The sequence below is a fragment of the Paraburkholderia sp. A1RI-2L genome, from assembly GCF_048957375.1.
GTDB lineage: Bacteria > Pseudomonadota > Gammaproteobacteria > Burkholderiales > Burkholderiaceae > Paraburkholderia.
Genome location: NZ_JARBTA010000003.1, coordinates 455,491 through 568,698 on the forward strand (window position 1 = coordinate 455,491; position 113,208 = coordinate 568,698).

Annotated in this window: 104 protein-coding genes and 6 pseudogenes (1 of these 110 only partly in view); 33 read left to right on the top strand and 77 right to left on the bottom strand. The window is 63.9% G+C overall.

Annotated elements, in window-relative coordinates; all coding sequences use genetic code 11:
* Positions 1-181: 181 nt before the first annotated feature.
* On the top strand, positions 182-715 hold the full coding sequence (locus PWP93_RS25260; protein WP_421027753.1) for a cytochrome b: 534 nt from the start codon (positions 182-184) through the stop codon (positions 713-715).
* Between the two features lie 16 nt (positions 716-731).
* Here PWP93_RS25260 and PWP93_RS25265 read toward each other — a convergent pair whose 3' ends face one another.
* The 4 genes and pseudogenes from PWP93_RS25265 to PWP93_RS25280 form a co-directional block, all read right to left on the bottom strand.
* Positions 732-1,070 (bottom strand): LysR substrate-binding domain-containing protein, encoded by a 339-nt coding sequence (locus tag PWP93_RS25265; RefSeq protein WP_421046489.1) that lies wholly within the window; start codon positions 1,068-1,070, stop codon positions 732-734.
* Positions 1,071-1,521: 451 nt separating this feature from the next.
* A pseudogene (locus tag PWP93_RS25270) lies at positions 1,522-1,569 on the bottom strand (hypothetical protein); the annotation flags it as partial.
* Between the two features lie 4 nt (positions 1,570-1,573).
* Positions 1,574-2,079, bottom strand: a pseudogene (locus tag PWP93_RS25275) (solute carrier family 23 protein); the annotation flags it as partial.
* 95 nt (positions 2,080-2,174) lie between these two features.
* A complete protein-coding gene (locus tag PWP93_RS25280) occupies positions 2,175-2,378 on the bottom strand; it encodes a hypothetical protein (protein WP_421046490.1) in 204 nt (67 codons plus the stop codon).
* A 142-nt stretch (positions 2,379-2,520) separates the two neighbouring features.
* Between PWP93_RS25280 and PWP93_RS25285 the strand changes: the two genes are divergently transcribed.
* Positions 2,521-2,883, top strand: a complete 363-nt coding sequence (locus tag PWP93_RS25285) for a hypothetical protein (RefSeq protein ID WP_421046491.1) — start codon at positions 2,521-2,523, stop codon at positions 2,881-2,883.
* Positions 2,884-3,066: 183 nt separating this feature from the next.
* Here the strand turns inward: PWP93_RS25285 and PWP93_RS25290 are convergent, their stop codons facing one another.
* The 3 genes from PWP93_RS25290 to PWP93_RS25300 are packed head-to-tail and all read right to left on the bottom strand — an operon-like array spanning position 3,067 to position 6,125.
* Positions 3,067-4,338 (bottom strand): Zn-dependent hydrolase, encoded by a 1,272-nt coding sequence (locus PWP93_RS25290; RefSeq protein WP_421046492.1) that lies wholly within the window; start codon positions 4,336-4,338, stop codon positions 3,067-3,069.
* Positions 4,331-4,900 carry an L-2-amino-thiazoline-4-carboxylic acid hydrolase gene (locus PWP93_RS25295; protein ID WP_421046493.1) on the bottom strand — a complete coding sequence of 190 codons (570 nt, stop codon included), beginning with the start codon at positions 4,898-4,900 and terminating at the stop codon, positions 4,331-4,333. Before PWP93_RS25295 ends, PWP93_RS25290 begins: the two co-directional genes overlap by 8 nt.
* A gap of 43 nt (positions 4,901-4,943) precedes the next feature.
* Positions 4,944-6,125 carry a branched-chain amino acid ABC transporter substrate-binding protein gene (locus PWP93_RS25300; RefSeq protein WP_421046494.1) on the bottom strand — a complete coding sequence of 394 codons (1,182 nt, stop codon included), beginning with the start codon at positions 6,123-6,125 and terminating at the stop codon, positions 4,944-4,946.
* A gap of 240 nt (positions 6,126-6,365) precedes the next feature.
* On the opposite strand from PWP93_RS25300, the gene PWP93_RS25305 reads away from it, so the two are divergent.
* Complete coding sequence (locus tag PWP93_RS25305) at positions 6,366-7,265, top strand: LysR substrate-binding domain-containing protein (RefSeq protein WP_421046495.1); 900 nt, start codon at positions 6,366-6,368, stop codon at positions 7,263-7,265.
* 230 nt (positions 7,266-7,495) lie between these two features.
* On the opposite strand, the gene PWP93_RS25310 is transcribed toward PWP93_RS25305, so the two are convergent.
* The 10 genes from PWP93_RS25310 to PWP93_RS25355 all read right to left on the bottom strand — a co-directional run bounded on the left by PWP93_RS25310 (position 7,496) and on the right by PWP93_RS25355 (position 16,368).
* On the bottom strand, positions 7,496-7,900 hold the full coding sequence (locus PWP93_RS25310) for a hypothetical protein (protein WP_421046496.1): 405 nt from the start codon (positions 7,898-7,900) through the stop codon (positions 7,496-7,498).
* Between the two features lie 80 nt (positions 7,901-7,980).
* The gene (locus PWP93_RS25315; RefSeq protein WP_421046497.1) at positions 7,981-8,526 is read right to left on the bottom strand and encodes a hypothetical protein; all 546 of its coding nucleotides are present in this window, start codon (positions 8,524-8,526) and stop codon (positions 7,981-7,983) included.
* A 231-nt stretch (positions 8,527-8,757) separates the two neighbouring features.
* On the bottom strand, positions 8,758-9,000 hold the full coding sequence (locus tag PWP93_RS25320) for a hypothetical protein (protein ID WP_421046498.1): 243 nt from the start codon (positions 8,998-9,000) through the stop codon (positions 8,758-8,760).
* Positions 8,997-9,539, bottom strand: a complete 543-nt coding sequence (locus PWP93_RS25325; protein ID WP_421046994.1) for a DUF2345 domain-containing protein — start codon at positions 9,537-9,539, stop codon at positions 8,997-8,999. Before PWP93_RS25325 ends, PWP93_RS25320 begins: the two co-directional genes overlap by 4 nt.
* The gene (locus PWP93_RS25330) at positions 9,455-10,234 is read right to left on the bottom strand and encodes a type VI secretion system Vgr family protein (protein WP_421046499.1); all 780 of its coding nucleotides are present in this window, start codon (positions 10,232-10,234) and stop codon (positions 9,455-9,457) included. Before PWP93_RS25330 ends, PWP93_RS25325 begins: the two co-directional genes overlap by 85 nt.
* Entirely contained in the window at positions 10,186-11,736 is a 1,551-nt protein-coding gene (locus PWP93_RS25335; RefSeq protein WP_421046500.1) for a type VI secretion system Vgr family protein, read from the bottom strand. Before PWP93_RS25335 ends, PWP93_RS25330 begins: the two co-directional genes overlap by 49 nt.
* A gap of 2 nt (positions 11,737-11,738) precedes the next feature.
* Entirely contained in the window at positions 11,739-11,867 is a 129-nt protein-coding gene (locus tag PWP93_RS25340) for a hypothetical protein (protein WP_421046501.1), read from the bottom strand.
* Positions 11,868-12,081: 214 nt separating this feature from the next.
* Positions 12,082-14,295: a penicillin-binding protein 1A gene (locus tag PWP93_RS25345; protein ID WP_421046502.1), complete on the bottom strand. Its 2,214-nt coding sequence runs from the start codon at positions 14,293-14,295 to the stop codon at positions 12,082-12,084.
* 530 nt (positions 14,296-14,825) lie between these two features.
* Complete coding sequence (locus PWP93_RS25350; RefSeq protein WP_421046503.1) at positions 14,826-15,908, bottom strand: TIGR03118 family protein; 1,083 nt, start codon at positions 15,906-15,908, stop codon at positions 14,826-14,828.
* Positions 15,909-15,951: 43 nt separating this feature from the next.
* Positions 15,952-16,368, bottom strand: a complete 417-nt coding sequence (locus tag PWP93_RS25355) for a cupredoxin domain-containing protein (protein WP_421046504.1) — start codon at positions 16,366-16,368, stop codon at positions 15,952-15,954.
* A 355-nt stretch (positions 16,369-16,723) separates the two neighbouring features.
* Here PWP93_RS25355 and PWP93_RS25360 point away from each other — a divergent pair, with 355 nt between their 5' ends.
* Positions 16,724-17,413 carry a glycine zipper 2TM domain-containing protein gene (locus PWP93_RS25360; protein ID WP_421046505.1) on the top strand — a complete coding sequence of 230 codons (690 nt, stop codon included), beginning with the start codon at positions 16,724-16,726 and terminating at the stop codon, positions 17,411-17,413.
* A gap of 36 nt (positions 17,414-17,449) precedes the next feature.
* On the opposite strand, the gene dmeF is transcribed toward PWP93_RS25360, so the two are convergent.
* The 22 genes and pseudogenes from dmeF to tssJ form a co-directional block, all read right to left on the bottom strand.
* Positions 17,450-18,739: a CDF family Co(II)/Ni(II) efflux transporter DmeF gene (gene dmeF, locus PWP93_RS25365; protein ID WP_421046506.1), complete on the bottom strand. Its 1,290-nt coding sequence runs from the start codon at positions 18,737-18,739 to the stop codon at positions 17,450-17,452.
* Positions 18,740-18,746: 7 nt separating this feature from the next.
* Positions 18,747-19,019, bottom strand: coding sequence for a metal/formaldehyde-sensitive transcriptional repressor (locus PWP93_RS25370; protein WP_421046507.1), 273 nt, complete (start codon positions 19,017-19,019; stop codon positions 18,747-18,749).
* Positions 19,020-19,238: 219 nt separating this feature from the next.
* A complete protein-coding gene (locus tag PWP93_RS25375) occupies positions 19,239-20,444 on the bottom strand; it encodes an MFS transporter (RefSeq protein ID WP_421046508.1) in 1,206 nt (401 codons plus the stop codon).
* Positions 20,445-20,462: 18 nt separating this feature from the next.
* Complete coding sequence (locus PWP93_RS25380) at positions 20,463-21,080, bottom strand: GAD-like domain-containing protein (RefSeq protein ID WP_421046509.1); 618 nt, start codon at positions 21,078-21,080, stop codon at positions 20,463-20,465.
* 15 nt (positions 21,081-21,095) lie between these two features.
* Positions 21,096-25,160, bottom strand: coding sequence for a polymorphic toxin type 15 domain-containing protein (locus PWP93_RS25385; protein ID WP_421046995.1), 4,065 nt, complete (start codon positions 25,158-25,160; stop codon positions 21,096-21,098).
* A 57-nt stretch (positions 25,161-25,217) separates the two neighbouring features.
* A pseudogene (locus PWP93_RS25390) lies at positions 25,218-25,718 on the bottom strand (PAAR domain-containing protein); the annotation flags it as partial.
* Complete coding sequence (locus PWP93_RS25395) at positions 25,719-26,978, bottom strand: hypothetical protein (RefSeq protein ID WP_421046510.1); 1,260 nt, start codon at positions 26,976-26,978, stop codon at positions 25,719-25,721. It lies immediately after the preceding pseudogene.
* 18 nt (positions 26,979-26,996) lie between these two features.
* A complete protein-coding gene (locus tag PWP93_RS25400) occupies positions 26,997-27,680 on the bottom strand; it encodes a hypothetical protein (protein ID WP_421046511.1) in 684 nt (227 codons plus the stop codon).
* A gap of 127 nt (positions 27,681-27,807) precedes the next feature.
* Positions 27,808-30,054 (bottom strand): type VI secretion system Vgr family protein, encoded by a 2,247-nt coding sequence (locus tag PWP93_RS25405; protein WP_421046512.1) that lies wholly within the window; start codon positions 30,052-30,054, stop codon positions 27,808-27,810.
* Between the two features lie 3 nt (positions 30,055-30,057).
* Positions 30,058-31,227, bottom strand: coding sequence for a type VI secretion system baseplate subunit TssG (gene tssG / locus PWP93_RS25410; protein ID WP_421046513.1), 1,170 nt, complete (start codon positions 31,225-31,227; stop codon positions 30,058-30,060).
* 23 nt (positions 31,228-31,250) lie between these two features.
* Positions 31,251-33,158 carry a type VI secretion system baseplate subunit TssF gene (gene tssF, locus PWP93_RS25415; protein WP_421046514.1) on the bottom strand — a complete coding sequence of 636 codons (1,908 nt, stop codon included), beginning with the start codon at positions 33,156-33,158 and terminating at the stop codon, positions 31,251-31,253.
* A gap of 14 nt (positions 33,159-33,172) precedes the next feature.
* Positions 33,173-33,730: a type VI secretion system baseplate subunit TssE gene (gene tssE / locus PWP93_RS25420; RefSeq protein ID WP_421046515.1), complete on the bottom strand. Its 558-nt coding sequence runs from the start codon at positions 33,728-33,730 to the stop codon at positions 33,173-33,175.
* Positions 33,731-33,737: 7 nt separating this feature from the next.
* A complete protein-coding gene (locus PWP93_RS25425; protein WP_421046516.1) occupies positions 33,738-34,229 on the bottom strand; it encodes an Hcp family type VI secretion system effector in 492 nt (163 codons plus the stop codon).
* A gap of 44 nt (positions 34,230-34,273) precedes the next feature.
* Positions 34,274-35,797, bottom strand: a complete 1,524-nt coding sequence (gene tssC, locus PWP93_RS25430) for a type VI secretion system contractile sheath large subunit (RefSeq protein WP_421046517.1) — start codon at positions 35,795-35,797, stop codon at positions 34,274-34,276.
* Entirely contained in the window at positions 35,784-36,341 is a 558-nt protein-coding gene (tssB, locus tag PWP93_RS25435) for a type VI secretion system contractile sheath small subunit (RefSeq protein ID WP_421046518.1), read from the bottom strand. The genes tssC and tssB overlap by 14 nt, the downstream gene beginning before the upstream one ends.
* 68 nt (positions 36,342-36,409) lie before the next feature.
* Positions 36,410-37,495, bottom strand: coding sequence for a type VI secretion system protein TssA (gene tssA, locus PWP93_RS25440; protein ID WP_421046519.1), 1,086 nt, complete (start codon positions 37,493-37,495; stop codon positions 36,410-36,412).
* 20 nt (positions 37,496-37,515) lie between these two features.
* Positions 37,516-39,549 carry a serine/threonine protein kinase gene (locus PWP93_RS25445; RefSeq protein ID WP_421046520.1) on the bottom strand — a complete coding sequence of 678 codons (2,034 nt, stop codon included), beginning with the start codon at positions 39,547-39,549 and terminating at the stop codon, positions 37,516-37,518.
* On the bottom strand, positions 39,546-40,202 hold the full coding sequence (gene tagF / locus PWP93_RS25450) for a type VI secretion system-associated protein TagF (protein ID WP_421046521.1): 657 nt from the start codon (positions 40,200-40,202) through the stop codon (positions 39,546-39,548). The genes PWP93_RS25445 and tagF overlap by 4 nt, the downstream gene beginning before the upstream one ends.
* The gene (gene tssM, locus PWP93_RS25455) at positions 40,184-43,915 is read right to left on the bottom strand and encodes a type VI secretion system membrane subunit TssM (protein ID WP_421046522.1); all 3,732 of its coding nucleotides are present in this window, start codon (positions 43,913-43,915) and stop codon (positions 40,184-40,186) included. Before tssM ends, tagF begins: the two co-directional genes overlap by 19 nt.
* A complete protein-coding gene (locus PWP93_RS25460; RefSeq protein ID WP_421046523.1) occupies positions 43,912-45,300 on the bottom strand; it encodes a DotU family type VI secretion system protein in 1,389 nt (462 codons plus the stop codon). The genes tssM and PWP93_RS25460 overlap by 4 nt, the downstream gene beginning before the upstream one ends.
* A complete protein-coding gene (gene tssK / locus PWP93_RS25465; RefSeq protein WP_421046524.1) occupies positions 45,297-46,715 on the bottom strand; it encodes a type VI secretion system baseplate subunit TssK in 1,419 nt (472 codons plus the stop codon). Before tssK ends, PWP93_RS25460 begins: the two co-directional genes overlap by 4 nt.
* Before the next feature lie 8 nt (positions 46,716-46,723).
* Positions 46,724-47,260: a type VI secretion system lipoprotein TssJ gene (tssJ, locus tag PWP93_RS25470; protein WP_421046525.1), complete on the bottom strand. Its 537-nt coding sequence runs from the start codon at positions 47,258-47,260 to the stop codon at positions 46,724-46,726.
* A gap of 379 nt (positions 47,261-47,639) precedes the next feature.
* Here tssJ and PWP93_RS25475 point away from each other — a divergent pair, with 379 nt between their 5' ends.
* From PWP93_RS25475 to PWP93_RS25485, 3 genes are all read left to right on the top strand, one after another.
* Complete coding sequence (locus PWP93_RS25475) at positions 47,640-48,074, top strand: TssQ family T6SS-associated lipoprotein (protein WP_421046526.1); 435 nt, start codon at positions 47,640-47,642, stop codon at positions 48,072-48,074.
* 69 nt (positions 48,075-48,143) lie between these two features.
* Positions 48,144-49,523: a type VI secretion system-associated FHA domain protein TagH gene (tagH, locus tag PWP93_RS25480; RefSeq protein WP_421046527.1), complete on the top strand. Its 1,380-nt coding sequence runs from the start codon at positions 48,144-48,146 to the stop codon at positions 49,521-49,523.
* Positions 49,520-50,302 (top strand): PP2C family protein-serine/threonine phosphatase, encoded by a 783-nt coding sequence (locus tag PWP93_RS25485; protein ID WP_421046528.1) that lies wholly within the window; start codon positions 49,520-49,522, stop codon positions 50,300-50,302. The genes tagH and PWP93_RS25485 overlap by 4 nt, the downstream gene beginning before the upstream one ends.
* 49 nt (positions 50,303-50,351) lie before the next feature.
* Here PWP93_RS25485 and PWP93_RS25490 read toward each other — a convergent pair.
* Positions 50,352-50,793 (bottom strand): annotated as a pseudogene (locus PWP93_RS25490) (hypothetical protein).
* Between the two features lie 238 nt (positions 50,794-51,031).
* On the opposite strand from PWP93_RS25490, the gene PWP93_RS25495 reads away from it, so the two are divergent.
* On the top strand, positions 51,032-51,331 hold the full coding sequence (locus PWP93_RS25495) for a hypothetical protein (protein ID WP_421027793.1): 300 nt from the start codon (positions 51,032-51,034) through the stop codon (positions 51,329-51,331).
* A gap of 86 nt (positions 51,332-51,417) precedes the next feature.
* On the opposite strand, the gene PWP93_RS25500 is transcribed toward PWP93_RS25495, so the two are convergent.
* The 6 genes from PWP93_RS25500 to PWP93_RS25525 form a co-directional block, all read right to left on the bottom strand.
* On the bottom strand, positions 51,418-52,518 hold the full coding sequence (locus PWP93_RS25500; protein WP_421028038.1) for a porin: 1,101 nt from the start codon (positions 52,516-52,518) through the stop codon (positions 51,418-51,420).
* A 200-nt stretch (positions 52,519-52,718) separates the two neighbouring features.
* Positions 52,719-53,423 (bottom strand): response regulator, encoded by a 705-nt coding sequence (locus PWP93_RS25505; RefSeq protein WP_421046529.1) that lies wholly within the window; start codon positions 53,421-53,423, stop codon positions 52,719-52,721.
* Between the two features lie 13 nt (positions 53,424-53,436).
* Positions 53,437-54,900, bottom strand: coding sequence for a sensor histidine kinase (locus PWP93_RS25510; protein WP_421046530.1), 1,464 nt, complete (start codon positions 54,898-54,900; stop codon positions 53,437-53,439).
* Between the two features lie 114 nt (positions 54,901-55,014).
* A complete protein-coding gene (locus PWP93_RS25515; protein ID WP_421046531.1) occupies positions 55,015-55,875 on the bottom strand; it encodes an ABC transporter permease in 861 nt (286 codons plus the stop codon).
* Positions 55,876-55,921: 46 nt separating this feature from the next.
* Positions 55,922-56,692 (bottom strand): ABC transporter ATP-binding protein, encoded by a 771-nt coding sequence (locus PWP93_RS25520; protein WP_421046532.1) that lies wholly within the window; start codon positions 56,690-56,692, stop codon positions 55,922-55,924.
* Positions 56,693-56,881: 189 nt separating this feature from the next.
* Positions 56,882-57,868 (bottom strand): ABC transporter substrate-binding protein, encoded by a 987-nt coding sequence (locus PWP93_RS25525; protein ID WP_421028039.1) that lies wholly within the window; start codon positions 57,866-57,868, stop codon positions 56,882-56,884.
* Between the two features lie 614 nt (positions 57,869-58,482).
* Here PWP93_RS25525 and PWP93_RS25530 point away from each other — a divergent pair.
* The 3 genes from PWP93_RS25530 to PWP93_RS25540 all read left to right on the top strand — a co-directional run bounded on the left by PWP93_RS25530 (position 58,483) and on the right by PWP93_RS25540 (position 61,819).
* A complete protein-coding gene (locus PWP93_RS25530) occupies positions 58,483-59,649 on the top strand; it encodes a porin (protein ID WP_421027798.1) in 1,167 nt (388 codons plus the stop codon).
* A gap of 246 nt (positions 59,650-59,895) precedes the next feature.
* The gene (locus PWP93_RS25535; protein WP_421046533.1) at positions 59,896-61,023 is read left to right on the top strand and encodes an aminotransferase class V-fold PLP-dependent enzyme; all 1,128 of its coding nucleotides are present in this window, start codon (positions 59,896-59,898) and stop codon (positions 61,021-61,023) included.
* A gap of 508 nt (positions 61,024-61,531) precedes the next feature.
* Positions 61,532-61,819, top strand: a complete 288-nt coding sequence (locus tag PWP93_RS25540) for an H-NS histone family protein (RefSeq protein ID WP_421046534.1) — start codon at positions 61,532-61,534, stop codon at positions 61,817-61,819.
* A gap of 22 nt (positions 61,820-61,841) precedes the next feature.
* Here the strand turns inward: PWP93_RS25540 and PWP93_RS25545 are convergent, their stop codons facing one another.
* The 3 genes from PWP93_RS25545 to PWP93_RS25555 are packed head-to-tail and all read right to left on the bottom strand — an operon-like array spanning position 61,842 to position 64,539.
* Positions 61,842-62,444 carry a phosphatase PAP2 family protein gene (locus PWP93_RS25545; RefSeq protein ID WP_421046535.1) on the bottom strand — a complete coding sequence of 201 codons (603 nt, stop codon included), beginning with the start codon at positions 62,442-62,444 and terminating at the stop codon, positions 61,842-61,844.
* Between the two features lie 14 nt (positions 62,445-62,458).
* The gene (locus PWP93_RS25550) at positions 62,459-63,880 is read right to left on the bottom strand and encodes an ATP-binding protein (RefSeq protein ID WP_421046536.1); all 1,422 of its coding nucleotides are present in this window, start codon (positions 63,878-63,880) and stop codon (positions 62,459-62,461) included.
* Positions 63,877-64,539: a response regulator gene (locus PWP93_RS25555; protein WP_421046537.1), complete on the bottom strand. Its 663-nt coding sequence runs from the start codon at positions 64,537-64,539 to the stop codon at positions 63,877-63,879. The genes PWP93_RS25550 and PWP93_RS25555 overlap by 4 nt, the downstream gene beginning before the upstream one ends.
* A gap of 188 nt (positions 64,540-64,727) precedes the next feature.
* Here PWP93_RS25555 and PWP93_RS25560 point away from each other — a divergent pair, with 188 nt between their 5' ends.
* Entirely contained in the window at positions 64,728-65,078 is a 351-nt protein-coding gene (locus PWP93_RS25560) for a YgiW/YdeI family stress tolerance OB fold protein (RefSeq protein WP_421046538.1), read from the top strand.
* A gap of 148 nt (positions 65,079-65,226) precedes the next feature.
* On the opposite strand, the gene PWP93_RS25565 is transcribed toward PWP93_RS25560, so the two are convergent.
* The 4 genes from PWP93_RS25565 to PWP93_RS25580 all read right to left on the bottom strand — a co-directional run bounded on the left by PWP93_RS25565 (position 65,227) and on the right by PWP93_RS25580 (position 68,413).
* Positions 65,227-65,592, bottom strand: coding sequence for a hypothetical protein (locus PWP93_RS25565; RefSeq protein ID WP_421046539.1), 366 nt, complete (start codon positions 65,590-65,592; stop codon positions 65,227-65,229).
* Positions 65,593-65,869: 277 nt separating this feature from the next.
* A complete protein-coding gene (locus PWP93_RS25570; RefSeq protein ID WP_421046540.1) occupies positions 65,870-66,706 on the bottom strand; it encodes a MipA/OmpV family protein in 837 nt (278 codons plus the stop codon).
* Positions 66,703-67,623: an alpha/beta hydrolase gene (locus PWP93_RS25575; protein ID WP_421046996.1), complete on the bottom strand. Its 921-nt coding sequence runs from the start codon at positions 67,621-67,623 to the stop codon at positions 66,703-66,705. The genes PWP93_RS25570 and PWP93_RS25575 overlap by 4 nt, the downstream gene beginning before the upstream one ends.
* Before the next feature lie 16 nt (positions 67,624-67,639).
* Positions 67,640-68,413: a DUF4118 domain-containing protein gene (locus tag PWP93_RS25580; protein WP_421046541.1), complete on the bottom strand. Its 774-nt coding sequence runs from the start codon at positions 68,411-68,413 to the stop codon at positions 67,640-67,642.
* Between the two features lie 337 nt (positions 68,414-68,750).
* On the opposite strand from PWP93_RS25580, the gene PWP93_RS25585 reads away from it, so the two are divergent.
* Positions 68,751-71,096 (top strand): patatin-like phospholipase family protein, encoded by a 2,346-nt coding sequence (locus tag PWP93_RS25585; RefSeq protein ID WP_421046542.1) that lies wholly within the window; start codon positions 68,751-68,753, stop codon positions 71,094-71,096.
* Positions 71,097-71,262: 166 nt separating this feature from the next.
* Positions 71,263-71,883: a glycine zipper 2TM domain-containing protein gene (locus tag PWP93_RS25590; RefSeq protein WP_421046543.1), complete on the top strand. Its 621-nt coding sequence runs from the start codon at positions 71,263-71,265 to the stop codon at positions 71,881-71,883.
* A 91-nt stretch (positions 71,884-71,974) separates the two neighbouring features.
* Here PWP93_RS25590 and PWP93_RS25595 read toward each other — a convergent pair whose 3' ends face one another.
* The 4 genes from PWP93_RS25595 to PWP93_RS25610 form a co-directional block, all read right to left on the bottom strand.
* On the bottom strand, positions 71,975-73,495 hold the full coding sequence (locus tag PWP93_RS25595) for a purine-cytosine permease family protein (protein WP_421046544.1): 1,521 nt from the start codon (positions 73,493-73,495) through the stop codon (positions 71,975-71,977).
* A gap of 160 nt (positions 73,496-73,655) precedes the next feature.
* Positions 73,656-74,585: a LysR family transcriptional regulator gene (locus PWP93_RS25600; RefSeq protein WP_421027810.1), complete on the bottom strand. Its 930-nt coding sequence runs from the start codon at positions 74,583-74,585 to the stop codon at positions 73,656-73,658.
* A gap of 24 nt (positions 74,586-74,609) precedes the next feature.
* The gene (locus PWP93_RS25605) at positions 74,610-76,043 is read right to left on the bottom strand and encodes an NAD(P)/FAD-dependent oxidoreductase (RefSeq protein WP_421046997.1); all 1,434 of its coding nucleotides are present in this window, start codon (positions 76,041-76,043) and stop codon (positions 74,610-74,612) included.
* Between the two features lie 161 nt (positions 76,044-76,204).
* Positions 76,205-76,549, bottom strand: a complete 345-nt coding sequence (locus tag PWP93_RS25610; RefSeq protein ID WP_421046545.1) for a cupin domain-containing protein — start codon at positions 76,547-76,549, stop codon at positions 76,205-76,207.
* Between the two features lie 160 nt (positions 76,550-76,709).
* Between PWP93_RS25610 and PWP93_RS25615 the strand changes: the two genes are divergently transcribed.
* The 3 genes from PWP93_RS25615 to PWP93_RS25625 all read left to right on the top strand — a co-directional run bounded on the left by PWP93_RS25615 (position 76,710) and on the right by PWP93_RS25625 (position 80,281).
* A complete protein-coding gene (locus PWP93_RS25615) occupies positions 76,710-77,555 on the top strand; it encodes a helix-turn-helix transcriptional regulator (RefSeq protein ID WP_421046546.1) in 846 nt (281 codons plus the stop codon).
* 238 nt (positions 77,556-77,793) lie between these two features.
* Complete coding sequence (gene speB / locus PWP93_RS25620) at positions 77,794-78,744, top strand: agmatinase (RefSeq protein WP_421027813.1); 951 nt, start codon at positions 77,794-77,796, stop codon at positions 78,742-78,744.
* 16 nt (positions 78,745-78,760) lie between these two features.
* On the top strand, positions 78,761-80,281 hold the full coding sequence (locus PWP93_RS25625) for an aldehyde dehydrogenase family protein (RefSeq protein ID WP_421046547.1): 1,521 nt from the start codon (positions 78,761-78,763) through the stop codon (positions 80,279-80,281).
* Positions 80,282-80,314: 33 nt separating this feature from the next.
* On the opposite strand, the gene PWP93_RS25630 is transcribed toward PWP93_RS25625, so the two are convergent.
* The 4 genes from PWP93_RS25630 to PWP93_RS25645 all read right to left on the bottom strand — a co-directional run bounded on the left by PWP93_RS25630 (position 80,315) and on the right by PWP93_RS25645 (position 85,279).
* Complete coding sequence (locus tag PWP93_RS25630; protein WP_421046548.1) at positions 80,315-81,166, bottom strand: 3-hydroxybutyryl-CoA dehydrogenase; 852 nt, start codon at positions 81,164-81,166, stop codon at positions 80,315-80,317.
* Positions 81,167-81,514: 348 nt separating this feature from the next.
* Entirely contained in the window at positions 81,515-82,723 is a 1,209-nt protein-coding gene (locus PWP93_RS25635) for a CaiB/BaiF CoA transferase family protein (RefSeq protein ID WP_421046549.1), read from the bottom strand.
* A 4-nt stretch (positions 82,724-82,727) separates the two neighbouring features.
* On the bottom strand, positions 82,728-83,882 hold the full coding sequence (locus tag PWP93_RS25640) for an acyl-CoA dehydrogenase family protein (protein WP_421046550.1): 1,155 nt from the start codon (positions 83,880-83,882) through the stop codon (positions 82,728-82,730).
* Positions 83,883-83,932: 50 nt separating this feature from the next.
* The gene (locus PWP93_RS25645) at positions 83,933-85,279 is read right to left on the bottom strand and encodes an MFS transporter (RefSeq protein WP_421046551.1); all 1,347 of its coding nucleotides are present in this window, start codon (positions 85,277-85,279) and stop codon (positions 83,933-83,935) included.
* 182 nt (positions 85,280-85,461) lie between these two features.
* On the opposite strand from PWP93_RS25645, the gene PWP93_RS25650 reads away from it, so the two are divergent.
* The 3 genes and pseudogenes from PWP93_RS25650 to PWP93_RS25660 all read left to right on the top strand — a co-directional run bounded on the left by PWP93_RS25650 (position 85,462) and on the right by PWP93_RS25660 (position 87,072).
* Entirely contained in the window at positions 85,462-86,286 is an 825-nt protein-coding gene (locus PWP93_RS25650; protein WP_421046552.1) for an IclR family transcriptional regulator, read from the top strand.
* A gap of 68 nt (positions 86,287-86,354) precedes the next feature.
* Positions 86,355-86,570, top strand: a pseudogene (locus PWP93_RS25655) (type VI secretion system baseplate subunit TssF); the annotation flags it as partial.
* 16 nt (positions 86,571-86,586) lie between these two features.
* Positions 86,587-87,072, top strand: coding sequence for a type VI secretion system baseplate subunit TssF (locus PWP93_RS25660; protein ID WP_421046553.1), 486 nt, complete (start codon positions 86,587-86,589; stop codon positions 87,070-87,072).
* On the opposite strand, the gene PWP93_RS25665 is transcribed toward PWP93_RS25660, so the two are convergent.
* The 4 genes from PWP93_RS25665 to PWP93_RS25680 form a co-directional block, all read right to left on the bottom strand.
* Positions 87,069-87,602, bottom strand: coding sequence for a contractile injection system protein, VgrG/Pvc8 family (locus PWP93_RS25665; RefSeq protein WP_421046554.1), 534 nt, complete (start codon positions 87,600-87,602; stop codon positions 87,069-87,071). The genes PWP93_RS25660 and PWP93_RS25665 overlap by 4 nt on opposite strands.
* Positions 87,599-88,123 carry a phage late control D family protein gene (locus tag PWP93_RS25670; RefSeq protein ID WP_421046998.1) on the bottom strand — a complete coding sequence of 175 codons (525 nt, stop codon included), beginning with the start codon at positions 88,121-88,123 and terminating at the stop codon, positions 87,599-87,601. Before PWP93_RS25670 ends, PWP93_RS25665 begins: the two co-directional genes overlap by 4 nt.
* Positions 88,060-88,248, bottom strand: coding sequence for a hypothetical protein (locus PWP93_RS25675; RefSeq protein ID WP_421046555.1), 189 nt, complete (start codon positions 88,246-88,248; stop codon positions 88,060-88,062). The genes PWP93_RS25670 and PWP93_RS25675 overlap by 64 nt, the downstream gene beginning before the upstream one ends.
* A 208-nt stretch (positions 88,249-88,456) precedes the next feature.
* Positions 88,457-89,932 carry an amidase gene (locus PWP93_RS25680; protein WP_421046556.1) on the bottom strand — a complete coding sequence of 492 codons (1,476 nt, stop codon included), beginning with the start codon at positions 89,930-89,932 and terminating at the stop codon, positions 88,457-88,459.
* 364 nt (positions 89,933-90,296) lie between these two features.
* Between PWP93_RS25680 and PWP93_RS25685 the strand changes: the two genes are divergently transcribed.
* Entirely contained in the window at positions 90,297-91,217 is a 921-nt protein-coding gene (locus PWP93_RS25685; RefSeq protein WP_421046557.1) for a LysR family transcriptional regulator, read from the top strand.
* Between the two features lie 540 nt (positions 91,218-91,757).
* A complete protein-coding gene (locus tag PWP93_RS25690) occupies positions 91,758-92,429 on the top strand; it encodes a GGDEF domain-containing protein (protein ID WP_421046558.1) in 672 nt (223 codons plus the stop codon).
* On the opposite strand, the gene PWP93_RS25695 is transcribed toward PWP93_RS25690, so the two are convergent.
* Both PWP93_RS25695 and PWP93_RS25700 read right to left on the bottom strand, forming a co-directional pair.
* A complete protein-coding gene (locus tag PWP93_RS25695) occupies positions 92,399-92,638 on the bottom strand; it encodes a hypothetical protein (RefSeq protein ID WP_421046559.1) in 240 nt (79 codons plus the stop codon). The genes PWP93_RS25690 and PWP93_RS25695 overlap by 31 nt on opposite strands.
* Positions 92,639-92,678: 40 nt before the next feature.
* Positions 92,679-93,030, bottom strand: a pseudogene (locus PWP93_RS25700) (YSC84-related protein); the annotation flags it as partial.
* A gap of 456 nt (positions 93,031-93,486) precedes the next feature.
* On the opposite strand from PWP93_RS25700, the gene PWP93_RS25705 reads away from it, so the two are divergent.
* Positions 93,487-94,257, top strand: coding sequence for a hypothetical protein (locus PWP93_RS25705; RefSeq protein WP_421046560.1), 771 nt, complete (start codon positions 93,487-93,489; stop codon positions 94,255-94,257).
* Positions 94,258-94,431: 174 nt separating this feature from the next.
* Here PWP93_RS25705 and PWP93_RS25710 read toward each other — a convergent pair whose 3' ends face one another.
* Positions 94,432-95,445, bottom strand: a complete 1,014-nt coding sequence (locus tag PWP93_RS25710) for an AraC family transcriptional regulator (RefSeq protein ID WP_421046999.1) — start codon at positions 95,443-95,445, stop codon at positions 94,432-94,434.
* A gap of 364 nt (positions 95,446-95,809) precedes the next feature.
* Here PWP93_RS25710 and PWP93_RS25715 point away from each other — a divergent pair, with 364 nt between their 5' ends.
* From PWP93_RS25715 to PWP93_RS25735, 5 genes are read left to right on the top strand one after another with little or no spacing between them, the layout of a single operon-like run.
* Positions 95,810-97,054: a dienelactone hydrolase family protein gene (locus tag PWP93_RS25715; protein WP_421046561.1), complete on the top strand. Its 1,245-nt coding sequence runs from the start codon at positions 95,810-95,812 to the stop codon at positions 97,052-97,054.
* 36 nt (positions 97,055-97,090) lie between these two features.
* Positions 97,091-97,879, top strand: a complete 789-nt coding sequence (locus PWP93_RS25720) for an SDR family oxidoreductase (protein WP_421046562.1) — start codon at positions 97,091-97,093, stop codon at positions 97,877-97,879.
* A 55-nt stretch (positions 97,880-97,934) separates the two neighbouring features.
* Positions 97,935-99,173: a styrene monooxygenase/indole monooxygenase family protein gene (locus PWP93_RS25725; protein WP_421046563.1), complete on the top strand. Its 1,239-nt coding sequence runs from the start codon at positions 97,935-97,937 to the stop codon at positions 99,171-99,173.
* A gap of 23 nt (positions 99,174-99,196) precedes the next feature.
* The gene (locus PWP93_RS25730) at positions 99,197-99,730 is read left to right on the top strand and encodes a flavin reductase family protein (RefSeq protein WP_421046564.1); all 534 of its coding nucleotides are present in this window, start codon (positions 99,197-99,199) and stop codon (positions 99,728-99,730) included.
* 38 nt (positions 99,731-99,768) lie between these two features.
* Positions 99,769-100,722: a SphA family protein gene (locus PWP93_RS25735; RefSeq protein WP_421046565.1), complete on the top strand. Its 954-nt coding sequence runs from the start codon at positions 99,769-99,771 to the stop codon at positions 100,720-100,722.
* A 295-nt stretch (positions 100,723-101,017) separates the two neighbouring features.
* Here the strand turns inward: PWP93_RS25735 and PWP93_RS25740 are convergent, their stop codons facing one another.
* The 5 genes from PWP93_RS25740 to PWP93_RS25760 form a co-directional block, all read right to left on the bottom strand.
* Positions 101,018-102,016 (bottom strand): helix-turn-helix domain-containing protein, encoded by a 999-nt coding sequence (locus PWP93_RS25740; protein WP_421046566.1) that lies wholly within the window; start codon positions 102,014-102,016, stop codon positions 101,018-101,020.
* A gap of 97 nt (positions 102,017-102,113) precedes the next feature.
* A complete protein-coding gene (gene antC, locus PWP93_RS25745; RefSeq protein ID WP_421046567.1) occupies positions 102,114-103,151 on the bottom strand; it encodes an anthranilate 1,2-dioxygenase electron transfer component AntC in 1,038 nt (345 codons plus the stop codon).
* Positions 103,152-103,167: 16 nt separating this feature from the next.
* Positions 103,168-103,659 carry an anthranilate 1,2-dioxygenase small subunit gene (antB, locus tag PWP93_RS25750; protein ID WP_421046568.1) on the bottom strand — a complete coding sequence of 164 codons (492 nt, stop codon included), beginning with the start codon at positions 103,657-103,659 and terminating at the stop codon, positions 103,168-103,170.
* A 3-nt stretch (positions 103,660-103,662) separates the two neighbouring features.
* Complete coding sequence (antA, locus tag PWP93_RS25755; RefSeq protein WP_421046569.1) at positions 103,663-105,051, bottom strand: anthranilate 1,2-dioxygenase large subunit; 1,389 nt, start codon at positions 105,049-105,051, stop codon at positions 103,663-103,665.
* 21 nt (positions 105,052-105,072) lie between these two features.
* Positions 105,073-105,417, bottom strand: a complete 345-nt coding sequence (locus PWP93_RS25760) for a hypothetical protein (protein WP_421046570.1) — start codon at positions 105,415-105,417, stop codon at positions 105,073-105,075.
* On the opposite strand from PWP93_RS25760, the gene PWP93_RS25765 reads away from it, so the two are divergent.
* The 4 genes from PWP93_RS25765 to PWP93_RS25780 all read left to right on the top strand — a co-directional run bounded on the left by PWP93_RS25765 (position 105,416) and on the right by PWP93_RS25780 (position 109,179).
* On the top strand, positions 105,416-106,552 hold the full coding sequence (locus tag PWP93_RS25765; RefSeq protein ID WP_421046572.1) for a muconate/chloromuconate family cycloisomerase: 1,137 nt from the start codon (positions 105,416-105,418) through the stop codon (positions 106,550-106,552). The genes PWP93_RS25760 and PWP93_RS25765 overlap by 2 nt on opposite strands.
* A gap of 28 nt (positions 106,553-106,580) precedes the next feature.
* Complete coding sequence (gene catC / locus PWP93_RS25770) at positions 106,581-106,871, top strand: muconolactone Delta-isomerase (protein WP_421027840.1); 291 nt, start codon at positions 106,581-106,583, stop codon at positions 106,869-106,871.
* Between the two features lie 76 nt (positions 106,872-106,947).
* Positions 106,948-107,883, top strand: coding sequence for a catechol 1,2-dioxygenase (gene catA / locus PWP93_RS25775; RefSeq protein ID WP_421046573.1), 936 nt, complete (start codon positions 106,948-106,950; stop codon positions 107,881-107,883).
* A gap of 261 nt (positions 107,884-108,144) precedes the next feature.
* Positions 108,145-109,179, top strand: a complete 1,035-nt coding sequence (locus tag PWP93_RS25780; protein ID WP_421027842.1) for an SGNH/GDSL hydrolase family protein — start codon at positions 108,145-108,147, stop codon at positions 109,177-109,179.
* Between the two features lie 15 nt (positions 109,180-109,194).
* On the opposite strand, the gene PWP93_RS25785 is transcribed toward PWP93_RS25780, so the two are convergent.
* The 4 genes from PWP93_RS25785 to PWP93_RS25800 all read right to left on the bottom strand — a co-directional run bounded on the left by PWP93_RS25785 (position 109,195) and on the right by PWP93_RS25800 (position 112,034).
* Positions 109,195-110,268, bottom strand: a complete 1,074-nt coding sequence (locus tag PWP93_RS25785) for an MBL fold metallo-hydrolase (protein ID WP_421046574.1) — start codon at positions 110,266-110,268, stop codon at positions 109,195-109,197.
* Positions 110,269-110,431: 163 nt separating this feature from the next.
* Positions 110,432-111,124 carry an RNA polymerase sigma factor gene (locus tag PWP93_RS25790; RefSeq protein WP_421046575.1) on the bottom strand — a complete coding sequence of 231 codons (693 nt, stop codon included), beginning with the start codon at positions 111,122-111,124 and terminating at the stop codon, positions 110,432-110,434.
* Positions 111,125-111,141: 17 nt separating this feature from the next.
* Positions 111,142-111,495: a cupredoxin domain-containing protein gene (locus tag PWP93_RS25795; protein WP_421046577.1), complete on the bottom strand. Its 354-nt coding sequence runs from the start codon at positions 111,493-111,495 to the stop codon at positions 111,142-111,144.
* Positions 111,492-112,034, bottom strand: coding sequence for a DUF4142 domain-containing protein (locus PWP93_RS25800; protein ID WP_421046578.1), 543 nt, complete (start codon positions 112,032-112,034; stop codon positions 111,492-111,494). Before PWP93_RS25800 ends, PWP93_RS25795 begins: the two co-directional genes overlap by 4 nt.
* Positions 112,035-112,551: 517 nt before the next feature.
* Between PWP93_RS25800 and PWP93_RS25805 the strand changes: the two genes are divergently transcribed.
* Positions 112,552-113,208 carry the 5' portion of a hypothetical protein gene (locus PWP93_RS25805; protein WP_421046579.1) on the top strand. Its footprint extends 114 nt past the window's final position, so only the first 657 of its 771 coding nucleotides appear in the window; its start codon is at positions 112,552-112,554; its stop codon lies beyond the right edge, outside the window.

Below are 113,208 nucleotides of genomic sequence, written 5' to 3' on the forward strand. Positions count from 1 at the left end.
CCTTCGAGTGCCCATCTGGTTCGTCCGCGGTTCGTTCGCCATTCGCCGGCTAACCGAGCGTAGCAGTGTTTTCTGACGAAAAGATTAACTTCTTGCTAACGGTTCGTCCCCTCTTAATCTTTAGTTAACGGTCGGCGGCTACAATCCGTGCTCGAATTCACTCTCTTGCGCCGAGGTCTCCATGCATACCCCATTACGATACGATGCGCCCGCGCGTCTTCTTCACTGGCTCGTCGTGGCGCTCGTGGGCGCACAGTTCGTGCTGGGCTGGACGATGCCCGACGTTCACCGCGATACCCAGCCGGTCGGCCTGATTGCGGCGCACCTGATCGTCGGCACCACGCTGGTCGCCGCCATGGCGCTGCGTATCCTCTGGCGCGCCACGCATCGCCCGCCCCCGCCCGCAAGCGAACTCTCGCAGCCGCTGCGCACCATTTCCACGCTCACGCATATTGCACTTTACGCGTTGCTGGTGGCCGTACCGGTGCTCGGCTGGATCAATGCGTCGTCGCGGGCTTGGCCGCTGACGCTGTTCGGCGTGGCGCCGCTGCCCGCGCTCTCGCCTGCGGGGTCGTCCTTCGGGCATGCCATGGGCGACGTTCACAGCGTTCTCGCGTGGGCCTTGTTCGCGCTGATCTGCCTGCATGTCGCGGCCGCGCTGCTGCATCGCTTCGTGATTCGCGATCGCGTGGTGCAACGCATGGCGTTGTGGTGAGCGGCGGGCCCAAGCTTCATGCGGCGGCGGCCAATTGCTGAGTCAATTGTCCGGCTGCCGCCGCGATTTCCCCGCGCCGCCATCGATGCGCGCCCGACGTATGGCGGCGCGCGTGCCAGACCGCCGATACGGTGAACGGCGCCATTTCCACGGGCGGCTCGAGCAGCTGCAGCGGCAGATTGCCGACGATGCGCCGCGCAGTCAGTTCGGCAATCATGCCGATCATGTCCGATTGCGACACCAGCATATGGGCGAGCATGAAATGCGGCACCGTCACGGCTGTGCTCACGCGAATGCCGAGATGTTCGTAGAACGCGTCCACCGCCTCCTTGACCGCGCCGTAGGGGCCGCTCACACGAATGTGCCGCCCGCGCGGAACTGCTCGACGGACAGACTGCCCTGAACATGCGGATGCCCCGCACGCACGATCGACTTGAGCCGGTCGGTAAATAGCGGGCGCACGTAGTAGTTCGAGGAGCCGTGTCCTCATTCCAGAGAATCAGGTCGAGCGTGCCTTCGCGCAGCGCGGCCAGATCGTCGCCGGGTTCGAGCGGCTTGACGTTGATTGCAAGTCCCGGCGCCGCCACGCTCAAACGGTCCATCAGCACGGGCAGCAGCGGAAAGCCGATGTAATCGGTGGTGGCAATCTCGAACGTGCCTTCGAATGCTGCGGGATCGAACCCATCGTCGGGCTCGATCAGCGCGCCCACCGCGGCCAGCGCGCGATGCAACGGCTCTGCCAGCTCCAGCGCGCGCGGCGTGGGCGCGAGGCTGCGCCCGGCCGTGACGAAGAGCGGATCGCGAAACAGATCGCGCAAGCGGTTGAGCGTATGGCTAACCGCCGATTGCGTCATGTTGAAGAAACGACATGCCGATCAGATGCGGGCTGCCGTAGTCGGGATTGCCGATTCCGCCGGCCACCCAGTTAGCGCTTACGCCCATCAGGCATAGCCCCACCACGAGAATCTCGGTGCCGATCACCACCGGCGGGAAAAAGCGCAAAAGCTTCGCCATGAGCGGCGCGGCCAATAGCCCGACCGTGCCGGAACAGATCATGGAGCCGAAGATGCCCGGCAAGCCGAGCGCGGGATTCGAGGCAATCGCGATCATCGGCCCATGATCGGCAGGCGAATGCCGAAATTCCTGAAACCCACCGACTGAATGAGCGTCACGAGCCCCGAAACGAACAGATCGACGCTGATGAGATACGTCACTTGATCTTTCGGCAGCTTGAGCGCCATGCCGATAATGAGCGGCACGGCGATGGCGCCCGTGTACATCACCATCACGTGCTGCATGCCGAGCAGCGCGAGCCGTCCTGTGAGCAAGACTTCGTCGACGGGTTCCCGCGAGTCCGCGGGCAGATAGCGCTTCGATTGAGCCATATGATCCTCTCTGCTGTGTGCGGTACGTGCTTTTTTTTGAAACGGTTCGGCGTGCCTGAAAATTTTTCCAACGATCAGGATCGCTGATTATCTTCAAGCGATGCGGAGCCCGGGAACATACCCGCCATCACAATGAATCCAGGCAGCATCTTGACCCTGTCGGTCCAGCGGCGAATGGCCGGGTAATCGAGCAGCGAGATGCCGCCCAGTGGCGAGCGGGTCATCGTCGAGCGGGTGATCGTCTTTTGCCAGCCGCGAAAAAGATTCGCTCGATGCATGGAATAGTTCGCGCCGGCAACCGTTTATCACTTGCCGCAGTCAGGGAGGAACCTTCTCTTGCAGCAGTGCCCCGCTTGCGGCTTTCATACTGCGTGGTCGCGCGGTGATGCCGCGCGCCGCGCCTATAAAAGGAGTAAAAACATGTACAAAACTCTGTTGTGCATCCTGGCTTGTACTTTGCCGGTTGTGTCGACATACGCCGAGACGCCAAAAATTTCGAACGGGATGGTGGTCGACGACAACGGGATGACGCTCTACGCATTCGACAAGGATACGGTGCCGGGCAAGAGCGCCTGCGTGGGTGCCTGCGCCTCGCTGTGGCCGGCAGCCGTTGCGGATTCATACGACAAACCGGGCGGCGACTGGGGGTTCATCGACTCCGGCTCGGGCAAGCATCAGTGGACCTACAAGGGACGCCCGCTGTATCGCTTTGCAAACGACAAGCAACCTGGTCAAATGAACGGTGACGGAATCAAGGGTATTTGGCATATCGTGAAGCCTTAAACCCCTTGCTAACCTTATCCTGCCGGGTGGCTTCCCCCCCGGCAGGATGGTCCATACAGGTGGCGAGCAGAACGTTGAATATGCAGCGCTCCGCAAAACACCGCAAAGATGGCACGCACTGGTGACATCAATCGCGTAAGCGCGCACGCGACAGCCTGCTACCCCGCCCGCGCGAGCAACCGCTCAACCGCCCGCCAACGCACTCTCCATCACCACCTGCAGCAGCACGTTCGCGCCGGCCTCGGCCCATTCAGGCGTGATCGCCTCGCCTTCGTTGTGACTGAGTCCGTCGATGCACGGCACGAAGATCATGCCCGTGGGCGCGACGCGCGCGAGATAGCACGCATCGTGGCCCGCGCCCGAGACGATATCGGCATGCGGCAAACCCAGCGTCACCGCCGCACGCCGAACGGCGTCGATGCACGCGGGTGCGAACGGTACCGGCGCGTAGTCGAAGATCTGCGTGATCGTGTGGCCAAGCTGTGCTTCCTGCGCCACGCGCGCAAGCTCGGCGCGCAATTGCGCATCGAGCTCGGCTAGCACGCCCGAGTCCGGATGACGAAACTCCACCGTGAAAAAGCAGCGCCCCGGCACCGTGTTGCGCGAGTTGGGCTTCGCCTCGATCATGCCGACCGTGGCGCGCCCATACGGCGCATACTTGCGCCCCAGCGACTCGACGAACGTGATCATGCGCGCCGCCCCGGCCAGCGCGTCGCGGCGCAGATCCATCGGCGTAGTGCCCGCGTGCGCGTCCACGCCCACGAGTTCTATCTCGTACCAGCGCTGCCCCTGGCCGGCCGTCACGACGCCAATGGTCTTGCCGCTGCGCTCGAGAATCGCGCCCTGCTCGATATGCAGTTCATACGCGGCGTGCACCGGCGTGCCGCCCACCGGCTCATCGCCCGCATAACCGATCTGCTCGAGCGCCTCGCCTATCGTCGTACCCGATGCATCGGTACACGAGAGCCCGTATTCGAGCGCATACACGCCTGCATAGACGCCCGACGCGATCATCGCCGGCGCAAAGCGCGAGCCTTCCTCGTTGGTCCAGATCACCGCTTCGATGGGGTGCTCGGTCTGCACGCCGGCGTCGTTGAGCGCACGGATCACTTCGAGCCCGCCCAGCACGCCATAAATGCCGTCGTAGCGGCCGCCGGTCGGCTGGGTGTCGGCATGCGAGCCGGTCAGCACGGGCGCGGCATCGGGATTGCGGCCCGCGCGGCGCGCGAACACGTTGCCCATCTTGTCGACGCGAATCGTGCAGCCCGCCTCGCGCGCCCACTGCACGAACAGGTCGCGCCCTTCGCGGTCGAGCCCGGTGAGCGCAAGGCGGCACACGCCGCCCTTCTGCGTCGCGCCAATTTGCGCCATGCGTTCGAGCGAATCCCACAGCCGCGCGCCATTCACACGCAACGCGCCCAGCTCCGATGCCCGATGTTGCGAGCGTTCAGTCATCGGAACGCTCCTCGGCCGAACTGGCGGATTGAGCGGCTTCGGCCGGCTTCGCATCGTGCATGCGGTAGCGGAAATCGCAGCGCTTGCCGCCCTGCATGATGGTGCTCGTGCGCGTGAGCTCGACGCGCGGATCGTAGCCCGAGATGAATTCGGCATCGCGCGCGCAGCTCAGCAGGTGGCCGATATCGCCGAGGCCCATCGCGTGATACATCTCGGCGTAGGCGCAGCGATGCACGTTGGAATCGTAGGCTTCGTCGTCGGCGCGCAGGGTTTCCACTTCGAGCGCATCGTCCTTTTCCCAGAGCACCTGCAGCGCGACGAACGACGCGATGCTCGTGCCGTTCGGTTCGCGCGCCGCGAACTGGCGGCCCGCATCGATCGCCGCGCCGCGCACGGCTTCGGCAATCACGGCCTGGGCGCGCTCGATACCGAAATCGCGCTTGAGGATCTCGTAGATCGGCTTGATGATTTCCGCTTCGATGCGCCGGCGTGCAAGAATGCCGAGTGTCTCGCCGTTCACGCCAGTCTCGTCCGCGACGCTTTCGCGTTGTTGCTGTGTCATCTTTGTCTCCTCGTTACGTCGTCACATCGTTACATCATCGCGTTCAGCGGGCAGCGGCCTTCGCGAGCGTCTTCGTGGCCGCGCCACCGCCAAGCACATCCACCACGGCCCATTTGCCATTCTTCACCTGATAGATCGTATAGGCGGGATCCACGAGATTGCCTTGCGCATCGAAGCCAATCGTGCCGGTCACGCCATCACGATGAATCGCATGCAGCGCCGCGACAATCTTTTTCGGTGCAACAGAATTGGCCTGCTGGGTAGCGGCGATCAGCGTCGCCGCCGCGTCATAGGCGAACGGTGCGTGCAGTTCGATCGGCGCGTGCCAGCGCGCACGGTATTGCGCATCGAACGCCGCGCCGCCCGGCATGCGATCGAGCGGACGGCCCGGCTCCAGCGCCGTCACGCCGTCGCCCGCGGGCCCGGACAGCGTGAGGAAGGTCTGGCTCACGAAGCCGCCCGCGCCGAGCAGCGGCGCCTGGATATGCAACTGGCGCATGCGGCGCACGAGCGGCGCAGCCTGGGCATCGAGGCCGCCGAAGAAGATCAGGTCGGGACGCTTCGCCTTGATGGCCGTGAGCACGCCGCTGAAATCGAGCGTCTTGTCGGTCACATACTGATGATCGACCACCGTGCCACCGTTGGCCTGCACACCCTTGATGAACTGGTTCGCGAGCCCTGCGCCAAATGCGGTCTGATCGTCGATCACGGCAATGCGCTGCGCCTTCAGCGTTTTCACGGCATACGCGCTGGTGTACGCGCCGCCATCGTCGTCGTGGCCCATGATGCGAAACGCGGTATCGAAGCCTTGCTGCGTGTATTGATGGCCCGTCGAGGCTGGCGCGATCTGCGCGATGCCCGCATCGTGATAGACGCCCGCGGCCGGCACGCTGCAGCCGGTGTTCCAGTGGCCGACCACGGCAACCACGTGGCGGTCGACGAGTTGCTGCGCGACCGTGACAGCCGTGCGCGGGTCCGACTGATCGTCGGCGCTCACGAGCTTGTAGACCACGGACTTGCCCGCAATGGTCGGATGTTTCGCATTGGCGTCATCGACGGCGAGCTGCGCGCCGTTTTCGAGATCCTTGCCGATGCGCGCAGACGCGCCGGTCAGTGGCGCGGCAAGCCCGATCAGCACCACCTGTTCGTCCTGGGCGTGCGCGACGCCCGTGAAAAGCGACGCCGCAAGCGCGGCAGCCGGCAACTGCATAGCTTTCTTTTTCATGTCGATCGATCCTGATGAGCCCGTGTGTTGAGGCGCTATTGAGGCGCATGCCTGCCCACCCCCGGGGTCTATGGCGCGCAACCTTGAATAGTGAAAAATATTAGTCTGTTGTATTCCGTGGTCTAAATTACGTTTGGTTCGATCAATATGCCGGCACCCTATAACGTCGATTAAATCCTTGTTTTACAACGGTAAACTGTATTCCATCCGTTCCGTGCACCTTTCGATATAATTCGATACATGAATAAAATTCAGCGAATTGCCGATGATCCGCCGCTGCGGGCGGTGCGCGCGTTCGAGTCGTTCGCGCGTCATGGCTCGGTCGCGGCCGCCGCGCGCGAGCTCGACATCACGGCCTCGGCGGTGAGCCATCAACTGCAATTGCTCGAATCGTTCGTGCAAACGCCGCTGACGATTCGCCGTGGCCGCGCGCTCGTGCTCACCGACGAAGGCCGCGACTACTATCGCTCGATCAGTGCGGCGTTTTCGGTGCTGCGCAGCGCCACGGGCTTCGTGCGCGAGCGCTCGTCGCGGCGACAGATCACGATCAGTCTGATTCCGCTCTTTGGCATGGGCTGGTTCATTCCCCGGCTGCATGACTTTCTCGCGGCGAATGAAGACGTTGACGTGACAGTGCTCTACGCGAATCACCGCAATTACCGCAGCGACGCCGCCGATTTATCGATCCGCTTCGGCACTGGCGACTGGATCGGTTATGCGAGCATGCCGCTCATGTCGGGCGCGGTTGTGCCGGTCTGCACGCCGCGCTTTTTGCAGCGCTATGGACCGCTGCGCAAGCCCGCCGATCTCGCGGGCGTGCCGCTCGTTCACGATGAGGATCGCAGCACGTGGGCGAACTGGCTGCAAAGCATGGACGTGCGCCACGTCGCGCGCACCGAGGGACCGCTCTTCGAAGACGGCCAGCTGACCTTGAGTGCCACGCTCGCCGATCTGGGCGCGGCGCTCATGCGCGCGCCGCTGGTCTCGCGCGAGCTTGCGTCGGGTGCGTTGCGCAAGCTGTTCGACCACGAGCTCGACGATGGTCGGCACTACTACCTCTGCTGGCGCGCCGATGCCGAAATGCCGGACGGCGCACAGCGGCTCGCGCAATGGCTGCTGGAGTCGGTGAAGGCGCGTTGATCGCGCCAAAAGACCTCAGAAGCTCCAGAACGGAAATGATGTCGCGGCCGTGGACGGATTGATCCGCGCTATTGATGCGGATTGTGTTATGGTGCATCCCCTACGCGGAAAGCGTAACGACGCGCCCGCCCTGCCAGGTATGGATACGCGAGCATGCAACGCAAGACGCATGAATGACGTACGGGGCGGATACGTTCGATTTTATGTTCCAACCGGCTCCAACCGTTTTGTCATTGCGTGGTCCACGGACTTGCGCTTTTGCGATTATCCAGCTCCTCAGGCGTTAGATAGTGACGAAAGATTTCGACCTCGCGCAAATCCACTGCCCTGCGAACATTGCGTATATCCCACGGTCCTTTTTCACTTGCTAGTTCGGCAAGATATCGAATGTTTGCCTCAATATCGTAGGGGGAGTCATCCGCCAATGGCAGGCGATAGCCAAAAACAACCGTATTAATCGGCGTGCCGCCAAAGATGTCGAAAAGATATGGATATCCAACGAAATCGCTTTGTTCGACGCGCAAATTATCGATGCGCTCTCCACGCTCAATACGTTTCATTCCTATCTCATCGAAGTGCTGGTAGAGAATATTTGTTGAGACGTCATCCTCAATTTGGATGTTGAATTCGCTCACGCATGGCGTTCCATCCGTAGAATTTCGCGTATCAAATATAAAGCTCACCGACATTACTTTTTCTTGGAACCACGCGTATTCTATTTTTCCATCTTGGTCGGAGTGAAATTGGGGAATCCCCATATTTTGATGACATCATCAAGCGAGATTTCGCCACGAACCCAACGAAGCCCAATTTTTGTATACTGGAGAAGCGCTTCCTGTTGCTCCGGTGTCATCGGGTTTTGTTGTGAATACGTCATGTTATTGACCTCCGCTCGTGCGACTGGAGAAAACTCGCAGCGGTCACTGTGGCCATAATCAAACTCGTAAGCGCGGCTACACTGGTCTTCCGGGAAAGTCTTGAAAAGCAAACCCATCTTCGCTTTCCAGTAGGCTGTAGCCATGTCGCCACAGAAGAATGCATCATTCTCCCAGGGTCTCCCGCTGTAGTCGCGTCGGCAGCCAGACGGCGTTTCCACCATTGCATCGATATCAATTGGAGTTCCCCCCGCTCGTAAGATCCGGCCACTTTGAAATATTCGGAATATCCTCGAAGTTATCAGGGTGCCGACGCGCCCCGCAACATCGGCCGCCACCTGCTTTATCTTGAATGTATCTTCCAGTGATGAAAGATTCAGTTGCATGGTCCACGCGGAAGGCGAGAACGAACCCTGCTCAAGAGAATTCGCAGGTCGATACGAAATAATTTGTGGTACTGTTTCAGATGGAATTCAAAATCCACCAGCCGGATTAGTCAGCGGGCCAGTCATAACAGGTTTGATCAGGGTGTGGAAATTCTTGAATTGCTCTTTATCTATTGGCCACGTCAGTTTAAGCGCAGGCGCTGTATCGGTCGGCCCGAAATAGGCGCCACCCTACTGAATTTGATTGAGCAGCAGGGAATGCATCGCTTTCGCGTAGTCGCGCGCGAGCGGATACACAAGCTGCCCCTTTCGCTCAGGGTCACGGTCGGAGTAGCGCATGCCCCATCTGTCCGGTGTGCACGTGGCATAGGTCGGTTCAATTCCGGCAGAGGTTACTCCCGGTTTCACCTTTTCCAGTGTGTACGGACCTACTTTCTGAACTGCCGCACTATCTGCGTTGCGGTTGTTGCTCATGACTGTGTGCTCCCTGAAGAATTAAAGGCGGTCTTCACTGTCTTTGCCAGCATGGGACGGTAAGCCGACAATAACGAGCCGTCCTTTCGCAAGAGTTCAATTTCTGCGATCTGCATTTCGTCGCCTAATACCAACGAAGTTTCGCCTTTCTCTCTGGACGTTCCCTCGATGAGTTGTCCATCCTGAAGCGTGATCCGGTAGCGTTGGTGCGCTATCGGCAGGCCGGAACCATCGTCAGGCAAGACGTAGTGGTCGACGATTTTTGCGTCGGCGATATTCGTAATCGGCGTTTTGACTGGTACGTCCTGCGGATCATCCGTAGCGTGAGAAGCCGCATGAACAAGAAATGCCCCATTCGTCTTCCCGATTACGCCTTCCGGGCCGATCACTAGTTGTGAGCCCCCACCGTTGAACACAATGCGTCTTGCCGTAAGCCGGATTTCATCCTGCTCGCTCAGAATCGTGATGACCTTCCGAGCGATCTGTCCAGGGTGTCGGTCTGTGACGTGATACGCACAGACCCCGGCGTGCCAAGCGATACGGCTTTCTGCGCGTAGAACGCGATGGTCTCGCGCACCGATGCGAAGAACGATTTGCCCGTAGCGATGGAGACATGCCTGCCGGTGGTCAGCGCGGTGTCTTCGTCGCTCGCAATGTGCGTGCTGCCCGCCGCCGCCGTCTGGACACCCGCCGCGCTGGCAAGGGTGAGATGCGGCGCTTCGAACTCGGGGAAGTCATCCACGCCCGGGCGCGTGCTGACCGAAGGCTTGCCGCGCAATTCGGCGTTGTCGCGCTGCATGTTCGCAGTCACGCCGGACTGATCGCTGCCAGCGTCCTGCGCGCCATGTCGCTGCGCCTGCTGCGCCAGGCTCTCGTGAATGTCGCGCGCACGCGTGAGGCGGGCGATGGTCTCACGCATGTCCAGCATCTTGCCCGCTGCGCCAAGCTTCGCGATGGTTGTGATAATCAGGCCCAACCCTGCGCTCACCGCGCCCCGCATGTCCGTGCGCAGTTCGAAGCCTTCGCCGCGCGCGTCCTGCCGCCCCTCATTGCCTTCGATGCGCGTGACATAGCCCAGACTCAGGCTGCTCTTGCCATGATCCGATGCCAGTTGCGCCTGCTGACGATTGTCCGTGTCGTCCAGTGCAAGATGGTTTGATGCGCCGCCGTTGCCGAGCGTGCGGCTTACGATGCCGGTGAGCGCACGATTATCCGGCAGTTTCCACGGTGGCATGTTGTCCCGATTCGGCACGAACGCCGCAACGACAGGGCGGTCAGGATCGCCGTATTCCCGTGATGGTTGCCCTCGCGGTCCCACGCGTACTGGATGCGCACACGGTTATAGGCATCGACCGTCATCGGATACTGTTCCCATCCGACAATCACCGCATGTTCGTACCCGTCGATGCGTGGACGCGGTGTGACCTGCGGCATGCGATACGGCTCGCGCGTCGGGTGCAGTTCGAACTGCGCTTCAAACTCATACTTCGCTGCTGCGCCGTCCAGCTTCGACGACAGTCCCTGGGTGTTGCGGATATCGATCCGGCAATCCAGCACGAGATACGTGTCGTTCGCTCCGGCGTGTGGGTGATCCGTCAATGTGAACGTCCTGCCGGCTTCGATGCCGCGCAGCGCGCCGCGGCCCTTCGCACGCATGCGCCCGCAGCGTGCGGCTTCGAGTTTCACGCGCGCGAGATGCTGCGCTTCCCCGCGCCAAACCTTCGCTTCCTGGGGTCCCTGACTTTTCACCGGCTCCGCGTGGTAGTGGATTGTCTCCGGCTGTGCGTACCCGGCTGGCTCGTAGGATTCGATTCGTTCACTGTCGAAGACGTACTCTTGTCCGTCTCCATGCTTGATGCTGTGCTGCTCGCGATACGGCGCGCTGTTCGCGCTCAGTCGCGGCGAAATATAACTGTGGTCGTGGACCACGACCTTGTTAAGCGCAACCGACGTGCGCCAGGAAAGATGCGTGACATATTCCCTGTCGAGATGCCCGCCTTTGGGACGGTAAGACAATGTCGCGTAGGGCGGGGTCTGCGCCTTGCAGGCACGAATACTGTCGGCAATGACAAGGAAATGGCGGCCTTCACGGTGTTCGAACCAGATCAGATAGCCGAATTCCTCGCACAGGCGCATACAGAAGTCCCAGTCCGTCTCCCATGCCTGCCGGATGAAATCGCGCCGGGGAGTTGGGTGCTCGCCGCAGCGAAAATCGATATCGTGGCTGTACGACTTAAGGATGGTGTAGAGGATATTGGTGATATCCGTGTGGATGAAGATGCGCGAGTTCTTGCGCAGCGTCGCGCACCACCATTGCGGGCGCAATACGAATTCATAGACGACATCGTTTCCTTCGGTGTCCAGAATTCCGGCCTCTGCGACCATACCGGTGATTTCGCGCAGGCCCGTGCGTTCACGGTCACGGGGCTCACGCCAGCCACGTGCCCGTGTGAAAACATCCTTGAACGTCAGCGTGATGGCCGAGCCCTTGATGGCATCGAGATCGACTTCGAATTCGTCGGTTGAAAACCACTCCGGGTGGGGAACGGATCTGACCGCCTCGATGCGATATTCGAAAAGCTGGCCGATAGCTTCATGGCCTGTAATGCGTCGCGGCAGCAGGACATCCTCGCGGTAATCCTGTTCCCGCCTGCGGTGTTGCAGGGTGATTTCCCGTACGGGCAATGCGTGGCCGTGCATGCGTACGGGGGTGTTGTACTTCCTGGGGAACCACATGCTCAGGTTCCCTTCTGCAATGTCGCGCCGCAGGTTGTGGTGTCACCGATGAACGCCACGCGCACGCCGGCATGGTCCATCGTCATATCGCCCAGGCGCGCGACCTCGCGCCCCGTTATTGCGTCTCTCATCGGCTCCGGCCTCCAAAGGCCGAACTAAAACTCAGGGCGCGTAAATGCCCGTGAAATGTCTCCCTCCTCTGACATTCCACAAAATGATCGTCATCGCACAGCCGAGGCGCATCCGGTGTCAGCTCAACCGCCTCAAATCGGTGCCGGAGGGCGTACAGCGGCTCGCGCAATGGCTGCTGGAGTCGGTGAAGGCGCGTTGGTCGCGCGAAGAACCTCAGAAACTCCAGAACAGGAAATGATGTCGCGGCCGAGGCCTGCTCGGGCGCGCTACCTTGCGCGGCGGCGCAAGCTGCGCGTGCGAATCGATCACCTGCGCACGTAGCGCCATGTCGTAGAACGCCCCCACCATCGGCAACGCGCTATGCGCGCCTTCACCCCAATAGTCGTTGCGCAGCGTCACGCGCGCGTCGTCGAATCCCACCCATGCGCCCGCAACCAGTTCGGGATGGATCAGGATGAACCAGCTATCCGTATTGTCCTGGGTGGTGCCGGTCTTGCCGGCCACGTCCGCGCGAATGCCGAAGCGGCTCCGGATATCGGTACCGGTGCCTCGGTCCACGACATCGCGCATCACGTCCACGAGCTTCAGCGCCGCGCTGGCGGGCAGCGCCCGCTCCGGCCGCGCTGCCGGAAAATCGGCGAGCACGTTGCCCTCGCGGTCCTCGATGCGCGTCACCATGCGCGGCTCGATATACGCGCCACGATTTTCGATCGTGCAGTACGCCGACACCATTTCCTTGAGCGTGACCGGGCTCGTGCCCAGCGCGAGCGACGGCACCGCATCGAGCGGGCTTTCGCGCACGCCCATCGCGCGCGCCAACGCCACGACCTTCGCGGGGCCTTCGCGCTGCATGAGCTGTGCCGTTACGCGGTTGCGCGACAAAGCCAGCGCGTCGCGCAGCGACATCGGCCGGCCGGTGGGCGGCTCGGCGTCGGTCGGCCGCCACACCGCATTGCCCTTCGACGCAATAGTCACATTGCGATCGACGATCGTGTCGCCCGGCTGCGCGCCATCGGCAAACGCCGCGCCGTAGACAAACGGCTTGAACGTCGAGCCCGGTTGACGCCGCGCCTGCTGCACGTGATCGAACGGCTCGTCGCGGAAGTCGCGGCTCCCGACCCACGCCTTGATGTCGCCGTTGCGCGGGTCAATCGCGAGAAACCCGGCCTGAATCTGCGTCTTGCTGTGGCACAACGCATCGACGAACGGGCCGGCCATCGCGAGCTTTCTGATCGCCGCCGGATCGGAGAGCCCCGCGTCGCGCGCACTGCGATATTCCGGGGTCTGCCTGATGAACGACTGGAACAGGCCATTGCCCGGCCAGCATCCCGTGCGCGTATTCCAGGCGGCGTTGGCGATCGATTGCAACTGGCTCGTCTGCCAGGCAAGCGCCTCGTTGGCCATGTCCTGAAGCCGTGAATCGATGGTTGTCCGCACAACGAGCCCATCGGAGTAAATATCGTAGCCGTTGCGGTCGGCCCAGCCGGTCAGCCAGCGGCGCAATTGCGCCGCGAAATGCGGCGCGGCGCCCGTGGGTTCGGACTGGATTTCGAAGTTCACACCAAGCGGCTGACGCTTGAGCCAAGCGCAGTCGGACGGCTTGAGCTTGCCGAACTTCACCATCTGGCCGAGCACCGTATTGCGCCGCTCCAGCGCGCGCTCGGGATTGAGCACCGGGTTATAGGCGCTATTGGCCTTCAGCATGCCAACCAGTGTTGCGCTTTCCAGAATATTGAGCTGCGCGGCAGACTTGCCGAAGTACGTGCGTGCGGCCATTTCCACGCCATAGGCGTTGTAGAGAAATGGCACGGTGTTCAGGTACGTCTCGAGAATCTGGTCCTTGCTGTAGACGGATTCGATCTTGAGCGCGGTAATGGCTTCCTTGAGCTTGCGCGTCAAGGTGGGCGCGCGGCCCACTTCATCGGGGTACAGATTGCGCGCGAGCTGCTGCGTGATGGTCGAGCCGCCCTGCCGCGTGCCGGAGAACGTATGCAGCGCCGCAGGCGCCACACGCAGGATGTCGATGCCGTGATGCTGATAGAAGCGGCGGTCCTCGGTCGCGACCAGCGCCTGCACCACGTATGGCGAGATTTGCGCGAGCGTCACCCATTCGCGATTGACGGGCTTGAACTCGGCGAGGCGATCACCATCGGCGGACACGATCAGTGCGGGACGATCGACGCGGGCCTTGCGAATATCGCCGATGTTCGGCGTGAGCGGGATGAGCGCGAGCACATACGCGAGCAGCAGCAAAGGCACGGCGGCGAGCGCCAGCACAACGCCACGGCGCGTCGGGTGGCGCAGGCCGTGCAACGCGGCGGCAAACACGCCGCGAGCTTTTGCGCCGGCGCGAGCGGCAAGCGACTGTCCACGCTTGAGCCATCGCGCGCAGAGGTCACGAAAAAACGATCCAGGCGGGGGATTCACGGTGACTGAATGAAGAACTGCGCGAAGATCGGCGCGATAAACGAAAGGCGGGATCGTACCAAAGCGAAAACGGGGCGCTGACGCTAAAGCAGCAGTTTGCGAGTGCCGCTAACAGATGATTACATTTGTTTCCATTCCGGTTTCAATGGCGCAACGCCGGTTGCGCGCGGAATATTCAACACCTCGTTTCGTTTACGCAGAACGCGAGTCCCGCGAGGTCATGCAGGCTCGATGCCGGCGCGATTCGCTCTGGCGGCCGACACCACGCGTGCATGAGGGAGGTGTCAAATAGAAACCTCGCGTTTGTTGTCTGCATTCGATTCATACATGGGGTTCGGCGGGCGCATGAAAGGTGCGCGCATCGCGTTTCGTGCGGCGCGCGGTATGTGCTGGGCTAACGTGAATGGACGAGGCTCGCTGCTCGTTACCAATGCGCAAGGACGGGTGGTCATGGAATGAGCGAACGCACTGCAAGCTTGCCTGCTCCAGCGCCCGATGCTGGAGCAGGCAAGCTTGCCCGGCGGCGGCGTTCACTTGCCGACATCGAGGCGGCCGTAGAGTCCGTCGGCTTCGTCGTTGATCCCGGCCGCGAAAAACAGCGTGTTGGCGGGTTGACTGTCGAGGCCATTGCCGAATGCCATGCCCCACAGCCCCGGCTCGACGATCGGCGTACCTTCATGCTGCTCCAGGGTCCCGAGCATGACTCCAGTGGTCGGGTCGAACGCATGAATCATGCCGTCACCAAAGTTGCCGATCAAAACGGCATGACTGAAGCGGCCGAAATCCCCGGGCGACAATGCCATGCCCCACGGCGCATTCAGCACACCGCCGGTAGCGAAGCGCTGAATAAATTGCCCCGACGGGCTGAACACGTCGATCAAGCCCATGCCCGCGCCCGCAACGTCGTCGTGCGCGGCTGCATCCTGCTTCGCGTACGAAACGAACAGCTTCGAATCGATCACCTGGATGCCAAATGGCGCGAATCCAGCCGGTAATGTGGGATCCTGAAATGTGCCAGCCAGCGAGACCTTCGTGAAGGTCCGGTCGAACACATCGATCCTGTTGTTGTGAAAGTCCGTGGCGTACAAGAAGTTCGCGCCGTTATTGCTGGCCATGGCGAGCCCCTTGTAGACTGCGCTGCCGCCGCTGTCGAACACCGTGATAGCCGATGTCGGGTTCACCGTGGGCGACCACGCCGTCATGGTCCCGCCCTCGCCCACGAAGATAAACGCCGCAGGGCCCGATTTTGCCCCTTGGGTCACCACGAAATCCGTCGTTCCATTGAACACGATGCCCGTTGGATCGGCGTCGCCGCTCTTGCCAGCGGGAATCGTGACCACGAGCGACTGCGGCACGCCATTGCCGTCGTAGAGTGTCGCGCGCTGGGTACCGTTATCGGCGACCCAGGCAAAGCCCTTGGGATTGAAGGCGACGCCCCACGGATTTTTCAGGTTGGCGTCTACGTGCGCCGCCGCGACGGCGCCATCGGAAACCAGTGCGCTAACCTGATACTGCATCGATTGCATGCTGTGGGATGAACCTCCACACGCTGCAACGCTCGCCAGCACCACAGCCGCCAACAGCGCGCCGAGCGGCACATCAGCCTGTTTCATGATTGCACTCCTGACACGAAATCATTGAGATTCGCCGGGAGATTCACGGCGTCACGACAAGCGCCGTATGCATCCCCATTGCATAGTGTCCTGGCTTGTTGCAAATCAGCGCGTAATGGCCAGGCGCAAGCGTGAACGACGCGCGCTTGCTCTTGCCCGGCGCGATATCCTCGACTTCCCCGATCTTTTTCAGCTTGTGCTCCAGCACCTGCCCCATGCCGACGGGCAGCGCATCGTCCGGGAGATTCGTCTTGAGCACGACGAGTTCGTGCGCCATGGTGTTGCTGGCGTCATTCCTGATATCGAGCGTGAGGCGCCCTGCCTTCACGCTGTGCGTTTCGAGCTGGATCGAATCCGATAGCAGGGTTGCGTTGACGGTTTGCTGGGCCCAACTCGCATGCGGTGTCATGCCGGACGCGACCACGATGGCGATGATGGCAATTCTGTGAGTGGCATGCACGGCCGCCTCCCTTGCGTCGAGACCTCGCGCTTGCCGGACATCGCGCCATTGCCATGCGCGCTTCACATTTCGCAGGCGCGCGAATCCCCCTGCCTGCGCGATGGCATGACTGCGTTGAGCGGCACACGATACGTGGTGTAAACGTGTGCCGTTGGCGGCATATTCCGGCGCCGTTCAGGATCTATCCGGACCTCTGGAATCATTGCCCATCGCGCTTGTCGCTCGAATCCGCAACATTTGCTTGCATAACTCACAAGTGTTGGGTAATCCGCGCCGTTCATTGCGCCGTTGAGGATGCAGGCGGCACACGAGCGTGCCGCCACCCCTTGCACCCCATGCTCAACGGAGCTTGCACATGAACACGATCCCGGGTCCTGATACGTCGCCGCGCGCCCGCATTCATCCTCTCGTCGCGGGGGCAGCCGTCGCTGTGATTCTCGCGAGCGCCACCGGAATCGCCGCCATGACGGGATGGCTACCCACCACGCATGCGAGCACGGCACCCGTTGCCGCGCAAGCCGGCACCGCGGCGTCGGGCGGCGTGCAGACGATCACCCATCAGCCCGTTAATCAGCCTGCCATCGCGCAAGAGCCCGTGCGGCGCGAGCCCGTTCATCATTACCACGCCGCCCCGGCCGCGCCTCACTATGCAAATGCCAACGCCTACCCGGTGAGAAGCGAACCCAGAAGCGAACCCAGAAGCGAGGCCGTGGATCCGAACTCAGGCTCGGTCGTTGCCATCAATGCGATTCAGGCGCCCGAGCCCACTACGGGAATCGGCGCGGTGGGCGGGGCCGTCGCGGGCGGGCTGCTAGGCAACCAGATCGGCGGGGGACGCGGCCGCACGATTGCCACCATCGCGGGCGCGATTGGCGGCGGGCTCGCAGGCAACGGCATCGAACACGAGGTGCGCAAGGCCACCACGTACCAGGTTCAGGTGCGCATGGCCGATGGCAGCTACCGGAACTTCACCTACTCGACGCCGCCTCAGTTCGCGATCGGCGAGCGCGTTCATGTCGATGGTGGTGCATTGAATGCGGCATGAGCATTTCTGGCGGTCGAGCGCGCCGACCGCCCTCGCTCATGACACCGACCGAACCTGATTGATCTCGACCGTAATGTGTGAAAGACCTTTGAAACGCTTTAGCGCCGCACGATAAAAACCCGGACTGCGCTGCGCATTACCGGTAGCCACCGATATCACCGCGCTCATGTGCCCCGGACCCACGCGCCAGACGTGAAGATCGAGCACGGCGTCGCCATGCTTCTCCACGACGCCGCGAACGTTTTCAGCCAGGCGCCGGTCCGCGTTCATGTCGAGCAGAATGGCTCCCGTATCGCGCATCAAGCCCCATGACCAGTTCGCAATCACGAGTGCGCCAATCACGCCCGCAAGCGGATCCATCCAGACCCAGCCGAAAGTGCGGGCCAGCAGCAGGCCGACGATCGCCAGCACCGAAACCGCAGCATCCGCAATGACGTGAATGTAGGCCGAGCGAATGTTGTGATCGCGATGCAACGCGGCGTGGGCCTCGTCGTGCCCGTGCTCGTGTTCTTCGAACTCGATCCGGTGCTCGCCATCGGGCAGGCGGACAACGGCCACGAATGCATGCGGCTCGGGAATGTCGTCCACCGATTCCAGATAAGCGCCACGGTCCGCGAATGCAAAGGTCTGGCGCACGCCGTCGGGGCGAATCGTCGTGACCGAAACCGCATCGGCCGTCAGCTTCGCAGCCGAGGCTTCCAGCGTAATCCGGAAGACAGGCGGCACGCCGTCTTCGAAGATCGACACGGCGAATGCCCCTGCGCCACCGACGATGCGATGCCCGTCTTCTTCATGATCGTGTTCATCGTCGTGACCGTGGCCATGGCTATGACCATGGCCGTGACCGTGGCTATGGCCATGATGATCGCCGCTCAGCAGCCAGACGCTCGCCAGATTGACCAGCAACCCCAGCACCGCAATAGGAATCGCCTGGCCGAACTGAATCGGCACGGGCGCGAGAAAACGCGAAATGGCTTCGTATCCAATTAGCAGCGCGATCATGGCGAGCACGATGGCGCTGGTAAAGCCCGCGAGGTCGCCCAGCTTGCCGGTGCCGAACACGAAACGGTCATCGCTCGCGTGCCTGCGTGCATAGGTGTACGCCAGCGCTGCAATCAGCATCGCACCCGCATGCGTCGACATATGCAGGCCATCGGCAACGAGCGCCAGCGAGCCGAACATGCTGCCGCCGACGATCTCCGCCACCATCATTGCGCTGCATAGCGCGATCACCATCCAGGTTCTGCGCTCGTTGTCCTTGTGAGCGGCGCCCAGAAAGATATGGTCGTGCCCCGCCCCGAATGCGGCGTCTTCAAAGTTGCTCATGGTTGTCTCACTTGAAGTAGCTGTGCACCACTTCGATTAGCTGCTCCTTACCGCCGCCGTGCTCGTCGTCGGGCTCCGCGTCGACCAGGTGAGTGCGGATATGGTCCTCCAGCACCACGGCGAGCAGCCCGTTCATCGCGCCCCGGCTGCTCGTGATCAGTTGCAGCACGTCCATGCACCCGCGCTCCTCCTCCAGCGCGCGCTCGATGGCCTCCATCTGCCCCTTGATGCGGCGCACCCGATTAAGGAGTTTCTGCTTCTCGCGGATCGTATGGCTCATGCCTTTGCTCCAGTTATGCGGCCTGTGCATATTAGCAAAATAGTATGGGGGGGTATACTAATCGTCGTTCACAAGCGGCGGGCTGCCGCGTTCAATGGCGCGCCTTTCGCGATCCAGGCGGGGGACGACATCACCGCGAAACGCGGCGCAATGGAACGGGCGGAGTCAGCGTGCGCGGCGGCGGCCATGGCACAGGGTCTCTTCACATTGGAAGCAGACCTAGCGATCATGCCTCCCCAGACGTGGCGCGAAGCGGCACATCGCCACGGGGACGACCGCAAGAGCCGCGCCGCCCCAAAATGTGGCCGTAGCGCCGTGCCGGTCCCACAGCCATCCGGCAATGACACTCGCGAGCAGCAAGCAGACACCACTCACGAGATTGAACACGCCGAAAGCGCTGCCGCGCAGCGCCGGCGGCGCCGTTTCCGCGACCATCGCGGCGAGAATGCCTTGCGTGAATCCCATGTGCAGCCCCCATAGGGCAACCCCGATGAGCACCGTGACAATCGACACGCTCATACCGAGGATCAGATCCGCCGCAATCAAGAGCACGAGCCCGCAGGCCAGCAGAACCCGCCGGTCGATGCGATCCGATAGCGCTCCCACGGGGTACGCTGAAAGCGAATAGGTCAGGCTCATGATGACCATCACACCGGGAATCCATGCGATATTCAACCCTGTCTGCTGCGCGCGCAGCACCAGGAACGCTTCGCTGAAGCGCGGCAGCGTGAAAGCGGCGCCGAGTGCTACCACGAACCAGTAGCGTCCGGAAAACGCTTGCAGTGCGCGCCAGTGCAATGGAGACCGGAACGCATGGGCGGCGCCCTCGCCCGCCGGCTCCTCGATGCCGAATGCGATCAATCCCACTGAGACAAACGCCGGCAATACGGCAAACCAGAGAACCGTGCGAATGTGATCGGAGAACCAGAACATCAGGACAATGGCGGCAAGCGGCCCGGCAAACGCGCCCACCGTGTCCATCGACTGCCTTAACCCAAAGCAGGCGCCGCGAATCTCCGGCGGTGCGATATCGGCAATGAGCGCGTCACGCGGCGCGCCGCGTATGCCTTTACCCACGCGGTCGATGATCCGCGCGGTCGCGACCATCAATGGCGTGCTGGCGAGCGGGAAAAGCGGCTTGGACAACGCGGCCATCCCGTAGCCAAGCAACAGCAGCGCCTTGCGTTTGCCCAGCCAGTCGCTTATCGGCCCCGAAAAGATCTTGACGATCATCGCGCTCGCCTCGGCGGCCCCTTCGAGCACGCCTAGCGCGCTGACGCTCATGCCCATCGTGGTGACGAGAAATATCGGCAGCAGCGCATGAATCAGTTCGGAGGAAAGATCCATGAAAAGGCTGACAAACCCGAGCATCCGGATTGCACGCGGAATGGCAATGCGTGGGGCACGTGTGGCATCAGGCAGCATCGTTCGTTTTCCGGAAAATCAAAAACCCCCGACCCGCGGTGCGCCGAGTTGCCGAAGTATCGACAGATGAACGTTCAAATCGACCTTCACGAGATGATCGATGGATATCTCTCCACCCACGATCAGAGCGGGCTCGAAGCCATACATCTCCTCCGGTCCCAGCGGCCCCAAACGCTTGAGCGCGCGCTTGAACAAATTGTCCTTGTCGCAGCCGTCTCGCGAAAGCGTTGCAAAGAAGATACTCAATGCACGATCGGGGTTTTCAACCCTTTTTTCGACCCTGCCCGGCAGGAAAACCAGCATGTGCAGCGGACATGAAAGCGTGATCCTGGGTCCCGTGGCCTCGCCCCACAGAAAAAGATCGCCAAATGCAGTTCTCGCAATGACGTGGTATTTGTCGAGGCCAGCAACCGGCGTATCGCGCAGCCACATATCGACGATGCCCTCGTATGCTTGCGGGTCGACGATCCAGACCAGACCGTCTCCATACGAGGACCACCCTTCTTCGCGCCAGATCTCCAGCAAACGGTCGGGCAGTACGCCCCGGTACCGGCTCAATGCGGACTCGGGAACCTGCTGGCGAGTCTTCCCGCAGCCGAACGTCTGGATAAATGCGTCAAATAGCTCGTCTGTCATGTCGTTACAACCCTATCATTTTTTTCCCAGGCCACGGCATAGTCTCAGTTTAATGTTCATTAGATAGCCGCCCCTCCCAATATCAATTGCGGTCTGCGCCCACTGTTCAAGGGCATCCGCGCGACCGTCGCTGTTCCAGCCCGATCCAATTGACGAGTTCACGGGGGAGTCACCCATGCCTACCGGCTCGTAGTGGTGCCACCCTCCGGCGACCATGTCGGGATTATGTAGCGCCGCAAGCGTGTCCATGATTTCTCTGGTGCGTGCCTTTGCTTGCTTCAAGGCTTGTGCTTCGGTGAGACTCGGGTTTTTCTCCATTATGTCTTCAAGAAGGCTGGCCTGAATCGGGGCTTCGTATAACTTCCGGTAGGCCCGTTGCGCTGCTTTGCCTTTAGGATTTCTTCCGCTTGGCTTCTTTTTGCCGGCTGCCTTCTGCGCCTGGAATGTTGCTTCGAATGCATCGCGCGCGGCCTTGAATTCATCCGCCGTCATGCCGTTGATTCCGCGCTCCTGGCCGCTTAATTGCTTCGCATAGTTTTCCAGGTACTTGCGCTGGGCGCTTTCGGACAAGCCTTTGTAAGCATCTTTGTCGTATGGATGGAAACACGGGATTTTTGGCCATTCCACGTCCACGGGCTCGTTCGATCTCGGGTCCACGACCGGCTTGATGTCCGCCGGATACTCTCCCGGGTGCCCCACATACTCATGATCAGGTCCCTTTCCATCGCAATCGTTCGGATGATTGGCGTTGGGACAACGCAGCCCCAGCACGTCGACCTGAACCAGAGGATTCGCCACATACGCGTAGAGATTGATTCCGCCCGACTGCCCGGCCGGGTCGGACTGCAAGTACCGTCCCAGCCCCGGATGATAGGAGCGAAACCGGTTGTAGTGCAGCGACGTGTCCCGGTCGTAATAGTGTCCGGGCCATCGCAGCGCGTAGTCGATGGAATTTCCCGCCGCAACCCGGCTCATCCCGTAGGGATCGATATCCTCCGCAAGCCATGCCGTTTGCCCATCGCAATCGACGATCCGCTCCGGCAATCCCGCCTGATTGCACAGCACGAAATAGGCACTGCCGGATTTCGGATCGGCGTCCAGGCCGGCATAGTCGATGAACATGAACGGCAGCAGCGCGGTTTCGTTCACGTATAGATAAAGGCGAACCCGCCCGTCTGGTCCCACTTCCGCGCCTGGCCGGTCGCCGTCCCAATAGTATTGCGTACACGCGTCGCCCATTCTCGTGGCGGAGCGCCGGCTCAAGCCGTCATACTCGGCGGTCCACAGCTCCGGTCGATCGCTCCATTCGACCTGTACCAGCAAGTCCAGACTGTTATAGCGCCAGGTGGTGCGGCGGCCATCCGCTGCAATCTCGTGCGCGAGGTGATTGCGCTCGTTATAGTGAAACACCGCGGACGACGTTTCCGAAAGCCGGTTGCCTTCGGCATGGCGCATCGACGAGCCGTCTGGAGCCAGTAGCAAATTGCCGGCGGCGTCATATTGATAGCGGCGTACTGGCCATCCTTCGCGCGTCTCTCCAATCAGGCGATGAGCCGCGTCGTATTGATACTCGGTTGTCCCCGCTTCGGTATCGATCACGCATTGCAGTTCGCCCGCCGCGCTGTACTGATAGCGCACGCCCCACGCCCCGCGCGCCGCCGCGCCCGGGCCATCGCGCCATACGAGCCGCCCCGTGCAGCGGCCCGCGGCATCGAAGCTGCACAACAGGTTCAAGCCGTTTCCAAGACTCAGATAGATCCGGCCGTCGTTCGAGCGCAGAAGCCGGTGCCTGCCGCCCTCCGGCGTGCGGATCAGCGTTTCGCCGAGAGCAACCAGGTCGTAGCGAACCACGAAGCGATCAAACCACGTCGTACTAGCCAACCTGTCTTCGAAGTACTCGTGATCCACGCCTGATCCATCGCGCTTGTCCGCGGTGCGCCGTCCGTCTTCGTCGTAATCGATCAGGATATCGAACTTGTCGGTCGATGCCTTCGTGAAATTTCCACGGGCGTCGTATTCGTAAAAGTGCGTCTCGCCACTCGCGAGCATTCGCTTGCTATGCAGGCCCTGCTCACCGACTTCGAATTGAAGCAGCGGATTGCCTTGTCCGTCGCGCTTCTCGATTAGCCGGTCGCCGGCGTCGTACTGGTACGTCTCACGCAGCCGACCGTGTCTCGCTACACTGGCGATCCTGCCTTTCAGGTCGTAGGTGTACGCGCTCTCATTGCCATTCGCGTCGATGATGGCGGCAATCCCCGCTTTGGCCGTATACCGGTATCGGACGGTATGGCCCATCGGGTCCGTCTCGCTCTCGCGCAAGTTCCACGACGCAATGGTGTAGTGGTAGTCGCGCCCATCCTTGTCGCGCAGCCGCACCAGATTGCCCGCAGCGTCACGGTGGAGGTGTTCGGCGTTCCCAAGCTCGTCCGTGCGCTCGACCACGCGACCTACTGCATCATGCTGTTCTTTCTGTATGCCAAGGGAGCGGGCCGGCGCGGCAACGGAAACCGCGAGCGCCTCGATTTCCGGCGGCAACAGCATCCGGTCCGGCATGTCCTCGGGATTGTCCTGCCCCCACTGCTGCCCCAACGGCGTCACCGGTACTTCAAGCGCTCTCGCATTGGGCAGCGCGGGCGCATCTTGTCGCGTCGGCCATCGGTTCGCCCACTGATCCAGACGCCCCGTGTTGGCCCCTCGCCTGTCATAGAGCCAGCTCATGACGCGCCCGCCCGAATCGACCTCGCAAGCGACTCGTCCATCGTCGCCCAGCACACGCTCGGTTACGCCACCGTACGGATCCAGAATGCGCGTCACCGTTTGTGCCGCGTTGTACAGGAACGTCCATTTCCCGCCGTCGGCCCGCGTGACGGCGGTGCGGCCCGGCTGATAATCGAGCAGGACGCGCCACAACCCATCCTGCCCCGCACTCTCGACGCAACGGCCACGATCGTCGTAGCGGTAGGAAAACGCATAACCATTCGCGTCCGTTTCCCGGATCATCCGGCGCCCGCTGTCGTAGCCGTGCGTCATCGTTGCGCCAGGCGCATTGGTGGATGCCACGAGGCATCCGGAGCGATCGTAGCGATACCGGGCAATGCATGACACGGCGCCCTGGGCGTCGATCATGTTCACCTCGGTGACATGGTTGTGCGCGTCATAAACGAAGTCGATCAATCTGCGTTGCCCGCCGCGCTGCGCTGCCAGCTCGATTTGACGCAATGCCCCATCGCTCGCATAGCGAAGCGTGCTCTCGACTCCCTCGTTCACATGACGCACGAGCCGCGCCGAACGTTGCGATTCGTCCGCGCGTTCGAACGTGAATTCGCCCGATGCGCCATGCCGCATCACGAAGCGGTTCGCGCTCTGCTGCTCCAGTTCGCAGCCAGCGAACACGCCCGCATAGCGCCCCATGTCGTCGCGGCGAATCGGATATTGCCGATAGAGACTATCCACGTACACCGCACGCGTGCGCCGCAGGCGCAGCTCATGCTGGAAGACGTGACGAAAGCCGTAGCCGAGGGCGCCGTCCTGATCGCTCCAGGCGCTGCAGTAATAGCGCTCCCATTTGAACGCGGGTGCGACGCGCGTGCTGTAGTCGACGAACTCGTTTTCCGCCGCGCCCGTGACGACATCGACCGGGTGACCATCCTTGCAGGGCTCTTCGTGCGTTCTCTTCGGCCCTTCGCCTTCGTCCTTCGGCTTGGTTTTCTTGCGCAGCCCCCATCCCAGCATCACCATCGCCAGCGCGTCGGGCATTGGAAAGCCGCCGATCAGCACGCTTCCGTCGCCGAGGAGCAGCGTGCCCATTCCCGGCTCCACGCCAGGGTCCTTGCCCATCAGATTGCTCAACGCCATCGCCATGGCATCCGCCGCCGTCTGGGCCGCGGTCACCGCAGCGTCCACCGTGCGGCCGCCGATTGCCTGGTCCGCCGCCGTCGCCCCGCCTGCCACTACGGGCGCCGCCGTTCCGGCAATGTTCATTGCGCGCCTGAACCCGCTCGCCTTCCCCGCCTCCTCGGCACCATGCCCCTTGCCGCTCATCCCGAGCGGATTGCAATGGCGCGTGAGATCGATCGCCATGCGTGCCGCGCGCGCGCCGCCAATGAAGGTGTTGCTCGAACCGGTGCTGATCTCGAACACCGGTGCGAAGCCGCCGCAGGTGGGCGCCATCCCCACGTCCAGCACGCGTGCGGCGGGCATGCCGCCATACAGCACGCTCAGGCAACCGCTGCCGATGGTCTCGCCGACGCTAGGCAGCGGCACGCCATTGCTCGGTGGATGCGCGTGCGCATGCGGCACGCCCAAATGAGGCACGCCGATGAACGCGGCAGGCATGCCCGGCATCAGATTCGCGCCCGGAATCAGCGCCATTCCGGTATTGAGCAGCTGATCGAACGCGCCAAGGCTGCCCACCGCGCCGTTTACGACATCCGATATGCGGTCCAGCGTGCTGGCCTGGGGATTACCGAGATCCTGAAACGGCTGTGCACCGCTATTGACCGCACTCGCGAGTGCATCGACCGAAGTATTGCCGGTCGGGGCGATCAGCGGGCCGGGTGGCGCGGGCGGTGCGCTGGCCTCGGTTGCCGCACTGGCCGCTCTGGCCAGGTTGCTCGGATTGCCTGGCGAGGTGCTCATCTAGCGCCGTCCCTCCCGTTCCATCTCCCGATGCACAGGAATCCGATCTTTCTCCATTTCGTATGCCATGGCTTGTGTCTTCAACCCAGCCTGCGCGTATAACGCAGCCAGCCGCTCGAGCACCGAATGGCGCTGATGCTCGCAGCCGAAACGCTCGCACAACGCCTTCGCATCGGTCCACGCGCGCGCGGCCTCGACCGTCTTGCGCGCGCCCAGCAACGCCACGCCGAGTTTCTCCAACGCATCGACGGCTGCATGCGGGAACATCAGCTTGTCCGCCGTGCGGCTCGCGAGCTCGAAATACTCGACCGCGTGCGCGGGCTGTTTCAGGCTCAGCCGCGATTGCCCGGACGCCATGAGCAAATTCAGCGCGACACCCAGGTTGCCGCTATCGGCTGCGGCGTCGAGCGCGTGCGCATACCAGCGGCTCGCATCGGCATGCTGGCCGCTGCGTGTCGCGACATCGCCGATTCCCCCCAGCGCCAGCGCCTGCCCGAGCGGATTGCGCTGCTCGCGATGCCAGCCATACAGCAAGCGATATTTCTCGAGCGCCGGGTCGAGGCGGCCATGCGCGAGATCGAGCGCGGCCAGTTGCATGGCCGCCTGCATCCGCTCCGCGAGCGGACGGGCCGCATCGTTGAGCGCGCCCACCAGCGTATCGGCGGTTTTTTCCGGCGAGAAGTCGAGGTCGAGCGCAAGCACATGACGAGCCTTCTCGCGCTGCTCGGGCGTCGGAAGAAAGCGCCGCGCAGGATCCTCGCGCAAGCAGAATCGATGCCCTTCCATCCACGCTTCGAAGCCATCGAGTGCAAGCAGCGGCCAAACTGCTTCCCGATAACTGGTTGAGTCCGCAACTGTCGACGGCATGAGTGCCCAAACGATATCGACGCCCACCTCCACCAGCCCGCGCACATGCTCCACCGCCGCCTTGAGGCGGCTCGCGTGGGGCTGGCCCGGGTCGGTGCAAAGCAGCGGGAGTGCGCCCCAAGGCGGCTCGCCCGCTTTCACGCGCGCGTCGTTCTCTGCGGCGATCTGCGCGGCAAGCGAATCCATGCACTGCTGCAAATAGCGGCCTGGCGCATCGCATGCGAACGGAAACAGCAGATAGATGCGCTGCGCGTCGCGCCGGTCGCGCTCCTGAAGCATCTTGAACGCGAGCACGATGTCGAGATCGGTTGCGCCGAGCACGAGCGTCGGATAGTCGGGCTGCTCGATGAAGTCCCCGAGCGCGGCGTCCGTGGCGGCAAATTCGCGCTGCATTGCTGGCGTGCTCGCGCGTCAGTTCAGCCGGATATAGCGGCTTCGCACGACCGTATCGGACTCGGTGCGGATATCGACGCCGCCGCGCCCGGCTTCCAGTTCCAGCGTCTGCGCGCGCAGGCTGAGTTTGCCCGCGGCCTCCAGGTTGATGTCCGGACTCATGAGCCGCACCACCGGCCCCGCGCCCGAAGCGAGAATCCGAACGAGCGGCTTGCCCTGGACATCGTCGATCTGCACGCATTGGTCGGGCGCGAGCTGGATGGCATGGCTCGCGTGCGTATCCTGGTCCTCCTCCAAAGCCGGCGTGACGGGCTCCGCCGCGCCCGGTGCGAAAACACCCGTCACGAGCGGCTCGGCCCAGTTCACCGGCTGCTCCACCAGTACACGATCGCCTCTGCGCGGCCGTTGTCCACGCAGGCAGGCAAGCCAGCACTCCACCATCTCGCCGTGCGCATCGAACCAGCGCACGCGCACCCGGCCCGGACAATCCGGGTGATGCGTATCGATCACCTCGCCGACGAGCAAGCCCTGCGCGGCAGGCGCTCGCGCGGGCGCTGCCGGAGCGGGCGCCATGCCCGCTTCGAACAAGGCGCGCAGCTTCGAGCGCGTGGCGGTGTCGATGGTGTCCTCCGGGTCGATTTGCACGGCTTCCGTTGCCGCCGCGTCTTCGGCGTGGTCTGCGTAATTTTCTTGAATATCCATGAAATCCTCTCCGTTTCTCTGCTTGCCTGCCTTCGCGAAGCGATGCAGCTAGTGCAGCACCACCCTTATCGCGTTGCAGTCGGCGTTGGCGCTTGACAGTTAGTTGCATCTACGAGGCGAACCGCAACTAGTTGATGTGCGCGATGGTCCCCTGAATCGTGATGCCGGACGAGTCGAGCGTGATGCTCGCGCCGTCCGTCGAGATCACGATCGTCTTCGCGTTGATATTGACCTGCTTGACGTCCGCGTCGCCCACATTGATCGTCGGCGCCGAGACATCCACGTTGGTGATGCCATAGACTGCCGTGAAAGGCGTGCCGGTGATGATGACGCCCTTGCCGGTCCCGGTGATGTTCACTCCCCGGCCCGCGCCATCGCCCGTGATGCCGACGCCGTTTTCGAGTCCGTGCACGTCCACGCCCGAATCGCTGCCCTTGATGGCGACGCCGCCGGTGTCTCCGGTAATGTGCATGCCCTCGCCTATCGCATGCAGTCGCACCGCCTTTGCGGCGGTCGCGCTGTAGTCGCCGGTATTCACATTCACAATGCGCGAGCCTGCCGCCACCGTATGCGCGCTGGTCTGCTGCACCACTACGGTGTGAGTGCCGGTGGCCACGGTGAAGCTGTGATTGCCATTGGTGACGGCATGCGTGCTGTTGCCCGTCACGGTCACGCTATGGTCGCCGCCCACGCTCGTGGTTTCGTTGCCGCCGATCTGCGCCGTGCGGTGCTGCTTGACGCCCACGGTCTCGTTGTTGCCGATCTGCTTGTTGCGGTTGTTGCTCACCTGCACCGTCTCGTCGCGCCCCACACTGCGGGTGCGGTCGCGGCCCACCGAAACGGAATGATCGACCTCCGCCTCCATGTCGAGATTGCGCTCCGCGTGCATCCACAGTTGCTCCGAGCCCTTGCGATCCTCGAAGCGCAGCGCGTTCGCATGCTCGATTGTGCCGCCCGGCGTAGAACGCGAGAGCAACCCGCTTTGCGTCGCGCTCATCGGCAGGCCCCAGGGCGGCATGCGCGCGGCGTTGTAGACGCGCCCGGTCACGATTGGATAATCGGGGTCGCCGTTCAGAAAATCGACGATCACCTCGTCGCCCACACGCGGAATCTGCACACCGCCAAAGCCGCCGCCGGCCCATGGGCTCGACACGCGCACCCAGCATGAGGAATCCTGATCATTCTTCCCGTAGCGGTCCCAGTGGAATTGCAGCTTCACGCGGCCGTACTGGTCGGTCCAGATTTCCTCGCCGGGCGGCCCGACCACGACCGCCGTTTGCGGCCCGTTCGTGTGAGGCCGCGGCGTGGCGCACGGCGAACGGTATGGCAGGCTGTCGGGCTGCGCGAGCAAATCCGTCTCGTGCAGAACGGGCTCGTTGCCAGTATGGCTCGCGTAGGGGTTCTCCTGAAAGCGCCAGGCGCAGCGGACGATCAGATACTTGCGGTTCTGATCCGCGCGCGGGCAGCGTGCAAGCTCGAACAGATAGCCCGGCGCGCATGCGCGCACGTCGGTATGCGCCTGCGCGCGGTCGTAGACGCCCTGCAGTTCCTCCAGCCGCACGCGGTTGCGATGCTCGCCGTGCGCATCGTCGCGGTAGCCGCCCGGCCACTCGAATACGGCATAGTGGTCGTGATCGTGGCCGCGCGGTTGAGCGCGCTGCACGCCCAGATCGGCAAGCGGCTTCGTGTAGTCGTAGTCGCTCGCCTCGCGGCGCCCCGCGCTCACTTCCTGCACGGGCTGCCAGCGGTCGATATGCTCTTCGTCGGCAATCGCGGCCCGGTCGCTGGCGATGAACGGAATCGTCGCGAAGCCGGGCAGCTTGCCATGCGAGGCCGTTGCATCGCAGAGCACCAGCGTATGCATGCCAGCCTCGTGCCGGAAGAAATAGTAGATGCCCTCCGTCTCCATCAGCCGCGACACGAAGGCGAGGTCGGTCTCGTTGTACTGGACGCAGTACTCGCGCGGCGCGTAGGTCTCGGTGAGCCGGCTTTCGATGGGATAGCCATAGGGTGCGAGCACCTGCTGCACGATCTGCGGCACACTCTTTTCCTGGAAGATGCGGCAGTCGGCGCTGCGGCTCGCGAGCCACAGCCAGGGCCGCACGATCAGTTCGTATGCGTAGTAGCGCTCGGCGTGCCGTCCGATCAGCGTGGCGCGCGCGACGATGCCGTTCAGATAGCGTTGCCCGCCCTCCGCCAACTCGACGCGCACCGTCACCGGCTTGCCGAGCAGATCGCGCAGCGACACGCTATGGCTCGCGGCCAGTGCCTCGATGCGCCATTCGAACGGATGCCCGAGTGCCTCCCGGCCACTCAGGCGATAGAACTTGAGCTCGTCGCCGAGCGGGCTGTCGAGCGTAAAGATGCGCGCCACGCGTCAATCTCCTTGCGCGCGCGCGAAGACGGGCGGCTCACGGGTGTCAGTGCGCGCAGCATCCACAGCGCGCGCGGCCAGATCGATCACGAGCTCGCGCGCGGGTTCCTCGCTCAGCCGCTGTCCGAGCCAGGTCGAGAAGCCGAGCCGCCCCGCTCCGCCGGGCGCTGCGCGCGGCACCTCGGGCGCGGCCAGTTCGAGTTGCAGGTCCCAGTCGAACTCGGCGCCCACGTACTCGCGCACCCAATGCACGAGCCTCGCGGCATCCGCGCCGCCGGGCAGGAACGACTGGTAGCGCGCGAGCGGCAGCGGCCCGAGCACGATGCGAAAGCTGCCTTGCGCGTCGCGCACTGCACGCCCGAGCACCGCACCTTCGCCGAGCGCCGCGCGCGCGCCGCGCCCCCGCCGCCCGCCCTGCCCCACGCCGCGCATGCCGGTTGCGCCTGGCGTACCGGATGCGCCCGGCGTGCCTCGCGCACCGATCGCGCTACGCTGCCGTGCGTCGAGCGCGACCCAGCGAACGACATGCTCGACAATGCGCACCGGCACGCCGAAGTCGTGGCGCAGCATCTGCGCGAGCCCCTCGGGATTGCGCGTCTGGCGCACCCAGTGGCCCGCATGGAAGTACTTCGCATGACGGCCAGGCGCTTCGCGCGCTGGCAACGCGGGCTCCGTGGCACGCGCGCCGATCAGGCTCGCGACATAGCCGTCGAAGCGCGAGGCACCGGGCCAGTCCAGACCGACGACCGGCTGCGCATCGGCCCAGGCGCGATAGAACAGCACGAGCAGACGATGATGAAAGACGTCGGCGAATGCGCTCATCGACGCATCGCCCACGCTGTGCGCACGCTCGAATGCGTACTCGGTCACGTGCTGCGGCAGCGCGCCATTGGGACCGAACAGCCCGAAGCCCTGGACGAGCACGCGCGGCGGCGCCGTCTCGCCTGGCGCATCGGCAATGCCGGACACCATCGAAGGCGCGAAGGCAAGCGAAGGAATCTGCCCGAGCCGCACCGGCTCCGCGCCGGGGTGTTGCGCCGCGCCGAGCCGCGCGGGCGCGCTCGCGAGCGCATCGATCCAGCGCAGCAGGTGAAACAGGTCGTGCTCCGCCGGCGCGGCGCGCAGCCGGCGCCAGAACGCCAGGTAGCGGGCGCGGTCATTGTCGCGGCCCATATTTCGATATCCTGATCGATCGTTCATATCGCAGGCCTGCGTCCCACGCGCGCGGGCCATTCGGCGATTTCCCCGCGCTGCGCCGAATACAGCGCGAACTCGACGAACGCGTTAATCGACGCATGCCGGGCGAAGAATTGCTCCAGGGCCGCGCCAAGCGCGTAAGGACTGTCGCCTGCGAAGGCGTGGTCGTCCACCGTCATCTCCACGCGCACGCCGCGCCCATAGACGAGCGGCCCGGCCACCGGCAAGCGCCTGAATACCGGTTCGCACGCGAGCCGCCGAATGCCGCGGATGCGGCGCGCGAGCGGCGCATCCGCCGGGTCCGCGTAGATCTCCAGTTGCTCGCGCAGCCGCTGTGCGCCGGCCTCGTCGTCGATATCGGCGAGCGGCTGGTAGTTGAGCCCCAGATGCGCGATCAGCCGCCAGTTGGCCTCATCTTGCGCGAGCGGCGGGCGCGGCGTCGAAGGGCCGCGCACGATGTGCACGCGGCTCACCGGTGCGGATATTTTCAGCGTGAGATCGGTCACGCCCGCGGCCGCGAGGTGCAGCGGCAAGTCGCGGTTCGTGCACAGCGTGTCGGCGGAAAGCAGTTCGATGCGCTCGTCGAACGGCGCGTGCCTGCGGTCGACGAGCGACACGCAAACGTCCGTGCCCGCATAGTTCGAACGCATGCCGCCGCGCCGCGCCTGAGTACCCACAAGCCGCGTTTCGCGCCGCACGGAAAAGTACGCCCCAGATTCCTCGGCATCGCTGGCATTCGCCATGTAGAGCGGATGAAACGCAGTCTCTCCCTGGGCGTTTCCATTGCTGCCCTCGCCGGCACGATGACCGATCACGCGCTTCACCGAGAAAATTTCGTAGTCGAGCGCGCGCGTGCGGTCGACCATCAGCCGGTATTCGCTCGTGCCGGGCGTCACAGGTATGCGCTCCGTGCGCCTCGGAAACAGATTGATCGCCGGCGTGCAGTTGAGGGCGAGATGGGTGGCGTCGATGCTGCGTTCGAGATCGGCGTCGTCGCCGTCGATGAGCAAGAGCATCTCGATGCACTCGCCACGCGAGGCCTCGAACGCCTGGCGCAGGCCGCGCACGCTGAAAAATAGATTGCGCGCGCCAAACGCGAAATGCTCGCGCAGGATCCGGTAGCCCTCGAAGCCGCGCGAGCCGGGTGGAAAGAGCGCCTGGTCCGCGTCGAAGCCTTCGTGAACAACGGCCTCTGGCCCGAGCGAGGCGAGCCGATGGCTTTCCGCGCCACGATCGGATTCAGCGGATTCAGCAGGATTGGCGCCATCGCGCAGCACGACGCCGAGCGTGCGCGCGCACACGAGTTCGAGCAGCCGCATGGCCTGCCGCTCGGGTCCGCCAAGGAAAAACGTCAGCTGGTCGACGGGCAAGCGATTCAGACTCGCGCCGCCTTGCGCGCCCAGCACGACGCGCAAGGCGCGTCTCGCGCCGCTGCCCTCGCCAGCGCCCGCCGGCACCGGCATCAGATCGACGGCGCGCAGCACGAGCGGCCACAGCGTGACTGGCTGCGCGGTGCGAAACTCGCAGGCCGTACCCATGCCGCGCGGCGCGGCCGCCATGAGGCTGGTCCCCGCCGGCACGGTGAAGCCCTGGCCCAGCGTGCCCTGGGCCGGATCGGCCTCGAACTGGACGATCGCCATCGCGGGTGTGGGCGCGAGATGATCGGGATACACGACATCGAGCAGCCGCTCGGAAAAGCGCGGAAACTCGGCGTCCATCTTCAACTGCACGCGCGCGGTGAGAAAGCAGAAGCCCTCGAGCAGGCGCTCGACGAACGGGTCCGCGACGTCGATGCCGTGCATGCCGAGTCCGCCCGCAACCTTCGGATACTGGCGCGCGAACTCCGCTCCCAGTTCGCGCATATAAGCCAGCTCGCGGTTGTAGTAGTCAAGAAAGCGTGCGTCCATAGCGTGACGTTGGTTCAGCGCCGCGCGCGGCCGCTGGTGGAGTCTGCATCGCCGGACCGGTTCAGCGGGCGCAGCAGCGCGAAGCCCGAATCCAGATCCAGCTCGGTTTGCAGCAGCATCGCAATCGGCGGCTCCACGCACGCGAGCCGCCCCGCGATCTCGAAGGTCAGCACGTTGTGCCGGCTCGCGCGCCGTGGGTCGCTCACACACCGCACCTCGACGCTCTCGCTTTGCAGGCGCGGCTCGAAGCACACGATGGCCTCACGCAGCGCATTTTCCAGGTACTGCGTATCGATGCCCGAAAGCGGCGTGCCCGCGAATGCCGGCACGCCGAAGTTGAGCACCGAGCGGCCCGCTTCGGCGTAACGGCGCGCATCGTGCTCGTCGAGGGCGCAGGCCGTGTTCAAAAGCCACGACAGGTCGCGCAGCACCGCTTCGAGCAGCGCGCCTGTGCCGTGGCCGTCGTCGCGCAAGCGGTCGAACAGCATGGGACGCGCCGTGCGCCGGGGTTCGACCGCATGGACCGCGCGGGCTTCGCGCACGAAGTCCCGATAAGCGGAATCACTCGCCATGCGGGCCTCACATTTCCGTGTTCTTCTTGATGTCCCAGCCCATCGTCACTTCGGGCCCCTTGCCGCCGTTCGCGTTCTGCTCCCAGTACTGCTTTTTCACGCGCGCGGCCTGAAAGCCGTATTGCATCATCAGCCGGTCGGTGGCGTCGTTCGCTTCCGCGCCCACCACGCGCGCCGTGGTCACGATCACCTCCTCCAGCGTGACGCGCGAGAACTCGATCTGCTCGCCGCCGGTCTTGCACGACGATATCTCCACCTTCGATAAATGCTTGCCGCTCGCGCAGTGCTTGATGATGGCGGGCGTGGCCTTGTCCATGAAGGCCATCACCACGAGGTCGTCGAAGTTCGCCTTGCCCGCATTGCCGCCCCCGCCCGTGGCCATGGCCGCCGGTTGCGTCGCGCCCCAGGAAAACGACTGGATGTCACTCCAGCCGCCATGCTGCTTGTCGGCGGATTCGCCCGTTGCGCCATCCACCTTCATGAACATCGCCACGCCCATTGTGTTTCTCCTGTTTGCTCACGCGGATTGATCAATCATCCTCATCAACTGCCCGATACCTCCAAGGCCGGCAATCGGGACACCAGCCGCAGCGACACCGTCAAGCCCTCCAACTGATAATGCGGCCGCAGGAAAAACCGCGCGGAGTAATAGCCGGGGTTGTCAGCCACGGCGTCCACCACCACGCGCGCCTCGGCCAGCGGCTTGCGCGCTTTGGTGTCCTGCGAAGAGTTCGCCGGGTCGCCGTCTACATAGTTCATGATCCAGTCGTTGAGCCAGCGCTCCATGTCCGGGCGCTCGCGGAACGAGCCCACCTTGTCGCGCACGATGCACTTGAGGTAGTGCGCGAAGCGGCTGCACGCGAACAGATACGGCAGCCGGCCCGAAAGCCGCGCGTTCGCGGTGGCGTCGGGGTCGTGATACTCGGCACTTTGATACAGCGACTGCACGCCGATGAAAGCGGCCACGTCGGAGTTCTTGCGATGAATGAGCGGAATCAGCCCGTTCTTCGCGAGCTCCGCCTCGCGGCGGTCGCTGATCGCGATCTCGGTCGGGCACTTCAGGTCGACGCCGCCATCGTCGGTGGGGAACGTGTGACACGGCAGGTTCTCCACGGCCCCGCCCGACTCCACGCCGCGTATTGCCGAGCACCAGCCATAGAGCTTGAACGAGCGGTTGATGTTGGCCGCCATCGCATAGGCCGCGTTGGCCCATGTGTAATGGTCGTGGCGCGCGCCATCGGTTTCTTCTTCGAACTCGAATTCGTCGACGGGATCGGTGCGCGCGCCATAGGGCAGGCGCGCGAGAAAACGCGGCATCGCGAGCCCGACGTAGCGCGAATCGTCCGATTCGCGCAGGCTGCGCCACGCGGCGTACTCGGTGTTCTGGAAAATCTTCGTGAGGTCGCGCGGGTTCGAAAGCTCCTGCCACGAGTCCATCTGCATCAGCGACGACGACACCCCGCCGATGAACGGCGCATGCGCCGCCGCCGCGATCTTCGAGATCGATTGCAGCATTTCGACATCGGGCGGGCTGTGGTCGAAGTAGTAATCGCCCACGAGGCAGCCGAACGGCTCGCCGCCCAATTGTCCGTACTCCTCTTCATAAACCTTCTTGAAGAGCGGGCTCTGGTCCCAGGCAATGCCCTTGTGGCGCTTGAGCATGCGCGCGACTTCCTGCTTGCTCGCGGGCAGCACGCGAATCTTGAGCATCTCGTCGGTTTCGGTGTTGTTCACGAGATAGTGCAGCCCGCGCCACGCGGACTCCAGGCGCTGGAAATCGGGGTGATGGAGCATCGCGTTGATCTGCGTGGACAGCTTCTCGTCGATCGCGGCAATCATCTGCCGCACGCCTTCGTAGGCATCCGACGATAGAGTCACCGTGCGGCTCTGTTCGAGCGCCTCGCGCGCGAGCGTCTGCACCGCGGTTTGCACGGCCACGCGCGCGAGCTCGGTCTTGGGACTGATCTCTCGCTCCAGCAGCACCGAGAACTCGCCGCCGCTCAGCGTAGCCGCCGGCAGCGTGGTGGCGGCGCTGCGCTGTGCGCCTTGCGTTTCACTTCGGCTCATGGTCGTCCTCCTCGCTGGCGTTGCGTGCCGGCGGCGCGCCGAGCGCCTTGGGCTCGGACAGCTCAGCGAGCAGCGCCGGGTCGCCCAGCGCCCGCGCGATCAGCTCCTCCGCGCCGCGCTTGCCGTCCATGTACGAGAGCAGGTTCGCAAGCTGGGTGCGCGCTTCCAGCAAGCGTCGCAGCGGCTCTACGTTGCGCGCGAGCGCGGCGGGCGCGAAGTCGTCGATGCTGCGAAACGCCAGCTCGACGCTCATCGTGCCGTCGCCCGTGAGCGTGTTGGGCACCTGAAACGCGAGCGACGGCGCGATCGACTTCATGCGGTCGTCGAAGTTGTCGACATCGATCTCCATGAAGCGGCGCTCGGCGAGATCCGGCAGCGCCTCGCTGCGGTTGCCCGCGAGGTCGGCCAGCACGCCCATCACGAAGGGCAACTGCACCTTCTGCTCCGCGCCGTAAAGCTCAACGTCGTATTCGATCTGCACGCGCGGCGCGCGATTGCGCGCGATGAACTTCTGGCCGCCGTCCAATGACTTGTTACGAGACATGTGAGTCAACTCCCGCGCAATCCGTGCGCTTTAATCCACAATCCAGCAATACGATTGAACCGGGCGCTTCACTGCGGCGATTCATTGCGGTTCCCGCTCAGGTGGTCGAGCTCACGCACGCTTTCCGGCGCAATGTCGCGAAAGATCTCGTAGAAGTTCAGCGAGAGCAGGCGCTGCGCCCGGCGCAGAAAAATGGGCGCCGGGTGGCTCGGCTCGTGCAGCTCGAGGTAGCGGCACATTTTTTCGAGGCCAAAATCGATGTCGGCGCGGCTCGAAATCTCGGCGTCGCGCCATGCCGTGCCGTTCGCGGCGGGTGGTCCCGCTGCGCGCTGCTGCGGTGGTGCGCTTTGCTCTGCGTTTTGCTCCGCGTTTTGCCCCACGTTTAGGGGCGTGCCTTGCCCCGCGGCTTCCGCCATGGCCTGAGCCAGCTCGGCAGCCAGCGCGGCTAGCTGCCGTTCGAATGCGCTCCTGTCGATCGTCCACGCCTCGCCGAGCCTCTCGCTCGTCCTGCGCCGCAATCCCTCCAGTTGCTCCCGCACCGCGAGCGCGGACAGCAGCGCGGGGCTGTCCGCAGCGTGTGCCTGGCGCAATTCGCGCAGAAGGCGGGCGCGTCCACCGGCGTAGCTACCCACGCCGTTGCCGGCATCGCTGCCGCTTTCGCTGGACATCACACCTTCGCCTTGCTGCAACAGTTCTGCCGCCGCACTCACGCTCAGCGTCCCGATGAGCGACTGCTCGCGCGCCGCGCGCACGCAGCCCTGTGGGCCGGCCAGTTCCGCCAGCGCATTGAAGCGCGGCAGCGGATCGGCCTCGTCGTCGAAACGCAGCGCCGGATGCAGCGGCTCCCAGTACGCGTCGAGCAGCGCCGACGCAAGCCGCAATCCATCCGCATAGCCTTGCAGGCCGCGGCTGTCGATCCACGCCCAGGTGAGCGGCACGACGATGCGCAAGTCCTTCGTGCGCGCCAGCAGCGCGAGCGCGAGGCGCTCCACCTCGCGCCACGCAGGCGACTGCGCAGCGATGACCACGTCGCCGTACTGCTCTTCGGGCTTCGCCGTGGCGCAACGCTGCAGCTCCAGAAAGTCCGCGTCGTATTCGAGGTCCGGTCCGCACGGCGCGTCGGCGCTGATCGGTGCGAGCAGGGTGTCGATCATCGTTCGGTCTCCTTGACGCATTACTCGAACTTGTAGCTGATTTCGAGCGGCGGGCTGCCCGCGTCGAGCGTCACGGTCCGCACGTAGGGCGCGAGCGAGCCGTTGCGGATCTCGATGCGATGCGTGCCTGGCGAAAGGCTTGCTGTATGGAACGGCGGGCTCACGCCGCGCCTCACCCCATCGACATAGACCTCGCCCCACGGCAGGACCTGGAAGTGCACGCGCACGGGGCGCATCGGCACAGGTGTGCGCACGGTGGGCGCAATGGCTGGCCGTGACGGCACCTGGGCGATCTGCGGCTCCGAAGGCGCGGCCTGCGTGGAGTCCGCGGCTTGAGCCGTTTGCGAGGATGCGGCGGCGGATTGACTGGTGGCGTTGTCGACGGTGTTATCCGTGGCATTGGCGGGCTTGTCCTTGCCGGCGTGAACCTCCACCACCGTAGTGTCCGTAGTCAGGGCCGGCGCGGCGGGCGGCATGACGGAAGCTGGCGTGGCCGCTGCGGCCGCTGCGGAAGCTGCCGCGCCGGGTTGTGCCTGCGCGGGCGGGTTGGCGGCGGGGGCCGCCAGCGCGAGGGTAGCCGGGTGGCTCGCCGGTGCAGCGGGAACCGCAGGCGCGCTGGGGGTCGCTGCCGTCTGCGTGGAGTCTTCCGGCGTGTGAATCGCATAGCGCAGCGCCAGAATGCCCACCGCCAAAACGAGCAGCAAGACAAGCGCGGGGATGCGCATCGACCGCCATGCAAAACGCGGCGCTAACGATTCGGAGGCCGAATCGTCTGGTTGCGCGGCAGCCGAAGCAGTAGCGTTATCGGCGGATGGCGTCCGTGGCTTTTCCGGTTCGACTACGCGCGGGCTTGCCTCCGGCACTGGTGCCGCCACCGGTGCCTCCACGCCATCGCGTTGCTCTACCGCCCTCGCCTCTGGCTGCGCATTCGCCACGGTTTGCACGGGCTTTTCGGCGGCGGGCGCCGGCAGATCGGGCGTCGCCGCGCGCTGCATCGCTTCATACCCGGCAGGCACGAACACTCCCGGCGTAGGCTCGTGCAGGCCGAGCGACTGGGCAAACGCCGCCACTGACTCGGGCCGGTCCTCGATCCGCAGCGCGAGCGCATGGTCGATGGCGGCCCGCACGCGTTCGCTGTAGTGCTCCTGTTCGTGTTCGCCTTCGTTGGCCGCCGCGCGCCCCGCCAGCGGCCGATATTGGTCCTGAATGCTGCGCACCACCGCCGCCGGCGGCAGCTCCCCCGTCATCAGCACATGCGCGAGCGCGCCCAGCGCATAGATATCGGTCCAGGGCCCCTGCCGGAACGCGGGGTCGTCGGTGTATTGCTCGATCGGCGCGTAGCCTGGCTTGAGCATCATCGCGGTCTCGTCGACCATGTCGCCGATCAGCTTGCGCGCCGCGCCGAAGTCGAGCAGCACCGGGTTGCCGTTGGGCAGGATGAGAATGTTGTCGAGCGAGATGTCGCGATGAAAGCACTGCGCGCGATGCAGCACGTCTAGCGCACCCAGCACCGCCGCCAGCATGCGCAGCAGCGCGGGCTCGCTCATGCGCTGGCCGCGCTGATGCAGCTGTTCGAGCGTCTGGCCTTCGTAGTACGGCATCACCATGTAAGCGGTGCCGTGGCTTTCCCAGAAGTGCAGCACCTTCACGAGGCCCGGGTGATCGAATTGCGCGAGCAGGCGCGCTTCGTTCAGGAACGCGGCGCGCCCTGCATCGAAGGCCTGCGAGAGGCGCGCGGCGCGCAGCGCGACCGTGAAGTCGCCCGCGCGCGACGCGAGCATCGCGGGCATGTACTCCTTGACCGCGACCGCGCGCTGCAAGGTGCGATCGAACGCGCGATAGACGATGCCGAAGCCGCCCGTGCCCAGCACCGAGTCGAGCTCGAAGCCGGCCAGCCGATGGCCGTTCGGCAAGGGCCGCACGCCGTCGCTGCCGGACGCCGAGCCCGCTTGCGCGCCGCCGTGCGAGCCGCTTTTCGAACCGTTTCTCGAGCTGCCTTGCGAGCCCGCGCGCGCGGCGTTCGGCGCGGCTTCGGCGTAGTGCGGGTCGGTCATGCCGGTCCTCCCTGCGGCTCGCCGAAGAGCCGCTGAAACAGCGCGGCATCGAGCCCGCCCGTGTGGACGTCGGTGCGCGGCGCGCCGCCATTGGCAGCGGTCCACCAGAAGCTCGTCATGCCGTGCGGGTCGAAGTATTCCCACAAATTCGGCCAGCCGCCTTCAACGCCCGGCGCATCGCTGCCTGCGAGCGCTGCGTCGTCGCGCAGGCCCTGGGCCAGCGCCAGATCGAAGTCCTCCGGCCCCAACGCGCCGCGTATCGCGTCGCGCACGATCGCCCCCATCAAGCGGATGCGCAGATCGGCGCGCTCGCGCTCGCCGCTCTCGCGCCCATACCGCTGCGGCGCGAACGGCTGCGCGACCACGAGCGGATAGCGCCGCCCGACGCGGTCGCGACTCGGCGCGACGCAGCCGAGCTGCACCCAGCCTTCGCCGCTGCCGGCGGGAATGGCGAAGCTCCAGAGCGGCGCGTGCGCATCGAGCGTGGCGCCGCCCGCCGCCATCCCCTGCGAAAGCCATTGCTCCCATGTGCGTGCGAGCGCGCCCTGCATGCGGCGGCCCACGAAGTCGCCTGCGCCCGGCAGCTTGCCGTACCAGGCGGGCAACGCGAATTCAGCGCCAAGGAGCGCGCCGTTCATGATTTCCCCGGACACGAAAACGACTCCAGTTGCGCGAGACGCAAGGGATTGCGCACGCTATCCGCGCTCACCTGCATGGCGAGCGCGTGATGATCGACGTTGAAACCGGCCACCATCTGCTCGGGGCCCTGGCCGCGTCCCGGCGCGGCGCGACCTGAGGCGGCCCCATCGAACAATCTCATGAGCGCCCACGGCCCCTCGGTCACGATGCCGTCGGTCGCGCCCGACTGATCGACGACCTGCAACCGCACCTGGTTCATGCCGCGCGGCCCCGGCCACTGCACCGTCACAGGCGCCTGCGGACCGTGCGCATAGCGCACCTGCTGGCCGTCCACATCGAGCGTCCATTCGGAGATGTCGGGGTCCATGTCGAGCGGCTTGATTTCCAGCTTGATGGTGGGCGTGCGCGCGCCGCCCGCGAAAAACGCATCGCGTATCACGGCAGCTTTTTCGAACGAGGCAAGCAGCGCGCTATCTCCCGAAACGCCCGACGCCCCCGCACCGCCGATGAAGCGCCACGGCTGCACGCTCGTATCCACGCGGTTTTGCAGGTTCTTCTGGAAGAACTCGTCCATCATGCCGCCCTGCGCGAACAGGCGCGCGAAGTCGCCGGGCGCGACGTCGCGCGACGAGCCCCGCGCGAACGGATAGCGCCCCGCGATGGCCTGGCGGCAGAAGTCGCCGATGTTGACGGACGCGCTCTGCGCGAGGTTCTGGTCGACGTTGTGCGTGACGGTGCCCTGCGCGGCGTTCGCGAGGTCGCCCAGCATCTGCCGGAACGGCGCAGGCATGCGGCCGGCCTCGGCGCGGATCTGGTCGGCACTGTCCGATTGCGGCGGCGTCCCGCCACCGCGCAGCGCGGCATCGGCGGCGGTGAGCCACGTATAGAGGTTGTCGATCGACTTGAGCACCGCGGCCATCGCGGGATTCGCGCCGCCGCTGCCGCCACCGCTGCCTTCGCTGCCGCTGCCCGCGTCGCCGAACTCGCGCAGGCCCGCGAAGTGTGCATCGACCACCGCTTCGGGCCGCGCGTCCGCGCCCGATGCCTCGCTGCCGCCCTGCGGCTGGCCGAAGATCTGCGCGAGCGATTCGCGCGCCTGGTTCACCTTGTCCTGTGCGCCCGCCGCGAGCCCGCCTGGCCCGCTGGCGCTTTGCGTGAGCGTGGTCTGCCGCGCGGCGGCGTTGGCCAGACGCGTGAGCGGCGAGTCCGGCGCGGACAGCACGCGCGCAATCTGCGTGACCTGCGCGATTGACGCCGTGCCCTGCAGGCGCAGATCGCCGAGCAAGGCGTCCCAGCGGCGCATGTAGTCGTCGAGATAGAGCGCGCGCACGTCCTTCGCCTGGGCGCTTGCGGCAGCGGGCGTCGCGGCCTCCTGGGCGCGCAGCCCGAGCACCCAGGTTTCGTCGCGGCCAAACGCTTCCACCGCCGCCGCGAGCCGCTTGTCGAACACCTTCCAGTAGCCGTCCCAGGTATAAAGACCCGGCACGCCCTCGTTCAGGCTCGCGCCGCTCGCGCGCCTGAACACCAAGGCGCCCGAGGGGCCCGCCATCTGCGTCACGTTCACGTCGTAAGCAGCCGCCGCCGGGCGCAGCGTGCGCGCAAGCTGGGCGTACAGACGCTGCGCGAAGGTGAGCCACAACAGCTTGTCGCGCGCGGCGGCCACCATCGGCTCGTTCTGCGCGAACGGCGAGACCACCACGCGGCCCGAGAACAGCGCCGCCATGTGCGCGCGCAGGTCGTTGCGCTGCGCGGGCGTCAGCTGAACGCCGGGCGCGGAGGCAATCTCCAGGTCCAGCACCGCCTGCACGAAGTCGGGATCGTAATGGGCGCTGTCGTAGAGCATCAGATACGCCTTGAGCGCCGCGTACACATAGGCAGGGTCGTCAGGGGGCGCGTCGCGCACCGCCGTTTCGAGCCGCCGCGCGGCCAGCGGCAGCAGCAGCTCGTCGAGCGCGCGGTGATAGACGTTCTCGGCGGCCGACTGCACCTTGTCGCCCTGAAACAGCCCCCAGCGAGACGCAAGCGGCGCGTCGGCCGGATCGACGCCCTCCACGTGCCCGATGTTGCGCATCGCGTCGAGCATCGGCAGCACACGCGCGATGTTGTCGGCGTCGGTGATCGTCACGCCTTGCAGCGCGCGGTCGATTTGCGGCACGCGCGCCTCGACCGACGCCAGATACGCACGATTGCGCGCGTAGCTGCCCATCCACGCCGCCAGCGCGCCGGCCAGCAGCAGCGCGAGCGCTGCGTAGGCGGCGAGCGCAAACATTCGCTGGCGCTGATACCAGCGCATATCGGTGCCGGCGAGGCGCGCTTCCTTGAAGATCAATTCCTGAAGCAGGTCCTTGAGGAAGAAGCTGCGCCCGCTCGCCGCCGACCCGGCCACATGCGGCGCGGGCGGCGCGCCGTCGATCTTGAGAAAGCGCTTGATGCCGCCCATCACGCGGTCGAACACGGTCCCCTCTTGCGTGCCGCTCGTGAAATAGACGCCGCGCAGGAGCGGCATGGCGTCGAAGCGCGAGGTCGAGAACACCTGCTCGACGAATTGCCCGAGCACTTCGTGCAAGCCGATGAATTGCTGCGGCAGCGAATAGATGAGCTCGCGCCGGCGCGCATCGGGCTCGGCGGTGAAGAGCTCGGGCAGCGCGTCGTTCAGGCGGCGGTGCAGCAGCCGGTATTCGCGATCGAACACGGGGCGCAGGCTGAAGTCTCGCGCTTCGGTCTCGGCCAGCGGGATCGTGAAGCCCCACACCTGCGCGCGCTCGGTGCGGTTCAGGCGCGCGAAGTAGTCAGTGAAGCCCGAGAGCAGGTCCGCCTTGGTCACGAGCACGTACACGGGGAACTGGATGCCCAGTTCGGTGCGCAACTCCTGCAGGCGCTTGCGCAGCGCCATCGCATGTCCGGTGCGCTCGACCTCGGAGGCGCCCAGCAGATCCGATACGCTGATGGTCAGCAGCGCACCGTTCAGCGGCTGGCGCACGCGGTACTTCTTGAGCAGCGCGAGAAAACCCGACCATTCGTCCTGATCGAGCGCGCGATTGCTTTCGTGCGTAGCGTAGCGGCCCGCCGTATCGATCAGGACGGCTTCGTTGGTGAACCACCAGTCGCAATGGCGCGTGCCGCCCACGCCGCGGATGGCAGCCTTGCCGAACTGCTCGGCGAGCGGAAACGTGAGGCCCGAGTTCACCAGCGCCGTGGTCTTGCCCGAGCCGGGCGCGCCGATGAAGACGTACCACGGCAACTGATAAAGATACTGGCGCGTGAGGCCTTCGAACCAGCGGCCGATGCGGCCGCGCAAACCCTGAACGTTCTGCGCGCCCGACTGTGCACCCTGCAGTGCGCCCTTCTGCGCGCTCCCGAGGCGCGCGCTGCGCAAGAGCCTGGCGGCCTCGTCGAAGCGGCTGCGCAACTCCTGCGCATGCGGCGCTTCCTCTTCGCGCGCGTGGCGGCTTTCAACGGGCTCGCGCAACTGGCTCAGCAATTGCGCATTCAGCTGCGCGGCGCGCCAATGCCGATACCCCACGCGCGCGGCCCACACCGCGAAGATCAGCGCGATGAAGAGCACGCGTGCGAGCGCGCTGTCGAGCGGGCGATACGTGCCCACCGAGATCAGCGGCCCCACGAGCCAGATCAGCGCCGCGAACGCCACCAGGCCGATGACGGCCCACACGCGCGCACTCAGGAGCGCGCGCAGCGCGTGCCATGCCGAACGCCCGACGCCGCTCATGGCGCACCTCCCGCAACGCCCATGTCCGGCGTCGCGAGCTTCGGCGGCGCGGTGAGCAAGGTAATTTCCACGCGCCGATTGCGGGCGCGGTTCGCGGCGCTGTCGTTCGGCGCGACGGGATCGGCGGCGCCGCGTCCTTCGGCGCGCACGCGGGCGGCATCGCCAAGTCGCGCGGCAAGAATGGCCGCCACGGCCTGGGCGCGCTCGACCGAGAGGTTCCAGTTCGACGGAAAACGCGCGCTGTGCACCGGGACGTTGTCGGTATATCCGGCCACGACAATCGCGCCCGGAACGCGCGCCAACGCGGCCGCCACGCGCGCGAGCGTCGGCTGGTAGCGGTCGATCACGGTGGCGGAGCCCGATTCGAACAGCCCGTCGCCGCGCAGCACGATCACGCTGCGGTCGGCGGCGTCGCGCACTTCCACGAGCCCCTCGGCAATCTCCGGCGCAAGGAAGCCCGCGAGGCGCGGAGGCGGCATCGGGTGGACCGCCGCGGGCTCGGCGGCTTGCAGGCGCACGCTCGGGATCTGCAGCCGGCCGATCATCGCGAACGCCTTGTCGGAGCGCCCCGCCAGCGCGAGATCGAGCCCGAGGTAGACGCCGAAGCCCACCAGCAAGGCGAGCGCGGCGCAGGCCCAGAGCGGCACGGCGAAGCGATGCGGGTCCTCGCGCGCGATCTCGTCGCGCCAGTGCGCCGAAAGCGCGGCGTCATAGTCGCCGCGCACGCTGCGGATCGTGCGCGCGAGCGAGTGACGCAGATCGTCGAGCTGGGCGCGGCCATTGTCGAGCACGCGATAGCGCCCTTCGAAGCCCAGCACGAGGCAGTAATAAAGCAGTTCGAGCAGATTCAGCTGCTCGCGCGGCTGCTGCATCAAACGGTTCAGGAGTTCGAAGAATTTTTCTCCGCCCCACGTCTCGTTGTGAAACGCCACGAGCAAACTGTTCGACGACCAGTCGCCGGCCCCGCCCCACGGCGTGAGCGCCGCCGCCTCGTCGAGCGCCGTGCACAGGCAGTAACGCGCCGCGCCGATCTGCTCCGGCGACGCCCGCGCGTCGCGCGCACGCTCTTCGAACTGGCGGATCTCGTTGGCGAGATGTTCGCGCAGCCAGGCCGGGTTCGGATGGTGCACGGTGTAGCGAATCTGCGGAATCAGGTTCAGCAATGCGTTGGCGGCGGCCACGAGCGGATTGCCGCCCTCGGCAGAGGCCGCCGATGCGGCGGAGGCCGCCAGTGCGTCGCCCGCGAACCCGCGCGCCTCGCCGGGCGGCGCATCGGCGCGCCACGGCTCGTCGCCGGTTGCCCGGGCGAGATCCGGCGGCGCGGCCATGAAGGCGCCATGGCCGGCCTCGCGTTGCGCGGCGAAGGGATCGTTGAGCGGATTCATCGCGTGTCACCTGCGCGCATCTCGCCCATGCGCACGCCGCCTGTGCGCACGCCGCGGATCGCCCAGAACTCCATCGCGAGGCCCGGAAACTCGCCGGCCAGATGCAGCGCGAGACCACCCGAGCGTTCGAGTTGCCGCCACAGGTCGCCGCCCTTGTCGATCTCGAAGTAGCTATGGCCGGCGTGATACGGAATCTCATGCGGCGCGACCGGCAGCGCGCGCACCGGAATGCCCGGCAACTGCAACTGAACCAGATCGCGGATGCGCTCGACCGGCCCGAGCTTGACCTGGGCGGGAAAGCGCGTGCGCACGCTTTCGGCGGGCACATCGGCGCGCACCGCCAGCACGAAGCCCGCGTCGCGCAGCAGCGAGGTGTCGGCAATCACGGCCACCTGCACGCCGTTGCCCGCGTCGGTGAGCGCGATCTGCACGGCATTCTGGTCGAGCACGGTGGCGAGCGAGCGCCGCAGTTCGGCGAACAACTCGCCGAAGCTCGCGCGCAAGTCGTCGTGACGATAGGCCGGCAGCACCTCGGGCCGGCGCGAGGCCGCCGTAAACGTCGCGAAGTCGCAGGCGAGCTTGAGCCAGTCGCGAAACAGCTGCTCGGGGTGAACGCCTGGCGTTTGCGCGGTGTGCGAAGTCACAGCCAGATAGCGATTCACGAGTTGCAGCAGCAGGAAGTCGGCGACCTCGGAAACGCCGCCGCGCCCAGCCTGCGCGAGCCGCCCGGCAAGCAGCTCGCTGCGCTGCGCGAGCAGCCGGTCGAGCTCCTGCACATAGCCCGCTAGCTGCGGATGCGCGTGCGCGTCGAGCAGCGGCGGAATATAGGTCTCGTCGATCACCAGTTGGCGGTCGGCGCGCCGCTCGATCACGCGCAGCACGCCCATCGCGTGCCAGTCGTCGTCCACGCTGCTCGCGAGCGCGAGCTTGAGCTTCAGGCGTCCTAATTGCACGAGCGCGGGTTCGAGGCGCACCTCGTTGACGTCGGCGATCTCGGCCTCATGGGCTACATAGCGCGCGAGCGCCGCCGCACCGCCGCCGAACGTCACCTGCGCGCTGCTGCTGCGCGGCGCCGGCAGCGCCAGCACGACCGTGGTATCGCGCACGTCGGCGCCCACTTCCAGCGCCTCGGGCGCTTCGTCGAGATGCGAAAAATCGAACGGCGTGCCATCGGGCAGCATGCCGCTCGCGGCGCGCAGCATCACCTTGCCGTGCGCGAGCGCCTCCTCGTCGATGCGCAGCGACGCGAAGCCCCATGAATAGCACTGCAGCGGCGCGCAGCGCAGGTGCACGTAGCGCTCGAAGTAGCGTTCGAGTTGCTGGAAATGCTGGGGCCGCAGGAACATGCCCTCGGACCACACCACGCGGTCGCGCTGGCCGGCGCCGCCCGCGACGGGCACAACAGGAGCATTCATGCGGTCGTTCATGGAGCCTCACCGGAATGGGGTGTGGCGACGAGTCCGTCGCCCTGCACCGCGATCACGTAACGCATTTCGGAGGGCTTGCCCTGCCAGAACTTGAACAGGTTGGTGCTCGCAGGCGGCGGCAACGCCACCACGACCTTCCAGCGGCGCTTCTCCAGCTTGCGGTAGCCCGCCACCACGCCGAGCGCCCGCACTGCTTCGCCGCCCGGGTAGTGAATCGTGCGCGACTCGCCCGGACGCAGAACGATGCGGTCCGTGCCCGCCAGTTCCGCGCCGAGCGCGTCTTCGGGTTTGCTTTGCAGCGAGAAATAATCGGCTCGGCCGAAATTATTACCGGATTTCAGCTGAAAAGTTTGCAGCGCGATAGGCGCGGGCCGATTTTGAGAATCGCGATTGACGTCGGCCGCCACCTGAAATGTTACCGAATAGGGAACCGGTAAATCCTTCTCGGTCGATGCACACCCCCAAAATAATAAAAAGGCAAAATAAATCCCCGCGCGCGGTTGAAGCACGCGCTTAATTTGCGCTCCGTACATACCGTGCCAGTCCTCTGATTCAGCGCGAAAACACGTTCTCATGCACAGGCACGAACACGCCCCGTCCCCCGGTTCATGCCTGCAAACAGGGGCTAAGAGTGCTGCTCCAGGAATACCCACCCTGACCCATGCGTGCCGGATAACAAGCCACGGGGCCACGACGCCATGCCTTTTGCTGTTTCGCGGAATTAAATTAATCTATCGCCGACGCTGTCTCACGAGTAATAATTCATATGAGGAAAAATCAGGTGACTAGACTATAGTTCGTACGATTCCTTACCGCAACGATCTCCGAATACGCGCTCTACAAATAAATTTTTCAGGCCGTAGTATTTACACTGCGCGCTTGAATCCAGAATTAAATACCGGACTGCCGACGATGAACTGGCCGATACGCTGGAATTTATTACGTGCGAATGGCACGCCGGCCGCCCTTGGCGGCGTATTTTTACTGGCGCTTGCTGCAATGCTTGTTGCAACGGGCGGCTGCAGCAGCCTCTCGCCCGCGCAACGGGCCGCCGCGAATACCGTTGCGTCCGCAAACGATGCGTATCTCGCGGGCGACTACTCGCGCACCATCCAGCTGCTGCGCAACAGCAACGCTGTGGAGGACGGCGACCGCGCCACCCAGATTGAAGCGCACAAGCTGATGGCATTCAGCTATTGCGTGACGAACCGCGTTGCGCAGTGCCGCGCCGAGTTCGAGGCCATCTTGCGCATCGACCCGCACTTCGAGCTGTCCGCCGCGGAGAAGGGTCATCCCGTCTGGGGCCCCGCCTTCGATGCGGCTCGCCGCAAGGTCGCGCCATCGTGACAGGCTGCCGTGACACAGCGGCGCGCCGCAAGCATCTTTTGTCCGTTATTGAGTGAGTCAGTCAGCATCATGCAATTGACCGTCATCGAATATGCAGGGGAGCCGGTCCGCACCGAGACCAGCGTGATGTTTCATGCGCCGGGCGGCACGATCGGACGCAATGCCGATAACCAGATGGTGCTGCCCGACGAAACGCGCCAGGTCTCGCGGCTGCAAGCGTTGCTGCAGATCGATGGCGAGCATTGCGTGCTGAAGAACTTGAGCAGCGTCTCGGTGGTGGAGATCAACGACATGCCGCTCGAGTACACCGAGGAACATGCGCTGGCGTCCGGCGATGCGATCCGCATCGGGCCTTATGTGCTGCGCGCCCATGATGGCGAAGCCGGCGTGGAGGACGTGGCGCAGGCCGCGCCGCCGGCGCCGGTCGAGCGACGCATTGCAACGCCCTCGCGCGAGCGGGAAAGCGAAGGCCGCGCGCCACTCAACGGAAACGTCAAGAGAAACGTCAAGGAAAACGCGCCGATCCCGACCGATCCGCTCGCGCTGTTCGCGCGACCGAGCCGTGACGAAACGGGCCGCGCATCGGCACAAACACTGGCATCTATGCCGCCCCCGACATCGACGCAAAAATCCGCGCCAACGCCGGCCCGAGAACAAGCAGCCGCGCACACCCTCAATATAGATGCGCACGCAACTAAATCTTCAGAGAGCGAGCCGGAGCGCGAATTCCCGCTACGGCCACCGCTGACACGCGCATACGACCCGGCATCCGCGCCAACCCAGGCAGCAAGCACCACAACCCGCGCCGATGCGCCCACGCCTTCGGCCGCACCCGATTCCGCCGATGCGCTGCTTTCCGCTTTCCTGCGCGGCGCGGGCCTCGACAAGGCCACTTGCGACTGGCAAACCGAGCAGTTGTATACGGCCGGGCAATTGCTGGCGCTGTTCGCGAACGGCACGGTCGAGCTGCTCTCCTCGCGCAGCATTCTCAAGCGCGAAGTGAAGGCCGACATGACCGTATTGCTCGACCGCGAAAACAACCCGCTCAAGCTGCTGCCCGATGGCAGCGCGGCGCTGCGCCAGATGTTCGGCCTGCCGTTTCCCGGCTTCATGACGCCGCCTGGCGCCGTCGAAGACGCGTTCCACGACTTGCAGGCGCACCAGATCGCCATGGTCGCGGGCATGCGCGCCGCGCTCAATGACGTGCTGCTGCGCTTCTCGCCCGAACGCCTGGCCGCTCGCAATGCGCCGAGCCGCTACGAAGCGTTCCTGCCGGTGCTGCGCAAGCTACGTTTGTGGAACCGTTACGAACGCCTGCATCACGAGACCATGCTCGCCGTCGAGGACGACTTCAGCGCGGTGTTCGGCCGGTCCTTCCTGCGCGCCTACGACGAGGAAGTAAGGAGCTATCACGCGCGACGCCGCCCGGCTCGCGCGAGCGACGCATGAACCTCTCGTGCGCCCAGTTCTCGCGCGCGGGCACGCGCGAAAGCAATCAGGACGCACTCGGCTATTCGATCTCCGACGACTACGCGTGCTTCGTCGTGAGCGACGGCGTCTCGGGCGAGCCCGGCAGCGAGATTGCCGCGCGCTGTGCGGTCGAGCGCATTCTGGAACGTGCACAACACAGCGATCCCACTCGCACGCCCACGCTCGCGCACATCCTGCATGCCTGCATCGAGGACGCGCACGGCGCGATCCGCGCGAGCCAGCAGCGCGAGCACGAACGCGGCCGCATGAGCGCGACGGTGATCGTGCTGCTCATCGACCGGCGGCGCAACCTCGCCCAATGGGCGCACCTTGGCGACAGCCGGCTATACCGCTTCGCGCGCGGCGCGCTGATCGAGCGCACGCGCGACCATAGCGTGCGGCAGCAGTTGCTGGACGCGGGGCTGCCGAGCGACGGCGTCAATCCTGGATGGCTGCATATGGCGCTGGGCATGCGCGGGCCGATGGCGCCCGCGATCAGCGAGCCGCATGCGCTGGAAGACGGCGACGTGTTTCTGCTATGCACCGATGGGCTCTGGCAGACCGTCGCGGAGGATGCGCTCGAAGACCGGCTGCGCATCGTCCATAGCGTCGACGACTGGGCGCTGCTGATCGAGCACGAGGCGATGCGCCATTCGGGCAGCGCATCGAATGCCGATAATTATTCCGCGCTGGCGGTGTGGGCGGGGAGCCCGCAGAACGTGACGCTGCAGCGGATCAGGACGCGGCGGGAAGGGTAAGGCCGGAAGGCCTGGGAGAAGCCCCCGCCGCGCAGGGGCGAAGCACCGATTAGTCGTAATGCTTCTTGTGCTTCTTGTTCTTGTGCTTGTAGCTGTTGTCGTGATGGTAGTCGTTGGAGTACGAGTTGTTGCGCGAGATGTTGCCCCCCAGCGCAGCGCCACCGGCGCCCCCCGCCGCCGCGCCCACGAGCGCGCCCGTCGTACCGCCCATCGCGTTGCCCGCTGCCGCGCCTGCGCCGCCGCCCAGCGCGCCGCCCACCACGGCGCCGTGCGCTCGCGATGGTTCGACGTTACCGCTGCGCCCGCGCCGCCGCCCACGGCGCCGCCGATCACCGCGCCGTGCTGCCGCCCACGGCGTTGCCCACCGCCGCACCGGCCACGCCGCCAAGCGCGCCGCCCACGGCATTGTTCATGTCACCCGCTACGGCGGGCAGCGACGCCACGGCCATCGCAGCAGCAATCGCCGTCGTTCCTGCAAGCTTCTTCAGCATTGACTTGTCCTTTGCCTTGTTGAGATATGGGGCAAGTTTAACATTTAACATGAAAGCATAATGTTAGATAGTGTCAAAAACCATGCATCGCACGCCATTTCACGTCAACGATTGGTCTTTCTACTGATATCTTGCTCCATCCGGCGAAAACGCAGGTCGCGCTGCGGGTCGTGTCATTTGCGCTGGCGCGCGCGGTGGCTTTGGCAGAACATAGGCCATTGCCATTGAGGAGCGCGCCATGAAATTCGTGCCACTCAGGTACGCAGCCGGCATAGCCGCTGCGTTATGGAGCATTTGCGGCGTGGCGACCCTGCCCGGCGCGGCTTACCAGACCACGGTTCAGCTAGCGAGCGGAAAACACTTGCTGTGCAGCGTGAACGAAGCGCGGCCCGCCGGCGAACCGGCGGTGTTGACGCGCCGCGAGCAGGACCAGGCCGAGGTGCTGGCGACGCAGCGCCTGCGGCTGCTCAGCGGGCCGTATTCGGATTACCCATCGGACTACACCGCGCCTGCCGTAGCGTGCGTGAATGCGGACTAATTGCGCAGACTGAAGCCGGTGCAATGACATGAAGAAATAGAAAAAAGCCCGGCGCGCGGCCGGGCCAAGCGTGGAATCAGACTGCCTTAGAAGCGCGTGCGCACACCCGTGGTCAGTTCGAGCTGATTGGACGCGCCAAACGTCGAGCCGACCGTGTAGCCGCCGTGCAGCTTCATGTAGTCGCCGGCCAGATACAGCTCGGTGCGCTTCGAAAGGTGATAGAAAACCGAAGCGTAGAGCGTTTCCTTGAAGCCGTTGTGCAGGCCGCTGGTCAGATCGAAGGTGCCGAGGTTGGCGTTCGGAATGTTGCCATCGGAGTTGTACGCGGCGTTATGCACGCGCATCTGCTGATAGCCGAGTTCGTAGTCGAACGCACCCTTCGGCGCGACCTTGAGCGACACGGTCCACGAATTGTCCTGACGCTGGCCCAGCGCGCCCTGGTTGCCCCAGTAACGGAAGTAACCCGCGTTGGCGCGCACGATGCCCAGCGTGTAGTTGCCGCCGACCGAGAACGACTGGTTCGTGTTGCCGTTCAGGTTCACGTGGCTATAGTACGTCGACGCCGCGTACGAAGGGCCGTTATAGCCGAGCGCAAACTGGTAGGTCGCGTTGTTGCCGAAGCTCGTCTGGTTGCCGAACGCGTAGCCCGCGCTCGCGAAAATGCCGTTGCTGAACAGCTTCTTCCACGCCAGGCCGTTGTTATAACGGGTGCCGGTCGCGCCGGCGGCGTAGAAGATCATCTGCTTGAAGTTGTTCGAGTTGGTCCAGCCGCCCTCTTCCGTGGTCAGCTTCGCGCTGCCGTACGCGTCGCCGTAGATGGCCGAGGCGTCGCGCGCGATCGTGTTCTGGAAGCCGGCGGTGAACTTGCCCAGGCGTTCGTCTTCCACGCCCACCCATGCGTCGCGGTCGAAGATCTGGCCCGGGTCTTCCATCGCGCCGTTATTCACGGTGTATTCGCTTTCCAGACGGAAGATCACCTTGGTGCCGCCGCCGATGTCCTCGGCGCCTTTCAGGCCCCAGCGGCTGCCGCTGAACCACGGCTCGCCGTCGTTGCCCATGCCGATCACGTGGTTGCCGTTGGCGTCCGCGTGCGTGCGGTAGGTGGGAACGCTCAGGTCGATCAGGCCGTAGAGTTGAACGCTCGACTGGGCGTGTGCGCCGCTCGCCGCCAGAGTGCCGGCCGCCATGGCGAATGCGAGATGCTTCTTCTTCAAGATTGTCTCCTCAGGTAACTGCATTGAAGTTCTGTTTATTCCGTTGCCCTTTTCTGGCCGGCTGCTGCTCCCGGTTTGCATGACAATCAACGGATTGGTACGAATCGTAGTGCGCCCAATCCTTCGCGCTCCTTTCGCGAATGCTTCGCATCGCTTAGTGGATTCACCAATGTCTAAACCGGGGAAATGGCGCTCTGGTCGCGCGGCGTAGCGTCCTTCGCGCGCAGGATGTAGCCAAGCCCGCGCAGGGTCATGATCTGCGCGCTCGACTCTGCCAGGTGCTTGCGCAGCCGGTGGATATAGATGTCGATGGCGTCCGCGCTCGGTTCGTCGTCGAGGCTGTAGACGCGCTCCATGAGCGTGTGCTTCGACACGGTCTTGCCCTGCTGCAGCATCAGCGCTTCCAGAATCGCGTGCTCGCGGCGGCGCAGCGCGAGCGGTTCCTCGTTGTGGCGGAATTCGCGCGTGTCGGACAGGTAATGCAGATCGCCGCAGGTGAGCCAGCCCGACTTGTCGCCCACCTGCCGGCGTATCAGCGCCTTGATGCGCGCAACGAGCTCGCGGCTGTCGAAGGGCTTCACCACGTAGTCGTCGGCGCCGGCGCTGAAGCACGCCACCTTGTCGTCGATCGAGCCGTGCGCGGTGAGCATCAGCACCGGCACGTTATCGCGCCGGCGCCGCAAGCGGTTGAGCACATCCTTGCCGCTCATGCGCGGCAAGCGCATGTCGAGCAGCACCACGTCGTAGCGCTGCGTCATCAGCACCGAGTCCGCGGCCTCGCCGTCGCCCACGCAATCGACAGTGAAATTCTCGGCACGCAGCAGATTGACGATCCAGTGCGCGAGCTCGGCGTTGTCTTCCACGAGCATCAGCTTCATTGTTGTTCCTTGTTCACGTCAGCGCTGTCTCCAGCATCGCGGGCCGCTCCTTCGAGCCGCTGCGCGCCGCCGCCTCGCGCCACACCGGCAGGCGCACCGTCACGACGAGTCCGACCCGTCCGGCGCCGGGCCCCACGCTCACCGTGCCGCCATGCGAGCGCGCCACCTGGTGAACGATGGCGAGCCCAAGCCCGGTTCCTTCGGTGTCCGTTGCAACGCGATAGAAGCGCTCGAACACGTGCTTGCGCGCTTCAGCGGGAATGCCGGGGCCGTTGTCGACCACCTGCAGAACGACCTCGGCGCCCTCGCGGCGGCAGATGGCGGTCACGTTGCCGCCCGTCTGGGTGTAGCGGATCGCGTTGTCGACCAGATTCGCGGCGAGCGAGGCCAGCAAGCCCGCGTTGCCCGCCACCACTACGCCGTCGTCCAGTTCCGCGCCCAGATCGATATCGCGCTGCTGCGCGGCTTGAATCAATTCTTCGAGCACCGAGGACACCACCGCGCCAAGATCCACACGCGTACCCATGCGCTCGGGCGCGATCGATTCGGCCTGGGCGAGCAGCAATAACTGGCTCGTCAGTTCCGCCATCTTCTGGCTCGTGCGGCGCACGCCGTGCAGCGCGACGAACAGCGCCGGGTCTTGCGCATCGCATTGGCTCGCGAACTGGATCTGCGTGGCGAGCAGCGTGAGCGGCGTGCGCAGTTGATGCGCCGCGTCGGCGATGAACTGGCGCTGGGTCGATGCGTGCACCTTCAGGCGCGCAATGCACTGATTGATGGCGTCGACGATCGGCCTCAGCTCGGAGCGCAAATGATCGGGCCGGATAGGTTCGAGCTCGGTGGGCTCGCGGTCGGCCACGTCGTTCTTGAGCTTCATGAGCGGGCGCAGCTCCAGCGTGAGCCCGAGCGGCACGAGCAGCGCGGCGAGCGCGAGCATCAGCCACTGGCGCATCAGCTGCGGCCGCCAGAGACCGTCGATCATCGCCTGGCGCGAGGCCACGGTCTTGCCGACGATCACCGTGACGCGCTCGGCGCGGCCCGAGTCGTAGAGCGTGCGTTCGTAGGCCACCGCGCGAATGGGTGCGCCGTCGTACTGGCTGTCGTAGAACGCGGGCAACGGCGCGGACGACTGCGCGGACGACTGCGCGGATGATTGCGCGCTCGCGGGCGGCGGCGCGAGTTCCGGCACGCCACCGAGCAGCCGGCCGTCGCCGGCGAGCACCTTGTAGAACACCCGGTCCTGGTACGGCGACTCGAATATCTCCAGCGCCGCCGGGGGAATGTTCGCAACGAGCGCGCCGTTCTCCCAGTCGACGTCCTCGATGATCGTGCGCGCCGAAGCGAGTAGCGAATTGTCCTGCAACAGATCCGCGGTCTGTCGCGCGGCATCGTAAGACATGCCGCCCGTGACGACGGTGAACGCCGCCAGCGGCAGCAGCAACCACAACAGCAGACGCGCACGCAGGCTATGCACCATGTCACGTTCTCCGGTACAAAAGAAGCCGTCCCGCAGCGCGGGACGGCGTTAGAACGCTTCGGACCTCGCCCGCCGGAACGGTCTCCGGCCGGGTCCTTCAAGTGATCGAAGCGCTCAGAATGCGGAGGGCCGCCATTTGAGCAGGCGCTTTTCCAGCGAGCTCAACAGGTAATCGGTTGAGAGCGCAACCACTGCGAGCACGATCATCGCCGCGAACACGCCGCTCGCGTTGAACGCGCCTTGCGCGGTCGAGATCAGCAGACCGATGCCTTGCCTGGAGCCCAGGAATTCGCCCACCACGGCGCCCACCAGCGCGAAGCCGAAGCTCACGTGCAGGCTCGCGAGAATCCACGAAAGCGCCGAGGGGATCACCACCGACGTGGTCACCTGGCGGCGCGATGCACCGAGGATCTGCGCATTGGCGATCATGTAGCGGTCCGCTTCGCGCACGCCCTGGAACGCATTGGCGAACACCACGAAGAACACCATCACCACGGCGAGCGCCACCTTCGACGCCATGCCGAGTCCCAGCGCGATCACGAACACCGAGCCCAGCACCACGCGCGGAATCGAGTTGGCGATCTTGATGTAGAGGCTGAAGACGTCGGAGAGCAGCTTGTTGCGGCCCAGCACCACGCCGCAGAACACGCCGCCGATCGAGCCGATGATGAAGCCGAGCCCGGTTTCCTCGAGCGTGACCCAGACCTGGGTGAGCAGCGGGCCTTGCGAGGTGCCGTTCACGAACCAGTCGACGATCTGCTCGAAGATCAGCGAGGGCATCGAGAAGAAGAACGGGTCGATCCATTTATGACGCGCGGCCAGTTCCCAGCCGCCGAGCACGACGACGAGCACCAGAATGCGCAGGCCGATCACGAGCGCGTGGCGCTGGCGGATGCGGCGCTGCGCGGCGCGCTCGACGGCGTCGAGCGAGGCCGCGTCGATGCCTTGCGGCAAGGTTTGTTGCGGGGTGGACATGAGCGAGCGCTCCAGCTTGCTTGATGTTTTGGCCAATTCGACCGGGTTAGCCGATCTGCACTTCTTCGCGCAGGTCGTGCCAGATATCGCGCGACAGCTCGACGAAGTGCGGTTCGTAGCGGATTTCCGACGTAATGCGCGGGCGCGGCAAATCGATCTCGTACACCTTCTTGAGCGTCGCGGGCCGCGCCGTGAGCACGAACACGCGGTCGGCCAGCGCAATCGCTTCTTCGAGGTCATGCGTGACGAACACCACCGAGCCCGTGCCGCCCCACAGTTGCAGCAGTTCGTCCTGCATCAGCGTGCGCGTTTGCATGTCGAGCGCCGAGAACGGCTCGTCCATCAGCAGGATTTCGGGCTTGTTGATGAAGGTCTGCGCGAGCGCGACGCGCTTGCGCATGCCGCCGGAAAGCTGATGCGGATAGTGCTTGCCGAACTTGTCGAGGCCGACGCGGCGCAGCCATTCGTTCGCCTCGTCGTAGGCCGCCGATTTCGAGCGGCCGCGAAACAGCGGGCCGGCGGCCACGTTGTCGAGCACCGAGCGCCACGGAAACACGGCGTCGGCCTGAAACACGAAGCCGATGCGCGGATCGATGCCGTTCACGGGCGCGCCCATCACGCGCACTTCGCCCGTGGTGGGCTTGAGCAGGCCCGTGATCATGCTGAGCGTGGTGGACTTGCCGCAGCCCGTGGGACCGACGATGGCGATGAATTCGCCCTGAGCGACAGCCATGCTGAAATCGCGCAGCGCCACGGTGGCCTTGCCGTCGGGTGCGATAAAGCGGCACGAGACGTTGCGGAATTCGATGGCCGGCATAGTGGATTGCGCAGGGTCTTGCGCGGAAGTTCGCGCGCCTGGTTGAACTGGAGCTTGCTTCATCAAGGACATCTCACGATTGTTCGGACCCGGCCAGAGAAGCAGCCGGCGCCGAAACCACAAAACACAGGAAAGCAGCAGCGCGGCGGTCCTCGCGGACCGCCTTGCCGTAACGACGTCGAAACGCAGTTATTTCGCGCTGACGAACTCGTTGGTGTACGTCCTGGCCAGGTCCACGTGCTTGCCCTTGACCGACGGATTGAACGCCGAGAGCACCTTCAGCACGGTAGCGGGACCGTCGGCGGGCATCTTCGCGTCCGCGGTGTACATCGGCAGCGACGCCTTGAGCGCGGTAACGTAGAGCGCCTTGTCCTTCTGGTAGTCGTCGGGCATCTTTGCCGCGATGTCCTCGGCGCTATGCGTGTGGATGAACTGCATCGTGCGTGCGAACGCATGCGCGAGCTTCGCCGCCTCGGCCTTGTGCGAGGCCACCCAAGCGTCCTGCACGTACAGGCTCGCGGCCGGATAGGTGCCGCCGAGCGCGGCGCGCGTGCCGTCCACGGTGCGCATGTCCACCAGCACCTTCGCGTCGCCGGTCTGCAGCAGGCGCGAAACGGTGGGCTCAGTGGTCATGCCCGCATCGATGCGGCTCTGCTTGACGGCGGCGATGAAGCTTGCATCGGCGCCCACGGGCAGCATCGTGTACTCGGTCGACGCAATGCCATGCTGGCCCGCGAGATACTGCGTGAGGAAGCTCGTGGACGAGCCCAGCCCCGTCACGCCAAGGGTCTTGCCCTTGACGTCGGCCATGCTCTTGATCGTGTCGGCGGACTTCGACGACACCACCTCCACTTCGCCCGGCACCTGGCCGAACACGGCAATCGCCTTGACGTCCTTGCCCTTCGTCTGCAGGTCGATGGTGTGGTCGTAGAAGCCCACCACGCCTTGCACAGCGCCGGCCAGCAGTTCGTTCTCGGCGTCCACGCCGGCCGGCTGCGAAAGCAGTTCGACGTCGAGCCCTTCGTCCTTGAAGTAGCCGAGCTGCTCCGTGAGCTTCGCGGGCAGATAGATGAGCTTCGTGATTCCGCCGACCATGATGGTGATCTTGCCGGGCGCGTCGGCGGCCTGCGCATTTTGCAGCGCAGCGCCGAACAACAGGCCACAGGCGATCGCCATGGCGGGCAAACGACGGCGCAATGCGCGGGAAGTGGGTTGCATCGACTGTCTCCATTATTTTGGGCCGGCGGCACGATGCCGCCTGCCTCGATGAATGGCGGCATTCTAGCCAGCGCAACCCTTCTCGATGCTTTCGCGCCAGGCGGCGAAACATGGGGGATTTCCATGAAATGCGGCCTGGTAGCCGGCAATCTTCTCAACGAGAATCACTTGCATTCAGTCCGCATCGCATCGCGCCGAATTTCAAAGCGAACAAATAATCTTCCATTCCAGCCAAAATGTTTATAAACAATTCAACGATTATTCTGGTCATTGTTTTTATCGTATGAAAATATGCAATCCGACTATGACAAAAAGTCGCTTCTTTTTATTGTTGCCGGGTAACAACAGGTTATTGCCGCGGCGCTCGATATTGAAGAAACTGACTACGGGCTTACCGTTAAAGCCGATAAGATACAAACTACGCGCAGCAGTTAAATTTCCGCGCAAACGGCATAAAAGCCGTTATGCACTTCCTGTATTCCGATATGCAAATGTTTTACAACATGAATATCAAACGCATTCGCGGCGCATGAATTTAGCTGTTTACTCCACCTGTACAGGAATTGACGACGATGAAAAAGAAGACCCTGGTTTTTGCTGCGGCGACTGCGGCTTTTGCGGGCGCAGCCCATGCCCAGAGCAGCGTGACGCTGTACGGTATCGTCGACGCCGGACTGACCTATGTGAGCAACGAAGCGAGCCGGACTTCCACCATCACGCCGAACGGGCTGGCCGATGGCAAGGCGACGGTTGGGCTGTTCAGCGGCAATGTGCAAAAAAGCCGCTGGGGTTTGCGCGGCGTTGAAGATCTCGGCGGCGGCCTGAAGACGATCTTCACTCTCGAAAGCGGTTTCAATGTCGCGAACGGCACCCTCGAGAACAGCGCGCTTTTCAATCGTCAGGCTTATGTCGGTCTCACGCATAACGACTACGGCACGCTGACGCTGGGCCGCCAATACGATTCCGTGGTCGATTATCTGGGCCCGCTTTCGGCAACGGGCACGTGGGGCGGCACCTACTTCGCTCACCCGTTTGACAACGACAACCTCAATAGCTCAATCAGCCTCAGCAATACGGTGAAGTACCAGAGCCCGGTCTACGCCGGCTTCTCGGCGAACGCCCTGTATGGCTTCTCCAACAGCTCGGGCTTTGCGGACAATCGCGCGTATAGCTTTGGTGCGGGCTACGAGTTCAGCGGCTTCAAATTCGGCGCCGCCTACCTGCAGCTTCAAGGGCTGAATACCAACAACCCCAATGGCGCAGTGCAGGGAACGCAGACGTTCGTCACCGTCAATCTGCCGGGCACCCAGAACCAGCGCACTTGGGGTGTGGGTGGCAGCTATGCGTTCGGCCCGGCGCTGGTTGGCCTCGTGTTCACGCAGACCCGTCTGCAGAACCAGATCGCCAACAGCTCGCTGCGCTGGAACAACTTTGAAGTCAACGGCCGCTACAACCTGACGCCGCAGTTCTACCTTGGCGCCGTGTACACCTACACGCAAGGCCTGCGCAACACGCCGGCAAGCGGCACGTCGAACAACCTTTCCGCGCACTGGAACCAGTTCGGCCTGCAGGCCGACTACGCGCTGTCGCGCCGCACCGACCTCTATGGCGAGACCATGGCCGTCCTCGGCGCGAACAACCAGAACGGTTTCAACGTGGCGCAAGTCAACGGTACGGGAGCACCGTCGACGAGCCGCAACCAGGTGGTCGTGAGCGCGGGTATCCGTCACCGCTTCTAACGTGTCGCGGTATGGCCTTGGGCAGGCCGCTGGCCTGCCCGCCGCTCTTCGTTGTAACTCCGATTGCCCGCCTCGCGCGGGTTTTTTTCTGTCTGGAATACCCTAAGCGTAAAAAAATAGGCCCCAAACAGGCCGCCGCTTTCGCTAGAATTTGCTTTCATCGAGGCGAAAAGCATATTTGTGTTGTTGCCGTCGTATCGAATCACAAATACTGCTCACCTCATTCATCTCATACCGGAGGCGAGCGTGCCAGGTTTACTCCCCAATGTCGACCGCGAGGGACTCCTCGAATATTCAGTGGTCTACACCGACCGCTCGATCAACCATATGTCGCAGCTCTTTCAGGGCGTCATGCGCGACATTTCCAGTCTGCTGAAAAAGGTCTACAACGCGAAGGCGGCCATTGTGGTCCCGGGCAGCGGGACTTTCGGCATGGAAGCCGTGGCCCGGCAGTTCGCGACGAATAAAAAGTGTCTGGTCATCCGCAACGGCTGGTTCAGCTTCCGCTGGTCGCAGATCTTCGACATGGGCGGCATTCCGTCCGAATCAATCGTATTGAAGGCCCGCCCGGTCGAGCCCGGCAGGCAAGCCGCCTATGCACCAGCCCCGATTGAAGAAGTCGTCGCTGCCATCAAGGCGCACAAGCCCGATCTGGTTTTCGCCCCGCATGTCGAAACGGCATCGGGGATGATCCTGCCCGACGATTATTTGCGCGCAGTGGCCGACGCCGTGCATGCGGTCGGTGGCATGTTCGTGCTCGATTGCATCGCCTCCGGCACGATCTGGGTCGATATGCAGGCAAGCGGCGTCGATGTCCTGATCAGCGCGCCGCAAAAGGGCTGGAGCGCCTCGCCCTGCTGCGGGCTGGTCATGCTCAGCCCGCTCGCGCGCGAAAGAATCGACGCCACCACCAGCACCAGCTTCTCCTGCGACCTGCGCAAGTGGCTGCAGATCATGGAAGCCTACGAGAACGGCGGTTTCGCATACCACGCCACGATGCCCACGGACAGCCTCGCGACGCTGCGCAACGTGATGAAGGAAACCGAGGCTTACGGCTTCGACAAGGTGCGGGCGGAGCAGCTCGAACTCGGCAAGCGCGTTCGCGCGCTGCTGGAGAGCAAGGGGTTCAGGAGCGTGGCGGCCGAGGGTTTTCAGGCGCCGGGCGTGGTGGTCAGCTACACCGACGACGATGGCATCCGCTCCGGCAAGAAGTTCGCCGATGTCGGCTTGCAGGTCGCCGCCGGCGTTCCCCTGCAATGCGACGAGCCGGAGGACTTCAAGACCTTCCGCCTCGGGCTGTTCGGCCTCGACAAACTGCATGATGTCGATAGCGCGCTCGCCAGACTCGCCAACGCGCTGGATCGTATCCTCTAAAGCGCGTCTTCAGTTTCAGGCGGCCGCTCGCGCGGCCGCCGGCTCATACCTTCTCCGCCTCTCTCGCGGTAACGAGCGCTTCGTATTCTTCATCGCTCATCGCCGGGCCCGGCTGGCCCTCCCATTTCGCCACGACCGCCGCGGCCGCGCCGTTGCCGGGCACGTTGGGCGGCCGCGCCCCACGTCGAGGAACGTATCCGTGCGGAGGATCAGCCACAACCCCGCTTCGGGAAGTCAGTGCGCCACGTTGAAAATCAGTGATCCTGATGATTTGCCGGCGCGTTATCAGACGCAGCGCCGAGCGTGTCTTGTGGCCGGTCAGGTAAGCGGCGAGGCTATCGGGGCCTCATACTGCACGCACTTTTTCATCCACGCAGGCGAGTGCACGACAAGGTCATACTATCAACGACCTTCCGTGCGCCTTGATTTAACGGCGCGCAGCGGTTTAATCGAGCACGCGCCCGCTCGCGTTAAAATATGCGCATTACCCTCAACACCCCACCCGCCGATGTCCAGCTACAAAGAATTGATCGCCCAGCGCGAGCAGCTCGAGGCCCAGCTTCAGGAAGCGTTCAAGGAAGAACGCGTGAACGTGCTCGATGAGATCATCCGCAAGATGAAGCTTCACAGAATCACGCTCGATGACATTCGCGGCCCTGTGCAAGCCGAGAAGGCCAGCAAGGTGCCGCCGAAGTATCGCGACCCGGCAACCGGCGCGGAATGGTCGGGGCGCGGCAAGCCGCCGAACTGGATCAAGGACGAGCCGGACCGGACGAAGTTTCTGATTAACCACTAATCGGAAGCCGGCTCTGCGAGACTCAGGGCCGCAGCCAGCCCTGGCGAATGGGAAGCGCAAGCAGCATGCGGTACAGCGTGACGGCAAACTGCGTGAGCGGCGTGCCGTACGCACCCCAGACCGGCGTAATCACCGCGTAGACGAGGCACGAGATCACGAGTGCGCCGATCATGTCGAACGGAAAGTGCACGCCGAGAAAGACCCGCGCCCAGGCAATCGCCACTCCCGCGACCAGCGCGAGCAAACCGCTGCGCACCATGCCGCCCAATAGCAACGTGAGCACGAACACCGAGCACACGGTCCCGTGATCGCTCGGAAACGACGAGTCGGGCGCGTGCTCGAAGAAGGTATGCCCAAGCCCGATCACGAATGGCCGCGGATGCGGCCAGGCGAAAGCGATCGCCTGATTGATGCCCAGCGTAACCAGCGCGACCACGCACACCCGAAGGGCGATGGCGCGCTTGCGCTCGTCGCCGGACAGCCACATCAGCACCAGCGCGAGCGGCACCACCAGGATCAAGTCGTTCGCGACAACGAGCGCCGTTTCGATGAGCCAGTGCGGCGTGGCCGCCGTGGCGTTGATCGCGAGAAAGAGCGAACGGTTCAATGCTTCGAGTGTTTCCATTGCAAAAGTCGAATTCAGATTGATGTACAGGCGCTTGTTTCAGCGCCAGGCTGCGCGAGCCGCTGCCGCGCCGGAAAGCGCACACGGACCGTCAGCCCCCGGCCATCGGACCCGCTGTCGAGCGTAACGTACGCCTGATGCTGCTCGGCAATGCGCCGCACGATCGAAAGCCCCAGCCCGCTACCCGAAATCGCCTGGGCTGCATGGCCGCTGCCACGATAAAAGCGCTCCCACACACGCTCGCGATCCCGCTCGGGAATCCCTGGGCCGTTGTCGCTGACTTCGAGCACCGCGCACGGGCCCTCCTTGCGCACCACAACGTCGACGCGCGCGTGCGCGCCGGCATAGCGAATCGCGTTATCGACCAGGTTATTGAGCAGCACGCGCAGGTTCTCGCCATAACCGCGCACGCTCACCGCCTGCTCGCCCGCGAGCCCTAGGTCGATCTGGCTCGCCTCGGCAAGCCGCACGCGCTCGGCCACCACAGAGCGCGCGAGCGCGGTCAGATCCACTTCCTGCCACCCTTCGCGGCCCATATCGTGAGTGTCGGGATCGAGCCGCGCGAGTGTGAGCAGTTGCGCGACCAGGTGCGCGAGCCGCTCCGTACCCGAGCGAATCTGCATGACGATTTCGTCGCGCTCCTGCACGCTCTCCGCCTTCGGTAATAGTTCGGCCTGCAAACCAAGCCCCATGATCGGCGTGCGCAATTCGTGCGCGGCATCCGCGATGAAATGCTTCTGCAAGGTAAAGGCTTGATCGAGCCGCACGAGCAGGTCGTTGAGCGCGTCCACGAGCGGCTTCACTTCGTTGGGCATCTGCGACGTTTCTATGGTCTGCATGTTGTTGGCGTCGCGGCGCTTGAGCCCCGAAGCCACCTCGCGCAGCGGCCGCAAGCCGTAGCCGATGCCGAACCACAGCAGCAGCGCGACCACCGGCACCAGCGAAAGCACCGGCCAGAACAGATGCATCGAGACCTCGGCCAGCGCCTCCCAGCGTGCGAGGCGCGCCTGCGCCACGCGCACCAGCATGGTCCCGCTCGGGCTCGCCCAGGTGTGCCAGACCTGGCCGTCGACGGTCATGTCGGCATAGCCCGGGCCTTGTGGCGCAGGCAGCCGCGCATCGGGGTCGCTGCTGAACACGAGCTTGCGGTCTTCCCACACTTGCAGCAGCACGCCGTGCGACTGCTTGCCCGAAAGCCGGCCCTTGCGGTCCGCGCCCGTGAGCGAGAGACGGCCGTCGGCGTCCACCACCACGTGCCGCGCGACCGCCTTCATCTGGTCGTTGAGAATTTCGTCGATCTCGCCCAGCGAGCCCCACCAGGTGGCCGCGCTCGCCAGCACGCCGGCGAACAGCATGGACGGCAACAGCCACAGCAACAGACGCCGGCGCAGCGACGACATGAACCAGCGCGCGGAACGCGCACGCAACGTGGTCATTCGATCTTCCCGATACCGTATCCCACGCCGCGCACATTGCGGATGGCATCCGAGCCCAGCTTGCGGCGCAGGTTGTAGACGTGCACCTGAATGGCGTTGCTCTCGATTTCCTCGTTCCAGCCATACAGGCGTTCTTCGAGCTGCTCGCGCGTGACGATGGCGCCCGGATCGCGCATCAGCTCTTCGAGCAGCGCGAATTCGCGCGCCGTGATGGAGATTTCCTGATCGTGGAGCCAACAGCGGCGCCGCGCCGGATCCAGCCGCAACGCGCCCGCCGTCAGCATGGCCTGGGCACGCCCGGCCTGGCGGCGGTTCGCGACGCGGATGCGCGCGAGCAGTTCCTCCAGCGCAAATGGCTTGACGAGATAATCGTCGGCCCCGCCATCGAGCCCGGCGACGCGGTCCGGCACGCTGTCGCGCGCGGTAATGACGATCACGGGAGTCGAGTCGTCGCGCTTGCGCAATGCGGCAAGCAGCGTCATGCCATCCTGGTTCGGCAAGCCCAAATCGAGCAGCACGAGCCCATAGACCGTGGTGCGCAGCGCCAGCGCGCCGACGTCGCCGTCCTGCACCCAGTCCACGGCAAAGCCTTCCCGACGCAAGCCGATGCGCAGCCCATTGCCGATCAGCGGATCGTCCTCAACCAGCAGTATTCGCATGCTGTCGCCATCTCCTGTACTGGCCGGTTCTCCAAAAAAGGCTCACGAGCTTACCTTTGCGCAGATTAAGAGAGCATTAACGCGACGGACCGCGCCGCTGCTCCCGCTTCACGCGGACTTCAGTCTCGCTTTCGTAGACTGCTTCCTGTCGCGGCCTCGGGGGCCGCACCTTTGAACAAGGAAAACCGATGAAAAAGCTCATTATCGCCGGCCTGATCGCAACCTTCGCTGCGGCTGCGCATGCCCAGTATACGGGCCCGGGCGAGCAGCCCGCGGCCACGACGGTCCAGCAGTTGACCAGCGCGGGCAAGGACGACCAGCGCGTGGTGCTGCGCGGTCAAGTGGTGAAATCGCTCGGCGATGAGAAATATACGTTCAAGGACAGCACCGGCGAGATTCCGGTCAAGATCGACGCGAGGCACTGGCCGTCGGGGCAGCCGGTAAACGACACCACCACCGTCGAACTCACGGGCAAGTACGACAAGGAATGGTTCGGCACGCCAAAGGTCAAGATTCACGACGTGAAGGTCGTGCAATAACCGGCACGGCGCATTCCATCAGGAATGCAGATTATCGTGCGGCAGGCCCGAAAGAGGCCGCGCCCTTTCTTTGAGCATGAGAATGCGCACGGGAACGTGCGCGAAGCCGTGCGCCCTCGCTGGCGCGCGGCTTCGTTCCTGCACTACATCAGATCTTCTGGTCAACGGCGAGGTGCTCGCCGTTCTCACCGCGCTTGCCCGCCTTGCCGACATGCTTGCCATCGTGCTTGCCCGGATGCGAGACCGCATGCATGCTCGCGCGATCGGCAGCACGCTCATGGCCGGTATCGCGATCGGCGGACAAATGGCCGTTCGTGTTGGCCTCGCCCTTGCCGCTCATATGACCGCCCGACATGCCGCCCGCAGCGTGGCCGCCGCTCATTCCGCCGCCCATGCCGCCGCCGACGCCGCCATTGCCCCCTCCGTTGCCGCCGCCATTACCTCCGCCATTGCCGCCACCGCCGGCACCTGCGAATGCCGGTGCGCTTGCGCAAGCCACCAGAAAGGCTGACACCGCAACGATTGCTCGTACTTTTGCCATCATCTTCTCCCCAAAATTCGCTTCGATGAGGGATTGTATGAGAGCCGATATCGCCCGCACGCGTCAGATATGTAATCGTCTGTAAAAGCTGTTTCGGGCCGGTTTGCAGCCGGTTTTTAGCCGGCTTTTAGCCGGCTTTTAGCCGGCTTTTAGCCGCTTACCCGCGGGTCTGCCGCCAGTTTCGGGCCGGATAGGACACGCCCGTGCGCCGGCCCTGGCGCGTGCCGGCGAGGCGTAGAAAGCCAGTTCATCAAAACCGGTAGTCGAGCGCCGCGAACGTGGTCAGTTCGCGGCGGCTTTCGGTGATCGGGCTGCCCGCGGCGTAGTGCTGCAAACGCCCGAGCGTCGCGTTCACGGAGCCCACCCAGTGCTTCGAAAAATCGTGCGACGCGTAGAACGTCATGTGCAGATCGCGCACGCCGGAACCCGTGGCGTACTGCGGCAAGCCCGACGCCGCGCTCTGCGCCGCCGACACGCCGAACAGCGTGCGCGTATAAACGGCATTGGCCCATGTGAGCCCCGGGCCGACCGAAAGGAGCCAGCCCTGCAGCGGCAACGACGCGTACAGGTCGGCGCTGGCCGTCGTGCCCTGACCATTGCCGCTGATGTCCTGATACATGGCCACTGCACCGGTGAAGGCCCACACGGTGTAGTCGGCGAACAGGCGCAGCTTCGGGCCCTCATCGACATTGCCGAGGCCGTGCAGATGCGGATCGTCCGCGACGTTGCGCGACTGGAAGTCGAAGCTCAGCGACGCGCCCACGTGATAGTTTTCCGCAGTCAGCACGTTGATGCCGAGCACGTCCGGCCCCTGCGAAAAAATGCGGCCGCGGTACGAGATGTCGAGCGCCGGGAACGGATACACCTTCATGTGCTTCGCGCCCGGATACTGCGGCGCGAAGTACGCGCCGGGACCGATTGCAATCTTCCAGGGCGAGTCGGCCTGCGCCCCTGACTGCGCCCCGGCCCGCGCAGCGGCAGCGCTTTGCTCAGGCGCCGCTGCGTCGTCGGCCCATGCCGTGCGCGCCAGCGCGAGCACCATGACAGCGGCGCACGCGAGGCGTGCCGTCGATATGAACGGCTTCATGCTTTCTTCCTTCCCACGGCGGCCAGCTGGCGCAAGCGCCGCGCGAGCGCCTTCGAAACAACCGGTTGATTGGACGCGTCGCCCGAGCCGCGCGCCACTTCGCTCTCGCGCAGGAACAGCGCGGTTTCGCGCGCCACGATCTCGCGCTCGTTGTCCGAGGTGATCATGTGATACGAGTCGTCGAGCCACAGCGTGCGCAGAAAATTCGCGCCGATATGGTCAATCACATAGCGCGGGTTGCGCGGGCTCGAGGTCTCGTCGTCGATGGCGTGAATCACGAGCGTGTCGGTCTCGATGCTCGGGACGTCCTTGCGCGCGGCGCGCGACAGACGCAACGCCTGGTGCAGCGCGGGCAGCGAGATCGTCGACGGCCCCACCTCGCTGAACGCATTGCGCTGCATGGCGCGCGCGATCTTCTTGCGCAACGCCTCGTTGCGCACGCCGAACGGTTCCGCCTCGCGATACCGGTAGCGGTGGCGCAGCGGCGTGTAATACGCCCAGTCGAGCAGAAAGCGATACCACGGTATCGCCCAGCCGTCGTAGGCGAGCGTGAGCGAAAGCAGCACCAGCGACTGCGCGGCGGGCCGCTCGCGCACGAGCCGCAGCGCGAGCGCGCCGCCAATCGAAAGGCCGCAGACGGACACGCGCTCGTAGCGTGTCGCGAGCGCATCGAACTCGCGCACCGCGCCCTCGACCCAGCGTTCCATGACCTGCTCGCGCGAGCCCGCGCTATACCCTTCGATGAGCGGCGCGCGGACCGTGAATCCTTCGTTCTGCAAATAACGCGCGAGGTAGCGCAGCTCGATCGGCGAGCTCGACAGCCCATGCAGCAGCAAGACCGCGTGGCCATCGCCTTCGCTGAAGATGCCCTCGGGCTGAACCGCTGATGCGGGCGCCTCGGGCGCGGTCCGCTCCATTTCGACCGTCGTCATCTCAGCGCTCCGTGCGCAGCACGAGAAAATCGCCCGCGTGCGTGGTGAAGCGTTCGCAGTTGCAATTCGTCATGCGGAACTCGCGCTCGTTCGACTCGCGCCGCAGACGCACCCGATGCTGCCCCGGCCACAGCGCTTTGCTCACGCGCTGGATGTCGTCGGGATGCACCGCGTCGAATAGCGGGCCCGGCGCGACTTCGGTCGCCGCCGGCAATGCCGCAATACTCTGCCCCACGCTCGCGCGCTGCGCGGCATCGCGCTCGAGCGCCTTGATGAGGATGAAGCCGTCGTGGTGCTGCGCGAGATGGCGCAGCAGGCGATGTGTCTCGTCGACGGCGCGGCGCGCCAGCACGCGCTCGTTGTCGTGCCGCAGCAGCATCTCGTAGCGCGACTGAGCCACTTCAGCGAGCAATTGGCCGCGAAACTGTTCACGCCGCAAACGCTCGATCAAGGTCATCACGATGATCGTCAGGAACGGATAAGACACCAGCAGGACCACATCCCGACGATCGAGGTAGCTGAGGTTCCCGTAAGGAGGGACGAACAGAAAGTCGGCAATGCCGAGCCCGAGCACCATGACGACCGCTGCAGGCGCGAGGCCCAAATAGTATTCGACCAGCGAAGCCGCAATGCAGAACAGCGTTCCCGGCATCATCGGCCCGAGCACGGGGTGCAGCGCGATGCGGATGGCACTCGCGACGGCGAGCGCGGCAGCGGCCAGCCACCAGCGGCGCGGGCCTCGGGGTGCCCAGTTGCGGGCATTGCGGACTTTCATGTCTGGTTCAATGCGCCGGCATTCAGACAGGCCGGCGCAGGTCGATGGCGCAATCAACGGCGGCTGGCGCTGCGTTGTTGTCGCGTTGTAACGAGGGCGGGAAGACAGGGCCAGTGGCGATGGCCGACACCGGAACGTCCAAAAATATGACGAATCCTTCCACGGGTGGCTATGTTACTGACCTTTACATACAATCAGCTTTCGGCAGCAGGAATTGACACAAATTAAAAGACGTGGCGGTTTCAGCCTGCGCCGATAGCTCCGCCCCGGTCCCGATTCGTAGACTTCCGCCCCCGCACCGGCATCCCGGCCGTGCGGCTAGCCAGCCTACGGACCCGTGACCGCCTTCCCGATTTCCCTTCGCATCGCCTGTGCCGCACTGTTCGGCGTGCTGTCCGCGTTCATCGCCTCCATCGCACTCGCGGCGGCGCCGATGCCCGGTGCGGCCGCATCCGCCCTGCCCGCCGCGATCGGCACGCCCGCGCCGCGCCGGCCGCGCATCTGCCTGGCGTTGTCGGGCGGCGGCGCGCGCGGCTATGCGCATATTGGCGTGCTGCGCGAACTCGAAAGGCTGCACGTGCCGGTGGACTGCATCGCCGGCACCAGCATGGGTGCCGTGATCGGCGGGCTCTACGCGAGCGGCTTGTCCGCCGACCAGATCGAACACGCGCTCACCGCGCTGAACCTGAACGACGTGGCGTACGATCGCGATGCCCGCGAGGACTGGCCGCAGTCCATGCGCGAGGATAACCTCGCCTACCCCATCGGCATGCCCGTGGGCTTCGGCAACGGCCAGTTGAAGATGCCCAACGGTCTCGTGCAGGGCAACAAGCTCACGGCGCTGTTGCGCGCCAACACCGCGCAAATTCCCGCGGACGTGGACTTCGACCGGCTGCCGATTCCATATCGCGCCGTGGCGACCGATCTCGAGACCGGCGAGCGAATCGTGTTGCACGACGGCTCGCTCCCGCAAGCCATTCGCGCGAGCATGGCGGTGCCTGGCCTGTTCGCGCCCGTCAAGATCGGAGGCCGCACGCTGATCGACGGCGGCCTCGCGTCGAATCTGCCGATCGATATTGCACGGCAGATGGGCGCCGATATTGTGATTGCCGTCGACATCGGCACACCGTTGAAACGCGCCGACCAGATCACGTCGATGGCCGGCGTCACGTCGCAAATGATTCGCCTGATGATGACGCGCAACGTGCTCGAGCAAAAGGCCACGCTGCGTCCGGCCGACGTGCTGCTCGAGCCGGATCTGGGCGAGCTCTCGTTCAGCGACTTCGGCGCGATGCAGCAGGGCGTGGCCGCCGGCACCGCGTCTGCGCTGGCGCACGCCACGCAGCTGGCCGCGCTCTCGATCGGCGACGCCCACTATGCGGCGTATCGCGCCGGCCTCTCCCATGAGGTGTTCCTGCCGCCCGGCACGCGCATCGACCGCATCGACATCGCCACGCACGGCAACGTGCCGGCAAGCCGCGTGCAGGCGGCGCTGCAGGTCAAGCCGGGGGATGTGTACGACGCCGCCGCCATCGACAGGCATCTGGGCACGCTGGTCAACACCGCCGACCTCGAAAGCGTCTCGCAGTCGTTGAGCGGGCCGCCCGGGGATCGCGTGCTGCACGTGGACGCCACCACGAAAAGCTGGGGGCCGAATCTGCTGCTGTTCGGACTTGGCGTGTCGACCAACTTCAACGGCGACGGCGGCTTCACGTTGCAAATCGGCCATCGCCTGCCCTGGATCACGGAGAGCGGGCTCTCGTGGCGCAACGACGTCGTGCTCGGCAGCCGCGATCTGGGCTGGCGCACGGAGCTGCGTCAGCCGCTCCTTCACAGCGACGTGTACGTCGCCCCTTACGCATCGATCCGGCGCAACGACATCAATCTCTACCCCGACGACAACACCGACGCCAAGGAAAACAGCCGCCCGATCGCCTCGTACATGCAGCAGGATTTGCGCGCCGGGCTCGACCTCGGCGTGCCGCTCGGCACCTGGGGCAAGGCGCGCGCGGGCGTCGCACAAGTCTGGACTGCGTATCATCCGCGCTCGTCCATCATTACGGCGACCGACAATGGCGAAGGCGACTGGTCGTATCAGGCCGCCGCGCTATCCGCCGGGTCGACGAGCCAGACCGTGGGCACGGTCGGCATGACGATCGATCAACTCGACGATTCGCTCTTTCCGCGCCACGGCTTCTACCTCGACAGCGGCGCGCAATTCAGCCTGAACCAGAACGACGGCAGCTACAACATCGCGCAGGCGCGCGGCCTGTGGGCGGCGAGCCACGGCATCTATAGCGTGAATGCGGCGCTCGAAGCAGGCGGGCAATTCGGCGGCAATCGCGAGTCGTCGGCCTATATGTTCAACCTCGGCGGCTTCCAGCGGCTCTCCGCGTACGCCCCCGACCAGTTCAGCGGCAGCTATATTCTCTACGGACGCGTGACCGGCTTCGCGCAGCTCTCGAAGTTCGATTCCGGGCCGTTGCGCGGCGTGTTCGCTGGCGCGAGCCTGGAGGCCGGCAATGTCTGGAACTCGCCCCAACACTTCGCGCGCGGCCCCTGGCTTACCAGCGCGAGCGTGTTTGCCGGCTCGACAACCGTGATCGGGCCCGTGTACCTGGGGCTGGCCATGGCGCCTGGCGGCACTTACAACGTCTATTTCCAGCTTGGCAACCGGTTCTGAGAATGGCGGGAACCCTCGCGCCCGTGGGCGGGCACCTCGTCAACCACGACGTCGCAACAAACTTTACACGTCGTTACACGCGCGCAGCGGACGGCCCGCCGGGCATTCCTTATACTCCCGCGCATCCGCCTTCTCGATCACGCTCGCCGCGCCCAATGCGACGCCGATGCACACCAGACCCATGACCATGTTCTCTACCCAGTCCACCCTGATCGTCGCCCTTGCCACCGCCGCCAGCCTTTCGCTTTCGGCGTGCGTCGCGCCGGGCTATCCGCAAGGCTATACGCCGTACGGTGCACAGCAACAAGGCTACCAGGGCCAGCCGGTCTACGCGCAACCGGGCACCGTGCAGCAGCCGTATCAGCAGCAACCCTATCAACAGCCGCAATATCAGCAACCGTACGACTCGCAGTACGGCAATCAGAACAGCAGCCAGTACGGGAATCAATACGGCACGCAGTACGGCACCATCACGAACATTCGCGCTATCAGCAACGCCACGGGTGCTTCAGGCATCGCAGGCACCGTAGTGGGCGCGCTGGTGGGCGGCGTGGTGGGCAACCAGTTCGGCGGCGGCCATGGCCGCGACGTGGCGACGGTTATCGGCGCGCTCGGCGGCGCCTACGCGGGCAACCAGGTCGGCCAGAGCATGGGCCAGCCCGCGGGCTATCGCATCGACGTCCAACTGAGCGACGGTTCGATGCGCTCGTTCGACGTGCCGACGCCGGGCGACCTGCGCCCCGGCGACCGCGTCCAGGTGAACGGCAGCCAGCTTTCGCGCTATTGATGTAAAAACGCGTTCGATTCGTCATCCTGAAGAATCGAACGCGTCAACGCTGGATCGCTCACTGCGCAGTGCTGCCATGCACTGCCGTCGATTACTCGGCAAACTCCTCCACATACTCGCGATTGGCCGCATACGCCTGGCTCCGCATGCCGCGCACGAAGCGGCGCCCGTTGGGCCCGTACACCGCATCGGGTTCCGGGAACATCCCCAGCAGCGCCAGATACAGCGCGCCACCCACGATCAGCGAAACCGGCACGCTCAGGTCGCAGCCGCCCGCGAGATTGCCCAGCGGCCCGACGAACTGCCCCGGCAGATTCACGAACGCCAGCCCGATAAACGCGGCCGGCAGCCACGCGCCCATCGCACGCAGATTCCAGCCGCACGTGAACCAGTAATGGCCGCCGCGTCCGCCACGATTGAAGATCTGCAGGTCGTCGGCGAGATAGAAGCCGCGGCGCTGCAAGAAGCCAATCACCATGATCGCCATCCAAGGGCAGCTGAAGGTGTCGATGAGCGTCGAGAACGTCGAGACGCTCTCCACCAGATTGAACGCGAAACGGCCCGCGAAGATGAAGCCGATGGCGAGCGTGCCGATCAGCAGCGTCGCACGTACGCGGTCGAGCAGCCTGGGGAACATGCTCGACATGTCGAGGCCCGTGCCGTATAGCGCAGTGGTGCCCGTCGACATCCCGCCGATGATCGCGATCAGGCACATCGGCAGCAGGAACCAGCGCGGCGAGACCGCGAGCAGCCCGCCCACGTAATCGTTCGAAGCGATATAGCTGGGCGCATGCGTGGCGATGATGGTGGCCGTGGCAAGACCGAAGAAGAACGGCACGAAGGTGGCGATCTGCGCGGCGAACACGGCGCCCATGATGCGATGGCGCGGCGTGGTTTCGGGAATGTAGCGCGCCCAGTCGCCGAGCGTCGAGGCGAACGACACCGGGTTGCTCAGCGCGACGAGCACGGAGCCCACGAACGCGGCCCAGAAGCCCGCGCCGCCCGCTTGCAGCGTGCCGGCATAGTTGATATCGAACGTGCTCGCGAACGCAAATGCACCGACAATGAACATGAGGCTGGCGGCCCACACCGCAATCTTGTTCACCCACAGCATGAAGCGAAACCCGTAGATGCAAACGATCAGCACGAGCACGGCGAAGATCATGTACGCAGTGCCGAGCGTCCAGTGGTTGACCGGCACGCCCGCGAGGTTGTGCGCACCGCCCACGAGCGCATCGCCCGAGCTCCACACCGCCAGCGAGAAGAACGCAATCGAAGTCAGCAGCGCAAGAAACGAACCGACGATCCGCCCATGAATGCCGAAGTGCGCGCCCGAGGAAACCGGATCGCTGGTGCCGTTGCGCGGACCGAACAGGCTCATCGGCGCGAGAATGCAGGTGCCCACGAGCACGCCCAGCACAATCGCGTAGACGCTCGCCTTGAACGAAAGGCCGACCAGAACGGGAAAACTGCCGAGCACCGAAGTGGAAAAGGTATTGCAGCCGCCGAACAGCAGCCGGAACAGATCGATGGGACGCGCATAGCGCGAAGCGTCGGGAATGCGCTCGAAGCCGAATGCTTCGATCTGCGTAATACTGGTATTTTCAGCCATGATGTCTCACTCCTTGGCGCACCGGCACGGCGCCGCCCCGAGGATCGCTCGAGGCCGGCCGGCGCAAGTCTCAGGCGGTCACTCTAAATCAGTCGAGTGCGCGCCATATTGCGTATTTAAAACGTTCACTTCGAGCCCGCGCGATGTATGCGCACACGCATCACGCGCACGCCGGCTCCTCCACCAGGACGCGCGCGCCGTACACATTGAGCAAGTCGTCGCAGAAAGCGCGCACGATCGGCTTGTCCGCTGCGCCACGTTTGATCGCAAGGTGTAGCGGCACGTCGAAGCCGAACGCCGAACGCCCGAGCACGCGAATCAGGCCACGCTGCTCGAAAGTCTGCGCGTGATGCTCCGGCAGATAGCCGATATGGCTTCCCGAGAGAATCAGCACGGTGGCGGCGTCGATGCTGTCCGCGATGGCGGTCACCTGACGCTCGCCGATGCTCGCAAGCTCTTCGGGCACCGGGTAGCTGCGCCAGATCCAGTCGTGCGCGCGCAGGTCGTCGAGCGTGACGTGCGGCTCCGCGTGAAAGAGCGGATGCCCGCGCCCGCAGCAGATCACCTGGCGCTCGCTGAATAGCTCGGTATAGGTGAGCCCGGCCACGCGGTGCCAGAAGTAGCCGATCGCGAGATCGAGCTGCTGATTCACGAGGCCTTCTTCGAGCTCCTGCGGCGGCGCGACGCGCATCGCGAAGCGCACGGCCTGGTCACGCTTGCGAAATGCGCCGATGGCTTCGGCAAGACGGGCGTTCTCCACCTGCGAGGCCTGCCCGATCAAGCCGATCGACAGCGTGCCCACGAGCTTGCGGTCGATGTCGCGCACCTGCGCGACGAACTGCGAAGTCGCCGCCAGCAGCGCGCGCGCCGACGCCACGAAGCGCTCGCCCTTCGACGTCAGGCGAAAGCCGCCGCGCCCGCGCTCGCACAGCGTGAAGCCCACGCGCGCCTCGAGCGCGGAAAGCTGCGAGCTGATGGTCGACTGGCGCACACCGAGCGTGGCTTCGGCGGCGGTGATGCCGCGCGCGTCCACCACCGCGAGAAAGACCCGCACGAGGCGCAGGTCGAGGTCAGAGGTATTGGAAAACATGCCGACTCACACTCACACCGCAACTCACATCGGAAAGCCCATGGCCTTGATGCCCTTGATCCACGCGCGCTTCCAGCCGCCTTCGGCGTCGGCGCCATCGAAGGCATGGAAGGTGACCTTGGCCGCCAGCCAGCGCACCGGCTCGGGCGGAATCCAGCTCGGTCCCAGCCTGGCGATATCGAGCTCCTGCTCCGGGCTGTTGCGGCCGAACAGGATATTGATGCCCATGAATGCCCCGAAGCGGCTCGCGGCCACGCCAAAACCCGTGTAGCCCGCAACGAACACGCCCTTGCCGCCGAGGTAGCGCTTGGCGAACACCGAGCCGCGCGAGCAATAGTCGATCGGGCCGCCCCATGCATGCGAGAAGCGCACGTCGGAGAGTTGCGGGAAGGTCTTGTAGAACGCTTCCGCGAGCCGATAGTAGGTTTCGCGCTGCCCGTCCTGCGGCGGATGCGGATCGCCGTCGAAGTGATAGCTCACGAGGCCGCCGAAAATAATGTTGTTGTCTTTGGTGAGGCGGAAATAATTGAGTTGCGTGCGCGTGTCGTAAATGCCCTGGCGGTTCTTCCAGCCAATGCGCGCAAGCTGTTCTTCGGTGAGCGGCTCGGTGGCGAGCACGTGATCGCGCACTTGCAGCACGCGCCGGTTGATATCGGGAATGCCGACCTTGGCCGTGCCGCTGCCGAACAGCACGCGCGGCGCGCGCACGCTGCCGCCGAGCGTCTTGACGAAGACGGTCTCGCCCTCATCCTTCACGCTCGTGAGCGGCGAGTGCTCGTATAGCCGCACGCCGAGCGCGAGCGCCGCGCGCTTGAGGCCCCATGCCAGCTTGGCCGGGTGCACGATGCCGCTACGATTGCGCGACCACAGCGCGCCCGCGAACAACGGCGAATCCAGCTGCTCGCGCGTGGCCTGCTCGCCCAATAGCACCACGTCGTGGCCGTGCTGCTTGTGCAGTTCGTAGTCGGCGCGCAGATGCTCGACGTGGTCGGGGTCCACCGCCACCGTCATTTCGCCGTTCCATTCGATGTCAGCGTCAATGCCGTAACGCTTGAGCGTTTCTTCGAAGCCATCCAGATTGCGATGGCCGAATTCCTCGAGCTGCGCGATATCGTTCGGAAACACCCGCACCGCATTGGGCAGGCCGTGCATCACTGAAGTCGAGATGATGCCGCCCGCACGGCCCGATGCGCCATGCGCGACGCGGCCCGCTTCGATCACCACCACATCGAGCTCGGGCATCTGCTCCTTGGCCTGCACGGCCGCCCACAGCCCCGTGAAGCCGCCGCCCACGATCAGCAGGTCCGCCTGGGTGTCGCGCGTGAGCTTGGGCTCGGCCGGCGGCTGGTCAGGGTTATCGAGCCAGTACGGCGAGAGCCTGGTGCGCGAGAGCGCATCTTCGACGCTCAGCGCGTTGGGCTTGCGGGCCGCCTGGCGCGCGGCGGCGGGCGCCGGCATGCCGGCTTCGTAGAGTTGCGCGCTTTTACTCATGATGGCGTTCACTGCTTGAGGCGTGAGGGGAGCATGCCGCCCTCAAGAGGACGGCACGGCTTGACGCGATTCCGGATTTAATGCCTGGTTTAATTACACGCTATTCCAGGTTATTCCGGGTTTAAGGTTTATTGCTTTTCAAGCAGGACGTAGAACTTCCTGGCGTCTTCGATGGTTTCCCAGCGGCCTGCAAAGCCCGCCGGCAGCAGATAGCCCTCGCCTGCCTTGAATTCCTTGCGGCCGCCGTTCGCATCGGTGAGCGCGATCTTGCCTTCGACGAGCCACACGGCTTCGTCAGCGGTCGTCTCGGGGAAGTCCACCGCGCCCGCCTTGCCTTCCCACCAGCCGATCACGTATTTGCCGCTCTGCCCCTCGGCCGCACGCCAGTCGCTTTCATCCATGCCGAAGTCGAGTTTGGTGAATTCGCCCAGGCCTGCGCCCAGTTGCACGATGTCCTGAATCAGCTTGCTCATGTGTGTCCTGTTTTATTCAATGAAATCAGTGACGCTAAAGTTACCGATTCGCGACGTCCCGGTATGCCCTCCCTCAGGGGGGACAACGTGCGTTTTGACGGCTTCCGGGGGCACTCGAGGCTTCGGCTATAATGAGTTCGCCTTTCAATCGGGGCACGCCATGCAGATTTCCGTCCCCTCCCCAGCCAGCGATCCGTCGAATTTTCCGCTCTCGTTCAAGACTCTCGGCAACGTTATCGAGGCCGTCGGCACGCCCGATTTCGTGCGGCGCCTCACGTTGCTGCTCAACGAGATCATTCCGCTGAACGTCGTGCATCTCGAGCGCTCACGCGCGGACAGCACGATGCCCAACGGCTTTCTGTGCGAATGGATCGGCAGCAGCGGCGTGGGCATGGACACCGGCGCGATCTCCGAGGTCATGACGCTCTACTACGACCGCTTCCATGAAGTCGATCCGCTGTTCGCGGGTATTCGCGGCAAGATCGGCACCCTGCTCGTGGTGCGCGACATCGGCGCGATTCCGCCCGGCGAGTTCCGCCAACGGCTTTTCGATGAAGCCTTCATCGCTCATGAATGCGTGCTCGCGCGCGGCACGCGCCACGCCCAGCACTCCATCGCCATCGAGCGCGCGCTCCATGAACCGCCGTTTTCGCTCGCGGAAATGAACCTGTTTCGCAACGTGAGCGATTTCCTGTTTCCGCTGCTGGAACTGCATGCCTCGACCAGCGCGGCCAGGCGCGTGGCCCATCCCACCTCGTATCTGCACCCGCTCGCGCAATTCGACGCGCGCATCGCGGCCGATAGCGTGCGGCTTTCGAAACGCGAATACGAAATCTGCGCGCATCTCATCGAGGGCAAAACGGTGCCCGAGGCGGCGGAAATCGTCGGCGTGCGGGCCGCCACGGCCGAAACTTATGTGAAGCGCGCATTCGCGAAGCTGGGCGTGCGCACCAAGCGCGAACTGGTTGCGTGGGGGCATGCGCCGGCTCGTCTGCAAGCGCCATAACATCCGCTGCCTCTCTGCTGCAGCTCCGCCGCCGTTGCGCAGCCGGGTTATTTCCTCCGGTTAATCCCTGATACCCTTCCTCATCGCCGGCGTAACACCCCGCCAACATCGATCGGCATCGATGTAAACATCTCAACTTCGTGATTTGCACGGGCGGCGTGTCGCCTACCATCGGCGCACTCGCATCAACCCGCATCAACCCGCATCAACCTGCATCAATCAGACGGAGACACGGTCCATGCAAAGCGAATTCAACCAGCCGCTCGGCGGCAACGAGATGCCGCGCTTCGGCGGCATCGCCACCATGATGCGCCTGCCGCAAGCCGCCACCACCGAAGGCCTCGATGCCTGCTTCGTGGGCGTCCCGCTCGACATCGGCACCTCGAACCGTTCGGGCGCGCGCTTCGGCCCGCGCCAGATCCGCTCGGAATCGGTGCTGCTGCGCCCGTACAACATGGCCACGCGCGCGGCGCCGTTCGATTCGCTGCAAGTGGCCGATATCGGCGACGTCGCGACCAATCCGTATGACCTCAAGGACTCGATCCACCTGATCGAAGCAGCCTACGACGAGATCGTCGCCAACGGCTGCCGGCCGATCACGCTGGGCGGCGACCACACGATCGCGTGGCCGATCCTGCGCTCGCTGCACAAGAAGTACGGCAAGGTGGCCGTGGTTCACGTGGACGCGCACGCGGACGTGAATGACACCATGTTCGGCGAGAAAATCGCGCATGGCACGCCATTCCGCCGCGCGGTGGAAGATGGCTTGCTCCAGTGCGATAAGGTCACGCAGATCGGTCTGCGTGGCACGGGCTATCACGCCGACGATTTCGACTGGTGCCGCAAGCAGGGCTTCACGGTGGTGCAGGCCGAAGCCTGCTGGAACAAGTCGCTCGCACCGCTCATGGAAGAAGTACGCGCGCGCGTGGGCGACACGCCCGTGTACCTGAGCTTCGACATCGACGGTCTCGATCCCTCGTTCGCGCCCGGCACGGGCACGCCCGAAATCGGCGGCCTCACGGTGCAGCAGGGCCTCGAAATCATTCGCGGCATGAAAGGCCTCAATGTCGTGGGCGCCGACCTCGTCGAGGTCTCGCCGCCGTACGACCAGGCCGGCACGACCGCACTGGTCGGCGCCAACCTCGCGTTCGAAATGCTCTGCATCATGCCGGGCGTGGCGTACCGGTGATCCACGAGACCTTACGATGGCCACGATACCTTCGATTACGACGCCCGCAGAACAGCAACGCGAATTCGTCTTGCCGGCCGCAACGATTGCCGGCGCGCCTGTGAGCGACGGCGCGCAAAACGGTATGCATCACGCGACGCCCATCGTCAACGCCTCGACGGGCGCGACCATCGGCTGGCAGGAGCACGCCGATGCAGCGCTCGTCGACAAGGCGGTGCGTACGGCCCACGCCGCGCTTGGCTCATGGCGTGACACCACGCCCATCGCGCGCGGCAAGTTGCTGAAAAAGATCGCAGAGCTGATCGAATCGGACCGCGCGCGCCTGAGCGCGATGCAGATGCAGGTGAGCGGCAAGCCGCCCGCGGAAGCCGACATCGACGTGAGCGACGCTGCGGCCACGTTCAACTATTACGCCGACCTGTGCTTCGACGACAAGACCTTCGCGCCCGAATCGCTCGCATTGCCCGACGACAGCGTGACGGGCGAGCGCTTCTATGAAGCCGTTGGCGTGGCGGCGTTGATAGTGCCGTGGAATTTCCCGATGGTCACCACCGCATGGAAGATCGCGCCCGCGCTGGCCGCCGGCTGCACGGTGGTGCTCAAGCCATCCGAGATCACGTCACCGGTCGAGCACATCATCGCCGCCATCATCGACGAGGCGGGCGTGCCAGACGGCGTCGTCAGCCTCGTGAACGGCGGCGCCGAAGTGGGCGCGCTGCTCACCGCGCATCCGCTCGTCGACAAGATCTCGTTCACGGGCAGCACGGCATCGGGCAAGAAAGTGATGCAGACAGCCGCGCAGGACATGAAGCGCGTCACGCTGGAGCTCGGCGGCAAGTCCACGCTCATCGTGCGCGCCGATGCCGACGTGGAGCACGCCGTCACGCTCGCCGTGGGCGGCGCGTTCACAAACGCGGGCCAGATGTGCTCGGCCACCGCGCGCATCCTCGTGCACGACGACGTGTACCGCAGGTTCATGGCCGCGTTCGAAACTGCGGTGCGCGCCATCGTGGTCGGACCGCCGCAAGCGGCGAACGTCACGATGGGACCGCTCGTGTGCGCGGCGCAGCGCGCGCGCGTGCAGTCGCTCGTGGAGCAAGGCCTGGCAGCCGGTGCGTCCATCGCGTTCTCGGGCCGCCTCGATCAAGCCTGCGCGGAGGGCTTCTTCATGGCCCCCGTGGTGATTGCCGAGCCGCCAGCCGACAACCTGCTGTGGACCGACGAGATATTCGGCCCGGTGGCGTGCGTCAAGTCGTTCCGCAGCGACGAGGAAGCCATCGCGCTCGCCAACGACACGCGCTATGGACTTGTCGCGACCGTCGTGACCGCCGAGCGCGACGCCGCGCGCCGCTACCAAATGCAGTTGCGTGCGGGGCTGGTGTGGATCAACACGCCGCAACTGATCTTTCCGCAAATCTGCTGGGGCGGGCTCGGGCTCAGCGGTATCGGGCGCGAGCTCGGTCTGGCCGGGCTGCGCAGCTATCAGGAACTGCGGCATGCGCTGGCAGACGCTGGCTATCAAACCGCGCCCGTTTGAATCGCCTCGGGTGGGCGTGCCCGGGCCAAGCAATCAAGCGTAGCTATAAACACCGTGGCCGGTCTTGCGCCCCAGCCGGCCCGCGGACACCAGCTCGCGAAGGAGCGGGCACGCCCGATACTTAGGATCGCCAAAATCCTTGAGATAAACATCCATCACCGAAAGGCAAACATCGAGACCCACGAGATCCGCCAGCGCGAGCGGCCCAATAGGATGATTCGCGCCCAGGCACATGCCGGCGTCGATTTCCTCTGCGGTCGCCGCCCCTTCGGCCAGCAGGAAAAAGGCTTCGTTGATCATCGGCACGAGAATGCGGTTGACGACGAAGCCCGGCGAATTCTTGACGCTGATGGGCGACTTGCCGAGCCGCGTGGTCAGTTCGCGAATCGCCTCCGCCGTGGCGGCGCTGGTCTGCAGGCCGCGAATGATTTCGACCAGCGGCATGAGCGGGACCGGATTGAAAAAGTGCATTCCGACGAAGCGCGCCGGATCGCCGAGTGCCGCGCCCAATGTCGTGATCGAAATGGACGAGGTGTTGGACGCAATAATGGCGGTGGGCGCCACTACCGATTCGATCTGCTTCAGAATGCGAATCTTCAGATCGAGGTTTTCCGTGGCCGCTTCGATCACGAGGTCCGCGCCCGCGAGACGCTGGTAGTCGGTGGACGTTTCGATGCGGCCGAGCGCGGCGTCCTGCGCAGCCGCCTCCAGTTTGCCCTTTGCCACGAGACGGCCGAGGCTGTTGCTGAGCGCGGCGATGCCTTTGGTCAGTGCGGCATCGGCCACGTCGATCATGATGACCTTGAGGCCCGCGACAGCGGCGACCTGGGCAATGCCGGCGCCCATCGTTCCAGCGCCGATGACGCCCAATGTTTCGATTTTCATCGCAAGTTTCTCCTGCGCGCACGGTCGCGCGTTGCTATTACGTACTATTACGTATCGTCATGCGGCGATCCTAGCATCGCGGGGAAAGGGCCAGCCTGGCCAAACCTGCCGCTCTAGTGACAAATTTGGCCACGCCATGCAGCGCCGCCGGTTGCCTCGTCTCAGGGGTTTGGGGCCCGACAGCAATGGGTCTGCGCGACTTACGATATTCGTGCGGGACAATCGGCACGCTCCGGTATCCCTGAGTGGCGAATTTGCCCGCTTGCCCGGGCTTTTCCAAATCGAACTCGAGTATGTAAAAGGCCTTGTTTTAAATGGCCTTTCAGCGCGCCATACCCGTCACACGGCCTAAATAATTCCTGCCGCGCGCAACGCTTCGAGTTGCGCCTCATCCATGCCGAGGCGTGCATAGATTTCCCGATTGTGCTGCCCCGTTTGCGGTCCCGTCGTCATCTCGGCCGGGGTTCTTCCCACATAACGCGGCACGGGCGCTGGCGCGGGAACCGTGCCCAATTCCGGGTCCTGCAATTCGACGAGTACGCCACGCGCCTGAAAATGCGGGTCCGCCTCCACATCGGCAATCGTATAGATCTTGCTGAACGGCACCTCGCAATCTTCGAGCCGCTTCGCGATCTCCGGATACGGCAAGGATCTGAACCACGTTTGCACGCAGCGATCCAGTTCAGCCAGGTTCGCAACCCGGTCCGTATTGGTCAGAAAGCGTGGATCCTGTGTCAATTCGGGCTGGTCCATCGCCCGGCACACGCGCGCGAAAATGGCGTCGCCGGTGCCGACCAGCGTGACCCATTGGCCATCCGCCGTCTTATAGACGTTCGACGGCGCGGTATAGGTCGCGCGCGATCCGGTGCGCATCCGCGCCTCTCCGGTGTAACGGTATTCGGCCGCCAGAGGGTCGAGCAGACGCAGCATTGCCTCGGTGGCGGACAGGTCGATCTCCACGCCCTTTTGCTGGCCGGCCGGCAACGCGTTACGCTCGGCCAGCGCGGCAGAAATGGCGAACGCGCCGAACAGGCCTGCAACCGCATCGCCCAGCGGATAGTTCATATGCTGCGGGGGACCATCCGGTTCTCCCGTCAGGTTCGCAAAGCCGCTCATCGATTCGAAAATACGTGCGAAGCCAGGGCGGCGCGCATACGGTCCGGTTTGCCCGAAACCCGTAATGCGCAGCACGATCAATCGCGGGTTGTGCTCATGCAAAGTCGCCAGATCGAGCCCCCACTTGTCCATCGTGCCGGTGCGAAAATTTTCCACCAGTACGTCGAAATCGCGAATCAGGCGCAAAAAGAGCGCGCGCCCCTCGGGCTTGCGAACGTCGAGCGAAATGCCTTTCTTGCCACGATTGGCGGTCTTCCAGAAAAGCGGAATGCCGTCGTGCACCGGTGCCAGCGTGCGCAGGGAATCGCCTCCTCCCGGCAATTCCAGCTTGACGACTTCCGCGCCCAGGTCGCCGCAAAGCGTCGCCGAAAATGGACCGGCGAATACCGTGGCCATGTCCAGGATGCGCACGCCGTGCAGCGGGTAATGTGCGGTCTCCATCTGCCTACTTCCCCTCGCCGCGCAACACGAGCCTGGCAATATTCAACTGATGTATCTGGCTGGTGCCTTCGTAGAGGCGGAACAGGCGCACGTCGCGGTAGTAGCGCTCGATCGGGCTGAAGTCCGCCACGTAGCCGGAGCCGCCGAACATCTGGACCGCGCGGTCGGCCACCCGCCCGCACATTTCCGATGCGAAGTATTTGCACATCGATGCCGGGAGCGCGACGTCCTCGCCCCGGTCACGGGCGCGCGCGGCTTCGACGATCATCGAGCGCGCGGCGAAAATTTCGGTGCGGCAATCCGCGATCATCGCCTGAACCAGCTGGAAGTTCGCCACTGGCTGGCCAAATTGCGTGCGATGCGTGACATAGTCGATGGCGAGGTCGAGCATGCGGATCGCCGGGCCCGTGCACAATGCCGCGAGGTGCAGGCGCTGCTTGTTCAGCACCTTCATCACGGTCTGGAAGCCGACGCCTTCGCGCCCGCCGATCAGCTGGCTCGCATGCACACGGCAATCCTTGAAATACACATCGGACACCGGCGATCCGGCCTGGCCCATCTTGCGATACGGCTCGCCAGTGGTGAGTCCGTCGCTGCGTTCGACCAGAAACGCCGAGAGACCCGTGCTGCCGCGCGTGCCTTCTTCGGTGCGGGCGATTACCGTGAATATGTCCGCCACGGGAGCGTTCGTGATGAAACACTTGGTGCCGTTCAGCACGTAATGATCGCCGTCCTTGCGCGCCGTGGTCTGCACGTTGCTCGCTTCGGAGCCGGCCTGCGGTTCGGTCAAGGCAAGGCAGCCCGTGAGTTCGCCCGTCGCCATGCGCGGCAGCCAGCGACGCTTCTGTTCTTCGGTTCCATCGGCCACCAGCGCCTCGGAGCCGATTCCGGTATTGGTGCCCACGCGGGCGCGAAGGGCCACGGACGCTTGCGACAACTCCATCGCGCACAGCACCAGTTCTTCCGTGGTCAAGCCCAGGCCGCCGTAGGCTTCCGGGATGCTCCAGCCGAAATAGCCCTTGCGCCGCAGCGCTTCGACCATGTCCGGCGGCACGAGATCGTCGCGGGCGACCTGTTCTTCGATGGGGAGCCACTGTTCGCGCACAAAAGCGCGAACATCGGCAATCAGGGCTTCAAGGTTTTCATTATTTCGGATCACGAATCTAACTCCGGGCAAGCGTGAATAGGGATTGAGACGCCAAAGCGAATTCAGGTTCGCACGTCCGGCGATGCGCGACGGGTCGCCAACATCATGAGCACGGCGCCGCCGACTGCGATCACTCCCAGCGCGGTCAGCGCCGGATAGAGACTGCCGGTGCTGGTTTTGATCCAGCCCACCAGGGTCGGACTGGCGAAGGCGCCCGTGCCGCCGATGCTGGTGATCAGGGCAATCCCGGCGGCCTTGGCGTCGCCGTCGAGGAACGAAGGCGGGATCGTCCAGAACACCACGAACGCGCCGTACGACGCCGCGGCGGCGACACCGAGCATGGCGATGGCGAAGCCCTGGCTATGCAGCGCCAGCGGCAGCATGCCAAAGCAGATCGCCATGACGGCGCTGCTGATCAGCAAGTGCCAGCGCCGCTCCTTGAGACGGTCAGAACTCGCGCCCAGGATCCAGGTCCCCATTGCAGCGGCAACGAACACCAGGCTCGACAGCCAGCCCACGTGAATCAGGTTCTTGATGCCCATGTCCTTTAGGATGGTCGGCGTCCAGAAACCGATCGCATTGAACGGCATGATCACGCAGAAATAGGCGACTATCGCAACATAGATCCGCGGTTGTCCAAGCACCTTGAGGATCCCATGTCCCGCTGCGTGCCCCCGTGCGCCGCCGCCCTCGTCGGCGCGCAATTGCTCGAGGACGATGGCCTTTTCCTTGTCGCTGAGCCAGCGTGCGTCGGCCGGGCGATCGCTAAGGATCAGGAAGGCCAGCGCCCCCAGCAGCAGCGACGGCATCCCCTCGGCCAGCAGCAGCCATTGCCATCCCTTCAAGCCGAGCAGGCCCGCCATGTGCACCATGATCCACGCAGATACCGGGCCGCCGATAATGCCGGCAAGCGCCGTGGAGGCCATCAGATAGCCCGTCACGCGTCCGCGCCGTGCGGAAGGGAACCAGATCGTCAGATAGAACAGCACGCCGGGGAAGAAGCCCGCTTCGGCCACGCCGAGCAGCACCCGCAAGACATAGAACTGCATGGGCGTCTTCACGAACATCGTCGCGCTGGAGATCACGCCCCACGTCACCATGATGCGCAGCAGCGTGCGGCGCGCGCCGATACGCTGCATCAGCACATTGCTCGGGACTTCGAACAATACGTAACCGAGGAAAAACAATCCGGCGCCCAGTCCGTATGCCGCCTCGCTGAAGCCCAGATCGCTCATGAACTGCAGTTTCGCGAAGCTGATGTTCACGCGGTCGAGGTACGCGCAGACGTAGCAGACAATCAGGAGCGGCAAGAGCCGGAACAGAATCTTTCGATAGGTGGCGTCGACGTCGGCGGGCGCGGCGGGCATATGGGCATCGTCCGTTGCGGTGACGAATTTGGCGGTGTTCAACGATGTCTCCTTCATGGGGGCGGGCTTCACCGGTCTTGGCCGGTGATAAGGGATGCGTCAGCGGCGACGCGCCCGACCAATGCGGCGACTCTACGCGCAAGCATCACAGGGAATGAACTAGAATTTCAAATATTGAAATCCGGTTGCAGCAAGGCCATTGGCGGCTATTTCGGGGAATTCGTATGCGCAAATCGCTGAACGCTTATTCGATGCAGGACGACACCGATCTGCGCCGCGTGAAGGAAGACGACCCATACTTTTCCGGCACCCTGGCCAAGGGCCTGCTGATCATGAAGTGCTTCGTAGGCGAGCCGCGCGCCCATGCCAACAGCGAGCTTGCGGCCCGGCTGGGACTGTCGCGCCCGACGGTTTCGAGGCTATGCCGAACCCTGCATGCGCTGGGCTTTCTCGACCACGACGAACGACTGGACCGCTACTTCATCGGGCCCGCCGCCGTGACGCTTGCGTATCCGTACCTGATCAAGACGCCGATGCTGGCGCTCGTGCGCCCGGCCATGCAGGCGCTGGCCGATCGCGTGGAGGGCGCGGTTTCGGTCGGCGTAACGATGGATCTCGACGTGGTGTATCTGGAAACCTGCGCTTACGAGGAAGGCACGCTCAAGCGCCCCGGCGTGGGCGCGGTGAACGGCGTGCTGGAGACGGCCATGGGGCGCTCGTGGCTAGCGCAATTGACGGCGCCCGAACGGCAGGAATTCCTCAAACGCGCCCGCCAGCTTCGTCCCGAAAGCTATGCCCGCACCCACAAGCGCGCGATGGACGCCGTGGCGGGCTACGCCCAACGCGGATATGCGATCAACATGGGCGATTCGGGGCTCGGCGTGCTCGCGGTTGGCGTGGCGTCGCGAATCCATTACGGGCCGAGAAGGCTTTTGTTCAATTGCGCGGTTCCCGGCCTGCGCATGGGCGAGAAGGAACTGCACGACACGCTCGGACCTGAACTCGTGCAACTGGTCAGTCTCGCGGACAGGCAAATGGGGTTGCGTTGAGGTCGGGGGCCTCGACAATATCCGCCACCCCCGCACATTCAGCATCCTGGAAATTTTCGCCTTACACGATGGATCTGCTTCCGCATTACGAAAGGGAACCAGGTCTGCTGCGCCGCTCGATCGGCGTATTTGCGGAGCGCTACCCCAAGATTGCTGCCCGCCTCGGAATGGTTGGCGACCATGTCGGAGATCCCCATGTCGAACGGCTCCTGCAATCGTTCGCGCTGCTCGCCGCCCGTCTCGGCAGCCGCCTCGATGACGCTTATCCGGAGTTTGCCGACGCTTCATCCCGATTCGTGGATGGCGCAACGACTCGCGCCGCTGTCGGCAAGCCATCTCAGTCTCTTTTGCACCCCGGTCGTCAACTTGTTCCGGCCCAGGGCACAGCCACTCAAGCGAGATCCGGTTACGGGCCTGTACCCGGTGAATCGCACGAAAACAGCCATCACGGGCAGCGAGATCTGGTCGGTCAACGAGGTCCGGAATGCGGCCGGCACGGCCCCGAAGAATGTCATTCGTCCATTCACCTCGCTGATGCATGGTAGTTCGGCGAAGCTCGCGGGCCCGACGCCAGGTGTCATACCGTTCCGTCGTGGCAGGCGGCGCTTTCGCCGGCGCACCAGCGCGCAGGAATGGAACCGCAGCACGCACACGCGAGAGTTTCTCCTCACGGCTCATCTGCTCGAGATCCGCTTGTTTGCGCACCAGGGCGATCGCATCGGTGTTGGACACTCCGGCCCGTTTCAGCAAAAGCGTCTGGATCTGCTGCCATTGCCCGGGGGTTAGCGCCAGTTCGCGGTTTGACTCCCCGGTCTGGCTGTAGGCGCACGGTCTTCCGCCTGCGTCGAGTGCATGCCAGACGCTAATGGGTCCCAGCAGCGCCTCCTGTTCTCGTCCCGTAAGCACGGGCCAGAGCAGGCTGAGCGCACGCGCGTCGTGGAAACGCAGTACGCACGCGCGTCCTGCGTCGTCGTACTGCAAAGCATGACCGGATGGCCGCGCAATTCGAAGCGTCCAGGCATGGCGCAACGCAGTGCGCCTGCGCCGTGAAAGCGCTTCATGCGCCACATCCGCTCTTCGAGCCTGATCTGCGCACGGCGCTCGCCCTGATCGCGGTCCGACCACATGTACACACCGGGGTAGTCGTAGGCCTCGCCATCGGTCGGCAAGCTGTTTGCGGTATCGGTGACGCCCTGGACCTGCCTCGGCAGGTCGGGGCGCTGGTAGTCGAACGAGCGCGAGGTCAACTGCGCGCTCTCGATCTGCAACTGCTCCTTCCACTGCGTGAATCCGTCGAGCTCGTCGCCAATGCTCATGCGTCCGAATTGCACAACTGGCTTTTCAACTCAGGGACAAACCAGGCATCGTCGGTCAGCACCATCGTGTGCGAGCGGCCATCGTTTGCCTGCTCGAAATACGAAAATACCCCGACCTCCTCCATACTGCGATAGACGAAATTCAGGTCGTATTCCCACTGCACGCGATTCGAAGACGACGGCAGTGGCGTGTGCAGATCGAAACGGAATGCGCCACGTGCCTGCGGATGCGCGTTGAACACATCGGTGAGAATCTGCTCACCGTTCCGCTCTTGCCAGTCGCGCATATCGCGCCGCAGGCGCAGGAAATACAGCCAGGACGAAAACCGAATCTGATAAAAGGTCAGCGGCCCATCCGACCCAAGCCGGCTAAACCGGTGAACATAGCCGTTGACCGGCATGTAGGCGCCGTCCATCTGCTGGCCCCAGAGCGTGCCGGCCTTGCCGGGCAAGGCAGTCAGATCGATCTGATCGCCTCGCCGCGAAACGGCGTCGACGATGAATTCGTAATCGCGGCCCAGTCTCGCCTGCCTTTTACGTAAAGCGGCAATAGCCAGTCGGCGCCGATCGGCGAATCGAACTTGAACAGACGGTTATATTGCGGATTGCGCAGGCGCAATGCCGAGTCGAGTGCGGTGTGATCCATGCACCTTTTCCTTTGCTCATATTCGGACGAGTTATTGCCAGCCTGCGATTATAAATTCATGACGGAACTGTAAAGCAAGGATTTTTGAGAAAAATGCGGGATATTTTTACTGATTAAAGGCAATACCTCCTGCCATTATCTGGTAAAAAATCCCACATCTGGAATATGCAATGCGCATTGATAATGCCAATACCACGCTGTTTGGGATTTACGTCCCAAGCCCCCCCGGCAAACGCCGCGTCACCCACTGCGTGGCTTGATCGTAGGCATGCGCCAGTTGCAGCACGGCAAGATCGGCGTGCGGCTTGCCGATCACCTGCAAGCCCATCGGCAGGCCCTGCGCGTTGAAGCCCGCCGGCACGCACATCACGGGCAGGCCCGCGAGCGTCCCGCCGATCACCACCTCCATCCAGCGGTGATAGGTGTCCATCGTGCGGCCCGCGACGGACTGCGGCCAGTGCTCCTTCGCATCGAACGGGAAGATCTGCGCGCTCGGCAGCACGAGGTAGTCGAAGCGCTCGAACAGCGCGAGCAGCGCGTTGTACCACTGCGTGCGCGCGACTGTGGCGTTCCACACGTCCTCGCCCGAAAGTTTCAACCCGCCCTCTACCTCCCATTGCGCCTCGGGCTTGAGCAGCGCGCGCCTGGCGGGATCGCGATACAGTGCGCCCAGCGTGCCCGCCACGGAGAAGTGGCGCAGCGTGAGCCAGCAGTCCCAGAGCTTGTCCATCGCATAGTCGGGACGCGTCGCCTCGACCTTGCAGCCAATTGATTCGAAGTCCTTGAGAGCGGTTTCGCAAAGAGCGAGCACGCCGTCTTCCATTGGCAGATAGCCGCCGTAATTGCCGAGCCAGCCGATTTTCGCGCCACCGAATTCACGCGCGAGCGGACCGGTAAATTGCGCCGGATCTTCGGCAATCGAGAGCGGCGCGCGTGCATCGTAGCCCGCCTGCGTGGAAAGCAGCATGGCCACGTCGGGCACGCTGCGGCCCATAGGCCCCGCACAGCCAAGCTGGTTGTAAAACATGTCGACGGCAGGCACCGATGGCACGCGCCCCTGCGAAGGCCGGAAGCCGAAGATGTTGTTCCAGCCCGCCGGATTGCGCAGCGAGCCCATCATGTCGCTGCCATCCGCCACCGGCAGCATGCGCAGCGCGAGCGCCACCGCCGTGCCGCCGCTGCTGCCGCCCGCGCTGCGCGTGGGATCGTAAGCGTTGAGCGTGGTGCCGAACACCGGGTTGTAAGTATGCGAACCCAGGCCAAACTCCGGCGAATTGGTCTTGCCGATGAAGATCGCACCTTGCGCGCGCATGCGTGCGGCCACCAGCGCGTCGGCCTTCGGCACTTCGTCGCGGAAGATCGGCGAGCACTGCGTGGAGGGAATCCCGGCCGTCGCGGTGAGGTCCTTGGGCGCTTGCGGAATGCCGTGCAGCCAGCCAAGGTATTCGCCGCGCGCGAGTTGCGCGTCGCGCTCGCCGGCCTCGGCCAGCAGGGTGGCGCGCTCGCGCAACGAGACAATCGCGTTGGCCGGCGTGTTCACGCGCTCGATGTGGTCGAGGAAGGCGCTCATCACTTCGCGGCAGGAGACCTTGCGAAGGCGGATCCATTGCGAAAGTTCGAGCGCGCTGGCGGCGACGATTTCGCCATGCGTGGGCTGGGCGGGAGAAGGCGATGCCTGATTCATGCGTGACTTTCTTGAACGAAGGATTGTGGATGGGGACCGGAGAGCGTCATAGTTCCGCGCGATTCCAGCGCCAGCGCTAAATGCCGGCAAAGAAGGCCGCAGACGATAAAGTCATACCATTCGAGCGCATTACCGACAACGGCGGCGGCCCGTGCGCAGCGACGTTGCTCGTATTGGAAAGCCGGATTTCGAAAGATAATAGATACGCGGACAATCTCCATCAATCACGTTGGCGTTCGGAACGTTACTCTCCGGCTAATGATCGCAGAGGACCGCGGGCGTCCTTCCAGCCGCCCCGCCCGAATTGCGACGGCTCGTGTTCTGGTGCAGAATTTCCTGCCGCCTCCCGAACAGCCGCCCCACCATGCTCCCCCGCGTCGACGAAGAGATCACCTTCCGCAAGCTCGAAGTGCTGCTCGCGTTCATGCAATGCGGCAACCTGGCCAAGGCGGCCGAGGCGCTCGACATCAGCACGGTCAGCGTCCATCGCGCGCTGCATTCGCTCGAGAAAGGCCTGCGCTGCACGCTGTTCCGTCACGAAGGCCGCAGCCTGACCCCGACCGACGCGGCCCGTGTGCTCGCCGAAGTTGCCGGCGAAGTCCTCAATACGATGATCGACGGAATCCGCGCGACGCGCGAAGCCGCAGGCTACGGCTCGGAACATCTGAAGATCGGCTCGCTGTACTCGCTGACGATCCGCGCCGTGCCCGAAATCGTCACCGTCATCAAGAGCCGGCGCCCCGATCTGCAGGCGGAGCTGATTCTCGGCTCGAACGCCGACCTGCTCGACAAGCTCAAGCGCGGCGCGATCGACGCCTCGCTCATGGCGGTTCCCTCGCATGATTCGGAGATCGAATCGATCGGGTTGTTCGAGGACGAGATTTTCTTCGCGGCGCCAATCGGCTCCGCATACGGCCAATACGACGCGATCGACCTGCGCCAGTGCCGCGACGAGCCCTTCGTTTCGTTGAGCGAGGGATTCGCGACGTCCGAAGACTTTCTCGAAGCGTTCCGCATTGCGGACTTCACGCCGAACGTCGTGATGAAAGTCAGCGACATCTTCTCGCTGATCAACCTCGTCAGTGGCGGCGTGGGCTATACGTTGCTGCCGGGCCGCGTGCGCGACCTGTTCGCGCACAAGATCATGCTGATCCCGCTATCCGCCCGGTTCAACATGCGGCAGACCATCGGCCTGAGCTTCCTGCGCCGGCGCGAGCGCGACCCGAATCTGCTCGCGCTCGCAACCGTGTGCCGGCTCACGATCAAGGATCGGCAGGCCACCTGAGCCGATCGCGCGATGCGCGCCAGGTCACGGCCCTCCCCCTGTTCATTCAGATAGGTGTTTCGCACGCGCACCGTGCGCTACAGTGTGTCCCAAGGGCATACCCCGACGCCCTTATCCGGTCTCCTCGTACTTGTGCCCGCCTTGAGCGGGCATTTTTCTGCTCAGTCGGCGGCGAAATCGGGATCGGTGTGCGTGCGATGAATGCGAACATCGTACGTATTGCCCCGCAATCAGGCCGCAACCATCCGGGTTTGGGCAAGCCGAATTTCCCAAAGGAGCATTCACGCCCGCGTTCCTTCAATTAGCCGGAAAATCAAAACGCATTAACGACCCATGCACTCGCCGCCCCCAGGAATCATCGCTGGACATTGCAGCCGGTCACGCGCAAATCGTGGATGCGTGAATTCCTCGTCCTGCTTTCGGTGCTGGCCGCGGCGAATATCTTTACCAATGCATGGCAGTCGTGGCACGACTTCCGCGCCGCGAATCTGCAAGCCGCCCAGCGGCTCACCGCACAAACCTCGCTAGTCGCACGACACCATGGCCCCCGAACCGTTCCAGATACGTTCGGGCGTTCGCCACATGCTGGTTCACTGCACGAGACTGCCTGCACTTGCGGAGCCCGGCGACGACGATCCCCTGCTCGTGGTGCTGACCGATATCACCCATCAGCATCTGCTGCTCAAGCAATTGCAGACCGATGCGGACTTCGACCCGCTCACGGGGCTCGCCAATCGCCGCTACTTCGAAAAGGCCGCCGGGCAGGCGGTGGCGCAGGCGCGGCGGCATCATCGCCCGCTTTCAGTGCTCGCGCTCGACCTCGATTATTTCAAGCGCGTGAACGACACGTGGGGCCATGCGATTGGAGACCGCGTGCTCGCGGTGGCCTCGCGGGTATTCGAGCACGCGCTGCGCGAAGACGATCTTGCCGCGCGCATCGGCGGCGAGGAGTTCGCCGCGATCTTGCTGGACACACCCGAAGAGCGCGCCCGTATGGTGGCCGAACGGATTCGGCATGCGCTGCAGGACACGCCCATCGAACTCGACGATGGCGGCACGCTCACGCAGACCTGCAGCATCGGCATTGCCTGCTACGACGAAGCGGAAGACAGCCTCGAAGCCACGCTCAAGCGCGCCGATGCGGCGCTGTACGCGGCGAAACACGCCGGGCGCAATCGCGTTCAACGCTGGAGCGCGGAGATCAAAAACTGAGCGCAATCCCGAGCGAAGCGCCCGACACATTCGGGCTGTTCTTGTTCTCGTCGATGTGCCGGTTGATCGGGAACCGGGCCGCCGAGCGGGGTCATGTTCAGCGCCGGGTTGCACGTGTTGCCGTTGTTAATGCCCAGCGAACTCGCGGTCTGATCCGGCGTGACCGTGTAGCTGAGCAGCGCGAGCACGGCGTTGGGGCGCTTTTTCATCTCGGGGCCGCAGGCGGCGCCCGTGAGCCGCAACTCGGCCTCACAGGTCCAGACGGGTGATCGTGGTGCCGGAGAGCGAGAGGTTGCCCATCAAGCCGCTGTTCGTCAGCACGAACACCTCGACCGGCTTGGTGGTGGTCGTGGTGTCGAGCTGGCCATTAGCGCCCATCTTCACGACCGCAACCGATGCGTCGCCGCCCGCCGACCAGCCCTCGGAGGCGCGGAATTTGTCGAGCGCGTCCTACGTCCTGCGTCATGAACAGATAGACCACGGCCTTCGACTGCATGCCGAGGGTCGCGCCAAGCGAAGCGGCCAAGAGGCCGTAATATCCCGTCGTGCTGCCGCCCACGCGCAGTGCGCCGTCGCCGTGCTCGCCGCCGATGCCGATGCCGATGCCCGCCTGGGCTGAATCAAATCGTCGAATTGCCGCTGAAGCGGCGAATCTGGCAGCATATGGGTTCGGAGCCAGCTGATCCGCCGGCGAGCCGCAAACGTGCAAAGGCGCTGCGCCGCGCTCCTCCACCGTATGCTTTGAGAGACTGGAATTCACCATGTCGAACCACTATGTTGCGTTGCCGTCGCCGCGCTGGTTATTGCCGTCCTGCCCGCTTGATGGCGTCCTTTCACCTCCGCATGCAAGTTTTCGTAATTCGGCATAAACCCGCTATAGGTAGTAAGGGCAATTAATTGCCCCGCGCGGCAATTCAGATAAAGTACGCGCCTGATACTCCATCCGAAGCCATTGCTTTTGGTGCCGCGCTGCAAGAACCCGAAACGAGTCAATTGCCGTAAAATCCTGACGCCCGGCCCTGCTACTCAATAAAAATCCAGTCCAGGAATAATTGAAATGGCCATGCTCGTTCACCACCCTGCCGTCCTGTTCGTCGCACTGATCGTGCTGTTCGGTGTGGCCGCCGCTCTTGGCGCGGTCTTCTTGCAGCGCGCCTTTCCGCTCTCCGACGATGCGCGCGAGAATTACAACGTCGTGCAAGGCGCAACGCTCACGCTGCTCGCGCTGCTAATCGGCTTTACGCTCTCGATGGCGGTGAGCCGCTATGACCAGCGCAAAAATTACGAGGAAGAAGAAGCGAATGCAATCGGCACCGAATACGTGCGTGCCGATCTGATCGGCGAAGCCGAGGCGCCCAGAATCAAGGCGCTGCTGGCTCAATACCTCCAATTGCGCATTGACTATTACAAAACGCGCAATGCGCACGAACTCGATGTCATTAACAACAAAACCACGGGGCTCGAGGCTCAATTGTGGGAGAACGTGCGCGGCGCAGCGCTCGCGCGGCCCACGCCGATCACGGCGTTGGCGGTGTCCGGCATGAACGACGTGCTGAATACACAAGGTTATACGCAGGCGGCCTGGCTCAATCGCATTCCGGTGTCGGCGTGGGGCTTGATGATGGCGATCGCGTTTGTCAGCAACCTCATGCAGGGTTACGGCGCACGCGGCACGACCGGCCGGCGCGTGCTGATGTTCGTGCTGCCCGTGACCGTGGCGCTTTCGCTCTCATTGATCGCCGATATCGACAGCCCGCGCGGCGGCATGATTCGCGTGGTGCCGGTCAATTTGATCAGCTTGCAGCAATCGCTGGGGCAGTTGCCCTGAATCGGCATGCGCGGCTAGCCGACAATCGGCGCGGCGCGCCGCAGCAGATCGGCAAACGAGGGCGTCTCGAAGCGCTGCATCAGCGCGGCATGGCAACGCCTGCTGAACAAACCGCTGGGTCCATTCTTTTATGTTTAAAATCGACGAGACGCTCGCAGACTGTCTGCCGATCGCTTAGCCGGAACGGTTTCGTAGCGAAACCGATGGCGATTCACCAAACATCCGCTTGTAGTCCATTGCGAACCGGCCCAGATGGGCGAACCCCCATTTGAGCGCGACGTCCGTAACGGACATCGGTTCAGCCGCCGCGCCGCGCAGTTCATCGCGCACACGCTCAAGGCGCAGCTGACGCACCCAGGCCATCGGGCTTACGCCGTGGCAATTGCGGAAGCCGGCAAACAGCGTGCTTGCACTTACGCCTGCGAACTCGGCGAGCCGTTCAATCGTCAGGGATTCATGCAGATGCGCGCGCACGTACTCCTCAACCCGCTTCACGTAGAACGGCGCAAGCGGCCCGCGTGAGGGCCGCATGCCACTGCGCGCCGTGTTGGGCTGCCCATAGACGAGCGCGTTGAGCAAGGTCGACTCGAACTGCTCGTAGGCCAGTGGATGACGCAGCGGGTGCGCCGGATCGTTCAATGCATTCCCCAGCACCGAAAGCAGTGACAACAGGCACATCCCCGATGGCGAAGCTAGTTCGAATGCAGGCTCGAACTCCACCGCTCCGTGCTCTTCGGTGCCAAAATGGCGCGCGCAGTGGCGCTCGATCGCTTCGCGCTCGATGCGCAGCACGACCTGCGGACAACGAATCCAGCGCATCCGCAAGGGCAGCGTCGGCGACACGAGCGACGCAACAGCCGGCGACGAGTCGAAACGGCGATCCCCACATTCGATTTCAGCACCGCCACTCACGGGGATCTGCAACAGGAAGAAGCTGTCGAGACGTTCGGGATCGATCGTCACGTCGCCATCGTAGTGGAGCAGATTGAGCGACAGGCTCCCGTGCCGGGCGTGATACATGCGGCTCGGTAACTGGTGTGAAGCGCCCGGCAGCGCAAGCTTGTGAGGCTTGAACACAGAGCCGACGCACTCGCGCACCTCGTTGAGGTCGCCCGATTCGAGCAACAGGGTGTCGCTGTTGAAGCAGGCCGCGCCGACCAGCACATTCGCAGCGGGAAGATGCTCCATAGAAGCGCTCCAAGAACGTTCGCGCGCACCTGATCCGTGCACGAGTTTCCCGACTCCACGAACCGTCTGAAGGAAGCGGATAGTCGCGTGGGAGATCCAGATAGTTTCCTCGCTCCGGAAGCCTCCAGCAAGCCGGGCGACGCCAAAGGCACAGGAGCTGTGCCCTCTGCCGGAAGCTGCGTACTGTAGGCCTGCCCTGCCGCGGCAGCCATCCTCAATTACCCTCGCCCGCCTGGCAGGGTTTTCCCTCGTTCCGCACGTTTCTGGATTCCGCGGATACCCGTTGAATGAAACGGATAGAGCCCATTGTTTTGTCGCAGAACACTGGGGGCATTCGAGACAGAACCTTGGTGGAGAGCCCGCAATGAAAGGAAGATACATCGATATTCCCGCACCGGAAGGCGGCGTGTTCCGGGCCTACCTGGCAACTCCTGCAAGTGGCACGGGGCCGGGTATTGTGCTGTGCCAGGAGATCTTCGGCGTCAACGAGACCATGCGCGACGTGGCCGACTACTACGCCGAGGAAGGCTACACGGTGCTGGCACCCGACCTGTTCTGGCGCGTCGAACCGGGCATCGAACTCGGTTATACGGAGGCCGGCTTTGCGCGTGCGTTCGAGCTCTATCAGCAATACGACGAAAACCAGGGTGTCGAAGATATCGGCGCGACGCTCGCCGTACTCCGGACATTGCCCGAATGCCGCGGCGAGACTGGTGTGCTCGGATTCTGCCTGGGCGGCAAGCTGGCCTGGCTCGCGGCCTGCCGTCTTCCCTTGGCTTGCGCAGTCAGCTACTACGGCGTGGGTATTGAGCAGGCACTGGACGAAGCGAAGAACATCAAGGGGCGCGTCGTCCTGAATATCGCGGCGCTCGATCGCTTCTGCCCGGCCGATGCGCAGCAGCAGATCACGGCCGCGCTGGGCAACAACGAAAATGTCGAAGTGTATGTCTATCCGGGCGTCGATCACGCGTTCGCCCGCAAGGGTAGTGATCATTTTGACAAGCCCTCGGCCATGATGGCGCACGAGCGCGCGGTCGCCGCGTTTCGCAAAACGATAGGGCCGCAATACGATCTCTCTGCACTATGGGAGGCGCACCTCGCCCACGAGTTCGCGACGCGCGACGTCGAAGCCACGATGGCGACGATGGTGGCCGAGCCCTACGTCAACCATATTCCGACGCTCACGGGCGGCGTGGGCTACACCGAGTTGAAGCGCTTCTATCGCCACCACTTCGTGCACGCCAATCCGCCCGATACGACGATCATCCCGGTTTCGCGCACCATCGGCGCAACGCAGATCGTCGACGAAACGCTGTTCTGCTTCACGCATACCACCGAGATCGACTGGATGCTGCCCGGCATTGCGCCGACGGGCAAGCGCGTCGAGATTCCGCTGCTTGCCGTGGTGAAATTCCGCGGCGACAAGCTCTACCACGAGCACATCTACTGGGACCAGGCCAGCGTGCTGGTGCAGATCGGTCTGCTCGACCCGAGGGGACTGCCCACAACAGGCGCTGATACCGCCCGCAAACTGCTTGACGAAACGCTCCCATCAAACACGCTGATGAAGCGCTGGCGGGACAGTGCCCCCGCCAACGACGCGAACTGACCGAATCATCCTCTCAAGAACATGGAGCAAGCCATCATGACTTCACTCGCAGGCAAAGCCGCCATCGTGACGGGTGGCGCCACGCTGATCGGCGCGGCTGTCGCCCGGGATCTCGCCGCCGCCGGCGCCAGCGTTGCCGTGCTCGATATCGACCTTCAGAACGGCAGACGCGTAGCCGAAACGCTCGGCACCAACGGTCTCTTCGTCGAAACCGACATCACCAGCGACAGCGCGCTGGAGCAAGCTGTTGCCAGAACCGCGCGGCAGTTCGGCGGCATCGACATTCTCGTCAATCTGGCATGCAGCTATGTGGACAACGGCATCCAGGCAGGCCGAAACGACTGGCTCGCCGCGATGAACGTAAACGTGATCTCGGCGGTCATGCTGGTCAAGGCCGTGCATCCGTATATGGTCAAGCGCGGCGGCGGCTCGATCGTCAACTTCAGTTCGATCTCGGCCGAGTGCGCTCAAACGGGGCGTTGGCTCTACCCGACCTCGAAAGCCGCGCTCAAGGCACTCACGCGCAACATGGCGATGGACCTGTCCCAGGACCGGATCCGCGTGAATTCGGTTTCGCCCGGCTGGACCTGGTCGCGCGTGATGGACGAACTCACGCATGGCGATCGCGCAAAGACGGACCGCGTGGCCGCGCCCTTTCATCTGCTTGGACGCGTCGGCAACCCGGAGGAAATCGCGCATGTCGTCACCTTCCTGTGCAGCGATGCAGCCAGCTTCGTGACCGGGGCCGATTACGCCGTCGATGGCGGCTATTCGGCGATGGGCCCCGAGCAGGCCGTGCCGGCCATTCCGAGGCTGGCTGAGTAAGACCCATCACTTCGCAAACACTCTTTCCTGACGTATCGACTTCGAGGTATTCGTTATGAGAAAAATTGCCATCGTCGGCGCCGGCCAGTCTGGTCTGCAACTGGCGCTCTCCCTGCTCGACCGCGGCTATGAAGTCACGCTCGCGACCAATCGCGATGCACAGCAAATCCGCACCGGCAAGGTCATGTCGAGTCAGTGCATGTTCAACACTTCTCTGCAAATCGAGCGAGATCTCGGCCTGAACTGGTGGGATGCGTCCTGCCCTCCCGTGGAGGGAATTGGCTTCGCGGTGCCGCACCCGGACCTGCCGGGCCGCAAGCTCATCGACTGGTCCGCGCGCCTGACTCGACCGGCCCAATCCGTCGATCAGCGCGTCAAGATGTCGGCCTGGCTCGAAGCCGTCGTCCAACGCGGTGCCGACGTGCGAATCTGCGACGTCGGCGTACCCGAAATGGAAGAGCTCGCAAGGAGCCATGATCTCGTGCTGCTGGCAGCCGGCAAGGGGGAGATCGTAAATCTGCTGGGCCGCAACGCCGAACGCAGCCCCTTCGACAAGCCGCAGCGCGCGCTGGCGCTGACCTACGTGAAGGGCATGACGCCGTCGACGCCCTACTCGCGCGTACGTTTCAATCTGATTCCGGGCGTGGGCGAGTACTTTGCGTTCCCCGCTCTTACCACGAATGGTCCGTGCGAAATCATGGTGTTCGAAGGCATTCCCGGCGGTCAGCTCGATTGCTGGGCGGGCGTCAAGACACCCGAGCAGCATCTCGAGACCAGTTTGGCCATTCTCCGCCAATATCTGCCGTGGGAAGCCGAGCGCTGTGCAAACGTCGAACTGACCGACCCCAACGGCGTGTTGAGCGGGCGCTTCGCGCCCACTGTGCGCAATCCCTACTTCAGGCTGCCTTCCGGCAAGACCGTGTTCGGCATGGCCGACGCGATCGTCGTGAACGATCCGATTACAGGCCAGGGTTCGAACAATGCTGCAAAGTGCACGAAGGTCTATCTCGATGCCATTCTCGAGCGCAACAGCGCTGCCTTCAGCGAGGACTGGATGCAGCAGACGTACGACCGCTACTGGTCGTACGCGCAAGAGGTCGTCAAGTGGACGAACTCACTGCTCACGCCACCGCCGCCGCACATTCTCGAGTTGCTCGGCGCGGCCGGTCAGTTTCCAACGCTCGCCTCGACGATTGCCGACGGCTTCGACGACCCGCGCACGTTCTCGCCGTGGTGGTTTGATCCGGCGGCCTGCATGGCGCTGATCGACGAACACGCTGCGCGCGCCGCGTAACGAACACGAAAAGGAGAAAGCTCATGTGCAGCACGCTCGAACCCACCGCCGCAAAACCCGATGACCAGCTCAATGCGATGCGGCAATTGCGCAACGCCTTCGGGCAGTATCCGACGGGCGTTACTGTCATCACGGCCGCAGCGCGGGATGGCCGCAAGATCGGTCTGACCGCAAACTCGTTCGCGTCACTGTCGCTCGATCCACCACTCGTGATCTGGAGTATCGGCAAGACTTCACCCAGTTGTGTGGAGTTCGTCCAGGCGGGCTACTTCGCGATCAACGTGCTGGCCAAAGACCAGACGGAACTGTCGCGCCGCTTTTCGAAACCGTCGCCAGACAAGTACTCCGGTGTTGCCTGCCGTGAAAGCCTTGGCGGCACCATGGTGCTCGACGGCTGCAGCGCGCACTTCGTGTGTCGCAACCTGGCGCAGCACGAAGGCGGCGATCACCTGATCTTCATCGGGCAAATCGAGCATTTCGAAGCAGATGGCCACGCGCCGCTGGTCTTCCATTCCGGGCAGTACGGCGCAGTAGCCAATAATTCAGAATTTATTTAATCAATTTATTTAGCAATACATATATATAAGGTGACCGCATGAAGCGCTCCGCGTCCCGCCTGCTGCTCTGCTTCGCTGTGTCTGGACTGATGCACACCGGATCGGCAATAGCGGGCGACCTGCCCAACGTCAACCTCGGCTTCACGAGCTTCCTCGATGGTGCACCGCCAGCGGGGCCCGGCTGGTATGCAACGCAGTACCTCGAGTACTACACGGCAGATCGTATCAACGACAATGCCGGAAACAAGGTCGCCTTGCCGAAGCAGAACGTCGACATCTTCGCGGGCCTGACGCAACTCGTTTATCAGTCGCCCTTCAAGATTGCTGGCGCGCATCCGGGCGTCGACGTGATCCTGCCGTGGGTGGCATCAGCACACACCGATGACGGCATGGGCGCCGTGGCGCTTAATGCGCGCACGGGGTTCGGCGATCTGCTTGTTGGGCCGTTCATCCAGTTCGACCCGGTAGTCGGCCCGGACGGACCGCGCTTTGCGCACCGTTTCGAACTCCAGATCATTGTGCCAACGGGTGCCTATGACGCAGGCAAAGCGATCAACCCGGGCAGCGGCTTCTGGTCAATCGATCCATACTGGGCCGCGACTGTCTGGATCAATCCGAAGTGGACGGTTTCCTGGCGGCTGCACTATCTCTGGAACGCCACGAATAACCGACCATATCAGGGCTTGGGGGATGGGGCAGCTTCATCGCAGGCCGGACAGGCGCTGCACGCCAACATCGCCACGGAATACGAGGTGATGCCGGGTTTTCGAATCGGCCTCAATGGTTACTGGCTGCGCCAGATCACCGACATGAAGGTGAACGGCCAGAATGTGCAGGGGCAGCGTGAGGCGGTGTGGGCGATCGGCCCGGGGGCAATGTACAGTTTCTCCCGGCAGGACCACCTGATGTTCAATGCCTATTTCGAGGCGGATGCGCGCAACCGGCCCGAGGGAACGCGCCTGGTGCTGCGCTACGTGCATCATTTCCAGTGACACGCTGATCAAGTGTTCGCGCCATGCACGCCGGCTGGAGTCGAGTCTGCGGATATGGCGCACGCGAATGCTTGTAGAGGCATTCGTTAGTCCCCACCCCTTGAATCCCTTCCCGGCTGCTCAGTGCCACGCTGCATTGACAGTTCACACAATCCTGCTCGCATGTCCTGAAGCCGCCTCCACGCCATGCCACGGCGCATAGCTTGCCTCGTCAAGCGGCGCACGTCGCCTGGATGCCCAGGCGCAAGCGCCCGGTTCGCCCACACTGTCTTTGCGTGTCTCGAAGCCGGACGATCTATCGTCCTGAAGCGCGCCTGAGTGTCTGCGATGGCGTTTCGCCGAAGAGTTGCTTGTAGTCGTTGGAGAATCGCCCGAGATGGGAAAATCCCCAGTTCATCGCGATTGACGAAACGTTGCGCTCCGAGCAGTCCGAGAGCATCTCGCGGCGTACCGCTTCGAGCCGGTGCCTCTTGAGCCAGGCCATGGGCGCAAGCCCAAAGTGCTGCCGGAAGCCTTCGAACAACTTGTAGCGCGACACGCCCGCAGCACGCTCGATGTCTTCGAGTGCGATATTTTCGCGTGCGTTGTCGTGAATGAACTGTTTCGCGCGCAACAAATAGTGCGGACATGAAGGACGCATTGCCTCGGCAAGCGCCTTCGAGTAGTTGTGGGGCTGAGCAAGCAGCAGCCCTTTGATCAGTGCCTGCTCGAGATCTCCTGCCATTTGCTGGTGACTGAGCAGCGGCCCCGCCTGCCCCATCTCGGCCAGCAGGAACTTGACCATGCGCCACCAGGCCGCCTGGTCGCCTTCGGCGGCATTCATCTGCGGCTCAAACGTCAATGCAGCTTCGAGCGGGCGTTGCAGAAGTCCCTCAAGCACCTGACGCAGGGCCGGAATCGGAATCGAAACGATGATCTTGCGACAGTTGCCCATGATCGCAAGGTCCTGCGTCTGATGCGGCGACAGAACGAGGCCCCTGTCCTGGTCCGACAGCCACAGACGGCCCTGCGCGGCGAGCTCCTGCTGGCCGGTGAGTGGCAGGCTGACGCTATAGCTGTTTAGCGGCGCATCATTGTGCACCGAGACGGTGACATCGGTGCCGTACTCCACATACCCCAGCGTGCTGGCCATGGAACGCATCACCGTTCCAGAATGATGGAATTGCAGTTCGTTCGGGCTGCGTACCTGCAGCCCATGGGGTCCGCAAATCGACGCCATCCAGTCCCGCGCGCCCTCAAGATCGCGACTCAGCGCGTCAATACCTCGACTGTCGTTGAAGGCGGGGGAAGGCATGGCGTTTCACGGGAGGATTGACGAATGCTCAATGGTAAACCACCCCGTGCCCAGACAAAATACCGAAACACCCCAAGGCGCTCCGGCATCAGCAGCGTCAGGCGGACGACTGCACACTGTTGCTGTCCCCGAATTTTTCGTAGTAGAGACGGCCTTCCAGTTGTTCGCTTGCAAGCCACGTCTTGATTGCCTCAACCATCGGCGGCGGTCCGCAAACATACATGTCGAACGGGTTCGCTTCGAGCATCCCGCGGTCGAAATGCTCGGGAATGAGCCCCGTCTTGCCCTGCCATGCTTCAGAGGGATTCATCACAACGATATCGCATGCGAAGTGCGGAATGCGTTCCTCGTAGGACTTCAAACGATCGAGCTCGCATAGATCCCGCACGTTCGTCACACCATAGTACAGATGAACCCTCTGGCCACAGCCGCCCTTGTGAGCGAGATCGTCGAGCATGCCCAGAAATGCGGACAGGCCCGTACCGCCTGCGACCATCACCAGCGCTCGCTCGACCTCGCGTAGATAGAACGTGCCCAGCGGCGCCTCGAACTCGACCGTCTGGCCCGGCTGGCAGCGCTCGCGCATATAGTCGCTCATCGCGCCGTCGGGCAGCAGACGGATCAGGAACTGGATCTGGTTTCCGTCCTCGGGACGGTGCGCAAACGAATAGGATCGCCAAACGTCTGCGCCCGGCACCTTCACGCGGGCGTACTGGCCCGGCAGAAAATCGAGCCGCCCGGGATGGGCACTCGCGTCCAGATGCAGGATCGCCGTCGTTTCTGAAACCTGCTTCACGGCGGTGACCTTGCCGGTGAGCAGCGTGGTGCCGCCGGCGCTGCACAGGCTCGAATCGAAGTCGAAGTAGAAGGACGCATCGGATTGCACGCGCGTCTGGCAGGACAGGATCTTGCGCGCAGCGAGGTCGTCGGCAGAAAGTGTCTCCTCGTCGACATAGTCCTGCGTATAGCTGCCCGATTCGCAGCGCCCCTGGCAAGTTCCACACACGCCCTCACGGCAATCGAGCGGGATGTTGACGCCATTGCGCAGTGCGGCGTCGAGCAGGAGTTCACCCGCCCGGACATCAAAGAACGCCGTCTTGCCATCGGCAAAACTGAAGGCAACCTTGTGGCTCATCTCGTGGCACTCCCGCTTACAGATGGTAGAAATCGAGCACTGCGTTGATCGTGTCGTTGAGCAGGAGCACGTGCTTGCGAGCGATTTTCCAGGTCTCGCCGGCTGGGCGCAGCTGGTAGGTGACGTGTCCGAAGAAGTGTTCGGCAACGCCATGCCGGGCGTAGAACGTGGCCCAGTTGGCCTTGACTTCCAGCTCGCCGCGATCGCGCTCCGAAATACGGACGTTGGTGATCTGGTGCAACGTGCGCGGCAGCGGCGTCGACGCCGCCGACTTTCCCGTGCGCAGGCGGAACACGCGATCCTCGAGCCCCGTGCGGTTCGCATAGTAGATGAGCGACATGCCGCGCTTCGGGTCGGTCGTGTACACGTGCTCGGAGTCCCACTGGGGTACGTGGAATTCGCTGTTCTCGTCGAAGAGGGCGAGGTACTCGTCCCAGCTCTGCGCGTCGCAGAGCTCGGCCTTTCGATAGAGAAACTGCTCGACCGATTGTTGCAGGGTGACGGACATGATTCAGGCTTCCTTCGTAACGTTCGACTTCTGTGCGAGCCCCTTCATGAGGTAGGTCTGCCACGCAGCGTGCTGGTTGACGTAAAGCCCCTCGTGGGTCAGCTCCGTGCCGCACAGCACAGGTTCGATGCCGAGCAGGCGCGTATTTGCCGTCTCGCCTGCCACCCACTTGTGGTGTCCGCGAGAGATGTCGCTCCAGCGCTCCAGGCGCGCCTGGAAGCCGCGTTGCTGCTCGCGAAACTCCACGAGATCGTCCGGCGTGCCCATGCCCGAAACATTGAAGAAGTCTTCGAACTGCCGAATGCGGCTCTCGCGATCCTGATCCGATTCGCCCTTCACGCCGATGCACTGGCTGATGACCTCCGTCTTGTTCCAGGCGACCGGACGCACGATGCGAAGCTGGGAGCTGATCTGATCCATGAAGAACAGGCTCGGATAGATGTTCAGGTTGCGCAGGCGATGCATCATCCATTCGGCCTTCTGCTGCCCCTGTGCCTCGACGAGGCGCGGCATGACGCTGCCGTAGCCCGGACGCACACTGGGGTTCGGCATGTCGCTGAACAGCACGCTATGGCCGTTCCTGAATGCGAACCAGCCGTCGTCGGTCTCGGAATCGCCTGCGCCAAGCTTGCTGTAGTCGAGCGTCCCGCTCGTTGAGCCGCCGCTTTGTGCATTGGCCTCCTGACGGCGCTGCACTGTGGCGACGTAGTTGTAGTGCACCGTGCTCACGTGGTACCCGTCGAGGCCGTTTTCGTTCTGCAGCTTCCAGTTGCCTTCATACGTGTACGTGGATTTGCCCTGCAGCACCTCGAGCTCGCCGGTGGGAGATTGCGCGACCATCATGTCGAAGAAGATGCGTGCATCGCCCAGGTAGTCCTCGAGCGTGTCGGTCGCATCGGCGTCGAGGCTGATGAACACGAAGCCCTTGTAGCTTGCAATGCGCGCTTTTTTCAGGCCGCGCGAGGATTTGTCGAAGTCATCGCAGTATTCACCCGGCGCCTTGACCTTGACCAGACGTCCGTCGCTCTTGTAGCACCACGCATGAAAGGGGCAGGTGAAGGTCGACTGATTGCCTTTGCCCATACGCGTGAGGGTCGCGCCGCGATGCTGGCACGCATTGATCATCGCGTTGAGCTGACCGTTGCCGTCGCGCGAGATGATCATCGGCTGTCGGCCCGCGCGCATCGTCATGAAGTCTTGGGGCTTTGGGATCTCGCTTTCGTGGCACGCGTAGATCCAGTTCTTCTCGAAGATGAACTCCATCTCCAGGTCGAACAATTGGGGCTCCGTGAACATCTCCCGCGCAATGCGATAGACGCCCTCCGCCGGGCGGAAATCGAGGCATCCGCCAATGAAATCCTGCCATTGCGACGTGTTTTTCTCTGCACTCACGATGGGTTCTCCTCCTGCTGTTCAGCGGTCTTGCGACCGGGGTCTTGATGAACTGGATTGAATACCCGATTCGGTGCGGACGCTATCCACCTGGTCGCCGTTCGCTATCCGTTTTTTTTGCAGCCTTTTTTTCGCATCGCTGGAAGCGTCTTCGCGACGCCGCACAACCGGCCCGGCGCCTGGCGTTTCGCGCCGCGCCGGAAAAAACGGATAGTGAGTGTCCAATAGACGGATAGCGCTCGCGCGGGCCCGGATATCTAATGCCGTCAGCGCCCCAACATGCCCATCGGGGCTACAGACACCAAGTTCAAGCGCCCGCGGGCTGATGTCCACCGGATTCCACGTACACCACTGATCTTCTGCCATGACCGCAACGACGATTGAACGTATCGAAACCCGCCTCGTCGATATGCCGACGATTCGCCCTCACAAGCTGTCCGTCGCCACGATGTACGGGCAAACTCTGATGCTGGTGAAGGTGTATTGCAGCGATGGCGTAACTGGCATTGGTGAAGGTACGACGATTGCCGGCATGGCCTACGGTCCCGAAAGCCCGGAAGCGATGAAGCTGGCGATCGACGCGTACTTCGCCCCCGCGATGATCGGCCAGGACGCCACGCAAATCCAGGTGCTCATGGCGCACCTGGGCAAGCTCGTGAAGGTCAATCATTTCGCCAAGTGCGCGCTGGAAACCGCGCTGCTCGACGCGCAGGGCAAGCGCCTTGACGTGCCGGTGAGCGAACTGCTGGGCGGCCGCCGCCGCGAGCGTCTGCCGGTGGCATGGACGCTCGCTTCGGGCGATACCGCCAAAGACATCGCCGAAGCCGAGGCGATGCTCGAAGTGCGCCGCCACAAGATCTTCAAGCTGAAGATCGGCGCGAAAGACCTCAAGACCGACATCAAGCACGTGGCCGACATCAAGAAGGCGATGGGCGATCGTGCCGCCGTGCGCGTGGACGTCAACATGGCCTGGAGCGAGACGCAGGCGGCGTGGGCGATTCCGGCGCTGGCGGAAGCCGGCTGCGAACTGGTCGAGCAGCCGGTGGCTTCGCCCGCGGCGCTGGCGCGCCTCATGCGCCGTTTCCCGGTCGCATTGATGGCCGACGAAATCCTGCAAGGACCGGAAAGCGCGTTCGAGATCGCGAAGAACGAGGGCGCCGATGTGTTCGCCGTCAAGATCGAGCAAAGCGGCGGACTGTTCGCGGCGCAGCGGGTGGCGACGATTGCGGACGCCGCGGGTATCGAGCTGTACGGCGGCACGATGCTCGAAGGCGCGTTCAGCACGGTGGCGTCGGCGCACCTGTTTGCGAGCTTCGCCAACCTGCAGTGGGGCACCGAACTGTTCGGGCCGCTGCTGATCACCGAAGAACTTCTGACGACCCCGCTGGACTACAGCAACTTCGAGCTGACAGTGCCGAACGGCCCGGGCCTGGGCATCGAACTGGACGAAGCGAAGGTCAAGCGCTTTACCCGCGACGGCTTCATGAAAGCCACCAAATAATCTGGATACCTGATAAACGGAATTGACGATGCTTTTCCACGTACGCATGGATGTGAACATCCCGGCCGACATGCCCGCCAATGTCGCCAGCGAAATCAAGGCGCGCGAAAAGGAGTACTCGCAGGAGTTGCAGCGCAGCGGAAAGTGGCGCCATATCTGGCGTCTTGTCGGCGAGTACGCGAACTACAGCATCTTCGACGTGGGGAGCAACGCGGAGCTCCACGACCTCCTGAGCGCTTTGCCGCTGTTCCCGTACATGGAGATTGAAGTAACCCCATTGTGTCGCCATCCGTCGTCGGTCCGTGACGGCGACGCGTGAACCGGAAATGCTGATGTTTTAAAGGATGCCCCTGCTCACCCGCGTCACCCCCCAATACCAACTGGAGACAGTCATCATGAGCGTGAAAGTATTCGAAACCAAGGAAGTTCAGAATCTGCTGAAGGCCGCCACAAACATTGACGGCAACGACGGAAACACACGTTTCAAGCAGATCGCCCACCGTCTACTGGGCGATCTCTTCAAGGCCATCGACGATCTCGACATTTCGCCCGACGAAGTCTGGACCGGCATCAATTATCTGAACAAGCTCGGCCAGGACGGTGAAGCGGCCCTGCTGGCCGCAGGCCTTGGTCTGGAAAAGTATCTCGACATCCGCATGGACGCCTCGGACAAGGCGATCGGCATTGACGGCGGTACACCTCGCACTATCGAAGGTCCGTTGTATGTGGCGGGCGCGCCCCTGCGCGATGGCGTTTCGAGGATCGACATCAATCCCGACGCCGATGCGGGTCCGCTCATCATCCACGGCACCGTCACCGGTCCGGATGGCAAGCCGGTCGTTGGCGCCGTGGTCGAATGCTGGCACGCGAATTCGAAGGGCTTCTACTCGCACTTCGACCCGACGGGCGCGCAAAGCGACTTCAACCTGCGCGGCGCAGTGAAGACCGGCGCCGACGGCAAGTACGAATTCCGCACGCTGATGCCGGTCGGCTATGGCTGTCCTCCCCAAGGCGCGACTCAGCAACTCCTCGACGAAATTGCCCGTCACGGCAATCGTCCTGCGCACGTGCACTTCTTCGTCACCAGCGACAGCCACCGCAAGCTCACGACGCAGTTCAACATCGAAGGCGATCCGCTGATCTGGGACGACTTCGCCTACGCCACGCGTGAGGAACTGATTCCTCACGTCGTCGAGAAAACCGGTGGTACGGCATTGGGCCTGAAGGCCGACACGTACAAGGACATCGAATTCAACATTTCCCTGACTCCACTGGTCCAGGGCAAGGATAACCAGATCGTCAATCGCCTTCGCGCTTCGGCCACAGCGTAATGGGCCGACCCGGCGGCAGAGCCGCAACGCTGCCGCCGGTCAGTGTGGTGGATTGGCCGCTGCTACCCGCGAGACGCGTTCTAGCTGCAAGCACCAGTTCGAGAGCCTCATTGATCAAGCGCATTCACGAAAGCGGCTATAGGGGACAAATAAACGAATGACGAAAAAATCCCCGCCTGTGGAGCGGGCACCCTTTTTGCCTCTTCCCCCTGCGCGAGCCCGCCATGCGGGCATGGCCGCCTTGTGCGGCGAGGAGGCGCGATGCAACGAACCCGCAACAACCTGCGCGGTGTAACTTCTGCAATAACCTCGACAATCCTGCTTGCACTGCTTTGCGCGTGCGGCGGCGGTGGAGGCGGCAACAGCCCAGCCCCCAGCGCAGCTCCCCCGCCCGGCGGCGTGCATCTGCAAATCGTCTCTTTCGGCGACAGCCTTTCCGATGTCGGCACCTATGCGCCAATAGCCAGCGCGGTGGGCGGCGGCCGCTTCACGACCAATCCCGGCCAGGTGTGGACGCAAAACGTTGCGCAGTATTACGGCGACAACCTGAGCGCGGCGTACACGATCGGCATCGACCACCGGCTCAGCGCGCAAAGCGGTTTGGGCTACGCGGAAGGCGGCTCCACCGTGGCCACGCCGGCCAACCAGTACGACTTTCTCTCCGACGTGATCGGCAACGTCGAAATGCCCGTGACTCAGCAGGTTTCGAGCTACCTGTCCGCGCATGGAAATTTCAACGCCAATCAACTGGTGCTGGTCTGGGCCGGCTCAAATGACGTGCTGCGCGCCGGCACGCCACCTGCCGCCAATGCGACCGTGGACCAGGCCGCCAGCACGCTCGCCCAGATCGTCGCGCAGATCGTCCAGAGCGGCGCCACGCACGTCGTGGTGGTCAACGTGCCGAACGTGGGCCTCTCGCCCAAGGGCATAGCCGAGGCCGACCACGGCGCGAACCTCACCCAGCTGTCGCAACGCTTCAACACGACATTGAACGCCGCGCTGCAAAGCAATGGCCTGCAAGGCAAGGTCATCGAGATCGATTCGTACACGTGGGCCACGCAGTTGATCGCCAATTACCAGGCGAACGGCTTCACGGTGTCCAACACCGCGCAGGCCTGCGATCCCGCGAAAACGCCTGACGACACCGCGCTGCTATGCTCGCCGAACACCTACGTCACGCCCAATGCGGACCAGACCTATATGTTCGCCGACGATCTCCATCCGACCACGCGTATGCACGCCCTGTTCGCGCAATTCGTCGAGCAGCAGATCGCCAGGTCGGGGCTGGGGCATTGAACGGCGCAATGGGGGTTAAACGCTGTCCGTCGCAACCGGCAAGCCTTCGGCCTTCCAGCGCAGCATGCCGCCCGCGAGGTTGGCCACCTTGCCGAAGCCGGCCTTGCCCAGCAGCACGCTCGCCTGCGCCGAGCGCACGCCCGAGCGGCACACCGCCACCACGGGCCGCTCGCGGTCGAGTTCGTCGAGCCGGCCCATCAACTGCGAAAGCGGCACCAGCGTCGCGCCTTGCAGATGGCCGAGACGATCGATAAATTCCGGCGCCTCGCGCACGTCGACGATCTGGAAATCGGCTGCATGCTCGAGCAGCGCCATGGGCTCGATTTCCCATACGCCGCTAAAGCGCAAGGTCAGCGGCGCCCAGTCGGGCGTCTCCATCGCCGCCTGTGCCTCGCCCTCCGGCTTTCCGCAGCGCAGGTTGGCAGGCACCGCCACGGCCATCTGCTTCGGATGCGGCAAGTTCAGGTTGTCCATGTAGCCCGCGAAATCGCCGAGATCCACGTCGCCACCCAGGCGCGGATTGAAGCGCCGCTCCTCCGCCACGCTCGTGACCGTAATGCCGCGATAGTCGTGCGCGGGGTAAAGCAGGCAGTCGCCGGGCAGCGTCAGGATCTGCTCGCGCACCGACGCAAACAGTTGCTGCGGACTGCCGCCCTGGAAATCGGTGCGGCCACAGCCGCGAATCAACAGACTGTCGCCGGTGAAAGCCATGCTCTCGTCGTCGAGCACATAGGTCAGGCAGCCGCTCGTATGCCCCGGCGTTGCGCGCACGCTCAAATAGCGCTTGCCGAACGCCACGCGGTCGCCATGCTGCAGCGGACGCGTCACGCCCTCGGCAAGCACCGTGGCCGCAAGCGCGATCTCGCTCCTGCAGCGCTGGCGCAAGCGCCACGCGCCGGTCACATGGTCGGCGTGCACATGGGTGTCGAGCGTCGCCTGCACGCGCAGGCCCAGTTCCTGCAACAGCGCGAGATCGCGCGGCACCTGCTCGTAGACGGGGTCGATCAGCAGCGCCTCGCCGCTTTCGACATCGCCAAGCAAGTAGGTATAGGTAGACGAAACGGAGTCGAATAGCTGGCGAAAAATCATCGCGGACCTCGCGGAGGAGAAAGGCATGACGCTGGCCGGCTGGCGCGCACGTGGGAATTCTCCGCCGATTTTCGCAGACGCGGACGCTCATCGGTCAAGCGTGCGTGTTCGACAACGCACGCATCGACCCATGCATTGATTCATGCATTGATTCACTGCGCCGCTAGATCCGGCCCAGCTGCGCGAGCACGGCGGCAACGATGCGGTCGCAGCACGAGCCGCCAAATTCGAACAGCGCCGGCCCCAGCCGATCGACCTCTTCTGCCAGTGCGTCGCGCAACATCTGACGGGCCCGGAAATGGCGGCTGCGCACCGTGGCCTCGGGAATGCCCAGGCACTGCGCCGTTTCCTCGATGCTCATCTCCTCGACCGAGCGCAGCACGAAAACCGTGCGAAATCCCACCGGCAGCGCATCGAGCTTGCGTTCCAGCAGCGCGCGGATCTCGGCGCGGGAGGCCGCCTGGTCGGGGGCAACATCGTCGTGAGCGTTGATCGGGTCCATATCGAGAGCCATCTGCTCGTCGTCGGCGCAATGCACAAGCGTGGGCATCAGGTGCTGGCGGCGGCCCTCGCGGCGCATCCGCGCGAAGCACTCGTTGAGCACGAGGCGCGAGAGCCACGTCGCGAGCGCGGCATCGCCGCGAAACTGCCCGAGCGCCCTGAACGCCTTCAGATACGCGTCCTGCAATGCGTCTTCCGCTTCGGCGTCGTTGCGCAGCGTGGCGCGCGCGAGCCGGAACAGGCGGCGGTTATGGCGGCGCATCAACAACTCGAAGGCCGCGAGATCGCCAGCCACGACGCGGCGCACGATATCCGCGTCGGCATCGTCCAATGCGCTCACGTGCGAGTCCCGCATTGCAGTTCCTCGTTCCATCATGGTTTCGGCTCGACAATCAGTGTGCCACGCATAGCCGGATGAAACAGGCACTGGTACGGATACGAGCCGGGCGTGCTTGCAACGTATCGCCACGACGCGCCAGGCGCGATGCTGCCCGAATCGAAGATCTTCGTCCGCGCGCTCGCCGTATGGGCCACGAGGTCCTGGTTGACCCACACGATATGCTCGCCGAGATGCACTTTCACGATTGGCGGGCTAAAGCGCATTTGCACGATCGCCACCACATGATCGCCCGTGGCGGCGGCCCCGGCGAAGGCCATCGGCGCGAGCGCGCAAATCCCGCAAGCGCCGACTCTAGCAAAACGGCGGACAATCGGCAGCCGGTTCATTGCGCTCTCGCCATGGCAGCCTGCACGTGCTTCGCGTGGTCGAGATGCGCGACGAACGCAGGCCGCACCTTCACCAGCAGCGCTTTCAATTCGGCGTTTTGCGCGCCGGGAATGAGTGTCTTGTCGAGCGCATCGATTACCTGCTCGTGATAGCTCACCTCGTGATCGATATAGGCACGGTCGAATTGCGCGCCCTGCAACGACCGAAGATTCGCAATATTGGCTTTGCCGCCCTGTTTGAGGCCGTCACTGGTCGGATTGTCTTGCGGCGTCACGCCGAGCTTGTGCACGAGGTCGACGGCCGCCTGGTTCACGCTCGTGTGATCGGCGACCATGCGCTGCGCGAACGCCTGAACCTCCTGCGAATGAGTTTTCGATTCGGCGAGCTTGCCCGCGTCGATATCGGCCTGATTCGCGGCCACGACGATGGCGGCAATCTGGGGATCGGTCGGGCCCGCACTCTGCGCCCGCACCAGCGCGGGCGCGCATGAAAATGCCAGTGCAAACCCGGTGCACAACAACCTGCCTGCGGTTTTCATGTGTCTCTCCTCGAAATGGTCAATGGCCGGGACTTTCCCAGCTTTCGAGGAAATAGATGTCACGAACCGAAGCGCTGTTCCCGGTCTATGAACAGGCAGCCCCACGCATGGGTACGGCACATGCATACTAAAAAAACGCGCGATGCAACCGTTCAAGTAACACTTCCAAAACGCATATGTGCGGTAGGTAACAGCTGCGGTTGACTCGCTGTGGGAAATCACCCATATTTTCCTCACCAGCGGCGGCGCACGGACCAACGCCTCCGCTTTCTCGCACATGCAGATCGTGGCTTCAGCGACGCCTCGCCGATCGCTTCGACAACGATTCTGAACATGCCGAACGGCATCGGCATATCGGTGGAGCATCAATATGTCCACTCAGATTTCACGTGACCCGAGTTTTCGCCCGGCGTGCAGGCGCTGCGGCGGCGTGCTCCACGATGACGTCGACCTTTGCCCTTACTGCGGCGTGAATCATCCACTCGACAGGATTGCGTTGGATGCGCGCGCGAGAATCATGCCGGGCGCTCCTGGCCCCCTGGCGGCGGGCCCGCCCGCGCCTGCGGCGACGAAGCGCGCACCCGCGGGCGAGCCTGCACCCGATCATGCAGCAGTAAAGCCCGAATACCAGGACGGACCGCCGGAACCCGGGACGCCATCCTGGTTCATCCCGCGCTGGATCTTTACGAAAGGCTTGTTGCTCGCCGGCATTTTTCTCGCCATCGCCTACGCAGCGCATCTTCTGGTCGCCGAGATCCGCAAGCCCGACAGTGCCGTTGACGAACAGACCGCACATGCTTCCGGCGGCCCCATTGTTCATGACGCACCCGCGCAACAAGCGAGTGTGCTGCCCACGGCTGCCGATACGGGATCGCAATCCGCCACGACAAAACCGCAAGTCATGTCCTCGTTCACGGATATATCCGACAATCCACGCGACCAGCGGCGCGACAGTGCGTTGCGAATCGCAGAGCAATGCGCGTCGGAGCATGTCTGGGGTTGCGTGCGGCAAAAGGCATCGGAAGCGCTCGCGATCGATTCGAACAGCCAGCGCGCGCGAGCGTTGATGGAACGCGTCATCCTCGCCACGGGCTGGAAACCGCTGAGCCCGCCGAATCCGCCGGGTGCGCCCAACGCCAACGCCATGGCGTCCGCAGCGACTCCATCTGCTGCC

Excerpts from the sequence above, each read along its gene's own strand:
- PWP93_RS25695 (WP_421046559.1), bottom strand. The coding sequence starts at position 92,638 with ATGAAAAAGCGCCCCAACGCCGTGCTCGCGCTGCTCAGCTACACGGTC.
- PWP93_RS25540 (WP_421046534.1), top strand. The coding sequence starts at position 61,532 with ATGTCCAGCTACAAAGAATTGATCGCCCAGCGCGAGCAGCTCGAGGCC.
- PWP93_RS25475 (WP_421046526.1), top strand. The coding sequence starts at position 47,640 with ATGAACTGGCCGATACGCTGGAATTTATTACGTGCGAATGGCACGCCG.
- PWP93_RS25575 (WP_421046996.1), bottom strand. The coding sequence starts at position 67,623 with ATGGAGCGGACCGCGCCCGAGGCGCCCGCATCAGCGGTTCAGCCCGAG.
- PWP93_RS25320 (WP_421046498.1), bottom strand. The coding sequence starts at position 9,000 with ATGAGCAACAACCGCAACGCAGATAGTGCGGCAGTTCAGAAAGTAGGT.
- PWP93_RS25705 (WP_421046560.1), top strand. The coding sequence starts at position 93,487 with ATGGCCATGCTCGTTCACCACCCTGCCGTCCTGTTCGTCGCACTGATC.
- PWP93_RS25300 (WP_421046494.1), bottom strand. The coding sequence starts at position 6,125 with ATGAAAAAGAAAGCTATGCAGTTGCCGGCTGCCGCGCTTGCGGCGTCG.
- PWP93_RS25315 (WP_421046497.1), bottom strand. The coding sequence starts at position 8,526 with ATGCAACTGAATCTTTCATCACTGGAAGATACATTCAAGATAAAGCAG.
- PWP93_RS25765 (WP_421046572.1), top strand. The coding sequence starts at position 105,416 with ATGACCGCAACGACGATTGAACGTATCGAAACCCGCCTCGTCGATATG.
- PWP93_RS25425 (WP_421046516.1), bottom strand. The coding sequence starts at position 34,229 with ATGGGCGTGGCGATGTTCATGAAGGTGGATGGCGCAACGGGCGAATCC.
- tssJ (WP_421046525.1), bottom strand. The coding sequence starts at position 47,260 with ATGTACGGAGCGCAAATTAAGCGCGTGCTTCAACCGCGCGCGGGGATT.
- PWP93_RS25285 (WP_421046491.1), top strand. The coding sequence starts at position 2,521 with ATGTACAAAACTCTGTTGTGCATCCTGGCTTGTACTTTGCCGGTTGTG.
- PWP93_RS25290 (WP_421046492.1), bottom strand. The coding sequence starts at position 4,338 with ATGACTGAACGCTCGCAACATCGGGCATCGGAGCTGGGCGCGTTGCGT.
- dmeF (WP_421046506.1), bottom strand. The coding sequence starts at position 18,739 with ATGAGCAACTTTGAAGACGCCGCATTCGGGGCGGGGCACGACCATATC.
- PWP93_RS25730 (WP_421046564.1), top strand. The coding sequence starts at position 99,197 with ATGTGCAGCACGCTCGAACCCACCGCCGCAAAACCCGATGACCAGCTC.
- PWP93_RS25720 (WP_421046562.1), top strand. The coding sequence starts at position 97,091 with ATGACTTCACTCGCAGGCAAAGCCGCCATCGTGACGGGTGGCGCCACG.
- PWP93_RS25545 (WP_421046535.1), bottom strand. The coding sequence starts at position 62,444 with ATGGAAACACTCGAAGCATTGAACCGTTCGCTCTTTCTCGCGATCAAC.
- PWP93_RS25280 (WP_421046490.1), bottom strand. The coding sequence starts at position 2,378 with ATGCATCGAGCGAATCTTTTTCGCGGCTGGCAAAAGACGATCACCCGC.
- PWP93_RS25525 (WP_421028039.1), bottom strand. The coding sequence starts at position 57,868 with ATGGCGATCGCCTGTGGCCTGTTGTTCGGCGCTGCGCTGCAAAATGCG.
- PWP93_RS25630 (WP_421046548.1), bottom strand. The coding sequence starts at position 81,166 with ATGAAAATCGAAACATTGGGCGTCATCGGCGCTGGAACGATGGGCGCC.
- PWP93_RS25580 (WP_421046541.1), bottom strand. The coding sequence starts at position 68,413 with ATGAAAGTCCGCAATGCCCGCAACTGGGCACCCCGAGGCCCGCGCCGC.
- PWP93_RS25335 (WP_421046500.1), bottom strand. The coding sequence starts at position 11,736 with ATGTGGTTCCCCAGGAAGTACAACACCCCCGTACGCATGCACGGCCAC.
- PWP93_RS25690 (WP_421046558.1), top strand. The coding sequence starts at position 91,758 with ATGGCCCCCGAACCGTTCCAGATACGTTCGGGCGTTCGCCACATGCTG.
- PWP93_RS25550 (WP_421046536.1), bottom strand. The coding sequence starts at position 63,880 with ATGACCACGTTGCGTGCGCGTTCCGCGCGCTGGTTCATGTCGTCGCTG.
- PWP93_RS25735 (WP_421046565.1), top strand. The coding sequence starts at position 99,769 with ATGAAGCGCTCCGCGTCCCGCCTGCTGCTCTGCTTCGCTGTGTCTGGA.
- PWP93_RS25495 (WP_421027793.1), top strand. The coding sequence starts at position 51,032 with ATGAAATTCGTGCCACTCAGGTACGCAGCCGGCATAGCCGCTGCGTTA.
- PWP93_RS25530 (WP_421027798.1), top strand. The coding sequence starts at position 58,483 with ATGAAAAAGAAGACCCTGGTTTTTGCTGCGGCGACTGCGGCTTTTGCG.
- PWP93_RS25350 (WP_421046503.1), bottom strand. The coding sequence starts at position 15,908 with ATGAAACAGGCTGATGTGCCGCTCGGCGCGCTGTTGGCGGCTGTGGTG.
- PWP93_RS25340 (WP_421046501.1), bottom strand. The coding sequence starts at position 11,867 with ATGAGAGACGCAATAACGGGGCGCGAGGTCGCGCGCCTGGGCGATATG.
- PWP93_RS25635 (WP_421046549.1), bottom strand. The coding sequence starts at position 82,723 with ATGGAGACCGCACATTACCCGCTGCACGGCGTGCGCATCCTGGACATG.
- PWP93_RS25505 (WP_421046529.1), bottom strand. The coding sequence starts at position 53,423 with ATGAAGCTGATGCTCGTGGAAGACAACGCCGAGCTCGCGCACTGGATC.
- catA (WP_421046573.1), top strand. The coding sequence starts at position 106,948 with ATGAGCGTGAAAGTATTCGAAACCAAGGAAGTTCAGAATCTGCTGAAG.
- PWP93_RS25785 (WP_421046574.1), bottom strand. The coding sequence starts at position 110,268 with ATGATTTTTCGCCAGCTATTCGACTCCGTTTCGTCTACCTATACCTAC.
- PWP93_RS25595 (WP_421046544.1), bottom strand. The coding sequence starts at position 73,495 with ATGGCTGAAAATACCAGTATTACGCAGATCGAAGCATTCGGCTTCGAG.
- tssK (WP_421046524.1), bottom strand. The coding sequence starts at position 46,715 with ATGAATGCTCCTGTTGTGCCCGTCGCGGGCGGCGCCGGCCAGCGCGAC.
- PWP93_RS25760 (WP_421046570.1), bottom strand. The coding sequence starts at position 105,417 with ATGGCAGAAGATCAGTGGTGTACGTGGAATCCGGTGGACATCAGCCCG.
- PWP93_RS25675 (WP_421046555.1), bottom strand. The coding sequence starts at position 88,248 with ATGGATCACACCGCACTCGACTCGGCATTGCGCCTGCGCAATCCGCAA.
- tssA (WP_421046519.1), bottom strand. The coding sequence starts at position 37,495 with ATGATCGACACCCTGCTCGCACCGATCAGCGCCGACGCGCCGTGCGGA.
- tssC (WP_421046517.1), bottom strand. The coding sequence starts at position 35,797 with ATGAGCCGAAGTGAAACGCAAGGCGCACAGCGCAGCGCCGCCACCACG.
- PWP93_RS25445 (WP_421046520.1), bottom strand. The coding sequence starts at position 39,549 with ATGACCGACCCGCACTACGCCGAAGCCGCGCCGAACGCCGCGCGCGCG.
- PWP93_RS25385 (WP_421046995.1), bottom strand. The coding sequence starts at position 25,160 with ATGGCGATCGATCTCACGCGCCATTGCAATCCGCTCGGGATGAGCGGC.
- tssM (WP_421046522.1), bottom strand. The coding sequence starts at position 43,915 with ATGAGCGGCGTCGGGCGTTCGGCATGGCACGCGCTGCGCGCGCTCCTG.
- PWP93_RS25650 (WP_421046552.1), top strand. The coding sequence starts at position 85,462 with ATGCGCAAATCGCTGAACGCTTATTCGATGCAGGACGACACCGATCTG.
- PWP93_RS25660 (WP_421046553.1), top strand. The coding sequence starts at position 86,587 with ATGGCGCAACGACTCGCGCCGCTGTCGGCAAGCCATCTCAGTCTCTTT.
- catC (WP_421027840.1), top strand. The coding sequence starts at position 106,581 with ATGCTTTTCCACGTACGCATGGATGTGAACATCCCGGCCGACATGCCC.
- PWP93_RS25665 (WP_421046554.1), bottom strand. The coding sequence starts at position 87,602 with ATGAGCATTGGCGACGAGCTCGACGGATTCACGCAGTGGAAGGAGCAG.
- tssF (WP_421046514.1), bottom strand. The coding sequence starts at position 33,158 with ATGGACGCACGCTTTCTTGACTACTACAACCGCGAGCTGGCTTATATG.
- PWP93_RS25790 (WP_421046575.1), bottom strand. The coding sequence starts at position 111,124 with ATGCGGGACTCGCACGTGAGCGCATTGGACGATGCCGACGCGGATATC.
- PWP93_RS25795 (WP_421046577.1), bottom strand. The coding sequence starts at position 111,495 with ATGAACCGGCTGCCGATTGTCCGCCGTTTTGCTAGAGTCGGCGCTTGC.
- PWP93_RS25590 (WP_421046543.1), top strand. The coding sequence starts at position 71,263 with ATGCACACCAGACCCATGACCATGTTCTCTACCCAGTCCACCCTGATC.
- tagH (WP_421046527.1), top strand. The coding sequence starts at position 48,144 with ATGCAATTGACCGTCATCGAATATGCAGGGGAGCCGGTCCGCACCGAG.
- PWP93_RS25295 (WP_421046493.1), bottom strand. The coding sequence starts at position 4,900 with ATGACACAGCAACAACGCGAAAGCGTCGCGGACGAGACTGGCGTGAAC.
- PWP93_RS25370 (WP_421046507.1), bottom strand. The coding sequence starts at position 19,019 with ATGAGCCATACGATCCGCGAGAAGCAGAAACTCCTTAATCGGGTGCGC.
- PWP93_RS25380 (WP_421046509.1), bottom strand. The coding sequence starts at position 21,080 with ATGACAGACGAGCTATTTGACGCATTTATCCAGACGTTCGGCTGCGGG.
- PWP93_RS25680 (WP_421046556.1), bottom strand. The coding sequence starts at position 89,932 with ATGAATCAGGCATCGCCTTCTCCCGCCCAGCCCACGCATGGCGAAATC.
- PWP93_RS25360 (WP_421046505.1), top strand. The coding sequence starts at position 16,724 with ATGAACACGATCCCGGGTCCTGATACGTCGCCGCGCGCCCGCATTCAT.
- PWP93_RS25305 (WP_421046495.1), top strand. The coding sequence starts at position 6,366 with ATGAATAAAATTCAGCGAATTGCCGATGATCCGCCGCTGCGGGCGGTG.
- PWP93_RS25260 (WP_421027753.1), top strand. The coding sequence starts at position 182 with ATGCATACCCCATTACGATACGATGCGCCCGCGCGTCTTCTTCACTGG.
- PWP93_RS25560 (WP_421046538.1), top strand. The coding sequence starts at position 64,728 with ATGAAAAAGCTCATTATCGCCGGCCTGATCGCAACCTTCGCTGCGGCT.
- antC (WP_421046567.1), bottom strand. The coding sequence starts at position 103,151 with ATGAGCCACAAGGTTGCCTTCAGTTTTGCCGATGGCAAGACGGCGTTC.
- PWP93_RS25625 (WP_421046547.1), top strand. The coding sequence starts at position 78,761 with ATGGCCACGATACCTTCGATTACGACGCCCGCAGAACAGCAACGCGAA.
- PWP93_RS25375 (WP_421046508.1), bottom strand. The coding sequence starts at position 20,444 with ATGCTGCCTGATGCCACACGTGCCCCACGCATTGCCATTCCGCGTGCA.
- PWP93_RS25515 (WP_421046531.1), bottom strand. The coding sequence starts at position 55,875 with ATGTCCACCCCGCAACAAACCTTGCCGCAAGGCATCGACGCGGCCTCG.
- PWP93_RS25555 (WP_421046537.1), bottom strand. The coding sequence starts at position 64,539 with ATGCGAATACTGCTGGTTGAGGACGATCCGCTGATCGGCAATGGGCTG.
- PWP93_RS25780 (WP_421027842.1), top strand. The coding sequence starts at position 108,145 with ATGCAACGAACCCGCAACAACCTGCGCGGTGTAACTTCTGCAATAACC.
- PWP93_RS25605 (WP_421046997.1), bottom strand. The coding sequence starts at position 76,043 with ATGCCGGCGCCCGCCGCCGCGCGCCAGGCGGCCCGCAAGCCCAACGCG.
- PWP93_RS25725 (WP_421046563.1), top strand. The coding sequence starts at position 97,935 with ATGAGAAAAATTGCCATCGTCGGCGCCGGCCAGTCTGGTCTGCAACTG.
- PWP93_RS25460 (WP_421046523.1), bottom strand. The coding sequence starts at position 45,300 with ATGAATCCGCTCAACGATCCCTTCGCCGCGCAACGCGAGGCCGGCCAT.
- speB (WP_421027813.1), top strand. The coding sequence starts at position 77,794 with ATGCAAAGCGAATTCAACCAGCCGCTCGGCGGCAACGAGATGCCGCGC.
- PWP93_RS25685 (WP_421046557.1), top strand. The coding sequence starts at position 90,297 with ATGCTCCCCCGCGTCGACGAAGAGATCACCTTCCGCAAGCTCGAAGTG.
- PWP93_RS25485 (WP_421046528.1), top strand. The coding sequence starts at position 49,520 with ATGAACCTCTCGTGCGCCCAGTTCTCGCGCGCGGGCACGCGCGAAAGC.
- tssE (WP_421046515.1), bottom strand. The coding sequence starts at position 33,730 with ATGGCGAGTGATTCCGCTTATCGGGACTTCGTGCGCGAAGCCCGCGCG.
- PWP93_RS25510 (WP_421046530.1), bottom strand. The coding sequence starts at position 54,900 with ATGGTGCATAGCCTGCGTGCGCGTCTGCTGTTGTGGTTGCTGCTGCCG.
- PWP93_RS25800 (WP_421046578.1), bottom strand. The coding sequence starts at position 112,034 with ATGAAAACCGCAGGCAGGTTGTTGTGCACCGGGTTTGCACTGGCATTT.
- PWP93_RS25715 (WP_421046561.1), top strand. The coding sequence starts at position 95,810 with ATGAAAGGAAGATACATCGATATTCCCGCACCGGAAGGCGGCGTGTTC.
- PWP93_RS25500 (WP_421028038.1), bottom strand. The coding sequence starts at position 52,518 with ATGGCGGCCGGCACTCTGGCGGCGAGCGGCGCACACGCCCAGTCGAGC.
- PWP93_RS25520 (WP_421046532.1), bottom strand. The coding sequence starts at position 56,692 with ATGCCGGCCATCGAATTCCGCAACGTCTCGTGCCGCTTTATCGCACCC.
- PWP93_RS25600 (WP_421027810.1), bottom strand. The coding sequence starts at position 74,585 with ATGTTTTCCAATACCTCTGACCTCGACCTGCGCCTCGTGCGGGTCTTT.
- tssB (WP_421046518.1), bottom strand. The coding sequence starts at position 36,341 with ATGTCTCGTAACAAGTCATTGGACGGCGGCCAGAAGTTCATCGCGCGC.
- PWP93_RS25610 (WP_421046545.1), bottom strand. The coding sequence starts at position 76,549 with ATGAGCAAGCTGATTCAGGACATCGTGCAACTGGGCGCAGGCCTGGGC.
- tssG (WP_421046513.1), bottom strand. The coding sequence starts at position 31,227 with ATGGGCCGCGACAATGACCGCGCCCGCTACCTGGCGTTCTGGCGCCGG.
- PWP93_RS25570 (WP_421046540.1), bottom strand. The coding sequence starts at position 66,706 with ATGAAGCCGTTCATATCGACGGCACGCCTCGCGTGCGCCGCTGTCATG.
- PWP93_RS25740 (WP_421046566.1), bottom strand. The coding sequence starts at position 102,016 with ATGCCTTCCCCCGCCTTCAACGACAGTCGAGGTATTGACGCGCTGAGT.
- PWP93_RS25400 (WP_421046511.1), bottom strand. The coding sequence starts at position 27,680 with ATGGATATTCAAGAAAATTACGCAGACCACGCCGAAGACGCGGCGGCA.
- PWP93_RS25395 (WP_421046510.1), bottom strand. The coding sequence starts at position 26,978 with ATGCAGCGCGAATTTGCCGCCACGGACGCCGCGCTCGGGGACTTCATC.
- PWP93_RS25615 (WP_421046546.1), top strand. The coding sequence starts at position 76,710 with ATGCAGATTTCCGTCCCCTCCCCAGCCAGCGATCCGTCGAATTTTCCG.
- PWP93_RS25330 (WP_421046499.1), bottom strand. The coding sequence starts at position 10,234 with ATGCCACCGTGGAAACTGCCGGATAATCGTGCGCTCACCGGCATCGTA.
- antB (WP_421046568.1), bottom strand. The coding sequence starts at position 103,659 with ATGTCCGTCACCCTGCAACAATCGGTCGAGCAGTTTCTCTATCGAAAG.
- PWP93_RS25710 (WP_421046999.1), bottom strand. The coding sequence starts at position 95,445 with ATGGAGCATCTTCCCGCTGCGAATGTGCTGGTCGGCGCGGCCTGCTTC.